Origin of the sequence: Paraburkholderia antibiotica (assembly GCF_012927125.1) — a bacterium.
Lineage (GTDB): Bacteria > Pseudomonadota > Gammaproteobacteria > Burkholderiales > Burkholderiaceae > Paraburkholderia > Paraburkholderia antibiotica.
The window spans coordinates 115344-228930 of record NZ_JABBFZ010000011.1; the positions used below are offsets into that span (position 1 = coordinate 115344).

A 113587-nucleotide genomic window follows, 5' to 3' on the forward strand; every position below is an offset into this window, starting at 1 on the left:
AATCTTTCTTGAAAAAGCCACTTTTTTGCGGACCTCATCAGAAATAGACTGTTTTCAACGGACCGGCAAACGTGATTCACACCGATCCACTCAACAATCGAAATTTGGAGGTCATCATGAAATCGCTTCTTTCCGCAGTCGTCGTCGCATCTGCCCTTATCGTTCCGGCTGTGTCGTTCGCCCAGCAGGCCAACGCGCCGGTGTCCCGCGCTCAAGTGCGCGCCGAACTGGTTGCCGCGCAAAAAGCGGGCCTCGTGTACCAGAACGACACCGAGTATCCGAAGGCCGTGCCGCAAGGCGCGATGGTCGTCGCCGCGGCGCAGGGTTCGCAGGATGTCGGCGGCGTGAAGGCCAGCGCGTCGGACGCGGGTGCGCCGCAGTCGGTGCAGCAACGGATCTTCTCGACGTATCGTGGCAACTAAGCACGATAACTGCACGCGATAACCAGGCGCAGTAACCACTCGCAGTAAGCAGAAAGTAGTACGGCCGCGCGGTTGGCGGCCTGCAGTGGAAGGCAGTTCGATGTTGTAGTTGTTGCTGCAGCAAGTAAAAAGCCCCGGTTGCGATATTCGCAACCGGGGCTTTTATTGAGTCAACGCGTGGCGTTGTCCTGCAGCTGCGGGACGTGTTAAGCGGACGCCATACGGAGCACCACACTCTCCGCTCGCGCGTCAAACCTCACTCGGCAAACGGCAGGCTCTCCTGCCCCAACGCGCGCATGTCGAACACGTTCAGCGTCATCGCGACGAGCGCGTAATAGCCAAGCAGGCCGACCAGGTTGATCACCACCTGATGCCCGAAACGCTCGACCGTCTTCGCATACGTCGCATCCGACACGCGCTTCGTCTCGTACAGCTCGCTCGCGAAGTCGTAGATCAGCGCGTCGTCGGCGTCCGCGAAATCGGGGCGCTGGCCCTGGCGGATCGTCTCGGCATCCGCTTCGCCGACACCCGCCTCCAGCGCGATCGGATAGTGGATGTACCACTCGGCCTGCGCCTGCCAGCGCGATGCGGTCACCAGGATCGCGAGTTCCGACAAACGCAGCGGCAAGCCGGTCTGATAGCGGCAAAACGCGCCCAGACGCTGCGCGTGTTGCGCCAGTTGCGGGCTGTGAATCCAGCCGAGAAACGGCCCGTTCAGGTTGCCGCGCGGGCCGGTCAGGATTTCGTCGAGCACCGCTTTCTGCTCGGGCGTGGCGGTGGACATCTCGAAGTGAGGCAAACGCTCGGTCATCATCGTTCTCGCTAAGGGCTGGATTCGGATCTTAAACGGCGGCGAGCGACGCGCCGATCGCATCGGTCAGACGGCTCACGATCTCGTCGATATCGCGCTCGGTGCAGATGAACGGCGGCGCGAGCAGCACATGATCGCCGCTCTTGCCGTCGACGGTGCCACCCATCGGATACACCATCAGGCCGCGCGCGAACGCCTCGCGCTTGATCGCCGCGTGCAGCTTCAGTTTCGCATCGAACGGCTCTTTCGTCGTGCGATCCTTCACCAGTTCGACGCCGACGAAGAGGCCGCGCCCGCGCACGTCGCCGATATGCGGATGCTGCGCGTAGTGCTCGCGCAGCCGGCTGCGCAACTGCTCGCCGCGCGCCTGCACGTTCGGCAGCAGCCTGTCTTCGGCGATCACGCGTTGCACTTCGAGCGCGGCCGCGCAGGCCGTCGCGTGACCGATGTAGGTATGGCCGTGCTGAAAGAAGCCCGACCCACCGACGATGGTCTGGTAGATGCGGTCGCTCACGAGCGTCGCGCCGATCGGCTGATAGCCGGCGCCGAGCCCCTTCGCGATCGTCAGGATGTCCGGCGCGACGCCGTCTTCTTCGCACGCGAACAGATAGCCGGTGCGGCCCATGCCCGACATGATCTCGTCGAGAATCAGCAGGACCCCGTAACGATCGCAGACCGCGCGGATCTTGCGGAAATACTCGCGCACCGGCGGCACCGCGCCGGCCGTCGCGCCCACCACCGTTTCCGCGACGAATGCGGCGACCGTATCCGCGCCGAGTTCGAGGATCTTCTGTTCGAGTTCGTCAGCGAGACGCTGCGCGAACGCTTCTTCAGTTTCGTCGGCGCGCTGCTCGCGATACGCGTAGCACGGGCTCACGTGATGCGCTTCGATCAGGATCGGCAGGAACGGCTCGCGACGCCAGGCATTGCCGCCGATCGCCAGCGCGCCGAGCGTGTTGCCGTGATAACTCTGCCGCCGCGCGATGAAATGACGGCGCTGCGTCTCGCCCTTTTCGACAAAATACTGCCGCGCGAGCTTCAGCGCGGCCTCGATCGCCTCCGAGCCGCCCGACACGAAGTACACATGTTCGAGCCCCGCTGGCGCGGCGGCGACGAGCCGCTCGGCCAGTTCCTCGGCCGGCGCGGTCGTGAAGAACGACGTGTGCGCGTACGGCAGTTGCTGCGCCTGACGCTTGATCGCGTCGATCACGCGCTGATTGCTATGGCCAAGGCACGAAACCGCCGCGCCGCCCGACGCGTCGATATAACGCTTGCCGGTCGAATCGATGATTTCGATGCCGTCGCCCGCGACGGCCACCGGCAGGGTTTGCTTCGGAGAACGATGGAAAACGGTGGACATGGTGTTCAGTTCCTGGTGGTTTCGGCGTGGGGTCGAACGCGAGCGTCGGGGGTCGCGCGGGCGATAAAGGTGTCGAACGCGCATTGGCCATGACGATAGGCTTTCATCGATACGCCCGCGTCGCTAATGTCGAAGAGTGCGGTGGCGAGCGTATTTTCGTCGTCGGGATCGTGCGGGTCGTCGCGATAGATCGGCAAACCGGACGGCGCGCGGTCGTGCAGCACGTCGAGCAACGCCGAGGCCGGCAGCGCACCGTTGCCGGCCAGCGCGGGCAGCAACGCATTCACGCGCAATTGCCGGTCGCGCGACGACTCGGTGACGATTTGCGCCTCCGCTTCGCAGCCCGGATGAATCATGTGATTCGCGTGGCCGGCGCGTTTTTCCACCTGTTGCACCGAGCAGCGCCGGGCGCTCGCTTCGACGCTGAAGAGCCGCGCGTCGCCCGCGCAGCCGAGCGTGTGATGAAAGCCGCTCGCCGCCGGCACGTCGCGCAGGATCTGCAATGCCGCGTCGAGCGACGTGGCACCGAGCACCGCGCGCGCGAGGATCATGCGCGGCACGCCGGCAGCCGGTGTGCGGATGCGTAGATTGTTGATGGCTTGCACGAGCCCGGCCCGGTTCGCCGCGAACGTATGCCCCGGCAGCGAGCCGGGATAGTAGAAGCTGACGAAGCCGGGCCGGCCGTTTGGCTGGACCTCGACCACCGCGCAGCGCTCGCGTAGAAACGGGTCGCCATCTTCGTTGTGGGCGATGAAACGGGTGTCGCCTTCGATCGCCGCGAGCGTCGTGCAGCCGTCGGGCGCGTTGTGGATCAGCTCGCCGCGGCAGTTCCACAGAAACACGTCTTCGGCGGGCCAGCCGATGCCGGCCGCGATACCGTCGAGCTCGGCAACCAGCGCCGGAAAATGTGCGCGCGCCGCGTCGCGCAATGCCTGCACGAACGGCTCGCCGCGCCAGCGCCGCACCGCCTGCCACGCCGCGCTCTGCGCCATGTACTCGGCAAACACCGGCCGCGCGATTTCGCCGAGCTGGAGGCCGATCTCATACGGCTCGCCACTGATCTGAAAAACCTTGAATTCCTGCTTCGATGCCACGGGCGTACCATCTTCAACATTCGGTACGTATTTATACGTCAATACAACATTTGTTGTCAAATAAAGTTGAGCGACACCAGATGGAGCATGGGCCGTGCTCCCTTCGCTTCATGCGTGCCTGATGGCGGGAAATCGACGGGAAAAGAAAGCGCTGGCGGGCGTTCGGTTCAGGGCACGTATGCGCCCTTCGTATGCAGCGATTGCTCGGCAAGCGCGAGCTGCTCGACCGCGTCCGCGCCTTCGAGCGCGAGCAGATGCGCGACCAGCGCCTCGGCGATCGCGGTGGCGGCCACCAGCGACGGGAAGAACGACGGGCTTTCGTGCGAAAAAATCAGCACTTTCTCGGCGTTCAGCGCGATCGGCGACACCGCGCTGTCGGTGATCGCGATCAGCTTGCTGCCTTTTTCGAGCGCGGCCTCGGCGACGCGCGCCGCTTCGACCGAATACGGAGCGAAGCTGATCACGATAGTCGCGCTGTCGCGCTCGATCGTGCGCAACTGCATTTCGAGCGTGCCGGCCTCGCCGTTGAGCAGCGACACCGACGGACGGAACAGCCGGTAGCCGTACACGAGCCCGAAGGCGACCGAGTAACACGAGCGAAAGCCGGCGACGTGCACGTGCGGCGCGCGCCGCAACACCCGCGCGGCCTCGACGATCACGCGACCGTTATGCGCGGCGGTCGCGTCGAGATTGTGCTGCTGCGCGACGAGCAGATCGTTGGCGAGCGCGTCCTTCGATTTGACCAGCGAGCGCGCGCGGCTCGTCAGCGGTTCGGGCCGCGTGCGCACGCGCGCGACGAACAGGTTGCGCAGTTCGTTCCAGCCGGGAAAGCCGAGTTGCTGCGACAGCCGCACCAGCGAAGCCGGCTGCACCTGCGCGCGCTCGGCGACCTTGCGCATCGACGACACCGCGACCTCGTCGGGATGATCGAGCAGGAAGCCCGCGCCCATCTGGAACTGCGGGCTCAGTTCGGAGAAGCGCGCCCGGATCAGGGCGACGAGCTGGTCGAAGCTGTCTGGCATGGGAGGGAACTGCGGTGGTGAACGATGACAACAAATGTTACCACTGGGTGGGCGCGCTCAACGGGAGCTGCGTCCCGGGTCGTCTCCAACAGGCATGCCCTCACCGCCCATGCTCACCGCCGGTCCTTGCCCGTCTTCGTGGCGACATGGCCGCTGCGCGCGCTGCCCCGCCTGCGCCACACGAACGACGTCACGAATCCCACCGCGACAAGCAGCGCAATCAGGAGACCCATGCCCATGCCGGTCATCGCGTGGGAGACGTCGACCGGGGATGCCGCGACAGCACCGGATGCCGCGGCCGTCGCGGATGCGTCCTGCGTCACCGGCTGCGGCAGCGCCACGCCGGCCGCGCTCCCTTGTCGTACCAGCGATGCCTCCGACGTCGGCGCAGCCACGACCGGCTGGGACGCCACGAGCGGCGGCGCGTCCGGATTCGGGCCGACGGGCGCCATCGCGGTATCCGACATCGCGCCGGGCGCCGCTGCCTGAGGCTGGACGATGAGCGAGCCGGCCATCGTCTTCCATTGCGCAAAGACACCATCGATGCAATGGACGTCGACGCACGCGTTGCGCGCCTGCCGCCACCGAGCCAGTTGGGCCGACGAGAGTCGACCGCTGTTTAGCAACGTCTGTTGCTGCGCGAAGATGTCGTCGTATTCGTTGCTCAGAATCGCGTGATCGCAGATGACCCGCTCGGCGGGTTGGCGCGTGGTCGCGCATTGAAGATCGCTCGCCCATGCGCCGCCTGAAATCGACGCCGTCATGGCTAGCAGCAAGACCAAACCTGTTCGTACCGGACGCACCCGTCCTCCTTGAATGTGCATATCGTGATTCGTGATCGAACGCTGGCGATAAGGTCCGTGCGGGTCCATGCGGGTCTGTGCTGCACCGCATGGAGGCCGCGCTTACGGACATTTACCGGTTGCGTAGCAGAGCGCGTGCCCGTTCAAGCGCGAGTCGCGCCGAAAGCTGCCCCGACCTGGCTTGCGCTCACCGGACAACCATCGGGCCTGGGCACCACGATGTAGCCACCCAGGTCGTCGCCATAGGCCACGACGCGGTTCTCGAGCAGATAGCGCGCGGCCAACGCACAGAGCGCCGCGTCGACATCGTCGATAGATCCGAGCGATGCCGCGTCGATCCCTTCCCGTTTGAGGATTTCGCGGCGCTGGGTTCCTTTTTTCTTCGCGGATGCCTGCTTCGTACCGAGGAACGCACAGGTTATCGCGTGCGGAAACGTTTCGAAGCACACGCGACCCGCGCGCGTCCCGCCATTTGCGAAAAGCGCGAAGTGTTCGGCAAAGACGTCGTACACACGCTCGCCGTTGAACATCCAGCCGTAAAAGCCGCTTGTGCTGGCTAGCGCCCGTTCGCGATGCGGCGTGGCAAACGAAAAGATTTTTTGTTCCGCCAGCACCTTCTCGGCGCGTCTTCCGACGTCACCGCTACGCCATCGGCATGGCGCGTCGACGCCCACCGCCGTGACGTCGTATTCGCGGCATATCTCAAGCATTTGCTCCGGCGTTGCCTTGCGCAGATTGCGCACGATCTCGGTGCCTCGCAGGATCACCAGATGATTCCGCTTGCGCTCTCCGCCGACGTCAATGCCCGCTACGGTGGGTGGTGGCTTCATGGTGTCCTTCCGCTTTTTACCCACATCTGGCAGCCGTCGCGCCGGCGCTTGAGCTCTCGCCCAAAGCTTTGCGCTCACACAGTTTTCTTCATTAGGGCCGCACGAAGACGAAAAACTTTGCACGTGCAAAGTTTTTCGATCAAATCAGGTTTTGGCCGTCCTGGACCCAGCTTACGCATCGCCGCCGGCACTCCCGCCCCCGCCAACCCCGCAAAACTCAAAGCAACGCCACCACCCTGACATCCCCCTGCTCCGCCGACGCCACCACCTTCTCGCCGATCCGGCGGAACGTGATCGACACCGACGCATCGCCGACCCGCAGATCGCTGACCTCGAGCCAGTCGATACCCTCGGGCAGCATCGGCTGTTCGATCACCACCTCGCGCCGCTCGGCGTCGATCGTGATGCCGAGGCATGCCTCAAGCATCATGAACGGTGAACCGGCCGCCCACGCCTGCGGCAGACACGCGACCGGATAGGCGGTGGGCGGCTCGCCGCGCCGGCGCGGGAACCCGCAGAACAGCTCCGGCAGACGCATGTCGAAATTGACTGCCGCCTGGAACAGCGCCTGCAGCAACCGCACCGCCGACGCCTTGCCGCCGTAGCGCGACAGGCCGCGCGCGCACAGCGCGTTGTCGTGCGGCCAGACCGACCCGTTGTGGTACGCCATCGGATTGAAGCGCGCCTGGCTCGCGGCCAGCGTGCGCACGCCCCAGCCGGTATGGAACAGCGTCGAGTCGAGCGCGCGCACCACCGCCTCGCCGCGCTCGCGCGTCGGCAGACCGAAGGCCAGCAGGTGCCCCGCGTTCGATGCCATCACGCGGCACAGTTCGCCGTGTCCGTCGAGCGCGATGCCGTAGAAGCCGGCCTCGTCCATCCAGTACTTTTCCTCGACGCAGCGGCGGATCTTCTTCGCGCGTTCCGCGTATTGCGCGGCCGCGTCGCGCAGACCGCGCAGCTTCGAGAACCGCGCCATCGTGTCGAACGCGGCGCTCGCGTAAGCCTGCACTTCGACGAGCGCGATCGGGCCGTCGGGGAAGCGGCCGTCGGCGTGGAACACCGAATCGTGACTGTCTTTCCAGCCCTGATTCGCGAGGCCGCCGTCCGACTCGCGCTGATAGTCGAGCAGGCCGAAGCGGTTTTTATCGCACACGCCCGCGACCCAGCCGGCCGCGCTCTCGAGCGCCGGCCACAGTTCGTCGACGAGCGAGGTGTCGCCGGTGCGGGCCACATAGGCGCCCGCCAGCACGATAAAGAGCGGCGTGGTGTCGACGCCGCCGTAGTACAGCGCGAACGGCACCTCGCCGGCCGCGGCCATTTCGCCCTTGCGCATCTCGTGCATGATCTTGCCGGGCGCGGCATCGCGGAACGGCGAATTCTCGTGCGCCTGATGGTCGGCGAGAAAACGCAGCACGCCCGCGGCCAGATGCGGCTGCAACCACAGCGTCTGCAACGACGTGATCACCGCATCGCGGCCGAATGGCGTCGAAAACCACGGGATGCCGGCGTACGGATACGGGCCGGTGGCGAGGTCGGTGGTCAGCAGACTCAGGTCCGCGAACGAGCGGTCGATCCATGCGTTGAACAACGGATTGCTGGTGCGCATGCGCGCGCTCGCGCGGCGGCGCTCGCGCATCACGAGGTGGGCATCGACCAGCGCGGCACGCACCGCCGAGCGGCCGACGCGCGGACGCTCCGCGTCGATCTGCGACATGTGCGCTTCGCTTTGCGCATGCATCGGTTGCGCCACATCGGCGCCGGGCTTGCCGCTCATCGGCACCACGTGCACCGCCACCGACAGATAGATCGACACGCATGCCTGCGCCGGCAGCTTGATCGTGTAATCGGCGCGGTCGGCGAACAGCTTGTCCGGCTGCGGCGAGAACGCGATCTGCACGTTGCGCGCCACATCGTCGAGACCGATATAGCCGAGCAGCACCTCCTGATTCTCGACGCGCGCCGGCTCGACGTGACCCTGCTTGTCACGCTTCAGGCCGCGCACTTCGAACATGTCGCGGAAGTCGCTGGCAAACGAAATGGACAGCGGCACGATCGCGTCGCTGGTGCCATAGTTGGTCAGCTCGATCGCCTCGTTGAGCACGGTGCCCGACAGCACGCGCACGCGCTCGACGTGAATCACGCCTTCGGGGGTGCTATTGCCGCCGAGCGGCGGCAGCGGACGATTGGTCAGATGCGCGGTGAACGACGTGTTGTCGCTGCTGACGCTGCCCGACAGCAGCGACGGCGCGCGGCCGCCGAAGGTCAGGCGCAGTTGCGACAGCACGCGTGTGTCGTTGACGAACAGGCCATCGTCGTGGCCGGTGATATCGCCGAGCGGATCGTTGACGATGAACGTATCGCCCGACTTGAGCACGTGCTGCGCGGCGCTCGCGACGTTGAGGTTTTCTGTCGGGATGAAAACGCCGTCCTGCTCGGCCTCGCGATGATCGACGCCGCCCGAATGGGTCAGCCCGCCGAGGGCTTCTGGCTGCTGTGTCAAGGTCGCTCCTATGGTTCGATTCGCTGCTGCGTTCAGTTGGCACGTCGGGGCTCGCCCCACTGGGCGGTCTCATCCGATTGTAGAGGGTCCGTGCGGGGCCTGTGCGCATGAGACGAACTTATCGCGGCCGAGTTTCGACTTTTTTGTGCCGATTTTTTACGGCGCTTTCAATGGCACAGGACCTGCAGGGCCACGCGCGGTGTCTCGGGCACCGCGTGGACCGCGCCAAAAGAAAAGACCCACGGCCTTGTGGGCCGTGGGTCCGGGCGCATCGACCGAGGTAGTCGACACGCGCGTTGCTCGACGCGTGGATAGCGCGTCGATGAACGGGGGTGAACGGGGGTGAACGGGTTATGAAGCTCCGGTGAGCGTTCGGGCGAGCGTTTTAACGCTTCGCGAGCGGCTTCGCTTCGCGCAACGTCTCGCCGACGAACAGCTGACGCGGACGTCCGATCTTCTGTTCCGGATCGGCGATCATTTCATTCCACTGCGCGATCCAGCCGATCGTGCGCGCCATCGCGAAGATGCACGTGAACATCGACGTCGGAATACCCAGCGCGCGCTGCACGATGCCCGAGTAGAAGTCGACGTTCGGGTACAGCTTGCGCGACACGAAGTAGTCGTCTTCGAGCGCGATCTTTTCGAGCGCCATCGCGAGCTTGAACAGCGGGTCGTCGTGCAGGCCCAGTTCGTTCAGCACTTCGTAGCACGTCTCGCGCATCAGCTTCGCGCGCGGATCGTAGTTCTTGTACACGCGGTGACCGAAGCCCATCAGCTTCACGCCCGAGTTCTTGTCCTTCACCTTCGCGATGAATTCGGGGATGTTGTCGACCGAGCCGATTTCTTCCAGCATGTTCAGCGCGGCTTCGTTCGCGCCGCCGTGCGCCGGGCCCCACAGACACGCGATACCGGCCGCGATACACGCGAACGGATTCGCGCCCGACGAACCGGCCAGACGCACGGTCGAGGTCGACGCGTTCTGCTCATGGTCCGCGTGCAGGATCAGGATACGGTCGAGCGCGCGCACCAGCACGTCGTTGACCTTGTACTCCTCGGCCGGATTCGAGAACATCATGTGCATGAAGTTCGCGCTGTACGACAGGTCGTTCTTCGGATAAACGAACGGTTGACCGACGCTGTACTTGTAGGCCATCGCGACGAGCGTGGGCAGCTTCGCGATCATACGGATCGCCGATACCTCGCGATGCTGCGGGTTCGTGATGTCGAGCGAGTCGTGATAGAACGCCGACAGCGCGCCGACCGCGGCAACGAGGATCGCCATCGGATGCGCGTCGCGACGGAAACCGCGGAAGAAGAAGTGCATCTGCTCGTGCACCATCGTGTGCTGCTTGACGGTATCGACGAACTCTTTCTTCTCGGCCGCGCTCGGCAGTTCGCCCTTCAGCAGCAGGTAGCAGGTTTCGAGGAAGTCGGCGTTCTGCGCGAGGTTGTCGATCGGATAGCCGCGGTACAGCAGCTCGCCCTTGTCGCCGTCGATATACGTGATTTCGGAGTTGCACGACGCCGTCGACATGAAGCCCGGATCGTACGTGAATTTACCGGTCTGGCCGTACAGCTTGCGAATGTCGATGACGTCCGGGCCTAGCGTGCCCTGATAGATCGGCAGATCGATGGTCTGGTCGCTGTCGGAGAAGCTCAGCGTTGCGTGTGACTTCGAGTTCATCTACATCTTCCTTTTGCTTGATACCGCACACGTGCCGGCATGCTGAAGGTCGTCCAGCGAGGCGCGACTGCAGCGCTCTCGAACAGGTACGGGCATGCTCAGGCTCCGGTCCGCATTCTACGGGCCGCGGCGTGGTTGATTGCGGCGATGGATTGCAACAATCCATCTCGACGCCAGCAACACTCGTTGCCATGCGGTCGTCAAACACCGCATTCGCGCGGCCCTCCCGCCGCGCCCGCACCTATCACCGGCAAAATGAAAGTCGAACGAAAGGCGAAGCAACAGACGCAACAATGTTTTGCTGCCGGCACACTGCGCCGGCTCGCGGGCATCTGCGATACTCAATCCGTGTATCGATGCTTGCGGCCCGCTATCTGTTCGACGCGGGCTTTTTTAATCGACTAAAAAAGCAGGAATAACCATGAACGCCTCTCTCGAAACGCTGTTCCCGGATCACATCCATAGCGAAGACAACACCGTCACCGCGCTCAATCATCAGGACATCGTCGTCGCGTTGTCGGCGGCGCTGAAAACGCAGGACGTCGCGGTGCTGCACATGCTCTACCCGCGTACCGACGCGCGCACGCATCGCAGTCTCGATACGCTCGTGAACGTGTTGCACGGCCATGGTCTGCACGAAGTCGCGGATCTGCTCGCGCAGGAAGCGCACTATCTGCTGTTCAGGGATCCGGTGAAGGCATGGAAGGTCTTCCATGAAATCCGCAACGACTCGCTCGCGATCGGCGTGCATCTGTACTATCACGGGCTCGTCGGTGAAGCGGCCGAGCGCGCGCTCGACGCGGACGCGCATCGCAAGGACTGAACGTCGAGGCCTGGCTCGACGGCGGGTCGGCGGCGCGCGAGCGTCGTCGATCGCGCCGATTGGCGCCATCGTGCGCACTATCACACTACATTTCAGCGCGCGTTCGTCGCCTGAATAAACTCGTCGACGTAGCGGTTGAACGCCGACGGATGCGCGAGGTTCATCCCGTGCGACGCGCCGCGCACCGTTTCGCGGTGCGCATCCGGCAACCACGACTGCAACGCGGTCACAGTACGTCGGAACATCTCCGGACTTTTCTCGCCATCGATCAACAGCACCGGAGCACGCACGTCCACGGCATCCTCGGGAACATACGCGGGCAGCGGGTCGCGAAATTGCCGCGCGAGCGTGTGCGCGTTATCGGTCGCCATGCGGCGAAAACCGGCCGTGCTCATCGCCCAGAAGCCGGGGCGGCTCACCGAATCGACGAATAGTTGCAGGCCCGCTTCCACCTCGCCCGCCTCGATCAGTTGCGCCGCTTTCGCGCGCAACGCGTTGACCGTTTCCGGCAGACTCGCGGGCGGACGTCCGGCGATCTGCAGCGGACCGCCCGGATCGGCGAGCGTCAGCGTGCGCACGCGGTCGGGATGGCGTCGCGCGCAATGATAGGCAACGCAGCCGCCACGCGAATGCCCAACCACGTGCGCGGGCCCCGCGCCGAAACGATCGATGAATTCCGCGACTTCATCCGCGTGCTCGCTCCAGCTGAACGGCAGATCCGTCGCGCTGTCGGTCACCGGCCAGTAATGCGTGAGGCTCACCGCGACGCAGCGATAGCGCTTCGACAGACCCGCGAGTTGCGGCTGCCAGTAGCGGTAATCGCACAGCGAGCCGTGCACGAACAGCAGCAGTTCACCGTCGCCTGCCTCGACGTAGGGCATGCGCAAGCCGCTGCGCAGTTCGATGAATGAAGGCGACGGCGTCACGGCCGACGCGGGCAAAGCGGAAACGGATTGATTCACGGGTGGTTCACGGACAGCACGGCCGCGACACGCGGATGCGTGCGGCGCCGGCAAAGGCATTGGAGAATAGTGTCGGCGTCCGTGAAAGTGGGACGCGGGCGGGTATTTTCACACAAGCGGTCACGTCAGCGCCGGCAACACTCAGGAGCGGCGTGGAAAGCAACAAGCCGTACACGTATGCGTCACTACGCGGTCCCACGGATCTCCTGGCAGGCGCCGCCCGCCCCTCACTCGTACCCGGCGTCCTCGACCCATCCCGCCGCGGCTGCCGCACCCGCGCCACGCACCGCGCAGGTCAGCGGCTCATCGGCGACGCGCACGTCGAGGCCAATTTCATCGCTTAAACGCCGGCCCAGATTGCCGAGCAGCGCACCGCCGCCGGTCAGCACGATGCCGTTGTGCGCGATGTCCGTCACCAGCTCGGCGGGCGCCATTTCGAGCCCGCGCTTCACCGCGCCGATCACCTGGCGCAGCGGCCCCTCGATCGCTTCGGCGATATCGTGGTTGCTCAGCTGCACTGTGCGCGGCAGGCCGTCGTCGACGCTGCGGCCGGTCGCGTTCATCTGTTCGAGCGGCACGTCGTGCGCGGCCGAGCCGATGGTCTTCTTCACGTGCTCGGCGGTCTGCTCGCCCAGCAGCACGCCATACAGATTGCGCACATAGCCGACGATCGCCGCATCGAAATTGTCGCCGCCGACGCGCACCGAGCCGCTATACGCGGTACCGCCAAGCGCGATCACGCCGACCTCGGTGGTGCCGCCGCCGATGTCGACCACCATCGAGCCGGTTGCTTCGCGCACCGGCAGTCCCGCGCCGAGCGCCGCCGCGAGCGATTCGCCGATCAGGCTGACCTTCCACGCGCCGGCCGCTTCGGCGGCTTCGCGGATCGCGCGACGCTCCAGCTGGGTCGCGGCGGCCGGAACGCACAGCGTGAACGCGGCGCGCCGGCTGAACAGCGAACGCGGCCGCGCCATGTCGACGAATTGCCGGATCATCTGTTCGGCGGCGGAGAAATTGGCGATCACACCGTGGCGCAGCGGCCGCACCGCCTCGAGATTGAGCGGCGCGCGACCGAGTAGCTGGCGCGCCTCGGTGCCGACCGCGGCAATGCGCTTCGGCCCGGTCGCAGGCTCTTTTTCGAAGCACACGACGGACGGCTGGTTCAGCACGATGCCGCCGTCGTCGGTATAGATAAGGGTGTTGGCAGTGCCGAGATCCACCGCCACGGAATGACGGAACAGGCGCTCGAAAAGCGGGTAATGCGGCGTCGGTCTGGCCATAAGCAGGCTCTGATATGTCGTTATCCGCCGTCTCGGGCGGTCAAAAATGCGCCCCCGGTACCCCAATCCGCGCGGCATGCCCAACCGGGCACTGCGCTTTCCACGCGGCGGAGGTGATTTTCAAGCTATTTACCCTATGACGGCAAGCGGCCCGGAATCTTTAGGGGGACTTTCTATTAGCGTTGTGTCAATCGCGCGACACCGCGCCGAGCGTGCGCTCCAGCGCATCGCGGCCAAGCGCGACGCCATCGGCGGTGATCGTATGGCCGACGCCGGGCAGCACGTAGGCATCGACCGGATAACCGGCGTTGCTGAGCGCGTTCGCCGCGTGTTCGAGCTCGCGCACCGGAATCACCTCGTCGTCCTCGCCGTGGATCAGCGTGAGCGGCGTCGCGCGATTGGCCGACGCGAGCGGCGACGCCAGCCGCCCCGAATACGCGACCACGGCCGCCGCGCCTTCCGTGCTCGACGCGACGTGATGCAGCGCCATGATCGAACCTTGCGAAAAGCCGACGAGCGCGAGCCGTGCGAAAGACAGCTGCCAGTGCGCGAGTTCGGCGTCGAGCACGCGAAGCAGCGCCGGATAAGCGCCGGCGACGCGCGCTTCGCGGTTCGCCTCGTTGACGTCGCGCAGGCTGAACCATTGACGGCCGCCGAAGCCGCCGTCGAACGGATCGGTGCCGTCGAGCGACACGAAGGCCGTGTTGGGCAGATCCTCGCTCCAGATGTCGGCGAGCGGCATCAGATCGCGCGCATTGCTGCCGACGCCGTGCATCAGCACGACGAGGCTCGTCGCGGGCGTGTTCTGCGGCGCGCGGCGCCAGCCGTGTTCGAATTGCTGCCAGCTCATGGTGAGGTCCTTTTGCGTGGATTCGGGATCCGCGGCCTACGTCGCCTGGTGAGTTGCAAGGTGGCGTGGCTGCTGTCGTGGCTAGCTCCGCTAGCGTGGTTGTTATGTTTTGCGCCGCTTGCGGCTGCAAAAACAGCAAAATTATTGGTAATGCATAACATCGGCGGCCCGTGGCCACCTCAGCCGCGAGCATACGCCGCGCGCCGCATTTGTGCTTCGTTCTGTGACCGTTAGTGACATTTCGCACGCCCCACGCAGCCCCGCGAACGTCCCAAGCCGAATGCAGGTATGCTTTTGCGATCATCCGACGGACCCGCCGCCGCATGGCTCTTCCCGTCCGCCGCACGGCCCGCGCGCGATGCGCGCTCGCCGTCCGTCCGCTTCATCGGCTACACCTGCGCGGCCGCGCCACATCGGCCGCAGCGTACCCGGAGAACCCGCTTGAGCCAGCCCAACGCCGCGTCCGCCGCCGCGCCGCCGCCCCAGCCGCCTTCCGAACCTCCCGCGCCGCCCTCGGCGCCTGCCGGTCCACCGCCGCTCGAAGGCGGCAAGCTGGTCCTCGCGACCATCGCGGTCGCGCTGGCGACGTTCATGAACGTGCTGGATACGTCGATCGCGAACGTCGCGATTCCGACGATTTCGGGCAACCTCGGCGTCTCGGTCGACGAAGGCACGTGGGTCATCACCGTGTTCGCGGCCGCCAACGCGGTGGCGATTCCGCTGACCGGCTGGCTCACGCAGCGCATCGGCCAGGTGAAGCTGTTCGTCGGCGCGATTCTCGCGTTTACGCTCGCCTCCTGGCTGTGCGGCGTCGCACCGACGCTGCCGATCCTGCTGGTCGCGCGGGTTTTCCAGGGCGCGGTGGCCGGGCCGCTGATTCCGCTGTCGCAGGCGATCCTGCTCGGGTCGTATCCGAAGGAGAAGTCGTCGACCGCGCTCGCGCTGTGGGCGATGACCGCCACCGTCGGCCCGATCGCGGGCCCGGCGCTCGGCGGCTGGATCACGGATAGCTACAGCTGGTCGTGGATCTTCTACATCAACATCCCGGTCGGCCTGTTCGCGGCCAGCGTCACGTGGATGATCTACCGCACCCGCGAATCGCCGACCCGCAAGCCACCGATCGACGTGGTCGGCCTCGGGCTGCTGATCGCGTGGGTCGCGTCGCTGCAGATCATGCTCGACAAGGGCAAGGACCTCGACTGGTTCTCGTCGCCGGTCATTTCGATTCTGGGTCTCGTCGCGCTGATCAGCTTCGCGTTTTTCCTTGTGTGGGAGCTGACCGAGGAACATCCGATCGTCGATCTGCGCCTGTTCAAACAGCGCAATTTTCTCGGCGGCACGATTGCGATTTCGGTTGCGTACGGCGTGTTTTTCGGCAATCTCGTGCTGCTGCCGCAATGGATGCAGGAATATCTGAACTACCGCTCGGTCGATGCCGGTCTCGTCACCGCGCCGCTCGGCATCTTCGCGATCATTCTCGCGCCGGTACTGGGCCGCATCATGCCGCGCTCGGACGCGCGCGTGATCGCAACGCTCGCGTTCGTCGGCTTCGCGATCGTGTTCTACATGCGCTCGAAGTACGTGATCGAGATCGACACCTGGCACCTCGTGCTGCCGACGCTACTGCAAGGCATTCCGATGGCGCTGTTTTTCGTGCCACTGACGGCGATCATCCTGTCCGGCCAGCCGCAGCACCGGATTCCAGCGGCGGCGGGTTTGTCCAATTTCGTGCGCGTGTTCTGCGGCGCGGTCGGCACGTCGATCGCGGGCACCGCATGGAACAACCGCACGATACTGCATCACGCGCGACTCACCGAGCAGGCCTCCGTGAACAACCCGGCGTTCACGCAACAGATCGATACGACGCAATCGCTGTTGAATATGAACGCTCAGTCGGCGCGAGCGCTGTTCGATTTCACGGTGAACACGCAGGCCGCGATGATGGGGTTGAACGATATCTTCTTCGTCTCGGCGATTATTTTTGTTTTGATTATTCCGTTGATCTGGATTACGCGGCCAGTGAAGGGAGGGGGTGGGGGGCCGGATGCGGCGGGGGCTCATTAAAGGTTTTTTTGTTTATTCTGGATTTTGTTTTGTTTGTTCTGGCTTTTTGGCCTTTCCTTGATTTGCTTTCGGTCTATTAGCGTTGCCCCTGTGCGGGGCGGCACCTACTTTCTTTGCTGCTGCAAAGAAAGTAGGCAAAGAAAGCAGCTTCACACCGCCAACTCTTAAGTGGGTCCCCTGGCTTGCAAGAGGTAGTGGTGCATCTGGAATCCGTGCCCTCGCACACTCCCCGTCAATGACAAGGCAGTCATCCTTCCGGCGACGCTGCGCGCGCCGAAGCCCTGCTCACAAACCATCGGTCTTTTTGGCATATCGCCACGGCGCAAAACCCGGTCCAGTCCTTCGGGTTTCGGCATACCGTGAAAGCACACGCCTTGATTTCGCCATCTGTCTTTTGGGCACCTGGCCGAGGCGCAGCCGACGGCCCCCACAGAGCAACCAGCCCCCACTGGTTTCCCAGGCAGCCCCGTCCACGACGCACGCAGTGCGGAGTGGGAAGCATGATGGCTTTGTCACTAACGGGGAATGTGCGAGGTGACTGATTCCAGATGCACCACTACCCGTGGTTAACCGAGGTGCCCGCTTAAGAATTAGCGGTGTGAAGCTGCTTTCTTTGCCTACTTTCTTTGCAGCAGCAAAGAAAGTAGGTGCCGCCCCGCACAGGGGCAACACTAATAGACCAATAACAAATCATGGAAAGGCCAACAAAATCCAGAACAACAAGAAAAGGCCAAATCAACCAGAACAACGAAAAACCTTCAGCGAAAATACCGCGCTGGTGTCTCCCCAAACGCCTCCCGAAACACCGCAATAAACGAAGAAACATCGCTATACCCCACCCCAAGCGCCACCTGCGTCACGCTCTCCCCCGCACCGAGATGCTCGAGCGCAGCAAGCAACCGCAACTGCTGTCGCCACTGCCCAAAAGTCTGCCCGGTCTCTCTTGCGAACAAACGCGCGGCCGTGCGCGCGGTCACGCCGGCCGCGGCGGCCAGTTCTTCGAGTATCAGCGATTGAGCGGGATTCTCTCCAAGCACCTCGGCAATCCGCTGCGCGCGCGGATCGCGTGGCCAGTTCAGCCCGAGCGGCGCGCCCGGCAGTATCGCGACGCGATCCAGCAACACCTGCAGCAGACGATGCGCGGGTTCATCGAATGGGCGATCGAGTGGAAAGTCGGCAGCAGCGGCGAGCAGTGCCTGCGTGAGCGTGTCCGGAATCAGCGCGCCGGTTTGCGCGGGTAATGGCGGGAAGCGTGAGGGCACGGCATCGGCAGCGGGCTCCGCAGACGAAGCAACCCTCTCGACATACAGCGAATAGAACCGCACCGGCCGCCGCGCATGCAGACAGTGCAGCGTATTCGCGACGAGCCACAGCGCGCGCGCCGGCGGCACGACCCAGCGACTCGCTTCGGTACGCACCGTCAGCACGCCGTCGCTCACATGAATCAGCCGCGCGCGCCGATACGCGCGCCACGGCTCGTCCAGCGCCGGATGGCGCTCGCCGACCACGAAGACCGCTGGCTCGATACCATCCGGATCGAAGGCTTCCATCATGGCGCCCGCTCTCACGCGAAACGTCCGCGAAGGCAGCAAGATTAGCACGGCGCGCAGGCCTCATTCCGGATGGACCAGCCGCGCCCGAACAGCCGCCGCGACCTCCTACCCGCCCCGTGTCACCAACTGCTCCAACACGGTCCGATACCCGGTCGTTCCCACCATCCGCTCGTTCACGCCGTCCTCGAAATCGATCCACCCGGCGTTAAAGCCGTCGAGCATCTCGATACGCGGCGCGGGCCATGCCGTGCCCTGCGCCTGAAAGCGCGCCTCCCACTGCTCGCGCGGAATCGGCTGCGCGTCGACCGGCCGCTCGAGCACGTCGGCGAGCAGCGCCGCGATCTCGCGCTGCGTATAACGCCGCGGCCCCTCGATTTCGATCACGCGCCGCCCTTGCCATGATTGCGCCAGCGTCTGCGCGACCACGCGACCGATATCCGCGGTCGCGACCATCGGATACGCGCGATCGAGTGGCTGCAGAAAGCTCGGCATCGCGCCCATGTCGCGTGCCGGCGCGATGTCCCACAACGCGTTTTCCATGAACCAGGCGGGGCGCAGGATCGCGGTCGGCAGCGCAAACGGCAGCGTCGCCAACGCCTCTTCGAGAATATGCACCTGGGTGATCAATCCCAGCCCCGTGTCGCGCTGCCCACCCACCGACGACAACGCCGCCACCCTGCCCGGACGCGCTTTCGTCAACGCCTCCTTCAGTACGGCCGCCGCCGCGTGCGCGCCCGGATACCCCGGCTGCGGCGCGAAGTCTGGCGCGAGCATCACGAACACGCCGTCAGCGCCGCTGAACGCAGCGCTCAACGCGTCGGCGTCGTCGAACGATGCGATCGCAATCTCCGCGCCGCGTGCCCGCCATGGCGCGGCCTTGCTCCCGTCGCGCAACACCGCTCGCACCGCGTGCCCCGCATCCAGTAACGCGCGAGCCGCTGCGCCGCCCACCTGCCCTGTCACACCGGTAATTGCAAACATCTTCGCTCTCTCCTCGATGACGGCGGATGCCGTGTCGGAGAACATTCTCGGCGTTACGCGACAATTTCACGAGAGCATGAATGTCATTTCATTAATGCTGAAATGACATTCACTGCTCATCCCCGCAGCGTCGCAATCGGGTTGCTTGCGCAACGCCCGAAAAGCTCGCCGACGCTCAATACACGTGTGCAATCTATCTCTCTTGCACGAGTGGATATTACTGTATACACTGCAATTCAATCGTGATCCGCAGTGTACGAGCATGTGCGTTTACCCGGATCATGCCATCGATATGCCCGCCTGGGCCCAATGCGAACGGCAATCCATCTATGAGTTACCTCGGCTATCCCGACAACGTTCCGTTACCCGAGCGTTCACCCGAGACAATCTCCTACTGGGAGGGCGCGGATAGAGGCGAATTGTGGTTCAGGCGCTGCACTTCGTGCGCCAAACCTCATCACTATCCCCGTGCGCTCTGCCCGTTCTGCTTTGCAGCAGACCCGGCATGGGAGCGCGCTGCAGGGCACGGAACCCTCTATTCCTTCAGTGTTACCGGCCGGCCCGAGCAGCCGTACGTGATTGCCTACGTCAAGCTGGCCGAGGGTCCGATCATGATGACCAATATCGTCAACTGCGATCCCAACACGCTTTTCATTGGGCAGTCGGTCGTTCTCGCCAGCAGCCCTGCGGAAGGTGGTCCGCCGATTCCCATGTTTCAGCCCGCGTAACCGGGACTCGAACGTACACATGCCTGATACCTGACCGGCACGAATATCGCGGCCGGCACAACCAAAAAATAGTACGTCATATAGGAGATCTGAAATGCGAGTCATCACCCAACTTCCCCACCGCGATCTGCGCGAAGTACAAACGTTCGCGAGGAAGATGGAAGATTGCAGTATGGACAGTGTCGTGGCACTGGAAAATCAACACAACCCGTATCTGCCTCTGGCTGCTGCTGCACTGGTCACGAACAAAATCCAGCTCGGTACAGCAGTCGCGATGGCATTTCCGCGCGCGCCGGTCATCACGGCAATGGAAGCATGGGACATTCACGCCGCTTCGAACGGCCGCATGTTCCTCGGCCTCGGACCGCAGGTGAAGCCGCACAACGAACGCCGTTATGGCATCGCGTGGTCGGAACCGGCACCGCGTCTGCGCGACTACGTGGATGCCACGCGTGCAATCTGGCGTTGCTGGGAAAACGGCGGCGGTGCGGATCCGACCGAACCGCTCAACTTCAAGAGCGAGACGTATAACCTGTCGCTGATGACGCCGAACTTCTCGCCGGAACCCACCGGCCTGAACATGCCCCCGATCGCGATTTCGGCGATCGGCCCGAAGATGCTGACGCTGGCTGCCGAGCGCTGCGACGGTGTGCGCCTGCACCCGTTCTCCAGCCGTCAATACCTCGAAGAAGTCAGCAACAGGATCCTCAACGATAGCTTCGCGGCGACAGGCCGTGACCGTTCGAACTTCGAGCTCGTGACCGGCGGTTTTATCGCCACGGGCCCGACGAAGGAAGCCATGCTCGAAATGCGCGAATACGTTCGTTTCCGTATCGCGTTCTACTGCTCGACGAAGGCTTACGCAAACGTCCACGCGATGCACGGCCTCGAAGAACTCCGCGAAAAGCTCGTGCCGTACGCACGTGCCGGCCGCTGGGACGAAATGGCGGCGTGCATTCCCGATGAACTGATCGACATCTTCGCCGTCTGCGGTACGTATGACACCATCGCGGAACAGCTTGAAGATCATTACTCGGGCCTTGGCGATACGATCTATTTGCCGACGCACAACAACTGCCCGATTCCGGACGACAAGCTCGCTCGTGTGGTCGAAAAACTCCAGGCGATTCCCATGAAATTCAAGGGCTATCGCAACGGTACCGATTGGACGACGAAACCGGAACCGCTGCCGCAGCGTGGCGCGCCGGAAGCACCGGCAGCCTGACGATGGAAACGTCCTCTCTTGCCGACGTTCGCGTTCTGGAGATCGGCGAACTACCTGCGGGGGCGTTGTGCGCCCGCCTTTTCGCCGATTTCGGCGCTGATGTACTCAAACTGGAACGCCCTGAAGGTGATCGGGGGCGTCATGTCGCGCCGCTGATCGATATCGGCGGTGGTCGTCAGGAAGGTGCCTATTTCTCGTTCCTGAATGTGCGTAAGCGCAGCGCCTTGCTCGAGCGCGAAGCACTATCGGGTCTGCTCGCAGAGACCGATGTTCTGGTCGATTCCCTGTCGCCATCCGAGCGTGCGGAACTCGGCATCGATCACGCGGAGTTGCAGGCGCAGTATCCGCAACTCGTTATCGCGGCCATTAGCTGGTTTGGCGACTCGGGGCCCTATAGCACCTTTGCGGGTTCCGACGCGGTGGTTCGTGCCCTTGCGGGTGGAACTCAACTTGTCGGGCCCGTGGAGGGCCCTCCGGTGCCTTTGCACGACTATCAGACGAGCAACGTCGGCGGTCTTACCGCATTCATTGCCGCGATGGCCTCGATCGGGCACCTGGAGCGTCGTGGCCGCCGGCTTGAGTTGCCTGTTCTCGATGCGGCTATCGCGTTGGCCGACTATAACGTTGCGTTGGCATGGGCGGCGGATTCCAAAGATCGTCGCTGGGGCGTCAGTCGTTTCTCGCCCAACTACCCGCTTGGCATCTACAAGTGCAAGGAAGGCTGGATCGGTGTGACGGTGGTGACGCCGGTGCAGTGGCGTGGTTTCTGTTCTCTGCTTGGTGTCGACGATCTGGGCCGCGACCCGCGATTCGTCGAACGCACCGGCCGCCTCAATAACGCGGACGAACTGGAAGCGCGATTCAAGGACCGCTTCCTCGAAAAGACCGCCGACGAATGGTTCCAGCTGGCGCTCGCCCAGATGCTTCCCATGGTGGTTGTGCCGGGCATGGATGAACTGCTGGTGTCGCCGGAATTCAACCGGCGCAACGCATTCGAAACCGTTCGGCACGGGTCATGCACACACGAGCAGCCCGCGTCACCTCTCCGACTTCAGCGTACCCCGCCCTTGCGTGGCGGCGACGTACCGCTCGCAGGCAATGATCCCGCGCAATGGCGTACCGCTTCCCGGCAGACTCCGGCATTAGCCGTCGGCCCCGCGCGGGCTCCGCTGGATGGCATTCGCATTGTCGATCTGTCGATGGGTTGGGCGGGTCCTCTGGCAACCCGCCATTTTGCCGAACTCGGCGCCGAGGTGATCAAGGTCGAGGCGACCCAGTACCCAGACTGGTGGCGCGGCGTTGACGATCGTCCCGTCGTTTTCGAAAAACGACTTTACGAAAAGAGTTCGTACTTCAATGTACTCAGTCGCAGCAAGAAAGGTATTACGCTCGATCTGACTACCGAAGAAGGACGGCGACTGGTCAAGGATCTGATCCGCGATGCCGACATCGTGATCGACAACTACTCCGCCGGCGTGCTTCCCAAGTTGGGGCTCGACTACGATCAACTGCGCGAAGTCAACCCGGAGCTGATCATGTTGTCCATGCCGGCGTTCGGAACGGATGGACCATGGCGCGAATGCCGTGCCTATGGCTCGACCCTCGAACAGGCGTCCGGATTGCCGAGCGTAGCAGGAAGACCGGAGGACCCGCCGTCGCTGGTTCATATTGCATACGGCGATCCGATTGGCGGGCTGCATGCCGCATCGGCGTTGCTGGTTGCCCTTCATCACAAGCTTCGTACCGGCAAGGGTCAACGCATCATCCTGTCGCAAGTCGAATGCATGCTCACGATGGTCGCCCCGTGGGTCATCGAGCAATCGGCAAACGGAAGCGTCAAGCGTATGGGAACCCGTCATCCGCAGCATGCTCCCCATGGCATGTATCGCTGCGCCGGGGAAGATGCATGGTTGATGGTTGCCATTACCAGCGACGCTCAATGGCTCGACCTGTGTGCGGTCATCGATCGCCCCGATCTCGCGGGCGATGCCACCTTGTCTACTGCAGCGGGCCGCAGAGAGGCACACGAGCGAATCGACGCGGCGATCAACGCGTGGACGGGTTCGCGCACGCATGAAGATGCGATGGAAGAACTGCAATCGCGTGGCGTACCCGCAGGCGTGAGCCGACCGCCTGTGGAAATGCTGAAAGACCGCCACCTGATTGCACGTGATTTCTGGCAATACCTGGAGCGCGAATTCTCCGGTACGCAACCTCAGCCTTCGCCACCCTATAAGGATTCGCTTGGCGCATTGCCTGCCTTGAAACCTTCGCCGCTTCTGGGCCAATTCAATCAGGAAATCCTGGGTGGCTTGCTTGGCCTGTCCGATGCGCAGCTCAAAGCTCTCTCTGAGAAGGGAATAATCGGCAATCGCGCAGTGCCGCCGGAATTGCGCAAATCCCGCGCAGCCAGGGGGAGCCAGGTATCGACGGCCTGATAGCCATTTTTTAGCGTCGAAGTCGGTGTGCGGCAATCGCTATCGGGCTGTTACCACGAGATCACGATTGCCCTGTTTTCTAAATATAATTGGAGACATGTCGTGTACAAAGTTGCCTCTCGATTCAACGGACTATCTGTACTGGGCAAGCTGCTGTTGTCCGCGATCGCAGGAACGGTTGCCCTGTCGGCTTCGGCAGAGGACTATCCTTCGCGTCCTATTACGCTGGTCGTTCCTTTCTCCGCCGGCGGCAGTACGGATATTCAGGCCCGCATCGTTGCGAAAGGCCTGACCGAAAAACTTCACCAGACGGTTATCGTTGAAAACAAACCGGGTGCGGCGGGGGAAATTGGCGCGAACTTCGTCGCCCATGCCAATCCTGATGGCTACACGATCCTGTTCGCCAGCATCTCGTCGCTGGTCGTCGAACCTATCGTCAATCGCCAGGCGGGCTTCGATCCGCTGAAAAACTTTGCCCCTGTCAGTATCGCGACCGACATGCCATTTCTCATGGTGGTCAACTGCGATAAGGGCGTGAAAGACCTGAACCAGCTGATTAGCGGCGCCAAAGCGAAACCTGGCGTGCTCAACTACTCGTCCTGGGGTTATGGCAGTGCCGGTAACCTGTTGGCGGAAATGTTCAAGCTTTCGACAAACCTCGATATTGCGCACATCCCGTTCAAGGGAGAGAGTCCGGCTCTGATGAGCCTTCTGGCTGGCGACGTCACCACGATGTTTACCACGCCCGTGAACATGCCGTACATCACCAGTCATCGCATCTGCCCGCTGGCCGTGACGGGCGCACAGCGCCTGACCAAGCTTCCCGACGTCAAGACGTTCAGTGAACAAGGTGTGAAGGGCATGGACCTGAACATCTGGTTTGGCATCGTGGCGCCGGCAAAGACCCCTGCTCCTATCGTGGCAAAACTGCAAAGCGCGGTCGTCGATGTCGTGAAGAGCCCGGCATTCACACGTGCAATCGATCCGCTGGGTGTCACCGCCGTCGGCAGCACGCCTGCTGCGTTCGTCACACGTATTCAATCGGATCAGGCGCTCATCACCTCGATTAATGAGCACGGGCATATCAAAGAGTAAGCGTATGACGACCCTCTCTTTTTGCACCGTCGAACAGCAAGGTCCGATTTTCATCGTTACCATCAACCGGCCTGAAGTTCGCAATGCGTTGCATCGTCCGGCCAGCCTGGAACTCGATGAGGTTTTCAACCGCTTCGCGGCCGACCCCACAGCGTGGATTGCTGTCGTCACAGGTGCGGGTGACAAGGCATTCTGCGCTGGCAACGATCTGAAGTATCAGGCGGCAGGCAACGATACAACGTGGCCCGCCTCCGGCTTCGGCGGTCTAACCGGGCGTTTCGATCTGAACAAGCCCGTGATCGCTGCCGTGAACGGTCTGGCTCTGGGCGGAGGCTTTGAGATCGCGCTGGCCTGCGATCTTATCATTGCCGACGAGCATGCCGAATTCGCGTTGCCAGAACCGCATGTCGGTCTCGCGGCAACGGCGGGCGGTCTCCTGCGTCTGCCGCAGCAAATTGGCATGAAGCGCGCCATGGACATCATTCTGACCGGTCGCCGGGTAACGGCCGCGGAGGGCCGTGAGCTTGGATTCGTCAACGAGGTCGCGCCTGCCGGTGAAGTGCTGGATACCGCACTCGCCTGGGCGCGTCGCATCCTTGCCGGATCTCCGATGGCGATTCGGGCGGCTAAAGCGCTCGCGCGTCAGGGGATGGCGGAACCTTCGCTCGAGCTCAGCTATCCGCTACAAAAGCAGTTGCCCGCCGTGGCCGCGCTGTACGCCAGCGCGGACAAAATCGAAGGCCCCAAGGCCTTTGCGGAAAAGCGCAAGCCGGTCTGGCAAGGGTGCTGAGGACAATCATGGCGTTTCAATGCATCGGGATCGTAGGCGGTGGATCGATGGGAGCCGGCATCGCACAACTGTGTGCGGAAGCCGGCTTCCAGGTGCGACTGTGTGCCGATGACGAGAAAGCGGTTGCGATCGCCCATCAGATGCTGGCTCGCAAAGTCGGGAAAGGCAAGATCACGCAGGAGGCGGCGAATGCAGCCGCCGACGCGATCAGGCACGTGGCGTCTCTCAGTGCGCTAACCGGTTGCGATCTTGTGATCGAAACCCAGCTGGCCGACCGTGAAACCACGCAAGACACGCTGAGCAAACTCGAACGTGTGCTGGCACCTGAGGCCGTGATCGCCCTGAATACTTCGGCACATCCGGTCAGCGTTCTCGCGCGTCATGTGGAGTACCCGCAGCGTATCGCGGGTCTGCACTTCTTTGAGCCTGCTCCGCTGATGCGCGTCGTCGAGGTTATTCCCGGTCTGCGCACTGCCCCGGAGCTTGTCCCCCAGCTTTCAGGGTTCGTTACCGGGTTGGGTCATCAGGCCGTTGTTGTCCGCGACTCGCCGGGTTTCGTGGTCAATCATATCGGACGAGCGTTGCTGACCGAAGGTGCCCGCATCGTTGCGGAGAACATTGCTACGCCTGAGGTCGTCGATGAGGTCGCAAGAAAACAGTTGGGTCTGAGAATGGGCCCGTTCGAACTGCTCGACCTTATCGGCTTGAATATCAGTCTGCCGGTAATGGAGCAGCTGCATTCCGATTTCCGTCACGAGCCGCGACTTCGTCCGCCTGCCTTCCTTGCGATCAGAGTCGCGGCCGGCCTTCATGGACGAACGACAGGGAGCAGTTTCTATACCTCCTCCATTTCCGGTGGTGAGCAATCAGAATCAGCAGCGACGAGTGAGAAGAAATCCTCGCCCGCGTCGAATTCATGGCCCAGCGTATGGATTGATCATTCGGATTCCGATCTTTATCAGAAGGTCCTGGAATATCTTCAGCCGACCGGTGTAAAGCTGGATCGGTCGGATGTCCCCGATTCCGGCAGCCTGTGCCTGATTACCCCAGTCGGTATGGATGCGACCAGCTATATCGTCGCGCATGGCCTCAATCCCCAGCGCACGATTGCTGTCGATGCCGCCAGTGGTTTGGACTCCGTTGCAGTGCTGATGGCAGCCCCCGGATTGCCGGCCGATGTGAAAGAAACCGCACTGTCCATGTTTGAACTCGCCGGCTCCGCAGTCTGGATTGCCGACAGCCCAGGTTTCATCGGTCAACGCATGTTGGCGGCTCTGGTGAATCTTGCATGCGATGTCGCTCAACAAAACGTGGCGGCTCCACGTGAGCTCGATCGTCTCGTCCGAACTGCCCTGGGCTATCCCTATGGTCCGCTCGAATGGGGCGACAGGTTTGGAGCATGCCGCATATTGAATGTACTTCGCGCGCAACTGAAAGATGGAGATCCACGCGATCGCCCTACCCCGTGGTTGCGTCGGCGCGCTGAACTCGGACTCTCACTTTTCACTCCGGACTAGATAGCATGGCGGCTTCTTCTCTTTCGTTATTCGCTTTATCCGGACTGCCGCATGTGCAAGCTGGAGACGATCTCTGTTCGCTTCTGATGAAATCTCTCGAGCAGAATGAGCTTCGTCTGTGCGACGGCGATGTCCTGGTTCTCGCACAGAAGATTGTGTCCAAATCCGAAGGCCGATCCGTTCGGCTGGACAGCGTTAGACCTTCAGAGCAGGCATTCAGATTCGCGCAGGAGACGGGCAAGGATCCTCGTCTAGTGGAGTTGGTGCTCCAGGAGTCGAAAGAGGTTTTACGGCATCGCCGCGATGTGATGATCGTCGAACACAATCTGGGCTTCGTCATGGCCAATGCTGGAATCGACATGTCGAACGTCGAACAGGCGAACGGAGAAGTAGCGCTGCTGCTGCCGGTCGATCCCGACGGCTCCTGCGCCGCGATCCGTCAAGCGTTGAAGGACCGGCTCGGAGTGGATATCGGTGTGGTCATCAACGATAGCCACGGCCGTGCGTGGCGTACCGGTACGGTGGGGGTCGCTATTGGTGTTTCCGGGCTTCCCGCGCTGCTGGACCGACGCGGCGCCCCGGATCTGTTCAATCGCCCGCTTCTGATTACCGAAATCGGCCTCGCGGATGAAATCGCCGCGGCGGCGTCCATTCTCATGGGCGCAGCCGACGAAGGCACACCCGCTGTCGTTGTGCGCGGCGTTCCGGCACCACGCAGAGAGGGCAATGCGAAGGAGCTTGTGCGCCCTCGCCATATGGATATGTTCCGGTAATCGCCATGGTGAACGAGACACCCTGGTTATTGATTCCAATGCGATCGTTCGCACAGGGAAAGAGCCGGCTAGCCGACTTTCTGGACGCTCAGGAACGTGTAGCGCTCAATACACTCCTGTTAGACCACATGCTGGCGGTGGCAGATCATTGGCCAGGACTGGACCGCACGGTGGTTGTCAGTCCCTGTCCCGAGGTTCTCGAGGCTTCACGCAGAACGGGTGCCCGTGTATTGCGACAGCCTTGCCTGCGTGGCTTGAATGAACGCAGTAGCGAGACGCTCAATATGGCGTTGTCCATCGCGAGGCGGTCCGTCTGGGACTGGGGTGCACGAGACCTGATCATCTCTTCCTGCGACCTGCCTGCTGTTTGCAGTGAAGATTTCCGCCGACTCCGGGATTACGGCCAAGGGCGCGGGAAATCCATCAGCGCCGTACTCGCCAGCAATCGCGAAGGACGAGGAACGAATGCGCTGTATCTGCCGGCGGCGCAAGGCAGCTCATCGTTTTCGTTTCGGCAATTTCCCTTCTGCTTTGGCGAAGAAAGCGCACGCAGGCATGCAGAAGCGGCGAATCGTCTCGGCCTGCCTTTTACACGCGTCGCTATTCCCGGTCTGGCATTCGATATCGATACCCCGGATGATCTTGTCGTCTGGTCACAAAACGATCCCACTTTCTCATGACCGATCTCAACCACCCTTTCACCGCTCCGCCCGATTTCGAACTGGTTCAACGCGGGGGCGCTTTCTTTGCCCACCTGGCGCCGGTGTATAAGCGCGTAGATGGCGATACGATTGTGCTGGGGCTTACCATTGGTCCACAACATGCGAATGCGCATGGCAACGCTCACGGCGGCATGCTGATGACGCTAGCGGATGGGGCACTGCACGATACGGTGATCAGGACGCTCGATCCGGCTACCACACAGATCGTCACCGTCAACATGTCGAGTGACTTCCTGTCGGCAGCACGCACCGGAGATTGGCTCGAAGCACACACGGAAGTCCATCGCCAGGGACGGACATTGAGTTTTGCGGAGTGTCTGCTGAAGGTTGGGGATCGACGCGTACTTCGCGCAAGCGCGACGTTTGCTCACGTCGCCAAGCGCTGACTTGTCAGAGTGGGACTCGCTGGTTAAGCCCCACTCCGCAATCAATCGAAGTCGCTACCGGCAAATCGCGATGTACTCAGGATACGGCTCAATCGCTGCTGGAATGCTGTGGCAATCGAGGCACGGGCAACGGATTCCGCCGCGTCAGGATCGCGCTTCTCCAGCGCTTCAATCAACTGTGTATGCTGTTTTGTCCACTCTTCCGCGGTGTTGGGCAAGTCCAGCGTTGATTGACCGAGCAGGAGCATCGCTTCGTGAATCGTGCGAAGCATGCGCAACAGATATCGATTGTGCGCGCAGCGATAGAGCGTGCCGTGAAACAGCTTGTTGTTTTCTGCCAGATCCTCGGGATCCGTCAATTGGGAATGGCGTTCGAGAATCTTTCGCAGTATGGCCAGTTCTACTTCCGATGCATGTTGAGCCGCATGCCGTGCCGCCGTACCTTCCAGAATCTCGCGCATGGCAAAGAGTTCGCCAATCGCCCGCTGATCGAGCTCGGCCACGATCAATCCGCGCGAACCGTCACTGCGGACCAGGCCTTGCTGTTCCATACGAGCCAAGGCTTCGCGAACCGGGGTGCGGCTCAGTCCGACCTGAGCGGCAAGATCCGTTTCGCGCAGACGTGTGCCACCAGGAAGATCTCCACGCTCGATTGCGCGAATCAGTATGTTGTAAGCGCGTTCCCCACTCGGCAGATCGGACATCTCATCCTCACCGACCGCCAGTGAAGAGACGGCTTCACTGCCCGCTGCTTTAGGGCGTTTGCGCGTCACGGGTTTTCGATTGCTGCTCGTCATGATGAAAAAGTGCTTATGTATTTTGTAAGACAGCCCACTGGCTCGCGGCGCCAGGACTAACCGTCGCCGGCTCAACGAAGAGGCCGCATTCCCGGATCCAATCCTTTCGTACCGCTTAATTGGGTTTCGATCCTGCCTATCGTGCGTATGGTAACAGGATGTTCCGGATTGCACGGAGGGTCAATGTTCAAGAAACTGCGTTGATTATATTGTATACATAAATTAACAATAACGAATCATGTTGATCGTGTGTTCTCGCATGTATACACTTGGGTGCAGTTATGTTCATCATGGAATGGAGACCGTACCCCGTGACGTATAAAATCCCCCAACAGATAGAGTCCTTCCTGTGCGGCGAATGGCAAGCCGGTGCGGGCGCCGGATACCGACTGCAAGACAAGTTCTCGACCTCTGACGTAGCCATCATCAAGGCTGCTGACAAAGCGCAGGTTCAGGCTGCAGTCGCCCATGCAGGCGTAGCCCGCAAGTCCGTACCAGGTCCGCATGCCCGCGGTGAAATTCTCGAGCGCGCAGCAAAGGCTGTGGAAGCCCGTCGCGCGGTATTCGCAACGGTCCTGTGTATCGAGGCTGGATTCACGGACGTCGATGCACAGAACGAGATTACCCGTTGCGTGCAGACGCTTCAGCTGTGCGCGGAAGAAGCACGCCGTTTTTGCGGCGAGATGATCCCTCTCGAAGGTGCTCCGGGTCAGGCGGGTCGGCTGGCCTTCACGCTTCGCCGTCCGCTGGGTACCGTTGTCGCCATCACTCCGTTCAATTCGCCGCTGAATACGGTTGCGCACAAGGTTGGCCCCGCGTTCGCTGCCGGCAATGCGGTGATCCTCAAGCCTTCACGGCTTACCCCATTCAGCTCCAACGTACTTGTTGAAGCGCTGCTCGAAGCCGGTATGCCCAAGGGTATGATCGCGCTCCTGCACGGCGGCGCCGACGTCGCGAACTGGCTCCTGGACGAGCGCGATACGCACTTCGTGGCCTTCACGGGATCGACTGACGTTGGCCGCAGCATTCAGGGCCGTCTGGGTCTTCGCCGATCGCAAATGGAACTGGGCAGCATCGCTCACGTCGTTATCGATGAAAGTGCGGATGTGGTGCGTGCAGTGCCGCGCATTGTGGGCGCCGGCTTCCGCAAGGCCGGTCAAGTCTGCACGTCCACGCAAATCCTGCTGGTGCACCGGAGCCGCGTTGAAGAAGTCACGAAGCTGATGAGCCAACAGGTCAAGGCTTTGGGCTTCGGCGACCCCACATCCCAGCATACGATCGTCGGGCCGATGATTAGCGAAGGCGAAGCCCGGCGGGTCCAGGCATGGATCGAAGAGGCGGTTTCGCAGGGCGCGCAGGCGATCGTTAGGGGTGAGCGCAAACGCAGCGTGGTGGCGCCCACGATTCTGGTCGATACGACGCCGGAAATGAAAGTCCGCTCGCAGGAGGTTTTCGGTCCCGTGTTGTCCATTGTCCCTTTCGACAGCTTTGACGATGCGCTGGAACAGGTCAACCGGACGCCTTATGGGCTCGCCGCGGGCGTGTTCACGAACTCGCTGGAAAACGGTTTCAAGGCCGCGCGCCTGCTCGAGGTTGGTTCGGTTCATATCAACGAAGCCTCGTCCTCGCGTGCGGACGTCATGCCGTTCGGCGGCTGCAAGGACAGTGGCTTCGGCAAGGAAGGTCCCGCCGCCGCGGTGCGTGAAATGAGCGAAGAGCGATTGATTACGATCGCCAACGCCACGGCCTGAAGGAGGACTTATGAACGTCCCTTCCCTATACGCCTGTCCTACCAAGATCTACATGGGTAGAAACGCCCTCGGCAAGATCGAGGACGCGATCCAGGAATTCGCATGCGACCGCCTGTTCATCGCCATCGATGACGCGTTGCTGAAGAGCGCACTGTTCGAACGCATCACCACGCTGCTGAACAGCAAAGGCATTGCGTTCGAAGTCTTCTCCGGTATCGAGCCTGATCCGAGTGCCAACACGGTTGCCCGTGCATTCGACGTCGCGCAGAAGCTCGACGCGCAAGCTGTGCTGGCCATTGGCGGCGGCTCCACGATGGACGTGGCGAAGGCCGTTGCCATTCTCGCAACCAACGGCGGCCGTATTCACGACTACGAGGGCATCGACAAATTCAAACGTCGTCCGTTGCCCCGTATTGCGATTCCGACGACCGCGGGGACCGGCTCCGAAGTCTCCGGTTCGTGCGTCATCACCGATACCGAACAGAATCGCAAGATGTCGATTCGTCATGCTCTGTTCAACCCGGCGGACATTGCGATTCTCGACCCGCTAGCCGTTTCCACGGTGCCCGCGCACGTCGCTGCGCATTCGGGTATCGATGCGTTCGTCCACGCGTTCGAAAGCTATATCTCGCTGCAGGCCAACCCGATCACCGACGCGCTGAATCTGTACGCTATCGAATTGCTGTCACGCAATCTGCGTCCATTCGTGGCTCAGCGTACCAACGAAGATGCGGCGCTGGCGATGCTATGCGGCTCCACGCTGGCCGGCATGACATTCGGTATCACGGGCCTCGGCAACGTGCACTGTATGGCTCGTTTTGTCGGCACGGAGTTGCATCTGTCGCACGGTCTCTCGAACGCACTGTGCCTGCCCACGGTCGCGGAGTTTAATCTCGCGGCCTCGCCTGCGCGTTTTGCCCGCATCGCTCTGGCCATGGGGTGCAACGTGCAGGGCCGCACCGAACTGGAAGCCGCACGGGATGCCGTGCAGGCGATTCGCGACTTGTGCATGGACCTGGGAATCCCCCCAACCCTTCGCGAAGTGGGGGCCAAAGAGGAGATGCTGGAACCGCTGGCACGACTGGCGGCGGATGCTGGCTACAATCGCTGGAACCCGCGTCATACGACGTTCAACGATTTCCTTCGTCTGTTCAGGCAAGCTTACTGATGCGTCTGCTGGAGACTTGAAGGCGCAATACTGAAGCCCCGAAACAAAACGGCCTGTACAACCGATAGGGTGTACAGGCCATTCTTATTGGCTACCGCATTACTATGACTGTCGCGTGAGATCGACCGCTGCTCTGGCAACCGCTATCTGTCGTTCGGCGTTTGACATCAGTATGGGCATCACGTGCGCCTTGATCCCCAGGTCTTCGATTTCCGGCTGCAGTGCCGCATCGCGCTCATCGATAATCAGCACGTCAATCAAGCCCTGGTAATGACGGGCGATCTCGACAGAGGTGGCCGGCAACCCTCGCTCAACCATCATCTTCCCTAGCGGCCCCTTGACCGATGCGCCACCGATGATAGGCGACACCGCAACGGACTTGACCTTGCGATGTCGAATCGTCGTATCCACGTCTCGCAGCGCGCAAATGGGGCTGATACTCAACCACGGGTTCGACGGGCAGAAAATAATGCCCGACAGATCCGGCGCCTTCAGCGCGCCAGCAAAGACAGGGCTCGGGCACGCGGTCTGAATGCCGTCCAGCCGAAGACCGTTGAACTTCGGTACGCAACGATGACGAACGAAGTAGTCCTGAAAGGCGAGTTCGCCAACGTCGGTTTGCACATAGGTTCGCACGCGGTGATCGCTCATGGGGACAACTCGATGTTTAACCCCTAGCGCCGCGTATAGCTCCGCGGTGACTTCCGAGAGTGTCGCCCCCGATCGCAACCGCGAAGTCCGCTGAAGGTGCGTGGCCAGATCCAGATCGCCGAGCTGGAACCAGGTCTCGCCGCCCAGTTCGGCCAGCGCGTTCAGGCACCGTCGACTATCGCCGGCAACGCCCCACCCTTGCACGTTATCGTGCCTGCCCGACATCGTGTACATCACGCTGTCGAGGTCTGGACTGATCGATAACCCCAGATGCTCGAAATCATCGCCCGTATTGACTACGACGGTCAGTCCCGATGGCTCGACCACGCTGGCCAGACCGACTGCAAGCCTCGCGCCCCCTACGCCACCAGCCAGGGCCAATATCATATAAGGATTCCTTATTCAGGCAGGCCCGTGATGCGAAGTCCGGCACCCGGGATCTTGTACGCCATGTTGATCGAGATCAGGATCGACGTCAGCGCTTCAGCCGCGGCCGAATTGCAGATCGGACCGGCATGAATGCCACGCAACCCCAGGTCCTTGATCAGACCGATAACCCGGGTGCGGGCTTCCACATCGTTTCCGCAAACGAGAACGTCGCAATCAAGCTCGTGTTCCAGATCCTTCAGGTGATGCGCCGACACGTTCTGGAATGCGGACACAACGCGTACGCCATCGCCCAGAAGATCCTGAATCGCGGCGACGGCCGAGCCCGCGGCCGGCAACTGCACGCGGTTGACTTTCGGCGGCATCAACGGCACCGTGGCATCGATCAGGATTTTGCCGTCGAGGCAATCGCGGACTTCTTCGACCGTTGCCGTTTGCGCCGTATAGGGCACCGTCAGCACGACCGTGTCGGCAGCAATCGCGGCCTCGCGATTGGACGCCCACTCGATGGCCTCGCGGCCAAGCGCGGCGTTGAGCTCGGCGACTCTAGCCACCGCCCGATCCGGACTACGTGAGCCCAGAATCACACGATGCCCGGCACGCGCCCAGCGCAAGGCCAGACCGCTGCCTTCCGCACCCGTGCCGCCCAGTACGGCGATAGTGATTTTTTCGTTAGAAACGTTCGAAGACAGCTGAGTCATTAAACCTGCTCCAGAATGATCTGATTCGGACGCTTGCGCGCCGGGGTTTGTTGCATAGCGTCGAGTTCGGGCGCGTCGTAGGACGCACGCACCTGGTTCTGGTCAGGCGTGCCGTAGAGCGTATTGCGCTGGCGCGACTGACGACCCACCGAGGCAATCAATGCTTCCATTTGCCTCGGCTTGTATTCCTGACCGTGCTCCGTTCCTGCGGCCCGCGAAATGCTTTCGTTCATCAGCGTGCCGCCCATGTCGTTAGCGCCGGACTGGAGCGCCATACGCATCCCCTCCTCACCGAGCTTGACCCAGGACACCTGAATATTCGGAATCAGCGGGTGCAGGGCCAGTCGCGCGACGGCATGAATCAGGATCGACTCACGGTACGTCGGGCCCGAGCGGGCAAGACCCTTGCGATACATCGGGGCCTCCATGTGAACGAACGGGAGCGGCACAAGCTCGGTGATCCCAGCCGTGCGCGCCTGCAGTTCACGCAACAGCATCAGATGGCGAGCGACGTGATGGGAATACTCCACGTGGCCGAACATGATCGTGGAGGTGGTTTTCAATCCGACCCGATGCGCGGCCTCGATGACCGCAAGCCATTCCGCAGTCTTCAGCTTGTCGGGACAGATCTGCGCGCGCACGTCGTCGGAGAGAATTTCGGCCGCGGTACCGGGCAGCGATCCCAACCCGGCATCACGCAAACGTTCGAGGAAGCGTTCGATCGACATGCCCAGCGTAGCCGCACCGTGCGTAACTTCGAGCGGCGAGAATGCGTGCACGTGAATGCCCGGCACCGCTTCTTTGGCTGCGCGCACGAAGGCCAGATAGTTTTCACCGGTGTAGCCCGGATGAATGCCCCCCTGCATACAGACCTCGGTGCCCCCTCGCGCCCAGGCTTCCCGTGTGCGCCGGGCCACTTCATCCAGGCTCAGGTCGTAGGCGGGTCCGCGAAGATCGTCGTGTCCCTTGCCCTTCGAGAACGCGCAAAACGTGCAGCGATGGTGACACACGTTGGTGTAGTTGATATTGCGGGTAACGACGTATGCAACCGTATCCCCAACGGTACGCCGGCGCAGCTCGTCGGCGGCCGCGCAGATGATGCCCACGTCCGGACCGCGAGCCCGCAGCAGCGTGAGCACGTCGGCTTCGGTAATCGCTCCGTCCTCGGCACGTTTGATCGCCTCGCGCACCGCGGTGGTTTTGGTGCCCGGCAGCCCGATCAGCGGCGGCGTGACCGCATCGGCAAGTCCAGGAGACCACGTATCGGTTCGTGCCAGACCGTCCGCATCCGTTGCATGACGCAACGTCGGCTGAATCGACTTGTCGACCCAACGCCCCATATCGCGGACATACGACGGATACACAGCCGTACGTTCGACCAGCGTTTTCCCACCCCGCGCCGTCCCGATGCGCAAGGCGGTCAGCGCCGGCCACGGTGCTTCCGGATTCACGTGATCGATCGTGACCGGCGACACGCCACCCCAATCGTTGATACCGGCCTCGATAAGGCGCGGATACTCGTCGGGTGACAGATTGGGCGGGGCCTGCAGATTCATTTCCGGACCCAGAATCAAACGCGCGCAGGCGATGGTCCACATGAGGTCCTCAAGATCGGGCTCGGCCATGCCCGCGCACTTCGTTGCGGCCTTGGCGCGGAAATTCTGCACGATGACTTCCTGAACGTGCCCGAACTGCCGATGAAGTTCGCGAATCGCAAACAGCGAATCCAGCCGTTCCTGACGCGTCTCGCCGATCCCGATCAGAATGCCGGTCGTGAATGGCACCTGCGCTTCTCCCGCCGCCTTGAGCGTTGCCAGCCGTACCGCCGGATCCTTGTCAGGGGAGCCGAAATGTACGCCACCCCGCTCACACAGCCGTTCAGACGTGCTTTCAAGCATCACGCCCTGCGATACGGATACAGCGCGAAGTCGTTCGATATCCTCCCGCGTCATCACCCCTGGATTCACGTGAGGCAGCAACTTCGTTTCCTTGCGTACCCGATCGCACATCGCGATCAGGTAATCGATAGTCGTTGCGTATCCCATTGCATCCAGCGCTTCGCGGGCAGCGCGATGTCGCAACTCCGGCTTGTCCCCCAACGTAAATAGCGCTTCCGCACACCCGGCAGCCTCCCCGGCCCGGGCAATTTTCAGGACCTCGTCAGGCGACAGGTAGGCCGGGATTCCGGCTGACGGCGATTTTGCAAACGTGCAGTAATGGCAGACGTCCCGGCAGAGCTGTGTGAGCGGGATAAATACTTTGCGCGAGTACGTCATCAGACCGGCATGGCCCTGATCACGCATCTTTGCGGCCGCAGACAACAACTCGTTAAGAGGGGTATCTAGAAGGGTCTGCGCTGTCCATGGGGGCGTAGCAGTCTGGATCATCTCGCTTGTCTCGCTCTTGTTCAATATATATGGATATCAGTGTATACGTGCTAATACAATAGCGTATCTAATGCTAAACTTCCAGCGAGATCTCATCCTGAAGGACGCACTCTCCCTATGTATATCGTTGGCGCTTACGAACATCCCACACGGAAAGCCGTAGACAAGTCGATTGCCCAACTGCACGCGGAATCCGCCGCAGGGGCGCTCAAGGACGCGGGGCTTACGAAAGATGACATCGACGGTTACTTTTGTGCCGGCGATGCGCCGGGTCTGGGTCCGCTATCGCTGGCCGATTACATGGGCCTGAAAAACCTGCGGCATCTGGATTCCACGGAAACGGGCGGCTCGTCCTATCTGATCCATGTTGCTCACGCGGTAGAGGCGATCGCGGCTGGCAAGTGCAACGTTGCGCTCATCACGCTCGCGGGAAGGCCTCGTGCCGAGGGCATGGCAACCGGAACCGCACCGCGTATCTACAACGCAGCAGCACCAGACGTCCCTTTTGAATTCCCCTATGGTCCGACTACCGCGAACCTGTACGCCATGTGCGCAATGCGCCACATGTATCAGTTCGGCACCACCAGCGAACAGCTCGCATGGATCAAGGTCGCAGCCTCGCATCACGCGCAGTGGAATGAGCATGCAATGCTGCGCAAAGTCGTGACCGTTGAAGACGTGTTGAATTCACCGATGGTCGCCAGTCCCCTGCATCGTCTGGACTGCTGCGTGATTAGCGATGGCGGTGGTGCCCTGATCGTGACCCGCCCGGAAATTGCGAAAAAACTCGACCGGCCTCTCGTGAAGGTCAGGGGTACTGGAGAATCCGCGAAGCACTCGATGGGTGGCGAAATCGATCTCACCTACTCCGGCGCGGCTATCTCCGGGCCGATCGCTTTCGAACAGGCTGGGGTCACGCCTGCAGATATCAAATACGCGTCCATTTACGATAGTTTTACTATCACGGTGCTTATTCAACTGGAAGATCTCGGCTTCTGCAGGAAAGGCGAAGGCGGAAAGTTCGTGATGGACGGCAATCTGATCTCGGGTGTCGGGAAATTGCCCTTCAACACCGATGGCGGCGGCCTGTGCAACAACCATCCGGCAAATCGCGGCGGTATGACGAAAGTAATCGAAGCGGTTCGCCAGTTACGGGGTGAAGCACATCCCAACGTACAGGTACCGAATTGCGATCTGGCTCTGGCCCAAGGTACGGGTGGTCAGTTGGGTAGCCGGCATGGCAGTGCCACCCTTATCCTCGAGCGCGAATAGGAGCCTCAATTTTCAGCATTAGTTGGCATGACGGGAATTAACTATAAAACAATAACGCGTGCGGCCTGTTTGATTGCAATACGCCACACGCAGTTACGTTAATACATTGGAGATGGAGTTCATCGAATGAAATCGAATTCTGCTTCGAAAAAGGATTACTACGGCGGAATCCTGCTGCTGATTACCGGCTTATCCGTAGTGATTGCAGGTTCGCAGTATAAGCTCGGCTCCCTGACCCGGATGGGCGCCGGCTTTTTCCCTGTTGCGATTGGCGCGCTGCTGGCGTTGACAGGTTTGCTGATCGCAGCACAGGGGCTTCGATCCAGAAAGGCTCCGGAATCAGCCGCGCCGGCTGGACATGGACCGACCGGCATGCCGGACCTGCGAGGCTGCGCATGCATTATTCTGGGCATACTCGCATTCCTGCTCTTCGGCACCTATGGCGGTCTGATACCCGCCACTTTCGCAATCGTATTCATCAGCGCTCTCGGCGACCGAAGCAACACACTGATTTCCGCGTTCGCAGCAGCTCTCGCGATGTGTGTCGTTGCTTATATCGTTTTCTCGTACGCTCTGCAATTGCAATTGCAGCCATTCCAGTGGGGAAGATGAGTCATGGAATCACTAGCGATACATAATCTCATATACGGTTTCAGCGTGGCGCTGCAACCCAATAATCTCGCATGGTCGTTCTTTGGCGTCATTATCGGCAACCTGATCGGCGTGCTGCCGGGGATGGGAGCGCTGTCAGCTATTTCTATCCTGATGCCGCTCACGTATGTGCTGAACCCTGTGGCAGGCATCCTCATGCTCGCGGGCATTTTCTATGGATCACAATACGGCGGTGCAATCGGCGCCATCCTGTTGAATCTGCCCTCGCATCCACCCCATGCGGTAACTTGCCTGGACGGTTATCCGATGACACGGGCAGGTAAAGGGGCCACGGCACTTGGCATTACGATGTTCTGTTCGTTCTTTGCCGCCTCGGTTGGCATCGTAGTGATGATTCTCGCCTCGCCACTGCTTACGCGTGTCGCGCTCGATTTCGGACCAACGGAGCTGTTTTCGATCATGCTTTTCGGCCTGCTTGCCGGCGCCATGATGGCACGCGGTTCGGCGCTCAAAGGCGTAGGCATGACGCTGTTTGGCATTCTCTGCGGGATCATTGGGACCGACCCGAATACCGGCGTGTATCGCTTTACGTTTGGCTTAACCAATCTTAATGACGGGCTCGAACTCGTTGCGGTCGCTATGGGCCTGTTCGGCGTTGCAGACTTCCTGCTCAACGTGAATCGTATCCAGCCCATTGTTCATAACACGAAGATCCGGTTGCGGGATATGCGCCCCAGTCGTTCGGAGATGAAACAGGCGTTCTGGCCAATGGTTCGCGGAACGACGATTGGTACGCTTTTCGGTGCGATGCCTGGCACGGGACCCACTATTACGACATTCCTCGCCTACGCATTCGAGCGAAAAATTTCCAAAAATCCTGATTCATTCGGTACGGGAAATATCGCAGGCGTCGCCGCGCCAGAAGCATCCGCCCACGCCAAGACCCAGGTGGATTTCATTCCGACCATGAGTCTTGGCATTCCGGGTGACGCTGTCATGGCACTGATCCTCGGAGCACTGCTGATTCAGGGAATTTCTCCGGGACCGCAACTGATCTCCGACCACCCTGATATTTTCTGGGGTCTCATTGCGTCATTCTGGATTGGCAATGTATTGCTGATCGTGCTGAATGTGCCGTTGATCGGCGTATGGGTAAAGCTGCTGCGTATCCCCTATCGCCTCATGTTCCCTTGTGCGATGTTCTTTATCTGTGTCGGCGTGTTCAGCACACAAAACAACCTTTTTCAGATCTGGGAAGTGCTGGCGTTCGGCGTGATTGGTGCACTGGCCATGGGTCTTGGATTTCCCGTCGCCCCAATCCTGCTTGGGTTTGTCCTGGGGCCGATGATCGAAGAGAATTTCAGGCGTGCGTTGTTGCTCTCCAGAGGTGACATGAACATCTTCCTGCAACGACCGATCAGCGCGGTATTTGTCGGGTTATGTGCGCTGCTGCTACTCGGCACCGCGTATTCGTCGTTAAGAACCAGACGCAATGCCCGATCACGTCTTTCTGGTCCGGTGAACCAGTAGAATTCAGGCGATCTACGAACGACGCTCCTCAACGTGCTGATGCGGGAGGGCGTCGTCCAGCGACAGATCAGCCCTCCCATCAGCGGTCCGCGCTCTGTCCGTCGAAGCCCTGATCGACAGCACACGCCAGGTACATCGCATCGGTTGATGCCCTGCTCACGTGTGCGCTCGCCATACGATGACGCTAGCAGGTCAAGCCTCGCCGGTGCTCATTACGAAGCACCCTGCAAACGATCCACTGTTGTTTCATAGTTCACGCAATGGATAAGGCCCGGTTTTACCCCGCGAATAGGGAGCGATCTCGTTAGTCGTAGGAAACGTGGCGGCAGCTAGTCACCGCTCGCGGCCATAAGGACATCCAACAATGTCAAGCGTTCTGCCAAGAAGGTGGAATCAGAGCTTCACCATCGCGAAACTCCGGCAAAAGGTGCACGTAGTTCATGTTATCGAACGTGTTCCTAGGCACATGCTCGAACACTATCATCTGAAACTGAGTATCGTACTCGTCATTCATCCGCTTAACGAAGTGGTCGAGCAACTTGAACGCAATCGCAACTTTTTCGCTATCGCTATTCGTGAGAATGACATTATCGTTCGCCTTGTCGTCTGGATAGTACGGACGGCTAGGCTGGTCGATGATGAGGAAGCTGGGGACGAAGGGCGACCTATGGCTTATCGCGACCTCATGGAGCGCCAAAAACTGCAAGAGGTGCAAGAACATGTGATTGGAACTGCTGCCAACGTTCTCCAAAAGGCTTGAACGTGGCTTGCGCAGTCGCAATCGCTTTTCTTTGTAGACGAATTCTGTCTGGTAGGTCGCGTAATTTGCGAGCGCGTTCTCGGTGTCAGTGAGCAGTTCCTGCGCGATTTCGTTAATCAGCGAAATGACAGAGGCACGCGTCTCATCGACATCCCTGACTTCGATTTTGTCGATTTGCTCTTGAAGGTCGTCCGTTTGCAAGATGGGCATTTCGGCAAAAGCAACTGGGGCCACCGCATCGTATGCGGAGAAACGCCCCTTGGCCTCGCCCACGAATAGCCATTTTTCCCTCTCCGACGCAAAGGACATCGGCTCTCGAGGTAGTCCGGTGATTTCACGCTCTAGTTTGTCGCGCTCTTCACGAAGAGAAAGAACCATCGTCGTAATCTGACCATCTACCGGATGCTTCTTCGCGGTCGATTTTTTTACTGCGAGCAAATCAGCTTTAAGGCTGCTTATCAGCTCGTCAAATATTTCCGATTTAACGATAGTAGGAGCCTGCTTGATGAGCTGCTCGATAGGCAGCAAACTGTCTTCCGCGTTCTTCAGCGTATCTTTGTACGCGCGGTATTCCGACGTAAACTGCTCCAGTTGACGGAGCCGGCGCTCAACGGAGAACAGCTCTGCGCTGGCCTCGGCATAACGGTCCAAGGCGCGTCCGGTGTCGACCGACGCCGCCTCGGCAATTGCACGTCTGACAACATCTCGCGAAATTGTGGAAGTATTCCCGCTGAAAATTCCGTACTCAGCAGCCTTAACGGCAATCTGGCGCAATTCGTTGTCGAACTCGTCTTTGCCCGAGGTCAACTGAGCACTTTTTTTCTCCGCCCGTTGCAACTGCTTCTCAAGATACTCTTTCTGCTCGCGGGCAGCCATATTCGCGAGATCGTCGATGCCGAGCGCCATGTCGAATATGCGCGGCAACGCCTCACGATACCGGTCTTCCGTCTGCTTGTCGAAGAAGACTTTACTGTTTGTGATGATGTCTTCAGAGATAGTGTTGAAGAGGAAGAAATAACGAAACGATACCTTCGAGTTTGCCTTCAGCGCCTTACCGCCGTACGCGACTGTCACCCTCTCGTCAATGTTGAACTCGCCCTCAAGTATCGTACGAATGTCGTCCTCCCTCGTGTTCGCCTCTGGGACCTCGGGTACAACACCAGTCGAAGAAAAATAGTAGTCGTTGGAGACGTGGTTCCCCCGAGGACTTCTGCGAGCAATCGCGTAGGTCTTGTCATTCACGTAGAACTTCAGCCCGTACCACGCTACGTTCTCGTTTATGATGCTATCGGGTAGCTTGTGCGAACTGGCGAGAAAGCAATAGTCAATAATGTCGAGCAGTGCACTCTTACCGGTGTGACTTCCACCAGATAGTACGTTTACTCGGTTTCGAACGAATTCGAGACTACGACGCTCGCCGTTCTTCGACCACAAAGTGATGGAGTCAAAGCCGAAATTCAAAGCTGCACCCTAAAGTTCAAATATAGTTCGTCAACCGGACTTTCCAGTACAGCCGCGATATGACTAGATGCCTTCGCGATTCGCTGTGCCCGATGCCCAAAGCTCTTGTCGATGTTCAATGGTTGTAACAAGATGAGCCCGCCGTCAAATTTCACGTAGCCAGCTTCCACAATCAACTGGATTGCGTTCACCGTCACAGCAAGACCTTCTTGAAAGCGTAAATTGAAGTTTGCAAATAGGTCTGGTTTGTTTGCTACTAGGGCTGCAGCTTCGCGTATCGCGACGTTGCCTCTGCCCATATATCGCACGGTCGCTTCATGCATAACGAGTGGCATTACAAGAAGCGCTCTGGCGACACTCATTTTCTTGGCATGCGCGAGAACCGCCATCAATGCAGTCGCGCAGACCCCCACATTGTTATATCCAACCCATCGCCTAGACATCGTTCTCCCAATCTCTGTGCCAGCCAATGCGGCCGATGTCTGAGAGGTAGTAGAGTTCACCATTACTAAACCTTATATCGAGGTTCGTTTCGCTCAATATGAAACGCTCGCGTCTCAACGCTTTCAACAACTCTCTCGCTGAGGCGGCAAGTTCTTGCAAATTTGCGCCTTCTTTGAACGAACCTTCAAACTCATTTTCCCATTGAGCGAACACATCGTCGTGGAACTCTTCTACTTCGTCGCTGATGATGTCGCCTAGCTGGACCCAACGTTCGAGGTTTCGCGATGCTCGGACCTTGTGCTCTGTGTACTTTACCGCCTGCTCATTGTCGGACGGCGCAAGGGCCTCGATTTCTAACAGTCGTTTAATGAATCTCTGCGCAAAGATGTCTTCAGGCAAATCTGGCTCAAATTTGTAGTAGACCAGTTTTTTGCTTCGCGCATCATCAAATATTTTCGCGTAACGAGAGGCAAATTCTTCGAAACTTATTTTGACACTCTGCCCACTCTTCACCGCGATAAAATTATCACTTCTGATTCTGGAGTCCAGACGCTCGAATACCGCATCAATTTTCTCCGCGTCGATGATTTTTTCCCGGATTGAGCGTTTTACGCGGCCGATGATGTCGTCGCATTCAAGCTCAAAGCGAAGTTGCTCAAAGAAGACCTTCCGCACAGACAAGTCCAGTTCTGCAACAGCCTCGATGTACTTCTTCAGACCTGCGTCCTGAGTCTTGTTTGCAAGATAATCGATGTGCGCTCGCAGCGGCTCGAAATCACCGTCGCCCGTTTGATAATCGAGGATTAGCTGGAGAAAATTGTTTGATTTGCTGTGCGATTTGTTTGAAACCAGATGAAATTCCGTCTTGTCGACGAACTTCAGCTGCTCGGCGATTTCCTTACGCCCGTCAACCTTATCGCTGATGACTTGCGACCAGTTGTATAGAGTCTTCCATAAGTCTGCATCAAGCTCGGACAGCGCTATCGAAGCGCCAGCCTTGTTGGTTTGAACTGTGTGCTTGACCTGGAAAAGGATATTGAAATCGGCGTCGAGTTCGGTATGAACGTCGTCTTTGATTTCAAGCCCAACGGATTGGCCTGCCCCAAGATTCAAGATGCGATGGAGGAAATAATAGTATTGGTAGTCAAAGCCAATGCTCGTATCTCCCGCGCCGGTCTTTTCAGTAAAGCTTTTTTCTTCTGCCACGTGCAGGGTCCAGTTCTTTTGCCAACTATGCACATCGCCACCACATCGCATCTAACGAGCATATTTTTGATGGCATACCCGGAACTAACTCTTCCGCAGCGACGAAAGCCGTTAGTTGCCTGATGATACTGCTTTCAGTAGATTTTGCGTGGTGTTTGAAGCAGCGATGAAGCTTTTACTGGCGACTCTCCGGACTGAGCCACTGATAGATAGATGAAGACAGAGACTGGCTGGGCGATAGCGCCCGATTGCACGCGAGTGGGTGAAAGGAAGAGTGTTCCAGCACTGAATGGCTGCTTTGCTTAGAAGCACGCCCAAAGCTCCAAGAGCCTGACCACCAACTCAAAGGCGAAAAGCGGCGCTTCAAGCGCGTTAGGCGGCAAGCACTGGTGTGGCCCCATATTTCCAAACAACGAAGATGCGCGTCCGAGCTCCGTTGCGCGCTCAATCCACCCTTCACTTCGACGCAATCAAAATCACGTTTCAATAGAAAAAATAGCAAAAAACTGTGCCATGCACACCGAAAATTGCGGCTCCCCCACACTTTGGCGTCTCCGAAACGCATTTTTTGCGTTCCCGAAGACTTTGGCGCCCACCCGCCAATCTCAAAAAAGAGTTTGACAGACTATCTTTAGATATATATCTTTAGACACATCTTACGACACTCACGGGAGTCTCCCAGATGCGTCATCCTCATCGTTTTTCCGGTCCGCGCGGCGCGCACGACCGTTTCCACGGCGGCTTCGATCATCCGTCCCTACGCGCGCTGTGGCATGCGTTCATGCGGTATCACCCGGCGCGCAGCCAGCGCGGCATGGACTTCGAGCGCGCCGCAAGCGCGTCAGCCGCCTCCAACACCGCGCGCGCCCAGTCCACTCAGGATTCGCGAGACTGGCATGACCGCGCGCAGCGCCGCCATCACGGCCACGGCCACCCCCACTTTCACGACCACACCCAAGACCGCCACGCCACCGGCCGCCATCACGATTCCCGCTTCGGCGGGCGCGGAGGACGCTTCGGCGGCGGCCCCGGCGGCCTGGGCGGGTTCGGCGGCGACGGCGACGGTTTTCCGCGCGGCCGCAAATTCAGTTCCGACGATCTGCAACTGCTGCTGCTCTCGCTGATCGACACGCAGCCGAGTCACGGCTACGAGCTGATCAAGGCGCTGGAGGCGCGCTCGAACGGCTTCTACACGCCGAGCCCCGGCATGGTCTATCCGGCGCTCACGTATCTGGAAGAACTCGGCTACGTGAGCGTGCAGCTCGAAGGCAACCGCAAGCGCTATGCGCTGTCAGACGCGGGCCGCGAGTATCTGGCCGCGAACCGCGAGCGCGTCGAGCTGATGTTTGCGAGACTCACGCATATCGCGCGCAAGATGGATTCGGTGCGCCGCGCGTTTGCCGGCGAGGAGCCGGCCGACGTCAGCGAAGGCGGCTGGTTGCCCGAGCTGAACGAAGCGCGCCGCACGCTGAAGAACGCGCTGCTGCGCCGCGACAGCGCACCCGCCGACGAGCAGCGCCGCATCGCCGCGATCCTGATGCGCGCGGCGCGCGAAATCGAAGGCGACAGCGCCGGCAACACCCCCAACGATGACAGCAAAACCGCCGCCTGAGCGCGCCCTCCGCGCCCCTCGCGCCTCATCGAACCGAACAAGGAGTACGACCTCATGCCGAGTCAGGACAATCATCGACCCGACCTCGCCGTGCATCGCGTGCGGCATCCGCTGAAATTCCGTCTGCTGCAAGTCACGCAGGTGCGCGCGCTGACGCCGCATCTGATTCTCGTCACCTTCACCGGCGACGATCTGCACGACTTCGTGTCGGCATCGTTCGACGACCACATCAAGGTGTTTTTCCCCGAACCCGGCGCCGACAAGCCGACGCTGCCGCAAGCCGGTCCCGACGGTCCGGTGTTCCCCGAAGGCAAGCGACCGACCGCGCGCGATTTCACGCCGCGCCGTTTCGATCGCGACGCGCGCGAGCTCGACATCGAGTTCGCGCTGCACGAAGCCGGCCCCGCGGCAACGTGGGCCGCGCAGGCGAAGGTCGGGCAGTATCTGGGCATCGGCGGTCCGCGTGGCTCGCTGGTGATTCCGACCGGCTTCGACTGGCATCTGCTGATCGGCGACGACACCGCGCTGCCGGCGATCGCGCGCCGCCTCGAAGAACTGCCAGCCGGCGCGCGCGTCGCCGCGGTGATCGAAGTGGCCGATCCGTCGGCACGCATCGAGTTTTCGACGCGCGCCGAACTGCACCTCGTCTGGTGCTATCGCGATGCCGCCACAGAGGAATCGGTCGACGCACCGGCCCGCGGCGCGGCGCTGTTGCAGGCGGTGCGCGAAACCTATGTGCCCGAACAGGGCGAAGGTTACGTGTGGGCCGCCGGCGAAGCCGCGACGATCCGCGCGGTGCGCCAGCATCTGTGCGGCGAGCGCGGCATCGACAAAACGCGGATTCGCGCGGCGAGCTACTGGAAACAGGGTGCGGTGGCGGTCCACGAAAACATCGAGGATTAAGCGTTAAACGCGCGCGTCGGGGTACTCGGCGTGCGCGAACGCAGCGACGCGCATCGACGTACTTCGAACAACAGGAAGGGAACACAACCGATGTACTCCATCACCCCGCGACACGAGCAACGTCTGCTCTGGCTGCTCGCGCTCACGCAGTTCACGATCATCATGGACTTCATGGTGATGATGCCGCTCGGCCCGCAGATCATGCACGCGTTCGGCATCGCGCCGGCCGCGTTCGCGACAGCCGTGTCCGCGTATTCGTGGTGCTCGGGCCTGTCCGGCCTGTTCGCCGCGACCTATATCGACCGCTTCGACCGACGCCGTCTGCTGCTCACCATCTACGCGCTGTTCGCGCTGTCGAACCTCGCCTGCGCGCTCGCGTCGAGCTTCGCGCTGCTGCTGGCCGCGCGCGCGTTCGCCGGCATCACCGGCGGCGTGCTCGGCTCGGTCATCATGGCGATCGTCGGCGACGTGATCCCGGTGCAGCGGCGCGGCGCCGCGACCGGCACGATCATGACCGCGTTCTCGCTCGCGGCGATTGCCGGCGTGCCGGCCGGCGTGATGCTCGGCGCGCAGTTCGGCTGGGCCGCGCCGTTCTTCCTGCTGGTCGCGCTGTCGCTGCTGGTGTGGGTCGCGGGCGCGCAACTGGTGCCGTCGCTGGCCGCGCATCTGAACCGGCAACAACCGCCGCTTGCCGAAGTGCTGCCCGAGTTGTGGCGACTGCTGACGAAGCCGCGCCATCTGAACGCGTTTGCGCTGACGTTCATGATGATGATCGCGCACATGCTGGTGATTCCGTTCATCTCGCCGATGCTGGTCGCCAATCACGGCGTCGCGCCGCGGCAGCTGTCGTGGCTCTACATGGCGGGCGGCGCGGCGACCTTCTTCACGTCGCGCTATGTGGGCCGACTCGCCGACCGCTTCGGCACGCAGCGCGTGTTCCGCTGCGCGGCGCTGGTGTCGTTGGTGCCGGTGCTGTTCGTCACGCATCTGCCGGATCTGCCGTTCTATGCGCTGGTGCTGTTCTTTTCCTGCTTCCTCGTCGTGATGAACGGCCGCATGGTGCCGATGCAGGCGCTCCTGACCACGGTCCCCGAGCCCGCGCGGCGCGGCGCGTTTCTCAGCGCGAACAGCGCGTTGCAGGCGCTCGGCACCGGCACGGGCGCATGGCTCGGCGGGCTGATGCTGGGGACCTCGACGACGGGACGCATCGTCGGTTATGGAACCGTCGGGTGGGTCGCGGTGGCGGTCGCGTTCGCGGCGGTGCTGTGGGTGTCGCGCGTGAAAAGCGCGCCGCGCGATGCGGCGGCGGCAGGTGTGGCGAACGTGGCGGGGGTCACGGAGACGGCGGAACTGGCGAACGTGACGAGCGCCACAGGCGACGCTGCACGACACACCAACGCCAACACCGAAGCCGGCGCGGGCGCGGGCGCCAGCAAAAGCGACGCGCCAGCCCTCACGCAGACTCACGCGAGAGACGGCACTCCGGCCATCGCGCCTAACGCGAACGACGTTCTCAGCGCCATGAACGGCAACCCCAACATCGCCCGCGAAGGTTAGTGCTTCGAATCAACGCGCGCGGCGGCCCCCTTCGAACAACCGCCGCGCGTCGATCCGCGTCACCCCTCCTCGTCCGTATGCCCGGTCAACGCGCGCCGCGCCGCTTCACCCTGCTCGTGCGACGCCGAGTAGAACACCTTCGCGCGGCCGAGCACGATCTTCAGCGTCGCGATGACCGGCACCGCGAGAAAAATCCCAGCGACGCCGCCCAACTGATCGCCGGCGAGCAGACCGACGATCACGAGGAACGGGCTGACCTCGACGCCTTCGCTCATCAGATACGGATTGAGCACGTAGTCCTGGAACATCCGGTACAGCGCGAAGAAAATCACCAGCCACAGCAGATGCGGAAAGCCGCTGAACAACGCGACGACCAGTGTGACCGCGATCGCGGCGAGCGGCCCCGCGAACGGCACGAATTCGAGCAGGCCCGCGCCAACCGCGAGCAGAAACGAGTACGGCACGCCGAATAGCGAAAACGCGATGCCGTAACAGAACAGCGTCGCCAGCGACAGAAACAGCAGCGCGCGCACGTACTTCGACAGCAGCACGTTCACGTCGTCGACGATCTCGCTCCACAGCACCCGATGCCGCTTCGACAGCAGCGCGAGAAACGCGTCGCGCATCTGCGCACCGTCCTTGATCAGCAGAAAGCTGAGGATCGGGATCAACACCAGATAGATCAGATTGCTGGCCGCGTGCACGACGCCGAGGCCGAGGCTGCGCGCCATCGGCACCGCGTTGTCGGAACCGGTCTCGATCTGGCTGCGCACGAAATCGGCGATCCGTTCGCGCAGCGGTTCGAGAAAATGCGGCAACGGCAGCCGGTTCGGCACGTCGCTGCGCATCAGCGTCGGCAATTGCGTGAGCAGACGCGTCGCCTGATCCTGCAACTGCACGCCGAACAGCGAGCCCACTACCGCGATCACCGCGACCACCACGACGAACACCAGCGCGATCGACGCCACGCGCGGCACGCGACGCGGCCGCACACGCTCGACGAGCTGCACCATCGGATAGATCAGATAGCTGAAGAACACCGCGAACACGATCACCAGCACGGTGGTCGACGCGATATAGATGATGAAGAACAGCAGTGCAATCAGAAACGCGGTCCAGACTTTCCTGGCCGTACCGACGTCGAATCCCAGCATGAAGCGTCCTCGTAACGGCGATGCGCGGGCGCGCATCGGGGCGTGCTGCGTGAGTTGCGTGCCACCTGCTGCGTCCTGCGGCTGCAACCTCCTGGAGGTCGCATGGTCGCATAAGTTTCACGACAGCAGCGCAGGCTCATGCGCGACCGGCGGCGTGCGTGATTTCACGCTCGTATTGCACCGCTGCGCGCGTCACGTGCCGACCATGTGCCGACCATGTGCCAAGCGCACGCGCTCACGCGATGCGGTTGAATTTACACGTTCGCGATGACACGCATCGGACAGCGTAAAGACTACCGCTTCAACTGCTCCCGCACCGCATCGGCCGCTTCGCCGACCTTCACCTGCATCCGGCCGGCGAGCTTTTCCGCCGCGCCCTCGGCCTGCTTCACGCGATTGCGCGTGACCTTGCCGATCGCTTCCTTGACCGAGCCCTTCAGCTCCTTCGCGGTCCCTTCCATCCGGTTCTTGTCCATGGTGCTTTCCTCGTGGGTTTGACTGTGGAGTTGCCTGCTGGCACTGCAACGAGACAGCAAACGGACGGCGCGGCGCGCCGTTTTATCGCGCGGACCGCACGTGATATGCGATCCGCGTCCAAGCAACCCCATTCTGGTAGCACGTCCCGTTCCCGGTCATCCACTAGCCTACGCGAAGCTTCGCGCCATTCGAACCCTCGGCGCCATGTCAATTCGCCGGATTGCGTCACTCCTGCCCGCTCCCTCTGCTACTACGCCTGCGCCGTCTGCACGCTACCGAGCCGCGCGAGCGGATGCGCGTCGATCGTCCAGGGCGAACTCAGAAAGTGCCGCACGCGCTCGGGCCGCACGGCGGCGAGCGTGGCCGGCGACCAGCGCGGCTGACGGTCCCGGTCGAGCAACTGCGCGCGCACGCCTTCGCGGAAATCGCCGTCTTCGATCGCGCGCTTCACGATGCCGAGCTCCATACGAAAACATTCGGCCAGCGTCATCTGCCGGCCGCGCAGCAGCGCTTCGCGCGTCACGTACAGCATCGTCGGTGAAGAGGCGGTGAGCGCGTCGTGCGTCGTTTGCAGCCATTGCCGCAGTTCGCGCGACGAGTCGCGTTCGAGGTCCTGGCGCAGCGTCGCGACGATCCGCTCGACGCCCGAGCGCCGATCGAAGTGACGCAGGATCAGCTGCGTCAGCGCGCCCAGCGGCGCATGCGGCACGATATTGCACGGCGGCTCGAACACCGCGCGCAACGCGTCGAGCCGGTCGCCGTCGTGCGACATGCGCTGCAGGCGCTCTTCGAAACTGGCGAGCCAGTCGGCCGGCACGCACAGATCGGCCAGTTGCAGCCGCACCGCGTCGGCGCCGGACAGCGTCGCGCCGGTCAGGCCGACGTACAGCGCATGCTCGACCGGCATCGCGTTCAGAAAACGACTCGCGCCGACGTCGGGCACGAAACCGATGCGCGTCTCCGGCATCGCGATGCGGCTGTGCTCGGTGACGATACGCAGCCGCGCGCCCTGCCCCAGCCCCATGCCGCCGCCCATCGTCATGCCGTCGAGCAGCGCGACGACCGGCTTCGGAAACGTGTGCAGCGCGTAATCGAGCCGGTATTCGTCGACGAAAAACGCAAGCCAGCGCGGATCGTTCTGGCTCGCCAGCCGATGCACCTCGCGCACATCGCCGCCCGCGCAAAAGCCCTTGTCGCCCGCGCCCTTCAGCACCAGCGCGACGATCCCCCTATCGGGGCGGCAATGTTCGACCAGCACCGCCAGCTCGCGCACCATCGCGTGCGACAGCGCATTGAGCGCGGCCGGCCGGTTCAGCGTGATGATCGCGACGCGATTGACGACGCGAAACAGGATTTCGCGTTCGGCTTCGGCGTGGGTTGCAGTGCTGGTTGCGGTGCTCGTTGCGGTGCTCGTTGCGCCGTTCGTCGCGGCGCTTGTTGTAGCGCTAGCTGCAGCGCCCTTTGCACCGTTCATCGCCGGATCCACCTCGGCATCCCCGCCGCCGCCCGCTTCGACCACAACGCTTTGCAAAGCGCTCATCGCTACGCCTCCTGCTGAAGGTTGCCCACCTGCCAGCGCGGCGCGCGCTTTTCGAGGAACGCGTTCACGCCCTCGCGCTGATCGGCGCCGTCGAACAGATCGACGAAACGTTCGCGTTCGAGCGCAAGCGCCGCCGCGCGCGGCACGCCATGCCGCGCCTGATGAATCAGCGTCTTGCTGAAGCCGACCGCCTGCGGGCTCAGACCGACGACGCGCCGCGCCATCGTCAGCGCCGCCTCGCGCGCGGCGCCGCGCTCCACCACCTCCTCGACCAGACCGATACGCAACGCGGTCGCCGCATCGACGCGCTCGCCGGTCAGAATCATCCGCTTGGCCCAGCCTTCGCCGACCAGCCACGGCAGCGTTTGCGTGCCGCAGCCGCACGGCAGCAGGCCAACCGCGGTCTCGGGCAAGGCCAGCACCGCATGCTGCTCGGCGATGCGGATATCGCACGCGAGCGCGCATTCGAGACCGCCGCCCATCGCATAGCCGTTGAGCGCGGCGATCACGACGGGCCGCGCATTCTGCAGCGTTTCGAACGCCGCGCCGAAACGCGCCGCCGCGACGCGCGCCACTTCGCGATTGCCGTCGGCGAACGCATTCAGATCGGCGCCGGCGCTGAAAAACTTCGGGCCGTCGCCGGTGATGACGAGCGCACGCACGCGCGCATCGGCATTCAGTTGCTCGACGGTGCGCTGCAGTTGCAGCAGACCATCGGGCGTGAACGCGTTGGCGGGTGGGCGCTTCAGCGTGATCAGCACGACGGCGCCGTCGTGCGCGTAGTCGAGGTCGATCATCGCGCACCGCCTTTATCGCCTTTATCGCCCTTGTCGGACGCAGCGTCTGCAGCGCCCTCGCGCCGATACAGCTTGATCACCGCCGAGAAATCCAGCCGTCCCGCGCCGTTCGTGCTCATCGTTTGATAAAGCTGCTGCGCGAGCGCGCCGAGATAGACCGGTTGACGCGCGCCACGCGCGGCATCGGTGGCGAGGCCGAGGTCTTTCAGCATCAGGTCGGTGCCGAAGCCGCCGCTGTAGCCGCGCGCGGCCGGCGCGGTGTCGATCACGCCCGGCATCGGGTTGTAGGTGTCCGAACTCCAGCAGCGCCCGGTCGACGTATTGATGATGCCGCCGAGCACCTTCGTGTCGATGCCGAGCGCCTCGCCGAGCGCCATTGCCTCCGCGACGCCCGCCATCGAAATGCCGAGCACGAGGTTGTTGCAGATCTTCGCGACCTGCCCCGTGCCGGTGTCGCCGCAATGCACGATGTTCTTGCCCATCGCGAGCAGCACCGGCTTCACCTGCTCGTACGCGCTCGCGCTGCCGCCGACCATGAAGGTCAGCGTGCCCGCCGCCGCGCCGCCGGTGCCGCCGGACACCGGCGCATCGACGAACGGGTTGCCATGCTGTGCCGCGAGTTCGGCGCACGCCTTCACGCTGACGGGATCGATCGTGCTCGAATCGATGATCGGCACGCCTCGCGCGATGCCGGCGAGAACACCGTCGTCCGCGCTGAGCACGCTACGCACGTGCGCGGCGGCGGGCAGCATCGTAATCACACATTCGACATCGCTCGCGGCCGCCTTCGGCGAGCCGGCCGCCTGCGCGCCCGCTTCGACGAGCGCGCGCACGGCCGCTTCGCTGAGGTCGAATACGTTGAGCGCGTGGCCCGCCTTCAGCAGGTTCAGCGCCATCGGCGCGCCCATATTGCCGAGTCCGATAAAGCCTATTTTCATGGTGTCGTCTCCGGGTTCGCTACGCTGCGAGGGTTCGTGCGAATGCCGTTCAGCGCAGCCGGATCGTCGTGTTGACGCCGTCGCTGACGGCGTCGTCGTCGAACCAGCGCGCGGTGACCGTCTTCGTTTGCGTGTAGAACTGCACGACCTGCTTGCCGTACGGGCCGAGATCGCCGAGCTTCGAGCCGCGCGAGCCGGTGAAGCTGAAAAACGGCACCGGCACCGGAATCGGAATGTTGATGCCGACCTGGCCGATATCGATCTCGCTCTGGAACTTGCGCGCCGCCGCGCCGCTTTGCGTGAACAGGCCGACGCCGTTGCCGAACGGGTTGGCGTTGACGAGCGCGATCGCGTCGTCGAGCGTCGCGACGCTCAGCACCGTCAGCACCGGCCCGAAAATTTCGGTGCGATAGATTTCCATGTCGGTCGTCACGTCGCTGAACACCGTCGGGCCGATGAAGTTGCCCTGCTCGTAGCCGGCCACGCTGACGTCGCGGCCGTCGAGCGCGAGCGTCGCGCCTTCCTTCACGCCCGCGTCGATCAGGCCGAGAATGCGCTGCTTCGCGGCACGCGACACCACCGGCCCGACGTCGGTGCCCGGTTCGTGGCCGGCGTTGACCTTCAGCGTCTTCGCCTTCGCGATCAGCTCGGGCAGCCACTCGCTCGCGGCGCCGACCAGCACCGCCACCGAGGTCGCCATGCAGCGCTGCCCGGCCGCGCCGAACGCGGCGCCGGCGAGCGCGTTGAGGGTCTGCTCGCGATTCGCGTCGGGCAGCACGACCGCGTGATTCTTCGCGCCCATCATCGATTGCACGCGCTTGCCGTGCTCGCCGCCGAGGCGATACACGTGCGTGCCGACCGCCGTCGAGCCGACGAACGAAATCGCCTTCACCAGCTCATGCGAGCAGAGCGAGTCGACCACTTCCTTGCCGCCGTGCACGACGTTCAGCACGCCCTTCGGCACGCCGGCTTCGAGCGCGAGTTCGACCAGTTGCATCGTCGACAGCGGGTCCTGCTCGGACGGCTTCAGCACGAACGTGTTGCCGCACACGAGCGCCATCGGAAACATCCACAGCGGGATCATCGCGGGGAAGTTGAACGGCGTGATGCCGGCGCACACGCCGAGCGGCTGGCGGATCGTGTAGGTATCCACCCCGCCGGCGACGTTCTCGGCGAACTCGCCCTGCTGCAACGTGCCGATCGAGCACGCGTGCTCGACTACTTCGAGACCGCGGAAAATATCGCCCTCGGCATCGGGAATCGTCTTGCCCTGCTCGGCCGACAGCGTCTTCGCGATGCGCGGCATCTGCTCGCGAATCAGCGCCTGGTACTTCAGCATGATGCGCATGCGCGCGCCGATCGGCGTGTCCTTCCACGTGGCGAACGCCGCATGCGCGCTGCGCACCGCCGCGTCGACTTCGGCGACGGTCGCAAACGGCACGCGCGCGAGCACCGCCTGGGTGGCCGGATTGACGATGTCACGCCATTCGGTCGTGCGCGATTCGACGAACTCGCCGTTGATCAGCAGCTTGACGGTGGCGACGCCGCCGGCAACGTCGCGGCCGGTCTCGTTCGAAGCGATGGTGCTCATGCTGAAACTCCTGTGCGATGGCCGCGCGGCGGCCGGACAGATGGGAGAAAAAAGCGGTGGGCCTGCCGCCGCGGAGCCGATACGGAGTCGACGCGAAGCCAGTGCAAAGCACGACTGCGCAACGGCCGATTCGCTCAAACAGACCCTGAAACACGGGGGAAAACGCTCAGCGCAGATCCGGAAAATCTTCTTCCCAGTACTCGTCGGGCAGACGCGCGGGCTCGGCCGCGCGCTCCATTTCGCGGCGCCGCAATTCGACGCGGCGGATCTTGCCGGAGATCGTCTTCGGCAGTTCACTGAATTGCAGGCGCCGAATCCGTTTGTACGGCGCGAGCTTTTCGCGCGAAAACGCGAACACCGCGCGCGCCAGTTCGGGGCCCGCCTCGTAGCCCTGGCGCACGGTGACGAACGCCTTCGGCACCGACAGGCGTAGCGCGTCGGCGCTCGGCACGACCGCCGCTTCGCCGATCGCCTCGTGCTCGATCAGCACGCTTTCGAGTTCGAACGGACTCAACCGATAGTCGGACGATTTGAACACGTCGTCCGCGCGGCCGACGTACACGTAGTAGCCGTCGTCGCGGCGCAGCGCGACATCCGACGTGCGATAGAAGCCGTTGCGCATCGCCTGTTCCGTGGCCTTCGCGTTGTTCGCGTAGCCGGTCATCAGACCGAGCGGGCGCGCGTCGCCGAGCGGCAGCGCGATTTCGCCTTCGCCGACTGCCTGATCGTCGGCATCGAGCAGCTCGATCCGGTAGCCCGGCAGCGGACGCCCCATCGAGCCGGCCACGACCGGCTGGCCCGGCGGGTTGCCGATCTGGCAGGTGGTTTCGGTCTGGCCGTAGCCGTCGCGAATCGTGATGCCCCACGCGTGCTTCACGCGCTCGATGATCTCCGGATTCAGCGGCTCGCCCGCACCGACGATCTCGCGCAGCTTGACCGGATAGTCGGTCAAGCGCTCCTGCACCAGCATCCTCCACACCGTCGGCGGCGCACACAGCGTGGTCACGTTGAAGCGCACCAGCGCGGCGAGCGTGTCTTTCGGCACGAAGCGCGCGAAGTTGAACACGAACACGCAGGCCTGCGCGTTCCATGGCGCGAAGAAGCAGCTCCATGCGTGCTTGGCCCAGCCCGGCGAGCTGATGTTCCAGTGGATGTCGCCGGGTTGCAGGCCGATCCAGTACATCGTCGATAGATGCCCGACCGGATAGCTCTGATGGGTATGCTCGACGAGCTTCGGCTTCGACGTGGTGCCGGACGTGAAGTACAGCAGCATCGGATCGCTCGCGCGGGTCACGCCATCCGGCGTGAAGTCCGGCGACGCCGCGTACGCGGCCGCCAGATCGATCCAGCCGTCGCGCGATGCGCCGACCGAGAAGCGCGTGAGCGGCACGTCGAGCGTATCGAACTTGACCAGTTCCGCGCTATCGACCACCGCGAATTTCGCGCCGCCGATCTGCACGCGGTCGCGCACGTCATCGGCCGATAGCTGCGTGGTGGCGGGCAGCCCGATTGCGCCGAGCTTCATCGCGGCGAGCATCACGTCCCACAGTTCGACGCGATTGGGGAGCATCAGCAGCACGCGATCGCCGCGGCCGACGCCCGCGCCGCGCAGAAAGTTCGCCACCCGCGACGAACGCTCGGACATCTGCGCGTACGACAGACGCAGCCCCTCGCCCGACGGATCGTCGACGAGCCAGAGCGCGGGGTTGTGGTTATCGCGCGCGATCGCGTCGAAGTAGTCGAGCGCCCAGTTGAACTCGTCGAGTGCCGGCCACGCGAACTCCTTGTACGCGCGGTCGTAGTCGGTCCGATGGCGCACCAGCAGATCGCGCGCGTCGAGAAAGGCTTTCGCTGCAGTCATCGTCGTCTCCTGTGGATGGCGCGCTGGGCGCTCGTTTTTTTGCCGCTGACGTGGCCGGGCTTGCCGGCATCCTGCCCGAACGAGGCAGGCGGCCCGGCTATTGTGCTCTCAAACATGCGCTCAAATCCGACGCGCGGACGCTACAACGCGCGACGAACCGCGCGGCGCTCAGACATGCCGGGCAATCACCATCCGCTGCACTTCGCTCGTGCCTTCGTAAATCTGCGTGATGCGTGCATCGCGATAGTGCCGCTCCACCGCGTAGTCCTGCAGATAACCGTAGCCGCCGTGAATCTGGATCGCGTTCGAGCAGATCTCCTCGGCCAGTTCCGACGCGAACAGCTTCGCCTGCGACGCCTCCGACAGACACGGCCGCCCCGCCGAGCGCAGCCGCGCCGCATGATGCACGAGCAGGCGCGCGGCATTCAGGCGTGTCGCCATGTCGGCGAGCATGTTGGCGATGCTCTGGTGGTCCTTCAGCGGCTTGCCGAACTGCTCGCGCTCGGTGGCATAGGCGCGCGCGGCATCGAACGCGGCGCGCGCGATGCCGACCGCCTGCGCGGCGATGCCGATGCGCCCGCCTTCGAGATTCGACAGCGCGATGCGCAGCCCGTCGCCCGGCTCGCCGAGCAGATTGGCTTCGGGCACCGCGCAATCGACGAGCGAGATCGGGCAGGTATCGGACGCGCGAATGCCGAGCTTGTGTTCGGGCCGGCCGACCTCGAAGCCCGGCGTCGCGGTCGGCACGATGAACGCGGACAGGCCGCGCTTGCCGCGCTCCGGATCGGTGACCGCGAACACGATCGCGAGACCGGCGCGCGCACCGTTGGTCACGAACTGCTTGCTACCGTTCAGCACCCACTGGCCGTCGCGCCGCACCGCGCGGGTGCGCAGATTATTCGCCTCGGAGCCAGCCTGCGGTTCGGTCAGGCAGAACGCGCCGATCGTGCGGCCGGTCGCGAGGTCGTGCAGATAGCGGTCCTTCTGCGCGTCGCTGCCGAAGTTCAGGATCGGCCCGCAGCCGACCGAGTTGTGCACGCTCATCAGCGTCGCGCAGGCGGCGCAGCCGGCCGCGATCTCCTCGAGCGCGAGCGCATAGGCGACGTAGTCGGTGTACGAGCCGCCCCACTCGGCCGGCACGATCATGCCGAGAAAACCCAGCTCGCCCATCTGCGCGACCACGCCGGCGGGCAGTTGCGCGTCGCGGTCCCATTGCGCCGCGTGCGGCGCGAGGCAATCGGTGGCGAAGTCGCGCGCGGCATCGCGGATCATCCGTTGTTCGTCGGTGTAGAAACTGTCCATGACTGCGTCCTGTTCCGTGGCGAAGCGCCGTGCTGCAATGGCTCCATACAGCAAGTGTAGGCAAGCGGGCCGCGTCGCTCGATGCTCGCTGCGATCAATCGTGTTGAGCGCATTTGCCATACTGCTACTATGTGCGTTCATCGCAGCCCATGATTTCCGTGGGTTTTGCGAATCCAGAACAACGGAAGCCGCCTCATGATGAGCGCTTTTGCCAGATCGAGCGCACCCGTATGAAACCCGCACGAAACCCGTATGAAAAGCGATAAAGGCACGATCTCCGTCAGTCTGGTCGAGGAAACGCTCGCGCTCGCGAAGGCACGCGGGCTCGACGCGCGAGCGCTCGCCGAAGCGGCCGGCATCGCCGCGCCGATGCTCGCGTCGCCGAAAAGCCGCGTGTCGTCCGCACAATACGGCGCGCTGTGGGCCGCGATCGCCCGCGCACTCGACGACGAATTCTTCGGCCAGGATTCGCATCCGATGAAAAGCGGCAGCTTCATCGCGATGACACAGATGGCGCTCGGCGCACGCAACGGCGCGCAGGCGCTGACGCGCGCGGTCGGCTTCATGCGGCTCGTGCTCGACGACCTCGGCGCGACCGTCGAAACGACGCCGCAGCGCGTGCGGCTGCGCTACGTCGAACGACACGGCGCGAGCGCGCCGGCCATGTTCGCGTACGCGACGTATTTCATCCTCGTCTATGGGCTCGTGTGCTGGCTGGTCGGCCGGCGCATTCCGCTGCGCGAGGCGCGTTTTCGCTGCGCCGCGCCGCCCGCCGCGCACGAATACCGGCTGATGTTCTGCGACGACATGCAGTTCGGGCAGGCCGACTCGTACGTCGATCTTGAGCCCGCGTTTCTCGAACTGCCGGTGATCCAGACCGCGCGCTCGGCGCGCACTTTTTTGCGCGACGCGCCCGGCAGCTTCATCGTCAAATATCGCAATCCGGGCTCGCTTGCCGCGCGCGTGCGCCGGACGCTGCGCGCGCTGCCGATGGCGAACTGGCCCGCCGCCGATCAGATGGCCGCGCGCCTGCACGTTGCCGAAGCGACGATGCGGCGGCATCTGAAGCAGGAAGGCCACACGTATCAATCGATCAAGGACGCGCTGCGCCGCGACATCGCGATCGCCGAATTGCAGCGCACGCAACGCACGATCGCCGACATCGCGAACGCGGTCGGCTTTGCGGAGCCGAGCGCGTTTCATCGCGCGTTTCGTAAATGGACCGGTATGCGGCCGGCCGACTATCGTCCGGGGCGGGTGGCTCAAGCGACGACGACGGCGACGATGGCGGTGACGGTGACGGCGGACCGGGCGGACCCGGCCGGGCGGGCCGATCGCACGCGTCGCGTCGAATCGGACTAAGCTTTAAGCGGCATCCGGCCAGCCTTGATCGAGGTAGCGGCCCGTGGCCGCCGGTCTCGAGCCGGTGGACACAGCGGCCATCGGCGATGAACACGACTTCGCGTTTCCCGCTCCGGCAGTCCGGTCCGCGCAGACCGCTTATCCGCGGTGATGTCGTGGGCCGTTTGATGCGCGGCATCGCCGTGCTCGGCATGCTGTTGGCGTGCGGCTTCGCGGTGGGTAGCTTCGCGGTACGCGAAATGGCCGCGCCGGTCTTGTCGCCGTCGCTTTCGTCGCTTTCGTCGCTCGGGCCGATCGCGGCGGCGAACGCGGCCACAGCCACCACCGATCCCTCTTCCGCCAGCCTCGCGGCCGCCACCGCGAACAGCGTGGTCGTGATCGCGGTGAACGGCGCGATCGGGCCGGGCAGCGCCGATTTCATCGTGCGCAGTCTGCAACGTGCGGCGAGCCAGCATGCGCAGCTCGCGGTGCTGCAACTCGATACGCCGGGCGGCCTCGATACGTCGATGCGGCAGATCATCAAGGCGATCCTCGGCTCGCCGGTGCCGGTCGCCACCTTCATCGCGCCGAGCGGCGCGCGCGCCGCGAGCGCCGGCACCTACATCGTCTACGCGAGCCACATCGCGGCGATGGCGCCCGGCACCAATCTCGGCGCGGCGACGCCGATTCAGGTGGGTATCGGCGGTAACGAACCGGGCGGCGCAGGCGGTGCTGGTAACGCAGGCGGCGGCGCGCCAGGGCTGCCGGATCCGCGCACGCTGCCGGGTGGCGCGGCGGGCTCGTCGGCCGGGCCGTCCGTTGCGCCGTCAGCCGCGCCGTCCGTTGCACCAACCGCGGCACCGGCCACCGCGCCAGTCGCTGCACCCACTGCGGCAACCGCACCCGCCACTGCGCCAGCCACCGCACCAACCGCCACGCCAACCACCACGCCAATCGCCACCACGCCTTCGGCCGCACAAGCCACCGCGCCCGCCGCCAGCACCCTCCCGCTCGACGCCCAATCGACCGAACTGCGCAAGCAGGTCCACGACGCCGCCGCCTACATCCGCGGCCTCGCGCAGCTGCGCGGGCGCAACGCCGACTGGGCCGAGCGCGCGGTCCGCGAAGCGGTCAGCCTGTCGGACGAGGAAGCGCTCGCGCAGCACGTCATCGAGGTGGTCGCGCGCGACGTCCCCGACCTGCTGCGCCAGCTCGACGGCCGCACGCTGACGACGAGCGCCGGCGCGGTCACGCTGCACACCGCCCACGCGCCGCTCGTCATGCTCGAACCCGACTGGCGCAGCCGCTTTCTCGCCGTCATCACCGATCCGAGCGTCGCGCTGATCCTGCTGATGCTCGGCATGTACGGCCTGTTCTTCGAGTTCGCCAACCCGGGCTTCGTGCTGCCCGGCGTGGTCGGCGCGATCAGCCTGCTGCTCGGCCTGTTCGCGATGCAGATGCTGCCCGTCAGCTACGTCGGCCTCGGGCTGATCTTTCTCGGCATCGCGTTTCTGATCGGCGAGGCGTTTCTGCCGACCTTCGGCTCGCTCGGCTTCGGCGGCGTGGTCGCGTTCGTGATCGGCGCGACGATGCTGATGGACACCGACGTGCCCGGCTACGGCATCCCGCTGCCGCTGATCGCCGCGGTGGTCGTGTTCAGCGTCGCGTTCGTGCTCGGCGTATCGCGGCTCGCGCTGCGCGCGCGCAGGCGACCGGTCGTGACCGGTTCGGAAGCGCTGATCGGCTGCGTCGGCGTGGTGCTGGACGGCGGCTTGCTGCCCGAATCCGAAGCCGAAGCCGCGGCGGGAGGCTCGCTGGCGGGCTGGGCACGCGTGCATGGCGAACGCTGGCGCGTGTCGAGCCACGCACCAGCCGCCGCCGGCCAGACCGTGCGCGTGACCGCGCGGCACGGCCTGACGCTGACCGTGGTGCCGGTGCCGCCCGTCAATGCGCCGGACGCCCGGCAAGGAGAACGCTCATGATCGGTTTCACATTCGGCTTCAGCAGCATCCTGATCCTGCTGGTGGCCGCGCTGATTGCATCGTCGGTGCGGATTTTTCGCGAATACGAGCGCGGCGTCGTGTTCATGCTCGGGCGCTTCTGGAAGGTCAAGGGACCCGGACTCGTGCTGATCATTCCGGTCGTGCAGCAGGCGGTGCGGATGGACCTGCGCACCGTCGTGTTCGACGTGCCGCCGCAGGACGTGATCACGCGCGACAACGTGTCGGTGAAGGTCAACGCCGTTGTGTATTTCCGCGTGGTCGATCCGGAGAAAGCGGTGATCCAGGTCGCCAAATACTTCGAGGCGACCAGCCAGCTCGCGCAAACCACGCTGCGCGCGGTGCTGGGCAAGCATGAGCTCGACCAGTTGCTGTCGGAGCGCGAGCAGCTGAACGCGGACATCCAGAAGGTGCTCGATGCGCAGACCGACGCGTGGGGAATCAAGGTATCGATCGTCGAGATCAAGCACGTCGACATCAACGAAACGATGATCCGCGCGATCGCGCGTCAGGCCGAAGCCGAGCGCGAGCGGCGCGCGAAGGTGATCCACGCGGAAGGCGAACTACAGGCGTCGAAACAGCTGCTGGAAGCCGCGCAGACGCTCGCTCAACAGCCACAGGCGATGCAGTTGCGCTATCTGCAGACGCTGACCACGATCGCCGCCGACAAGAACTCGACGATCGTGTTTCCGCTGCCGATCGATCTGGTGAGCGCGGTGATTGAGCGCTTCGGCAAGCCGTCCGTGCCGTGAGCTGAGCGGACGGGCCATCGAAAAGGGCGAAAAAGGCAAAAAGGGCGGCAGGTGATGCCAGACTGGCGTCCATCGTCGCCGATTTACGACGAATCTACGCAGATCCGCTGCGATTCGCGTCGCCGCGGGAATATCGCCTGTCGCTACGCGGTAGGCCACCGGTAGAAATGGTGCATTGCTTGCTGTCGCCTTACTGGGCGCGCACCGAAAAATTACAATCCCGGGCTGTTTTTTTACCGCTCCTTAGGAGCCTGTCATGAGAACGTTGTCCCAACTTGCCCTCGGCGCGCTGCTCGTCGCCGCGAGCATGAGCATTACGAGCCCCGTCTACGCGCAAGCCTCCATGCAGTCCAACGATCCGTCCGCGCCGAAGACGCGCGAACAGGTTCGCGCCGACCTCATTGAATGGCGCGCCGCCGGCTTCGATCCGTCCAACTGGATCGACTATCCGCACAACGCGCTGGCCGCGGGCCGCATCGTCGCGGAACGTCGCGCGCAGCAGGCGGCGGGCGCCGCGACGCAGTAAGCGGTTGCGAGCGGCTTCGTTTCGGTTGTCGGAGCGAGGATGCCGCCTGTGGGGCGGTAGGGGGTAGTTTGTGGCCCGTGTTGTCTGGAACATGGCTTCGGGCCGCGCTTTAAGCCGCGCTTCATGCCAGGCTTGCGGCCTTTGCCAGCCGTTTTTGCCAGCCGTTTTTGCCAGCCACCGCCACTTGAGCAGCCAGCCGGCCCCCACCGCACAGGGTAACGGCGTCGAGCCGGGCCGCGCCCCATGAGTGCCCTCCTTTCCCGCTACGCTCCCCGCTTTATCCCGCGCCAAATCCGCCCACCACGCCGCGGCGAGGTATCATCCCGTCCCTTCGATACCCCCACTGCCGGAAACCGCACCATGCCAATCTGGGTCGATGCCGACGCCTGCCCGGCCGTCGTCAAGGACATGCTCTATCGCGCGGCACGCCGGACCGGCATGCCGCTGACACTGGTCGCCAACACCTTCCTGCGCGTGCCGCCGTCGCCGCTGATCCGCGCGATCCAGGTGCCGGCCGGCTTCGACGCCGCCGATCAGCTGATCGTCGAGCGCGCCGCCGCGGGCGATCTCGTGATTACCGCCGACATCCCGCTCGCCGCCCAGGTACTGGCCAAACACGCGCACGCGCTCGATCCGCGCGGCAACTGGTTCACGCCCGGCACGATCGAGGAGCGGCTGCGAATGCGCTCGATGCTCGATCAGTTGCGCTCGAGCGGCGTCGATACCGGCGGCCCCTCCGCTTATAGCCCGCGCGACGGCAAGAGCTTCGCGGGCGAGCTGGATCGCTGGCTCGCGCGTCAGCCACCGCGCAGTGATGCGCCGACGCCACACCCGGACGACGAACCGCCCGTCTGACGGGCCTCGACACGTGGCGGGAGGCGTCGCGAGCGCCGGGCCGCCGGCATTCGTGTCTACAATTCCGCCGTAACGTCGGCACGCCGGCGCGCGCCGCGCATTCGCGTTGACACCGGGCTGCCGGGCCACCAACCACCCGGCCACAGCCCCAGCGCGCCGCCTGGCCCAACCCGAATCACCCAACACAACAACACCACACTTCCCGAACGACGAGAGAGAAAAACCGCCACATGGACTCGATAAAACGCTACTTCGGCTTCGATGCCGTCGGCACCAACCTGCGCACCGAAGTGCTCGCCGGGGTGACCACCTTCCTGACGATGGCCTACATCATCTTCGTCAACCCGGCGATTCTCGGCGACGCCGGCATGCCGAAGGGTTCGGTGTTCGTCGCGACCTGTCTGGTGGCGGCGCTGGCGTCGCTGATCATGGGTCTGTACGCGAACTACCCGATCGCGCTCGCGCCCGGCATGGGCCTGAACGCGTATTTCGCGTACACGGTCGTGAAGGGCATGGGCTACACGTGGGAAGCGGCGCTCGGCGCGGTGTTCATCTCCGGCTGCCTGTTCCTGATCGTCACGCTGTTCCGCGTGCGCGAGGTGATCGTCAAGGGCATTCCGCACTCGATCCGGATCGCGATCACCGGCGGTATCGGCCTCTTTCTGGCGATCATTTCGCTGAAGTCGGCCGGCATCGTGGTCGGCAATCCGGCCACGCTCGTCACGCTCGGCAATCTGCACGATCCGCACGTAGTGCTCGCCGCGATCGGCTTTTTCGGCATCGTCACACTCGACTACCTGCGGGTGCGCGGCGCGATCCTGATCGGCATCGTCGGCGTCACGGTGCTGAGCTTTTTCTTCGGCGGCAACGAGTTTCACGGCATTGTGTCCGCGCCGCCGTCGATCGCGCCGACGCTGTTCCAGCTCGACATCAAGACCGCGCTGTCGACCGGCATCCTGAACGTCGTGCTGGTGTTCTTCCTCGTCGAACTGTTCGACGCGACCGGCACGCTGATGGGCGTCGCGAACCGCGCGGGGCTGCTGGTCGAAGGCAAGATGCACCGGCTGAACCGCGCGCTGCTCGCGGACAGCACCGCGATCCTCGCCGGCTCGATGCTCGGCACCTCGTCGACGACCGCGTATATCGAAAGCGCGTCCGGCGTGCAGGCCGGCGGGCGCACCGGCGTGACCGCGATCACCGTCGCGGTGCTGTTCGTCGCGGCGCTGTTTTTTGCGCCGCTCGCCGAAGTCGTGCCGCCGTACGCGACCGCGCCGGCGCTGCTCTACGTGTCGTGCCTGATGCTGCGCGAAATGCTCGACCTGCCGTGGGACGACGCCACCGAAGTCGTGCCGGCCGCGCTGACCGCGCTGCTGATGCCGTTCACCTACTCGATCGCCAACGGCGTCGCGTTCGGCTTCATCTCGTACGCGGGCCTCAAGCTGCTGACCGGCCAGGCGCGTCAGGTGAAGCTGGTCGTGTGGATCATCGCGGCGATTTTCCTGTTCCGCTATTTCTATCTCGGCAGCGAGTAAGGCTGCCGACGAGGACCAGGGCAGCGCGGGGCGCGCCGTACGCAAGCAGCACACAGCAGCACACAGCAGCACACGAGCGGCGCGCAGGCGGCAAACCAGGCGGCAATTGAGCGCAGATCAACGAGAGTGCTTCGGCAGTGCCCGCTTCGCGCGGGCACCGTTTATCATCCGACGATTCGCCACGCGATCGAGCCAGCCACAGGAGCCCCGCATGTCCTCATACGACCACACGACGGACCGTTACACGAAGCCCGCGATCTTCTTTCACTGGGTCATCTTTCTGCTGGTCGCGCTCGCCTATCTGGCGATCGAAATCCGCGGCCCGCGCGGCTCCGACAGCCGCACGTTCTGGACCGGCGTGCACTTCTGGGCCGGCACGCTGGTGCTCGGCCTGTCGGTGTTGCGGGTTCTCTAGAGACTGTGGGCCGGCGCACCGCAAGAACTGGAGAGCAACCGGCTGCTCGCTTTCCTCGCGCGCGGCGCGCATCTTTCGCTGTACGTCTTCATCATCGTGCAGCCGCTGCTCGGCATGCTGATGGTCAATGCCGGCGGCCGGCCGGTGTCGCTCGCGTGGACCAATATCAGCTTCACGCTGGTCGGCGCGGATTCGATCGCGCGGCCGCTACTGAAGGACGCGCACGAACTGCTCGGCAACGTGTTTTATTGGGTGATCGGCCTGCACGCGCTCGCGGCCATCGCGCATCACGTGATCTTCAAGGATCGGACGCTGCGACGGATGATCTGACGCGATTGCGTCAGTTTCAGTTGCGCCAGTTCGCCTCGTAAAAGCGCACATAGCCGCTTCGGAGCACGACGCACTGCGCGCGTGTCTCCGACAACAACCGACGCGTGGCCGCCTCGATGCGAGCCCGATGCGCGTCGAACGCGACGACCATGTCCTCCAGCCGGGGCGACGCGGCGCCGAAGTGGTCTTCGAGCGCTTCCGCGGTGATCATGCACTCCACCCTCTGTCCGTCGATCATCGCCGGAAACGCCAGGGTAAGTTCGCGCCCTGAATATTCAGGGGCTTCGTTCGGGAAAAGGATCTGCATGGGAATCACCTGGAAGAATGCCGCGCATGGTGAAGCGGGGTAAGGTGCGCGCCGGTTGCATCGTGTCGCGTCCGCCGCTCGTTCCTCCTTGTCCCATGCAGTCGACGCGGGCCGTCACCTCGCGCGGAATCGCCGGTTCGCGCCGCGCGCAGATGAATTGATTTACTTTAGACGAGTTCGGGCAAGGCGCAAGCTTTCCCTGCGTTTCCCTGTATTTCGTCGCAGGTGGCCCTGATCTGGCGCATGTTGCAGCGCGATATCGGAACGATGGCCGATCCCATGTAAAGTGTCGGTCACCCAGCTTTTCATCGATCCCGATGTCCGATCCCACCCGCCCGCCCGTGGTTCGCGTCGAGCCGCTCGGTCTGAGCTTCGAGGCGCCCGATTCGCTGACGATCCTCGAAGCCGCCGGCTTCGCGAATCTGCGTCTGCCGCGCTCGTGCCGCAACGGGACTTGCCGCACGTGTTTGTGCCGGATGACGGCCGGACGCGTGCGTTACACGATCGAATGGCCGGGGGTGAGTCGTGAGGAAAAGGCTGATGGCTATATCCTGCCGTGTGTGGCGATCGCCGAAACCGACGTGGTGATCGACGTGCCGGATGCGCTCGAATTGCCGGCTCGGTGAGCGTCGGCGCGCAAGCCTGAGCGCTCGGAGCGCCCCGCCCGACGCTGGCGTTCAAGCGCGTCGTATCAACGCCCGTTGCCCATCGCGCGGGAGATCTTCTTATCCGTGTTGTACTGGCTCAGCGCGTACACCGACCAGATCGCGGCCGGCACCCAGCCGATCAGCGTCACCTGCAGAATCAGGCAGATGATGCCCGCGAACGGACGGCCGATCGTGAAGAACTGCAGCTACGGCAGAAGGATGGCAAGCAACAGACGCATTCCGGGTTCCTGTTCGGATGGTTGAGGCAGTAGCGTGCGTTAAGTCGCGGAGGGCGCTTCTGCCTCGTTAATGACGAAAATGATGACGGAAATAATGACGGAAATAATGAGGTCAATCAGGCGGGCGTATCGAGCGGTGCGAAGCGCGGCACCTTCGCGCCGTCCACCTCGATCAGCTCGAAAAACACCGTCGACGGGCGGGTCCAGATCGTACCATTGGCTGCTTTGTAGACGATCATCGTGACCGTCGGATCGGATTCGAGCGTGGCCTCGCAGACCAGTTCGTAAATGCCGCCTTTGTAGTGTCGATAACGCACGGTAGGGATCCTTAATCTGTCTTCAGTGCTGTCTTCAGTGGGTACTCATATTGGGCGCGATCGACGCATTTGCAAGCGCGCCCGAACCTCAGCCACCCTCTTTCATCTGTTTCAGGATCTTGTAGACGGTCGCGCGGCCCATCGTCAGCACGGCGGCCACGTAGTTCGCCGAGCTGCGGCCGCGAAACGCGCCCTGCGCGTGCAGCGCCTCGACGATTTCGCGCTTGTGCTCGCGCGTCAGCGCATTGATGCCGATCTGCCGCTCGCGCAGCCACGTGTGCAGATACGTGTTGATGCGGTCCTGCCAGTCGTCGCGGAACAGATCTTCGCCGGGCGCGTCGCTCATCGTGCCGCCCTTGATGAACAGATCGAGCGTCGAGCGCACGTCCTCGAACACCGCGATGTTGAAGTTCACGCACAGCATGCCGGCCGGCTTGCCGTCGTCGTCGAACAGGATGTTGCTCACGCAGCGCATGCGGCGACCGTCCCAGTTCAGTTTCTCGTACGGACCGATAGTCTGGCCGCGCGCCGCGAACAGCGCGTCGTCGAGCACCGACGGCGCACCGACCTCGAGCCGCGACAGATTGTTCGCCAGATACGCGATGGTCTGGTCGCGCAGATCGTGAATCACCACTTCGGCGCACGGATAGAGCAGCGCGGCGATGCCGTCGGCGATCGGCGCGTAGCGCTTCAGCAGCAGGTCTTTGACAGGAGACACGTTCGGATTGCGCATGGAAAGGATGCGGGGTTCGAAGGAGGCGACGGCGCCGCGCCGGGTTGCATGACGACGCCCGCCACGCAGGCGAGGCAACGCCGGAACGCACGCGGGTCCGCGCTCAGGAACTCGCCATTGTAGCGACCTCGGGCAGGCGTCGCGATCATGGACGATCGCGGGCACAGCGACGCTCGGCGCGGGCGCTCACGAACGGGCCCCTCCGCGGACTGCCGCGCCCACGCTCACGCTCACGCTGACGGTGACGCTGACGGTAACGCGCCGCAAGGCGCTGCCCCGCGAGGCCACACGTCAGCCCACAACACCGCGCAACAATTTTGTCCGCCTCGCGAGGCGATTTTTTTCATGCGATAACCGTTCATCCAACCGAACGGAGTCCACCGATGGCCACACTCGAAGCGCTTCGCGCCGTGCTCGACGACACGCGCACGCCGGAGATCATTCGCAACCACATCATCGACTCGCTGCAATACGCGCTGCGCAATTACGGCCAGATGTTTACGGCGAAGGAAATCGAATGGCTGGCCAACTGGGACGATGCGCGTCTGCCGCTGGCGGCCGCGCGCGAATTGCAGAAGCGCGTCGCCGACATTTCGCGATGAAGGCCGGACGGAATGCCGCCCCGGCTCGATTTGGCCTGATCCGCGCTATCGGGGGGCGCGTCGCGGCCTCGGCCAAACCCGCTAAAGCCCCGATGGGCGGGCGTCTCAGCCGGGCATGGTAGTTGCCACTATCCAATTCGCCCCGTTTCAGGCATCATAGTGAAATAGTTGCAGTTCGCACCCATATAGCACTGGCAGCACCAGGCAGTCTCAAACCGGCATCTCCGCGCCACCCCCGACAGTTCGACCGCCACTTTCCGGCGATCCCGTCACTCCGGCAATGCGCCGCCTGCATTCGCCGTCGCGAGTAGCACACCGAGCGGTTCAGCTTCTTCCGTCCGATGCGCGCGAATTCCGCGCCGCTTCAGCATTTTCGGTCGAACCCGTGCCTGGCGCGCGACCGCTCGAGCCATTGTCATTGAGTCCGCCGGGCCACGCAGGCCTGTGCCAACCCTTTTTCATTGCGGCGCGCCCATCGGTGCTGCGCCGCCGGTCCACGTCGTCGCGTTGCCGCGACCGACCCGCGCGCTGCGGCAGACAACGCGCACCGCGACACGCGGACCATGCATACAGGACACGTATTTTGATGAATTCAGCAGTCAAGACCTATAAGGGCTACGAAATTCACCCGCTCGTTTATCCGCGCCGCCCCCCCGGCGCCGAGACGAGCCGCAATCCGGGCGCCGGTTACGACGCGTCGGTGCGCATCTGCCGCGTCGGCGCGAATCCGGCGGCCGATGGCCGGGTGTTCCGCCTGCAGTACATGTTTCCGTTCGACGGCATGGGCAAGGCGCGCATCGCGTGCATGGCGCATGCGGAGCGGCTGATCGACGGCCAGGTGAACGGTCAGTCCGTCGCCGATCTTTGAGCGCGTCATCGGCACATCACCAACGTCGTGCAGCGTACGTTTCGAGCCCTCGGAGCAGCGCCGCACAAACACTGAAATAACGGCTGCGCCGCCCGGTTCGCCGGCGGCCGGCAACCCCTTTATCCCATCGACCAGGAGTTATGCATGGCGAAAGAAGAACTGCTTGAACTTGACGGCATCGTCGACGAAGTGCTTCCGGATAGCCGCTACCGCGTGACGCTCGACAACGGCGTCGTTGTCGGCGCCTATGCGTCCGGACGCATGCGCAAGAACCATATCCGTATTCTCGCGGGCGATCGCGTGACGCTCGAAATGTCGGTCTACGACCTGACCAAAGGACGGATCAACTTCCGTCACAAGGACGAGCGCCCGAGCGGCGGACCGCGCCCGGCATCGCAGGGGCAGCGCCGGCGCTAAGCCGCGGCAACGGCAGTGGCGCGACATGGCAGACCTGCGTGTCGCGCTAAACCCCATCGCGCTAAACCCCAAACACCGCCGCCCAATCCCCGTCGTCGGCGCTGTTGCGCATCTGCTCCACCACCCGCTCCTCCAGTTCGGCCAGATGCTCCCGCATCGCCGCTAACGCGCACGGCAAGTCGCCCGCATCGAGTGCCTCGATGAGGCGCGCGTGCTCGTCGGCCGAGCAGCTCGATCCCTTCGACGGATCGAACAGCGCCTTGTACAACTCCGTCTTCGCGACCAGTTGCCCGACAAGGCCGAGCAATTCGGTGCCGCCCGCCAGTTCCGTCAACAGCACGTGAAACTGGCCGGCGAGACGCACGGATTCGTCGATCGCACCCGCGCGCAACGCCTTTTCCTCGCTACGCACGTGCGCGCGCAGCCGCCGTTTGTGCGCGGCGCTCAACGCGCCGCACAGCGCCGCGACGATCCCCGCCTCGACAATCTGGCGCGCCCGATACACCTGACGAACATCCACCTCCGACGGCGACGGCACGAACGCGCCGCGATTCGCCGCGAGCACGAGCTTGCCCTCGTAGCCTAGCCGCGCGAGCACCTTGCGCAGCGCCCCGCGCGTGCAGCCGAATGCGGCCGCGAGATCGCGCTCGACCAGTTGCGCGCCCGGCCGCAACCGCCCTTGCAGCAAAGCGGCGGTAATCGACGCGTAAATACGCTCTTCGATGCTGGGCGTGGCAGGAGCGTCACGCGGCGTGGAAACGGCGGACGCGGTTTCAACGGAAGACGCGGTTTCGCCAGAGCCGGAGCCAGAGCCGGAGCCGGAGCCGGAACTGCAGGACGACGAAGCGGGAGAACGCGGGGAACGCGTAGCCATGAGTCAAATGCCGACAAAGATAAGGAAAGAACGGGACGAAACAACGCCGCAGCATTCTAGCGATGGCCACACGCAGACGCCAATTCGCCGCATTGCGTCATCGCTTATACCGAAGATTCCCGAAAATGGTTAACCATTTTAATCTATTATGGTCGACCAGAACGCGCCTTTGAACACAACTTTTCCCGGCTCGAGATCTTCGTGAATTCGCCCACCAGCACCACTTCGCCCCGCCCATCCACGAACCACGCCCGTACCGCGCTGACCCGGCACGACGTCGTGTGGCTCGCGGCGATCGTCGTGATCGGCATCAATCTGCGGCCGCTGCTGACCTCGATCAGCCCGTTGATGACGACGATTCGCGGCGCCACCGGACTCAGCTTCTACGGCGCGTCGCTGCTGACCAGTCTGCCGGTCGTCGCGATGGGTGTCGGTGCCTTCGGCGCGGCGGCGCTCACGCGCAGCATCGGCGAAACGCGTGGCGTCGCGCTCGGCCTCTGCGCGATCGCGCTGGCCTGCGCGGCGCGCTGGTTCGCGTCGAGCGGCTTCACGCTGCTGGCGACCGCGTTGCTCGCGGGCGCCGGCGTCGCCGCGATCCAGGCGCTGCTGCCCACCGTCATCAAGCAGCGCTTTCCCACCCGCGTGCCGCTCGCGATGGGCGTGTTCTCCGCGTCGATCATGGGCGGCGGCGGCCTTGGCGCGAGCCTGAGCCCGTGGGTCAGCCAGACGCTGCAGTCGTGGCATGCGGGGCTCGCGGTGTGGGCGTTGCCGGCTTGTGGCGCGCTCGCATGCTGGTGGTTATTGACGCGCCGGCCTGTCGTCGAGCCGGCTGCGCACACCGCCCAGGCTGCGAGTCATTCAGCCGCCACACTCACGCCGACGCCCACGTTCTCGCCGTGGCGCACACGGCGCGCATGGACGCTCGGTCTGTACTTCGGCATCGTCAACGGCGGCTATACGAGTCTCGTCGCGTGGTTGCCGGCGTTCTATCAGCAGCGCGGCGCGAGCGTCGCGGCGAGCGGCTCGCTGCTTGCCGCGATGACCGTGTTCCAGGCCGCCTCGGCGTTGCTGCTGCCGCTCGCCGCCGCATCGTTTCGCGATCGACGGCCATGGCTGCTGCTCGGACTCGCCGCGCAACTGGCCGGCGTGCTCGGCCTGATCGCGCTACCCGATGCCGCGCCGCTGCTGTGGGTCGGCGCTGCGGGCGCGGGACTCGGCGGCGTGTTTTCGCTGACGCTCGTGACCGCGATGGATCACTCGGCCGATCATCGCATCGCCGGTCAGCTGGTCGCGTTCACGCAGGGCGTCGGCTTTATCGTCGCCGCGATCGCGCCGCTCGTGGCCGGCATCGTGCGTGGCTGGAGCGGCGGCTTCGTCGCCGCGTGGGTCATGCTCGCGGTGTGCATCGCCGCGATGATGGCGGTCACGTTGCTGTTGTCGCCGCGGAGTTATTCGCGGTGGCTTTGAAAGCGACTCAAATCACTTTTTGAGCCCTTTTTAACGGTGTTTTGTGAAGCGCAGACGGCGTCGACCGGGAGGCGCTTTCAGCAGCTTCAGCAGCTTCAGTAGTTTCAGCAACTTCAGCGTCGAGCCCCGTGATGCGCCGCATCGGTGCATCGCGCGTCAATGCTCCCGGATGCCCCGTGCCGGTGCAGCGCGCGGAACGCGAGCGCAACGCACCGCTTCCCGGCGCTTCACCAGCGCTTTGCCAGCGCTTTGCCAATCCGTCCTACTCCCGCCTGCGGGAAACCCACTCAAACCGCCAAATCCCCGCTAAATCCAACACGATTCTCGCGCACCGCCTTGCACGCACACTAAAGCAAACCCAACACCGCAGCGCATGGCATACCCATTGCTTTAAAGGTAGCCAGTCGTCCCCACCCCCTACTCCATGCTGCGTGTTCTCCTCGTCACCGACACCGACAAACCCATCGGCGATCTGCGCGATGCCCTCGCCAGGCTCGGCTGCGACATGCTCGCCGGCACCGCGACGCCGCAGGCGCTGCATCGCGCGGTGCGGGACGAGCGGCCCGACGTGATCATCATCGACACCGAGTCGCCGTCGCGCGACACGCTCGAACAGCTCGCCGTGATGCACGCGACCGCGCCGCGCCCCGTGCTGATGTTCAGCCACGACGCCAATCAGCAGTTGATTCGCGACGCCGTCAACGCGGGCGTCACCGCGTATCTGGTCGAAGGCCTCGCCAGCGAACGGCTCGCGCCGATCCTCGAAGTCGCGCTCGCGCGCTTCGCACAGGAGTCGCAATTACGCGAGCGGCTCGCACAGGCCGAGAACGAACTCGCCGAACGCAAGCTGATCGATCGCGCGAAACGTCTGCTGATGGACCAGCAGAAACTCACCGAACCCGCCGCCTACGCCAGCCTGCGCAAACGCGCGATGAACCAGGGCGTCAAACTCGCCGAGGTCGCGCGCGCGATCGTCGCGTCGGCCGGCTCGCTCAAATGATGCGCTCATGAATCCAGCCACTTCCGACACCGCGCCGGCCCCGGCGGCGCCCGAAAAGACCCACCTGCGGCTCGGCTTCGTCGCGCTCGCCGACGCCGCGCCGCTCGTCGCCGCCAAGCTGCTCGAATTCGGCCACGCGCACGGGCTTACGCTCGAACTGTGTCGCCAGCCTTCGTGGGCCGCCGTGCGCGACAAGCTGCTCTCCGGCGATCTCGACGCCGCGCATACGCTATACGGCCTCGTGTACGGCGTGCAGCTCGGCCTCGGCGCCCCGCGCACCGATATGGCCGTGCTGATGGTGCTGAACCGCAACGGCCAGGCGATCACGCTATCGAACCGGCTCGCGGATGCGCTGACCAAAGCGGCCGAATCCACCGCATCGAGCGGCGCCACAAACGGCAGCGAATGCAGCCCATTGCGCGCCGCGCTCGCGACGCTCGGCCGCAAGCCGGTATTCGCGCACACGTTCCCGACCGGCACGCACGCGATGTGGCTGAACTACTGGTTAGCCGCGCAAGGTGTCGATCCGTTGCGCGATATCGACAGCGTCGCGATTCCGCCGCCGCAGATGGTCGCCGCGCTCGCGCAAGAGCGGCTCGACGGCCTGTGCGTCGGCGAACCGTGGAATGCGATGGCCGAAGCGCACGGCGTCGGCCGAACGATCGCTTATACGAGCGAGGTGTGGCCCGAGCATCCGGAGAAAGTGCTCGCGTGCCGGCGCGATTTCGTCGACACGCATCCACACTCGGCACGCGCGCTCGTGCGGACCGTGCTCGAAGCGTGCCGCTGGCTCGACGGCGCCGGGCATCGCGACGAGATCGCGCGCTGGCTCGCGCGGCCCGATTACATCGACATCGATGAAGGATTGATTGCGGCGCGGCTCGGCGATCGTATGGACACGGCGAATACGCGCCGCCTGCCGATGCGCTTCTTCGATAACGGCGCGGTCAACTATCCGCATCCGTTCGAAGGCGCGTGGTTTCTCACGCAGTTCGAGCGCTGGGGGATGATCGATGCACGCCGCGACTACGAGGACATCGCCGCGCGCATCAACCAGACGCAGGTGTATCGCGAAGCCGCGGCGAGTATGAACGTGGACGTACCGCGCGAGGACGTGACACGCGAGCTGATCGACGGCGAGCGGTGGGGCGACGCTTCGCTGTCCGCCGCTTACGCACGGCGGTTTGCGATCAGACGGTAAGCGCGTCGGCGCTATCGATGGTCATGCGCGGCCCACGCATTGTTCGTGGGCCGCACGCGGACAGTCGGCCGTGCAATAACCGAAGCCTAGAAGTTGTACTTGTCGATATTGCTCGCATCGAAGGTGGTCGGCGGTCCGAGAATGATTTCGCCTTGCGCGCCGATCGTGCGCTTGCCGAGCTTGCCGGCGTCGAATGTTTCGCCCTCCTTACCGCTAATCTTGCCCGACGCGAGCGCCGCCGCGGCGTACGCCGCGAGGTAGCCGAGCTGGTTCGGATCCCACAACTGGAACGCGGTCACCGTGCCGTTCTTCACGAATGCGCGCATCTGGTTCGGCGTGCCGAGCCCCGTCACCGCGACCTTGCCCTTGCTCGACGACGACGAGATATAGCGCGCCGCCGCCGCGATGCCGACCGTGGTCGGCGCGACGATCGCCTTCAGGTTGGGATAGGCCTGCAACAGACCCTGCGTTTCGACGAAGGACTTCTGGTCGTCGTCGTTACCGTACGCGATCTTGACCAGCTTGATCTTCGAATACTCGGGCTTTTTCAGCTCCTCCTGCATCCACTTGATCCAGGTGTTCTGATTGGTCGCGTTCGGCGTCGCCGACAGAATCGCGAACTCGCCCTCACCGCCCATCAGCTTCGAGACCAGTTGCACCTGTCCCCGGCCAATGCCTTCCGCGTTCGCCTGATTGACGAACAGTTGACGACCCTCGGGCGCGGTATCGGAATCGAACGTGACGACCTTGATACCCTGGCCCATCGCCTTCTTCAGATACGGCACGACCGCGTTCGCATCGTTCGCGGCGATCACGATCGCGTCCTGGTGCTGCGTGATCAGTGTGTTGATGTACGAGACCTGCGACGACGCGCCCGCATCCGACGGCCCCACCACCTTACCCACGCCGCCGAACTCCTTGATCGCGGCCATGCCGCCGTCGTCGGCGATCACTTCGTACGGGTTGTTGATCTGCTTCGGGATGAACGCGATCTTCAGGCCGCTTTTCAGGTCCGCGGCGAATGCACCGCTGCAGCTGATCGCGAGCAATGTGGCGCACAACGCCGCCGCACCGGTATGACGTAGAGGTTTGAACATGAAGTGTCTCCTGCGTTGTTGTTGGACAGAAAGTGGTCCGGGTTATCGGTCGTGGGGAGCTTCGAACAAACGTGGCCAACTAAGGTGGCCAACTAGGGCATCGGCGACGCCGATGCGGCCGCCGACTTCGCGATGAAACGCCGGTCGCGCGCCGCCCGCCAGCGCGCGACGAGATTCGGAATCAGCACCGACGCGAGCAGCAATACGCCCGTGACGATGGTCAGCGTTTCGCTCGACACATCGTCGAGCGTCAACGCATTCTTCAGTACTCCGATGATCAGCAGCGACAGCAGCACGCCGACCATCGAACCGCGTCCGCCGAAAATGCTGACGCCGCCGAACAGCACCGCCGCGATCACCGACAGCTCGAAGCCCTCGCCGTTATCGCCGCGCGCGCTGGTAAAGCGCAGCGTATAGACGATGCCCGCGAGCGCGCTGACGAGCCCCGACAGCACGAACAGGCGCAGTCGGATCTTCGCGACCTCGATGCCGGAGAACGCGGCGGCGGTCGGATTCGCGCCGATCGCATACAGGCTGCGGCCGAACGCGGTGGCCTGCAGCAACACGGTGAACAGCACGGCCGCGACGATCACGATCACGAACGGCAACGGAATGAAGGTGGCCCCCAACGTGTTCATGCCGAACGCCGTGTACGCGGCCGGAAAATCCGCGACCGCCTGATCGCCGAGCAGCACGTACGCGAGACCGCGAAACAGCGCGAGCGTACCGATCGTGACCGCGAGCGACGGCAGGTTCAGCTTGACGATCACGAGTCCGTTCAGCAGCCCCGCCAGCGCGCCCGCAATCAGTACCAGCACGATCACGACCGGCATCGGCAGCCCCATATGCCACAGCACGCCCATCAGTGCGCTCGACGCGCCGAGCACCGACGCAACCGACAGATCGATTTCGGCGGCGACGATGATGAGCGTCATCGGCAGCGCCATCAACGCGATCTCGGTCAGATCGGCGAATACGTTGCTCAGGTTCGCGCCGGTCAGGAACACCGGCGACAACCAGCGTCCGAGCCCGAGCGACACGATCAGCACGACCACCAGCAACGCCTCCCATTGCAGCGGCGTTTCGCGTTTGCGCGTGAGTAGCGCGGAATCGGGTTTAGCCATGATCGCGTTTCCTCATCATGCGTTTGGCGACGGAGCGCGCCAGCAAGGTATCGGCGGCAATCGCGGCGACGATCAGCGCGCCCTGGATCGCCTGCTCCCAGAACGGCGACACGTGCAGCACGACGAGCGCGATGCTGATTACACCGAGCACCAGCGCGCCGAGCGTCGCGCCGAGAATCGTGCCGACGCCGCCCGTAATCGCGACGCTGCCGACCACTGCCGCCGCGACGACCTGCAACTCGATACCCTTCGCGGTGCTCGCATCGACGGTGCCGAAGCGCGCGAGCCACAACGCGCCCGCGAAGCCCGCAATCGCGCCGGACAACAGAAAACCCGACATCACGCGCCGCTCGACGTTCACGCCGGCGAGCCGCGCGGCCTCCGGGTTCGAACCGATCGCGTAATGCTCGCGGCCGCCGCGAAACTGCTTCAGATACACCGACAGTCCCACCAGCACGACAACCGCGATCAGCGCGAGCGTCGGGATGCCGAGCAGCGTGCCGGTCGCGAGCCGCGAATACGCGTCGGGCAAACTGGTCGCGTTGATCTGCCCGCCGTGTACCCACGCATAGTCGGCGCCGCGAAAAATATAGAGCGTCGACAGCGTCGCGACCAGCGACGGCACGCGCCCGACCGCCACCAGCAACGCATTGATGCCGCCGGCGACGAGCCCGAGCGCGAGCCCCGCCGCCAGCGCGACCACCACCGGCATGTGCGGGAACGCCACGTAGAGACTGCCGACCGCATATGCGCTGATGCCGACCGTCGAGCCGACCGACAGATCGATATGCCGCATCAGGATCACGACGGTCATACCCGCTGTCAGCAGGCTGATGATCGACACGTTCAGCAGCACGTCGCGCAGATTCTGCAGGTTCAGGAACTGCGGCTTCGCGAGCCCGGTGCCGACCACCAGCAAGATCAGGACGACGAACAACGTGGTCTCGCGGCTCTTCGCGAGGTTCGCGACGAGGCCGCCCGACGACGTGCCCGAGCGTTTTTCCAGCGACTGCCGAACCGGCGCGGAATGAATCGAATGGCGCATCATGCTGCACGTCCCAACGGTGGAAGCCCCTGACCGAGCGCGGCGCCCATGATGCGCTCCTCGTTCGCATCGGCGCGCGCGATGTCCGCGCTGATCCGGCCTTCGTGCATCACCAGCACGCGGTCGGCCATGCCGAGCACTTCGGGCAACTCGCTCGAAATCATCAGCACGGCCATGCCGTCGCGCACCAGTTCGGCGAGCGCGCTATACACCTCGGCTTTCGCGCCGACGTCGATGCCGCGCGTCGGTTCGTCGATGATCAGCACTTTCGGGCCGGTCGCGAGCCACTTGCCGAGCACGACCTTCTGCTGGTTGCCGCCCGACAGCGTGCCGACCGGCGCGTTCGGATCGCCGGCCTTCAGGCGCAAACGCGTGCCCCACTGACTGGCGAGCTGCGTTTCGCTGCGCGTCGAGATCAGCCCATGCCGCACGAGCCGGCCGAGTACCGTCATCGACGCATTGCGGGCGATGCTCAGCTCCAGCGCCAGCCCTTGCTGACGACGATCCTCCGGCACCAGCGCAAGCCCCGCGCGCACCGCCGCCGCGGGCTTGCCGGTGGCGAGCCGCTGGCCGGCGAGCCACACTTCGCCCGCGTCGAGCGGATCGATACCGAAGATCGCGCGAGCGACTTCACTGCGTCCCGCACCGACGAGGCCCGCGAGCGCGACGATCTCGCCCGCGCGCACGTCGAACGAAATATCCTTGAATACGCCGACGCGCGTCAGGCCACGCACCGACAGGCGCACATCGCCCGGCACGCAATCGGCCTTCGGATAGAACGATTCCAGATCGCGGCCGACCATCTTCGCGACGATCGCGTCGGTGCTCAGGTCGGCGGTCAACGCGTCGAACACTTTCGCGCCGTCGCGCATGATCGTCACGCGCTGCGTCAGCGCGAATACTTCGTCGAGCCGGTGCGTGATGAACAGAATCGCGACGTCGCGCTCGCGCAGCTTGCGTACGATCGCGAAGAGCCGCTCGACTTCGGGCAAGGACAACGCGGCGGTCGGTTCGTCCATGATCAGCACGCTCGCGTTCAGCGACAACGCCTTGGCGATTTCGATCACCTGCTGATCCGCGATCGACAGCCCACGCACCAGTTGATCCGCGCGCAACTCGACGCCGAGCGACGCGAGCAGCCCGTCCACCTCGCGATGCATCGCATCGTATTGAATGCGGCCGAAGCGGTCGACCGGTTGCCGGCCCATGAAGATGTTCTCGGCAATCGACAGATCGAAGAACAGCGTCGGTTCCTGATAGATCACCGCGAGCCCGGCGTCGCGCGCTTCGGCGGGCGTCGCGAAGCGGCGTGGCGCGCCGTTCACCAGCAGTTCGCCGGCATCGGGCTGATGCACGCCGGCGAGAATCTTCACGAGCGTCGACTTGCCCGCGCCGTTCTCGCCGAGCAGCGCATGCACCTCGCCCGGCCACAGCACAAGGTCGCCGTCGGAGAGCGCACGCACCCGGCCGAAGGACTTGCTCGCGTGCCGCAATTCGAGTCGCGGCACCGCGGATGTGGATTGCTGCACTGCGTGTCTCCTGTGTTGCTGATGCGATTGCCGGTGCCTTATCAAAGCGATGCGCTGCTGCGCTACCGCCTCAGATCCGGTAACAACGTTCGGCATTGCCGCGAAACAGCGCGGCTTTCTCGGCCTCGCTCGCGTCCGCGACGATTGCCGCATACGCGCGCCACAAATCCGTGTACGTGCCGAACAGGCGATCGACCGGAAAGTTCGACGCGAACATCGCGCGCTCGACGCCGAACGCATCGATCGTTTCGAGCACGTAGGGCCGCAGGCTTTCGACGCTCCAGCGATGATCGAACATCGCGAGACCGCTGATCTTCACCGCGACGTTCGCGCAGGCCGCGAGCGTGCGCATCCCGTCGCGCCACGCGCGATACCCGGCAACGCTATTGCGGTCGACGAACATGCCCGCATGATTGACGATGAAAAGCGTGTCCGCATGCGCGCGCGCGAGCGCGGCCGCCTCCTCCATCTGCGACGGATACAGCTGCAGATCGAACGACAGGTCGTGCCGACGCAGCAACGCGAAATGCTCGCGCCATTGCGGTTCGCGCATGAAATGCCGGCCGACGTAATCGTAGAGTTTGCTGTCGTGGACGTTGAGGATCTGGCGGATGCCGCGCGTATTCGCGAACGACGCGTGCGCTTCGAGCAGCGCCGGCGCATTGGCCGCCGACAGGTCCACCGCCGCGACGATCGCGTTCGGCATGCCGCGCGAGCCGTCGCCATCGGCGATCGATTGCAACCAGCGGGTTTCCTCGACCGGATCGGCGGGATCGTGATTCGCCTCGACGTGCACGAGTTTCAGCACGTCGATGTCGCCGGCTTCGCCGAGCAGATCGTCGAGCAGGTAGTTATGTTTCAGATCGCGCGCGTCGCCGACGAACGACACGCCCGGGTTTTCCAGCCACGGATAACGATGGGTGTTCAGATCCCACAGATGGATATGCGAATCGACAACCTGCATTCGGCACCTTCGTCGGATGAAAAGCGTTGCGAGGTTTGGACGTGGGCATCAACCCGATCAACCTGGCGAACCCAGATGAAACACCGGGTCGAGCGGCTGCGAGAGCGGCGTATGGTCCGGCGCGGTCTGCATGATGTCGGCCATGTAATCCCACCATTTGCGCATCACGTCGAGTTGCGGCAACTGGTCCATCGTGTGATCGCTGCTGCGCGCGAGTACCGCGAACAGATGGTGCGTGTCCGGATCGAAGAAAATCCGGTAGTCGCGCACGCCCGCGTGATGCAATGCGTCAACGAGTTCGGGCCAGATCTGCGCATGACGCCGCTCGTATTCCTCGCGCATGCCGGGGTTGAGCACCATCCGGAAAGCGATTGTCTCCATTGCGGCCTGTCTCCGATCCGATGCAACGGGTTGCCGTAGTATTGCGGCGCCTCGTCGGGGAGGCGTCTGGAACGACTATAATTCCTGCGTCGATAGCATCTCAATCCGTTGTTGGGATTGGGCGATCCACAAACCGAATCGCATTGGCACTCTCACCCCGCATTCGCACCTGGCACCATGAGCCAATATTCCGCCGCCGTCGCCCTCGTCAATCGGCTCAAATTCAAGCACCTCGCGCTACTCGTCGCGCTCGACGACACCCGCAATCTTCATCAGGCCGCCGAGGCCGTCAACGTCGCGCAACCGAGCGCGAGCCGCATGCTCGGCGACATCGAGGAAGCGTTCGGCTTCCTGCTATTCGAGCGCAACGCGCGCGGCATGACACCCACACCGCTCGGCGTCGTCACGCTCGCTTACGCGCGCCGCGCGCTCGCCGAACTGACGCGCTTCGCCGAAGACCTCGAGGTCAAACGGCGCGGCGGTCATGGCCAGTTGACCGTCGGCGCGATCATGGGCGCCGCGCCCGATCTGCTGGCAATGTCGGTCGCGACGCTCAAGACCGAAAGCCCGCTGCTCAACGTGCGCATCCTCGGCGAAACCAGCGACCAGGTCGTGCAATTGCTGCATCGCCGCGAGATCGATCTCGCGCTCGGGCGCCTGACCAATCCGCTGCAACACAACGACTTCAGCTTCGAGCCGCTCGCGCGCGAAACACTGCTGCTGGTCGTGCGCGCCGTGCATCCGCTCGCGCGGCGCGCGCGGATCACACTGCGCGAACTGGTCGATTGGCCGTGGGTCGCGCAACCGGTCACCAGTCCGGCGCGCGTGCTGTTCGAGGAAGAACTTGCCCGCGCGGGACTCGCGACGCCGGTCAATCTGACCGAATGCGCGTCGATCTTCGCGACGCTGCAATTGCTCGAAAACTACGATGCGGTGGCGATGCTGCCGGAGTCGGTCGTGCGCGATCATCTGCGCGGCGGACTGCTCGTCGCGTTGCCGCTCGAAATCGGCAAGAGCCTCGCGGGCTTCGGCATCCTCACGCGCAAGGAAGAGCCGCTCGCCGAACCGGCACTGCGTTTCATCGAACTGCTGCGCGGCTTCTCGCGCAATCTCGGCCGCGATACTGCACTCGACACCACGGTCGACTCTTCCCATCCAACCGATACGCTGGGCACGCCTGCCGCGATCAGTTAAGCCGAGCATCGCGCGGCATCCTTGATGCCCGCGCCGCTTATTGCAGATTCACGAACAGCCCACCGTCGACCAGCAACGCCGCACCCGTCACGTAGCGCGCAAGATCGGACGCCAGAAACACCACGCAATCGGCGACGTCCTCCGGACGACCGAGCCGGCCGAGCGGAATGCGCTTCTCGAAGTAGGCTTTCTTTTCCGCGTCGGCGAGATCTTCGGCATTGAGGTCGGTCGCGATCGTGCCCGGCATCACCGAATTGCAGCGGATGCCGAACGGCCCCAATGCAATCGCACACGATTGCATCAGCGAATGCACACCGGCCTTGGTCGGCGTGTAATGCGTTTGCATGCCGCCGCCCACCAACGCGCTGATCGAACTCGTCGCGACAATCGCACCGCCACTGCCCTGCTGTTTCATCTGCTGCGCGGCGGCTTGAGTGACATAGAACGCGCCGTTCAGATTCACCGCGACGGTCGCTTCGAGCACATCGGGTGGCATGTCGAGAAACGCGTGAAACGGACAGATGCCGGCATTGCTCGCGAGCACGTCGAGCTTGCCGAACGCGTCGACGGTGCGGCGCACCAGTTGCTGGCCTGTGTCGCGCGCGGCGACGTTGCCTTCCACCGCGATCACGCGCCGCCCGAGCGCTTCGATTTCGCCGACTACTTCCTCCACCGCCGAGCGGCGTCCATAGGATGCGTCGTTATCGCCCCAGTAGTTGATCGCCACGTCCGCGCCCTCGCGCGCGCACGCAACCGCGATCGCACGGCCGATGCCGCGCGAACCGCCGGTGACGATCACGACCTTGTCCTTGAGCAGCACGTCAGTCTCCTTTGTGTCGGTTCCCGTTACGCCAGCGCGTCCCGCATCTCCTCTCTGCCGGACACGGGCGACGCGTTCAATGCTGATACGGCCGCACCAGCGAGCATTCCGGATTGAGCCGCACGCCGAAGCCCGGCGTCTCCGGCACCTTCATCCGTCCATTGACGGGCACCGGTTCGTCGAGCAGCAACGGGTTGAACATCGGTACGACCTGATCGGCATTCGGCGCCATCATCAGGAATTCGGAGAACGGCGAATTGTGGCGCGTGACGACGAAGTGATAGCTGTACACCGACGAACCGTGCGGCACCACCATCACATTGTGCGCATCGGCGAGCGCCGAAATCTTGATCAGCTCGGTGATGCCGCCGCACCAGCCGACGTCCGGCTGGATCAGATCGCAGCACTGCATTTCCAGCAGCATCCTGAAGCCCCAGCGCGTCGCCTCGTGCTCGCCGGTCGACACCATCATGCCGCGCGGCACGTTGCGGCGCAGTTCGGCGTAACCCCAGTAATCGTCGGGCGGCAAACACTCTTCAATCCACTTCAGGCCGGATTCGTGCGCGCCATGCGCGAGCCGCGTCGCGTAACGCACGTCGAGGCTCATCCAGCAGTCGTACATCAGCCAGAAGTCCTTGCCGACACGCGACCGCATGTCGGCAAGCTTGTCGAGGTTCTGCCTGAGACCCGCTTCGCCTTCCGCGGGACCATGCTGCAACGGCAGCTTGCCGCCGATAAAGCCCATCTGCTTCGCCAGATCGGGCCGCGCGCCGGTGGCATAAAACTCCAGCTCGTCGCGCACCGGTCCGCCCAATAGTTGATACACGGGCTCCTTGCGCACCTTCGCGAGCAGATCCCACAGCGCGAGATCGACGCCGGAAATCGTATTGAGCACGATGCCTTTTCGCCCGTAATACAGCGTCGCGAAGTACATCTGGTCCCACATCTTCTCGATGTCGGTCACCAGTTGCCCTTCGAGAAAACGCGCCAGATGTTTCTCGACGATGAACGCACCGATCTCGCCGCCGGTCGTCACCGCAAAGCCAACGGTGCCGTCGCTCGCCTCGATCTCGACGACCAGCGTGCCGAGCACGTTGATGCCGAACGACTGGCGGCTCTGGCGATACTCGGGATAACGCGCCATCGGCGTGGCGATGTGATCGTCGATCCAGTGTCCGCCGGCCTGGTCGTGATAGTCCGCACCACCGCCGCGAACGATGAAGGCACGCACGTGCCGGATGGTAGGCATGGCCATGAAAGGGCTCCGTGAGGGATGCGTGAAGAATGCGTCGGAGCAGCGTCCGACGCTGCAATGCACGCGCAATGCGAGTATGGCGCGCGCTCAGTAGGTCGCGCGGCCGCCGGACAGGTCGAACACCGAAGCGGTGCTGAATGCGCAATCTTCGGAACACAGCCACAGGATCAGCGAGGCCGCTTCTTCCGGCAGCAGGAAACGATTCATCGGAATCTTCGACAGCATGTAGTCGATGTGCTGCTGCGACATCGAATCGAAGATTTCGGTTTTGGCCGCGGCCGGCGTGACCGCGTTGACGAGAATGTTTTTCGTCGCGAGTTCCTTGCCGAGCGATTTGGTCAGCCCGATCAAACCCGCTTTCGATGCACTGTAGTGCGAAGCATTCGGATTGCCCTCCTTGCCCGCCACCGACGCGATATTGACGATGCGCCCATAACCTTGTTTGAGCATCTGCGGCACCACCGCACGACAGGTCAGATACGGGCCGATCAGGTTCACGTCGATCACGCGGCGCCACAGATCGGGGTCCAGTTCCCACGTGGTGCCGTTGCCGCCGGTGATGCCCGCGCAGTTGATCAGCGCGTCGATCGAGCCGTGCTCCGCGACGGTTTGCGCGGCCGCCTGCGCGACCGCGGCTTCGTCGGTCAATTCGACGGTGACGGCGCTGACCTTGCCGAGTTCGGCCAGTTCGCGCTGGCTGCGCGCGAGGCGTTCGCTATCGACGTCCCACAGCGCGACCGACGCGCCCGAGCGCAACGCCCGCTGTGCGACCGCGTAGCCGATACCGCGCGCGCCGCCGGTGATGACGACCGCGCGCCCCTCCAGATCGATCCGATTCATTGCTGTGCTCCTGTGGGCGGCCCGTGCGGCGCGCCCTCGAGTTGTCGTGTATCGCTGCTGTCCGTATTCGACGGTTCAATCAAATATACGGGCGACGCGATGCGCCAACAATTCGACTATTGAAGAGAGTGATAGCAAAAGTGGATCGAGGGGTTCGGCGTCGTTTTCCGCGAGCGTTACTCGTCGGCGGAAACGAACAGCATCGAGATATAAAGAATGGTCGACACGACGATGATGCCCACGCCGATCATGACCTTGGTGCGGTCGAAGTAAAGACCGCCATTGATCACCACGCCGATGCCGGCGACCGCCGACAACGTACCGAACGCCGCGAGGCCGACGTGGATCTTGCTGCGAATCAGCTTCCTGCGCTCCGCCTGGTCAGTGGATTGCGCTTGCTTCGGTTCCATTTCCGGCTCCTTCGCGAGTGGCGCGCCGACCGCGCGGACAGTGTGGCGGCGCATGGCGTCGTTCAGCCCGATGTGCCGGACGACGCCATACGTCCCGATACGCTTCAGCGTACTTTATTTAACATCCCTTAACGAATCCGTCCGAGCCGGTTACTTGGCCTGTGCGTCGTCGCGCGACACCGAAGCCGCCGCGGCCGAGACGAATACCGCGCGTACCGAATCGCCGACCTTCAGTTGATCCAGCGCGATTTCCGGCGACACGTCCAGCGTTTCCGTACGCGTCGGGCCGCGCAGCGTGATCGTGCGATTCTTGCGATCGATATTGCGCACCGTCGCCACCACTTCGACGCGCCGCGCCGATGCCACGACGCCGTTGGCGGCCGGCTGCGTGACCTGGGTGTCGAGCCGCTTGCGGATGCCATGCGCGGCGAGTTTGTCGACGCCGATCAGCGCGGCCTTCTTGTACGCGATCGTCACGAGATCGCCGATATGCAGCTTGCTCACGTCCGCGGCCTGCGGATTCACGTCGAACGTTTCCGTGCCGCCTTCCGGGCCGAGCAGCGTCACGCTGTTCGTGGTCGGATCGATCGCCACGACGCGCGCCTGCACATGCAGCAACGCGGCCGCGCCGACCGCCTGCGGCTCCGACATGGCCGCGCCTTGCTGCGCGAGCGCGGGCCCTGCTGTCACGGCAACCAGCGCGAGCGCCATCGTAATGGCCTTCATGCGCGCGAACCCCGAACCCGATGTATTGCAAGCCATGACATTCTCCTTTTGATTACGTCGTTGGTACGGCAAATCCCTGCCTGTCGCGCCGTCATTAAAAATGCGGGCGAACGGCGAATCGCTTTTATCGAATTCGAATAGTCACAATGAAAAAATCGTGAAAAGCCCGGCCCTTCGGCTTCAATACGACCGATAAGCGGACTTCTGGCGGATGATGACGCATGCGGAACCGCGCTGCCTGGCGCGCCTGCTTTTCGCAGGCATCAGCGGGTGGGTGGACGGCCAGTCATAACAGCTTCCTCGCAAGGATAGGGATTACCGCATGGCCCATTTAAGCCGGCCCGGAAATTGACACGTTATGACTATCTGAACTGTGTGGGGATGCTAACAAACGCGTAAAAGAATGGCAAGGCAACGCCCGACGCGCGTCATTCGGTCGTCATTGCGCCGTTATTCGCCAATTGACAGACTTCGTCGTTGTAAAACGCCCGCGGTTTTACGATTGGCCCGGCATCGAATAACGCGTATCGAGCGAAGACTACGGCGGGCATCGCCATGCGTCGCTATGCCTCGTTTTGCCTGCTGCGCTTTGGCGTTTCATCCACACGCGCCTCCACTTCGCCCCGCTCCCCGAGATTGTCACGGCCGGACTCGCCCGCCGCGAGCCGCAGATACGCGGCCGCGAGACGCCGCAAATCGTCTTCGGAGGCGTCTTCGATACCGATCAGCGAATTGTTCGCATGACGATGCGACGCCAGCAATTCGTTGAGCTTCAGATGCACCGCGACGCTGTCCTTGTTCTGACTCTGCTGGATCATGAACACCATCAGGAACGTGATGATCGTGGTGCCCGTATTGATGACCAGCTGCCAGCCGTCGGAGAAATGAAACAGCGGCCCGGAAACCGCCCAGACGAACACCGTGATCACCGCGATGCCAAACGCCACCGGCGAACCGGCGAGCCGTGTCACCGAGCTGGCGAACGAGTCGAATGCGCGCGTTACCGGATGCCGGGCCGCATAGGCGGGGCTCGACGTATCCGGCACGGTATCGAGGCTGTTCGCGGACGAATCTGACGGTGCGTCGTTGCGCATGGCGGTCTCCATCGGCCTGGCTTCGTCTCGCAGGCGAGCACATTGCGTGCCGAGGTGCATGAGTGCACCGCGCCGGTCCACGGAACCCGTTTGACGGGCAACCTGAAGCAATGCAATTGATGCAGTCCGGGTGCATTAAAAATTGCGACGTCGATTTCGAATTTCCGGGAACGCCGTGTGAATCGTCATTGCGAACGATAAGCGAAAACCCCTAATGGTTCACACGGTGCGCTAGCACGCATTTCGCATCGGCAAATACAAAAAATTGTCGTCAATCACCCGGATACTTCGAATACCGCTTTATTCGCCGCACGCAACTGCCGTAAAGCCAGGTGAAGGTAGCTGGAAGCGCGCGCAACCTGCCCTGCCAATCAGGCACAGGGTTTGCTGAAGCCCGCGTCAGCTTTGAGCGCAAATTCATTCGTTATTAAAGGATCCACCTATGATTACCGCCCGTCCCTGCACCGCCGCCTGTGTGATCGACGGCCGCCTCGTCACGCTGACTTTTTATCCGGACAACGGCGCCTTGCGCATTGCCGATCCGTCCGGCGTGTGTCTGAGAGAGACGCGCTGGCACGGCTCGTGGCGCGCGTTGCTCGATGAATTCCGCGGCTATTACGAAGCAGCCGAAGCCAATGAAACCACTCGCGGCGTCGACGCTCTGGTCGCACGGCTCGGCGAGCCCGCCGGCCATGCGCCTCGCGAACTGGCGCTCGCGTGAAAAGAGAAGAATGGCGAAATGCGCGGCGCGATCGTTGCACCCGGTGCAATCCGGTGTAACGACGCGCCGCGCCCGCTCATGAAACGGTCATTGACCGAAATACACCTTGCATTGGGTGCCGACCGCGCATGACTGGCCGCGTTTGCCGCCCGCCTCCGACTGTCCCGCGGCCACCCCGCCATACGATGCATTTTGCACCGCCTGTTCGCGCGGCTGCCAGGACTGACCGAACGACACGTCGGTCGTAGCCTGCGCCGATTCGTTCGCATTCATTTGCATCATCGCGCGGCCAGACGTGCCGGCATCCGGCTGGCTGCCCACCTCCGCGGCACTGGCCGTTCTCGGCGCGAGAAGCAGCACGGCGCAAGCGGCAATCGTCAATACACGTACTTTCATTTCCGGACTCCTCGAATCCGGCGCAGCAGTTTTCGTCCTCCAGAACAATTGATCCGCGAAGAGCCAAATCCAGATTGCCCTTGGGAGCGGGGAACGGGTCGATGCCAATGCGCCACTGCCGCGACGGGTCATCGAACTAAACGGATAAAGAATTGTTCACGCTCGCCACGGGAACTCAGCGGGCGCGCGCGATCAATCGTCTGCATTGCGCAGCTCTTTTCGTAGTTCTTTTATAGTTCGCCTACCCGGGAATTCAATCCGAAGCTTCCAAAGGGTGTGGTCAAATGCCCACACCGTTCGATAAACCGCATTCGTGGGCAAAATCAGCATGAACAAAACGTGCTTTGCGCGCGCATTGCGTTATGATGTCGCTATAACGCACAAGAAGCGGCGCCCGCACACCGGTGAAAGGCCGGTGCAAGACGGAAAGCGTGGAGAAAGTCCAGCCATTCGCATTCATTGAATCGAGACACATTTTCCCAGTGAACGTCAGGTCTACCGACCTCGTTCGCCGCGCCGTGACATGCTGAAATATTTGCAGATTGAGACACTCAGTTTGATGGTCGGATTTTCAGGCGGCCGCCGTTGACGCAGGCCGAATTGCAATTCAGGGAGCAACGTTTTTTAACGCGGCTCGTGGCATTCCCTTCACTCGACAACCCCATCGCGGGCCGGCCCTATCCAGTTGGGCTCGATGCTTCGCAGCTTTTTTCTGCAATATGTCATTGACAGAAGCAGCACGTTTTAGAAGGACGAATATCTTATGGACGAACGGAAGCGAGATAGCATGATTGCGTATCTCCGCCATCGTATGGAAGAGTTTGGCATCAAACCAGAAGACCTTGCCGCTGCGCTCGCATCCGAGTCGCTGGCCAAAAAGGCCGAACGCTATCGCAGTGCAACTGGAGACAGTTGGGACGGCAATGGTGAAATGCCGCAATGGCTAAAACAGGCCATTAGCGCAGGCCAGACCATCGAGCATTTCGAATTGGCGGAAAAAACGGTGCCCGTTCCGCAACCGAAAAAGCAGATCGACTGGTCGAACGATCCGTTCGCCGGCACGCGGCTTGCGCGTCCGGACAGCCGCTAGGTGCAGGCCGCCGCGTCCGACGGCGCCGACGCCACGGCAGCGGCATCAAAATGAGCCGGCGTGGCGCGCACCGGTTTTGTGCCGCCACCTGCCACACTCATCACGTTTGCCGCATTAACAGCGTGAATGGCACTGATGGAATTCACCGCATCGATGGTATTCGCCGCCTCGCCCGCATGAGCGGAATTCGCGGCATGCGCCCCATATTGCGGTAGCTCGATAAACGCGCTGACCTGCCGCACGATTTGCCAGAACGTCTTGTCGAATAGACGCGCCAGTTCGTCTGCACCCATATGAGTGCCCACGAGCGGATCGGCAATCGTCCAATCCAGAAACAGCGGCTCGCCCGGAAATGCAGGCGCATACAGTGCACCGGCGAATTCGTCGAGCGCGATTACGACGTCCATGCGTGGCGCCCATTCGCCGGTGAATTCGAGCCAGCTTTTCGGGCTCAATATGGCGCGCCGGGAAATGCCGGGCTGCAATTGAGCGAGTGCCAATGGGTGAATTCGCGCGGCCGGTTCAGAACCTGCGCTGAAAGCGTCGAACCGGTGTCCCGCCAGTTCGCGCAGCAAGGCTTCGGCCATGATGCTGCGGATTGAATTGTCGCGGCAAAGAAACAGTACCTTATATTTTCTGGTCACACTTTCCCCGTACCGATGTTTTTATCTGGTCTCTGGCCGGCATTCTGCCGAGCCAGTCTTGCGCCCCCGTGACATTACGGCGTCTTTATTATTTGCGCCACGGGATTCGCACCAGGCATCTCGATTCACGGGCACAAGGTACAGCACACTGCGAACGACACGCAGTGTACCAGTGCCGGGCCGTGTCTTTCATTAGGCTGTCAATATTTGATCGATCACACGACACCGCCGACACCGCCGTCGCCCTGTCGCGCCGGCACGATGCGATTGGACGCATCGCTGCCGGTCGCTGCGGGCAGCGGCTCGGCAGGCGTCATCTCGAACGAGGTCGCCGCGGGCGGCGTCTGGATCGACTGCACGCCTTTGGCAATTGCGGGCGCCGCGACGTAAGGGATAAACGCCGCGATCGCGACTACAGCGATATAGGTGAGGAACATGGCCGTCGTACCTCTAACGAAGAACTGCGGTGAAGAACTGCGGGACGGATTATGTGGAGGTCGGGAAAAGCCGAGGGATTTGCGAAAGCAGACTGCCAACCGACGAGCGGGACGAGCGCGGACACCACGCCGCCGCGCGCTTCACGCCCGCGTTCGAATGGCGCGGAGTGATGAATGTGCTATTGATTTTAGGAGCGCCGCAACGTCCGCTAAAGGCCGGACTCCCGACCAAATCGGTCGACGTCTATCGTCTGGCGGACAGGCGGGTATTCGTCACACGCATCTAGCAGGCACCACACGCGCGCGACAAAACAACGGACCGCTAACGACGCGCTACGTCAGAACTTCAGGCTGTTCAGAAACTGTAGCCAGAGGCTGTTGAGCGCGTTCGCCGGATGCATGTCGCTCGCGGATTCGTCGCGTTTTGCGTGATGCGTGTGCTGCGGATGCGAAGCCTCGGAGTGAGCGCGTTGGTCAGCTGAATGAGTCGACGAATGAGCCGCATGCTTCGACTCGGTAGCGGTTTTCTCCGCTGTCTCGACCGTTTCCTCTCCGGCGGCCTCTTCCGCTTTTGCGTTTTTCGCTGCCTTGCGCGCGTGTTGCGCTTTTTTTGCGGCCTCGGCTTCTTCGCGGCGAGCCGCCTGCAATGCCGCAACGCTATCCGCAATCTGCGCCGCGCGCCGCGGTTCGCATTGACGTCCGAGCAGCACGCCGAACAATACGTCGCGATTGTGACCTTCGTCGGCAAAGCGGATCGCGATCGACACCATCTCCGCGTACGCCGCTTCATCGACCGCGCGCGCCGCCGCCTCACGCTTCGAGCGGGCACGCTGCCCACGCGACAGTTGCGCTTCCCACGCGCTCATCTGCTCGGCGTAGACCGTGTCGTAGACCTTGCGTTGCTCAGCATCGGAGAGGATCGCGTACGCGTCCTTGATTTCCTGGAACGCGGCGCGCGCCACGTCTTCGGCGCCGTGGTTGCGGTCGGGATGCCACTTCATCGCGGCTTTCCGGTAGGCCCGCTTGATTTCTTCGTCGGTGGCGTGCGCGGGCACGCCGAGCGTGTCATACAGGGTTGCCATGCTGGGCTCGATTTTGCGGGGAATCCATGCGGGCATCGTAGCATGCAAAAAGCGGCTTCCTTGTGAAGCGGCCAGCGGAACGCCCGCATGCCCCGGCATCGCCGTGAAGCAATCGCGACGAACGCACGACGAAAGCGTGACGCAAGGCTCGCGCGACAGCGGCACAAGCACAGCAAAAAAAGCCTCGCCACTTGCGCGGCGAGGCCGAGTCCCATGTCAAAGGAGATGTCATGGAGGAGACGAACCCATCATAACGTCGGACTCACTCGCACCCAACCAACGGTTCGCCATATGCTTATCGACCGCCCGTTCACGTGTATTGCAGCGACCGCGCAGTTATATCGTTAGAACAAAAAGTCGCTTAGCCGCGCGGCGAGCGGTCATTAAGATGACACTTCAAGGTCCGGCTCGCCCAGCGCGGTCCACGCGCCGATCCATGCGCCGTTTCACCGGCGCTCCGCGCGAGCCGCAAAACAAGCCGCAAATCGAAGGAGCATTTCGTTGAGCAGATCCGATCATTCCCGCCGACCGCTCGTGGTCGGCATTGGCGGCACGACGCGCGCGGCCTCGTCGACCGAACGCGCGCTCGCTTTTGCGTTGCGCGGCGCCGAAGCCGCCGGCGCGCGCACCCTTCTGTTCGGCGGCAGTTTTCTGCATAGCCTGCCGCACTACGCGCCGGAACAACCGGCACGTACCGACGCCCAGCTCGAACTGATCGAAGCCGTACGTCGCGCGGACGCGGTGATCATCGCGACGCCCGGCTATCACGGAGGCGTATCGGGCCTCGTGAAAAACGCGCTGGATACGCTCGAAGAGTTGCGCGCCGACGAACGCCCGTATCTCGACGGCCGCGCGGTCGGCTGCATCGTCACCGCTTATGGCTGGCAGGCGGCGGGCTCGGTGCTGACGTCGCTGCGTTCGATCGCGCATGCGTTGCGCGGCTGGCCGACGCCGTTCGGCGCCGGCATCAATACGCTGGAAACGCGCTTCGATAGCGCCGACAGTTGCTCCGATCCGAAGGTCATCGAACAACTGGCGACCGTCGGCCGGCAAGCGGCGCAATTCGCGCTGGCGTTTAATACCGGCGCCGATGCCGCGCTCGCCGCCACGCTCGATGCGCAGCACAACCCGATCGCGTCGACACATTCGGCTGCGAGCCATGCGGCCACTCAAAGCGCCGCCGCCGACGCGACCTCCTCGCGTGTGCTACAGGCCGTGTGAACGGCTCTGCTCGAAGCGCCGCGACGCACCGCTGTGCCGCGGCGTCACGACAGCGCCACCACGACCGCGCACCGCCTCGCGCGGCCTGACGCTTCGCGCACACCGTGCGCCACATAACAGACACCGCGCAACAGGCTGCCGGATAGTGTCCGAACACAGCGACTTTGATCCGATCCGGGCCCGCGATTATCACTCCCGCCCCGCGCTGATTTGCTTACCACGAAAGATTGGTTCACCCGCTGCGCAGCGCCCCCTACGCTAGACCCTGCCTGCCGCTTCAGAAACTATCGGCACCGACAGAGCGGCACGGCACGCGCTGGTTTTCCGCACAACGCATGTGGGCACACCGACAAGTCAAGATCATGAACTCACACCTCCGCTACAAGGGCTACGAAGTCGAAGCGGCGACGCAACTGCTGCCCAATGGATTGTTTGCCGCGAACCTGACTATCGAGGAAAGCAACGCGAACACGCGCAAAGCGTATTCGTTCGACGCGCTCGATTACTTCTTCGACGAAGAACATGCGCTCGCCTATGCATCCGACTGGGGACGCATGTGGATCGACAATCGTCAGTGAATCCCCCGCAAGCTCACCCGCGCGCGCATCGGTAGCGATTACGGCACGCGCGGCGTGCACCGGTCAATTCGCCTTCCGCGTCGACGACCCGCTCCGCGCCGCCGCTGTTGAGCCGCGCCCGGCATCCCCTTGCAGACGGTTGTGCCAGAATAGACGAAGCTCTGTATTCGCCCTGTTCACGCGTGACCTGTCCGCCAGCTCAACGGATGCCGCCGAAACGCCCACACCGACTCTTCGCGCCGTGTCCTCGCACCGTCTTCATCCCGCGTGAAGACAGACTGCGGATTCGGGCGTGCATCCTGCCGCCAGGCACGCACCCAACCCTACGGAGACGCCGCTCATGAGCTGGACCGTCGACGCACAACTCGCGCTAAGCGCGACGCAAGCGGTCGAAGCGCTGCAGTCCGGCCGCCTCAAGGCCACCGACTACGTCGCCACGCTGCTCGCGCGCGCCGCCGCGCTCACGCATCTGAACGCGCTCACCACGCTCGACCTCGACGGCGCGCTCGCCGCCGCGCGACGCTTCGACGCGTTGCCCGCGGCCACCAAAGCGCGCCTGCCGCTTGCCGGCCTGCCGATCGTCGTCAAGGACAACATCAACACCGCGGGTTTGCCCACCTCGGCGGGCACGCCCGCGCTCGAAGGCTTCGTGCCGGCGTCCAACGCGCCGTCCGTGCAACGGCTCGTCGATGCAGGCGCGATCGTGCTCGGCAAGGCCAACATGCACGAGCTCGCGTTCGGTATCACCAGCACGAACTTCGCCGCGCATGCGGGACCGGTACGCAATCCGTACGATCCTTCGCTGATCCCGGGCGGCTCGTCCGGCGGCACGGCCGTCGCGATCGCCGCGCGCATCGCCCCCGCCGGACTCGGCACCGACACCGGCGGCTCGACGCGCATTCCCGCCGCGCTGACGGGCACCGCGGGCCTGCGTCCGTCGGTCGGCAACGGCGGCGCCGAGCGGCGCTATCACGACCCCGACGCAGTCGTGCCGATCAGCCATACGCGCGATACCGTCGGCCCGATGGCACGCAACGTCGCCGATCTGGCGCTGCTCGACGGCGTGATCAGCGGCGCCGGCGCGCTGCCCGCGGTCGCGCTCGACGGCCTGCGCATCGGGCTTCCCGCACCGCTATGGGATGGGCTCGAACGACAGGTCGAAGCCGTGGCCCGCGCGGCGTTGCAGACACTCGAAGCGGCGGGCGTCACGTTCGTGCCGGTCGCGATGGACGAACTCGAGCATCTGAACGGAATGGTCGGCGGCCCGATCGCGGTTCACGAAGCGCTCGATGACGTGCGCGCGTGGCTGGTCGCGAATCGGGCGCCGGTGCAAACCGTCGCCGAACTGGCCGCGCGCATTGCCAGTCCTGACGTGCGTGCGATCTACGACGATGTACTCGCCGACGTGCTCGGCCCGCACTACAGCGCGGCGCTCACCCACTGGCGACCACGCCTGCAAAGCTACGTCGCCGCAACCTTCGCGGATGCGCAACTCGACGCGCTGCTGTTTCCGACCACGCGACTCGTCGCGGTGCCGATCGACGATCTGATCGGCTCGTCGACGGTCAAGATCGACGGCGGCCCGCCAATCGATACGATGGAAGCGTTCCTGCGCAATACCGATCCGGCCAGCACCGCCGGCCTTCCGGGGCTTTCGCTGCCGGCCGGCATGAGTCAAAGCGGCTTACCCGTCGGACTCGAACTGGACGGGCCGCCCGGTTCGGACAGGCGACTACTGGCGATCGGCGTCGCGTTCGAACAGGTGCTGGGCGCATTGCCGGCGCCTGTGTTGTGACTCTTCCATTGATACGTTTTCCTGAACATCCCCCCAAGTGACGATGACGACAGCCGCCACCGCCCGTTTTCCCGCTCGCCTCGCAAGCCGCTTCTTCTGTCTGACCGCCGCGTTCGCGGTCGCCCTCACCACAACGTCGTGCGCGCGCCTCGCGAGCGTCGACTCCAACGCGCTGTGGAAGATCGTCGACGTACGTTGCGTGCCGTCGCAGGAGGCCACCGGCACGCCCGGCCAGTGCGAAACCGTCGATCTCGACAAACGCTACGTGATCCTGAAGGATATTCTCGGGCGCTCGCAATATCTGCTGATGCCGACCGACCGCATCACCGGCATCGAAAGTCCGCTGATACTCGCGCCCGACGCGAAGGACTACTGGCGCGACGCGTGGGATTCACGCCATTACGTGCAGCGCGCGGTCAAGCGCGAGCTGCACGACAATCAGCTTGGCCTCGAAATCAACTCCGAATATCGACGCTCGCAAAATCAGCTGCATATCCATATCGACTGCATGCGCCGCGAGATTAGCACCGCGCTCGCGGATCATGCGCAGGATGCGCCTGGCGAATGGCGCTGGACGACACTCGACGGCCGGCGCTACCGGATCATGCGCGTGAGTTCGATCAGCGGCGTCGACAGCCCGTTCCGGATCGTCGCGCGCGACAATCCCAATCCCGCGACGATGTCCACGCAAACGATCCTCGTGACCGCCGCCGGGCCGTCCGCCGAGAAAGACGGCTGGTTGATCGTCAACAGCGGCATCGACGTCGACGGCGGCACCGGCACCGCCGAAGGTCTGCTCGATCACGCGTGCCGCGTCGCCGACGACCATTGAACGTGAGCGGCGCCGCACGCGCTATCCACGATTGCGTGGATGCATTGCTCAATAAAATGGTTCGGGCGCGCGGCGTGGCCCCGTACGATCGGTCTGAATCTGTATTCGGACCGGTTTTACGATGGCGATCTATCTCGACGATACCCAGCGCAACGACATCGCCCGTCTCGCCGCAAGCTGGACGTGGCGCACGCAATGGCCGACATGGACGCTGATCGTCGCGATCTACGGCGGCTGGTTCGGCGTCGCGACGCATGCGCGCACCCTCGGTTTGCCCGCGACGACACTACTGCTCGCGGTATTCGGCGCGTGGTACATGTCGTTGCAGCATGAACTGCTGCACGGTCATCCCACACGTTCTCCATTCATCAATGCGCTGCTCGGCTTTGCGCCGCTGGCGGTGTGGTTTCCTTATCGGCTCTATCGCGACTCGCATCTTCGCCATCACGACGATGCCCATCTGACGCAACCCGGCAGCGACCCCGAAAGTTATTTCGTCAGTGCGACTGACTGGCAGCGTGCCGGTACCGCAATGCGTGCGCTGCTGATGTTTCGCAATACGTTGATCGGACGATTGCTGATTGGGCCGGCGTTTTCAATCGCGGCGACCGGCGCGCAGGCACTGACCAGAATCGGCGCCGGCGATTGGCGCGACGTCCCCGCGTGGCTTGCGCATCTCGCCGCGTTGGCAGCGCTCACCGCGTGGTTGCAGCAGGCTTGTGGAATACCGGCGTGGGCTTTTATCGTCGGTGCGGGATATGGCGCGTTGGCGCTGGCGTCGGTGCGCTCGTTTCACGAGCATCGGGTCGCGCCGGTGGCCGCGCATCGCACGGTGATCAATGAAGCGGGATGGGGATGGCGGCTGCTGTTTCTGAACAACAACTATCATCTGGTTCATCATGACTTGCCGCAGGTGCCGTGGTTTGCGCTTCGCAAAGTCTATGAGAGGTCCCGCCCGCAATACATAGCACGCTCAGGAGGCTTTCTGGTCCAGGGTTACAGCGAATGGGTCACACGCTGGGGACTCGCTGCAGTGACGCATCCGGCGGCGAGCGGTGCAATCGGTGCAATCGGTACTTCCGGCGAAGGCTCAGGAACTCCGCCAGCTTCCACCCGTTTTGCGGGCAAATTGCAGGCAGAATTTGGCAAGGATTGTAGTTACGCTCTCGGCCAAGGGGACCAAAAGTAGAATAAATCACGCGCTCGCCAGACATTCCCGAATCGTGCCGGGCGCACGCTGTGCATGCGTCTGATGCACTTTGACGCCATTCCTGATCGCAATCATCTCAGCAAGAATAGACACCGCAATCTCCGACGGCGTGCGAGCGCCAAGATGCAGGCCAACTGGACCGTGCAACCGACCGATCTGCTCGTCTGTCAGATCAAACAATCGCAGCCGCTCGCGACGCCGTAAATCATTGGCTCTCGAACCGATTGCGCCCACATAGAAAGCCGACGACTTGAGTGCTTCGAGCAGCGCCATATCGTCGAGTTTCGGATCGTGAGTGAGTGCGACCACAGCCATATTCGGGTCTGGACTGAGCTCGATGACCGTGTCGTCCGGCATCGTCGTTCTAAATTCCACCCCTGGCACGTTCGATTCGGCTGCATACTCGACGCGCGGATCGCACACTATGACGTGATAGCCGATCGCCTGCGCCATCGTCGACAGATATTCGGTCAGTTGCCCCGCGCCGATGATCAGCAAGCGCTCACGCGAACCGTGTAGCGTCATCAGCGTCTGCCCGTCGAACTCCACCCGCGAGGCCACACCCGAAGGCATCAGCGCTACCGTTCCGGTCTCCAGATCCAATCGTCGCAGCACCAGACGATCGCGTTCGATTGCTTCGAGCAAATCGGCCAGCCGTGAGCGTGAAGTCACGGGCTCCAGCACAAGCGTGATGGTTCCGCCGCACGGCAGCCCAAAGCGCGTCGCCTCTTCCGCATTTGCCCCGTACACGACGACCTCTGGCCGTAACGCCGGAAGCCGACCGGCACGCGCCCGTTCGATCAACTCGTCCTCGATACAGCCGCCCGACACGGCCCCTTTCACTCGACCGTCCCGGTCAATCAGAAGCAGAGATCCAGGCGGCCGTGGCGCGGAGCCCCAGGTGCGCACAACGACAACAAGCGTAGCCTGTCTTCGTTGCGCGCTCCACTCGACCGCCGTGCTCAGAACATCAAGATCTGCGCTCTCCATTGCTCTGCTCACTTCGGAATCCTACTTCAGATATTCCTTCAGCCAGTTGACGCAGTCCTGCGACTCCTGAACAGGCCATAGAACCCGAACCGTGCTGTCTCCGCGCTGCACCTCGATAAATATGTCAGTAGGAAATCGATGCAATTCGCCAGAATTGCCACCATTTCCGGCTCCAGAAAACAGGCGCCGCCACCACGATCCACCCGTTGCCGGCGGTATCTGATGAACATACCCCGGATGTGCTCCAGTCGTGGACGATGCCGTTGCCGACGCTTCACGATTCGCCCCGGCAGCCGACCTCATGACACCATTGACCTGTCGCGTGGAATCCGCCGTATCGAGCGCTTGAGGTGCACCCGCAACGGCGCGGGCATTCAGATTCGCACCGAACTCCTCCCACATCCGGTCGGCCTTGGTCTTCATTACCGTCAGTCCGAAGGCTCCCAGACGGCCGAACACGTCGACGCTGATCTTCATCGCCAACTCGGTCCTATCGTCGGACAGTTCGGTCAACGTCAACTCGCTCGACTGTTTCAACGAACTTCCAATCGACGAGTCCTCTCCCGTCCCCTCGCTCTTCAGATAATACGGAGGCCGCGTTTCCAGTATCACGGTCCTGATCCTGAACCTCGCGGCAATAAACGAAATCTTGACCTTTACGTTCGCAAGGTACTCGACGTCGCTAACGACTTCCACGGATTCCGTTCCAGGAACGCATCCCGCCATGACATTCGGATCGAGTAGCAAACTCCACACCTTCTCGATGGGCGCATCGATCACCACCTTCTTTTCAAATTCCACGAATCTTCTCCCCTGCGATCAGGATCGATTTGACTATGCCCACATAGCCGGTGCAGCGACACAGATTGCCATTGAGACCCTCCCTGACCTGCTCTTCGGTTGGGTTGGGATTGTCGTTCAACAGCGCGCACGCTGTCATGAGAAAGCCCGGCGTACAGTACCCGCATTGCAAGCCGCCGTGCTCCATGAATGCCGTCTGCAGCGGATGAAGCGCCTCACCATCCGCCAGTCCTTCCACCGTCGTTATTTCACGACCGTGCGCCTGTCGCGCCAGCATCAGACACGATTTGACGGCCTCGCCGTCCAGCAGAACCGTACAGGCACCACACACGCCCGTTTCGCACCCTCGCTTCGTGCCGGTCAAATGAAGATCGTCACGGATAAGATCGGACAGCAATCGACGCGACGGAATCTCCAGGCTGGTGGATTGACCGTTGACAACAACGTTGATCGACGTTTTGCTCATGATGCATGCACCTCTTCCACAGCGGGGTGTGTAAATAATCCTTCGAGCGTCCGCCGGCCAATTACCCTGATCATCTCCCGTCGATATTCTCCCGATCCGCGGAAGTCCGAAATCGGTTCGATGTCGCTCGCGAGAATGTGTGCGGCTTCGGCCGCTACCTCGGCCGTCAGTGGCTGGCCCGCCAGAAACGACTCACAGCGATGAACGCGCGTGGGAACCGGCGTCGACGCACCGATCACGATTCGCGCTTCCTCACAGACCGATCCAGACTGCCGGATCGTACACGCGACGTTGAGAAGCGGACGGTGTTCCGCAGCTGTCCGAAGGTATCGCACATGCCGACCGGCGGTGAACGTGGGCGGCGGCACGCGTATCGCCGTGACCATTTCGTCAGGCGCCAGCGCAGTGGTGTAGTAGTCGACGAGAAACTCTTCAATCGGCAACTCGCGTTGCCTGTCGACTCCTTCAAGGACCACGTATGCACCTAGCGCCATCAGACAGCTGGGTGGATCGGTTGCCGGGTCCGCATAACAGAGATTCCCGCCGATCGTCCCCTGGTTCCGGACCTGGGGATTCGCCACGTGCGAAGCCATCTCGGACAACATCGGAAACTTCTCGCGAATTAACGCGGAACGTGCAACTTCCGCGTGAAGGGTCAGCGCTCCGATGACAAGTCCCCGGTGTTCGTCATAAGACACCCCGCGGAGTCTTCGCAGCCCGGCCAGCGAGACGAGATACTTCGGCGTCAGCATACGTTGACGCATTGCCAGCATGAGTGCCGTCCCACCCGCGAGCATTCGACATTCGTCACCATAATCGGCCAGCATCCTGCACGCCTCCTGCACGGATGTCGGTTCGAGGTATTCAAATTCGCGCATGTTACGACTCCACCTTGGCGAATTGAGCCTTGGTCAGCGCGGCGAGGGCCGCCAGTACTTTTTCGGGTGTGATAGGCAGGCTGTTGATCCGGACGCCGACCGCATCGAATACAGCATTCGCAATCGCACCGGCGCCCGGAACGATCGCGGTTTCACTCGCGCCTTTGGCGCCATACGGACCATTGGGATCGTTGGACTCGACGATGCCCGAGCGGATATCGGGAAGCGAATCGGAAGTCGGCATGGTGTAATCCGCGAAGTTGCCATTCAATAGCTGACAGTTCTGATACTGGAGATGCTCGTACAAGGTCCAACCAATGCTCTGCGCCACCGCGCCGCAACTTTGCCCGTGTACAGCGAGTGGATTCAATGCCTTGCCGCAGTCATCGGAAACAAAAGTATCCACGACGATGACCTTGCCGGTTTCCATATCCACTTCAACTTCCACAGCCTGTGCTGCAAACGAGTACGCGGGGGCGACATTTCCATACTGGCTGGAGCTCGCCATCACCGTGGACGGATCGTGCGTTGCCGTTACCTGAAGACCTTCGCCGCCCTGTCGATAGATGTAGATACGCGCGAGCTCTGCATATGAGAAACCCTTGCCTTCCACGTCCGAGGTGCCGGCGTTTCCTGCGAAAATCCTGCCGTCGGCAAATTGCAATCCGTCGACCGGTACATTGAGTTTCCCGGAGGCAACGCTCATCAACTTCGCCAGCATTTCCCTGGAGGCTTTAATCGCCGCAGGTCCGGCGATCATCGTGACGCGTGATGCAATGGAGCCCAAGCCATACGGCGCCGTGTCGGTATCCGGCGGCATGACGGTGACATGCGAGAGCGGTATTGCAAGCTCATGCGAGCAGATTTGCGCGAGCATCGTATAGGCCCCTTGCCCCATGTCGGCTTCGCCCGTGAATAGATGAACGCGACCGTCTTCACTCATCTTGAGAGTCACGGTCGATCCATCCCAGTCACCCATGGAGCGATTGCCACTCACGTGAATCGCGGCACCCATACCGATACCGCGACGCCGGATTCCTGTTCCCTTGTTGCGCGCACGTTTTGCGTCCCACCCCGTCTCGTCACGAATCTGCTTCAGGCAGTCCGACAGTCCGCTACTGCCGACCTCGAAGCCGTGGACTGTCACGTCCCCCGCTTTGACCGCATTACGAAGATGCAGATCGATCGGGTCCATGCCGATCATGTCGGCAAGGACATCCAGATGACTATTGACGCAAAACGTCATCTGAGGGCCGCCAAACCCTCGAAATGCGCCTCTCGGAGGACAATTCGTATAAACCAGTTTTGCGTTTGCCCTGACATTTTTTAGCGTGCCATGCATGTTGTCGCTGCGCATGACGGACACCTGCAGTACTTCCGGCGCAAGTCCCGCGTAGGCACCGCATTCAGCGATAATGCGCACGTCCTTGGCAACGATAACGCCATTCCTGTCGACGCCCATCTTCAGCCAGATGCGTTCCGGAACACTCGCGCGCGCCCCCTGAAAGTCGTCCAGCCGGCTGTTCAGAAATCTGACCGGCCGCCGGGTCTTTGTCGCTACCCACGCGCAAATAAGGCTGTTGCATTCTTCAACCGTCTTGCCTCCGAATCCGCCTCCGGTTGTCGCCTGAACAACCCGAATGGTCGAGGCTGGACGATCCAGTGCTTCGGCGAAACGCATGCGCTGCAGAAACGGGGTCTGGGTCGGCGTCCACACACTGAGACGACCGTCTGCGCCCTGCCACGCGACCGTCGCCATCGGTTCAAGGTATCCCGGATATTGCGAATGAGTCTCGTACGTCTGCTCGTAGACGGCAACTGCCGTTTCGAACGCCGCGTCAACGTCGCCTCTGACGATATCGTATTCGTGCGCGATATTTCCCGAACCGTGGTGTACTTCGATGGTACCCGGCAACAACGCGTGGTCGGGATTCAACACCGCGGGCAATTCCTCGTACTCGATCTGTATGCAATCGATCGCCTCGCGCGCCGTGTCTTCGTCGACAGCCGCGACGGCCACTACCTCTTCGCCAATGAACCGCACCTTTCCCGTCGCCAGAATGCGATGCTCTTTATGAGCAACGCCCGAAAGCCGAGTGGGCGTATCCTCTCCAGTCAGCACAAGGTGAACGCCGGGTAGCGCACGGGCCGCCTCTGTTTCGATGCGAACAATGCGTGCATGGGCGTAGGGACTGCGAATCACCTTCAGATGTAACATCCCGGGCATCTTGAGATCGCCGCCATAAATGGCGCGACCTAACACCTTGTCCCGCGCGGTGACTTGCGGCGTATCGCGTCCAATCGTGGAATGTTCCATTACTGCTCCTTCGAATATGGTATCGATGATCTGATAGCATTTTTCCTCATTACACGAGGGACCTCAGCACTCACGCGACCGGTTAGATAGTCTGCGTCAACGCGATTCGGGTCAAGTCTGGACGCCGGCCCCCTTAGACTCGCGGCCCCTCCATAAGACGTCACAACCTGCCCATATCCGCCAGCGATCTACGATGCGAGAATCACGCGATAACAGCCCGATTCAAATTATCGCGCAACCAGACAGCGCTAGAAATGCGTGACCATACCCGCCACAAACCCCACTTGCGAGCCCCCGAAATTCGGGTTCGTTCGGGTATTTGCCGGACCGCTCAATGGATCGTCGTTCCGGTTTGCCCCATACGGATCGCTATAGCCGTCGTCAAGCCCGATATTGGAGGTCTTGCTGTTCGTTACGAGACTAACCTCGGAATAAAGGTAAGTGCGCTTGGATAGCGAGTAGGTTCCGCCCAGCGTCCACAGATTTGCATTACCGTTCCCGTGGTTTGCATTCGTATGATAGACCGCGGCCATCACCGCTGCGGCGGGAGTGATGTTCCAGCGTGCGCCGATCCATTCCTGATCAACCGCCGTTGGCAACCCCGTTCCCTCCTTCAGAGTGGTGGGCGCGGCACCCGTATTGGCGAAATAACCTTCGGCGGATGCCTGCGGTGCGCTCAGATGCTGGAACCCGCCGTACATCGTCACCGGGCCGATGTTGTACGTACCGCCAGCCAGAATCGATCGCGAATTCTGATAAACATTATCGAACTGGCCGCTGGCACTTCGGATTTCGTCATAAATCACCAGCAAGTACGCTGGACCGTGCTGATACGACAGCTCGATGCCGTCCGAACGCCCCTGAGGACCGTACAGTTGACCGGGCCCACTGCCTGGATTTCCCGAGTTGAAACTCGTGTTATTGGTTAGATCGTATTGCCCCTTGACGGTCAGACCGTGCCAGGTTGGCGTCTTGTATTCGAGAGTGTTCGACGCGTAAGTCCAGTTCCGACCGCGCACCAGCGTCGAAACGCCGAAGATGTTCATTAACTGCGGGTCAGTACTAAAACTGTCGTTCTGAAGCTCGTACCCGCCGATGCGGCCCGCTCTAAACGTCCCCCACACGGGATTCGTCACCCCGATCACGGCTTCACGACAGAAGATGCCACAACCCAGCGCACCGTTCGTTGAGCTGAACCCTGATTCCAGCTGGAAGATCACGCTGGTTCCGCCGCCAAGGTCCTCGGTCCCGCGCAGCCCCCAGCGAGAAGGAACAAGATCGCCCGATTCCATGCTGACAATATGTCCGTTAGGCGTGTTGCCCAGATATTGCACGCCGGTGTCGATAATGCCGTAAATCGTGACGCTGTTCTGCGCACTCGCGGTGCACGGTAGCAAGATCAGCGACACGATCAGGGGCACTAATGCAGAACTTTTTTTCATGACGCGTCTCCTCCTGAAGCCAATACAAAATTTATTTTCATAAAATTTCGTCGCATCTATTTTTTATTTAAATATCCTAAATATGCAGACGGCTATGACATCGACTACCATCATCCGAATTTGGGGTGAACGAGACTACCTCTTGAGCGCACCCGCTTCGACCATCAGGTTGCCGGTCTAAACCTCAAGTCCGGGAATTGCACATTCGATATTCAGTTGGACTTCGCCGCAGCGGAATGACGCGGATTGGGATAAGGCAATAGTGCTGCCAACACCGTCGCAAGAACCAGACTGATTGCCATCCAGTACAAAGTCATCGTGACATCGGTGCTCCTGCTGCGCATCACGCCAATCAGCCAGGGGCCAAGCAGACCGGAAAGACTACTGATGGCATTGATCAATGCCATACCGCCAGCAGCGCCTGCTCCTGCGAGAAAAGTCGGGGGAATGGTCCAGAAAACCCCGAGGGATCCGGTAAGACCGATCGTGGCCAGGCAGATGAAGGCATAAGACAGCCCCGGCATTCCCGATACCAGCCCACTACCAAACATCCCGATCACACCGATTGCGAGGGCGCCTGCCAGGTGCCAGCGCCGCTCGAGCGTACGGTCCGAATGCTTGGCGTTGACAATCATTGCGATGGCTCCCAGCGCAAACGGAAACGAACTAACGAATCCGATCTCGATGAGTGGCAGTTGAGTCATCTGATTGATCACCTGGGGCATCCACGTCGATATGCCGAAGAAGGCGATACCGGTACAGAAATACAGCAGCCCCATCGCCCAGACGATTGGCTTGGTGAGCGCCTCGCGGATACTCGACGTCCCATGGCTTGCGGCCTCGCCGGCCGTTTTGGCCATTTCGCCGACAAGCCATTTCCGCTGTATGTTCGACAACCACGATGCCTCAGCGGGTCGATCGACGAGGTAGAAGCGTGCAATCACGCCAAGAATTGCACCCAGCGCGCCTTCCAGCAGCATCATCCAACGCCAGCCGAGAAATCCGCCCGTATCGTTGAAGCGTGACATCAGGAATGAACAGAGCGGTCCACCAACAATGAGCGATACGATGCATGCAACGTAGACGACACTGATGGGCTTACCAAGATGTTTGGCGGGGAACCACAGCCCCAGGTAATACATGATTGCCGGCAGCAACCCTGCTTCGACGGAACCCAGCAATACTCGCGCAATATCCAGCTGCAACGGCGTTCGCACGAATGCCGTTCCGATCAATACGAGACCCCACATGAAAAGAATTCTGGCAAGCCAGAGCCTCGCGCCGAAGCGATGCATGAAGATGTTGCTCGGTACTTCGAATATGATATATCCGACATAGAAGATCCCTGCGGCAAAGCCGAATGCTTCCGGTCCGAGCCCCAGATCGTGATTCATCTGCAGGGCAGCAACACCGATACTCGCCCGATCGAGGTAGTTGATGAACCACGCGATGAATAGAATCGGTACGAGCTTCCAGGTAATCTGCTTGATGGTCTGCTGCTCGACCTCCACCATCTCGATGTCGGAAAAATTCGTCTTTCCTCTCGGCAAAGTGCTTTCGCCGCCCAGCGTCAACGGTGACGCCGGCACATCCGTCTCTTTCATTTACAGTCTCCTAATTAGAATGTCTAGCCATGTATTTCGATGGAGATGCAGAAATATTTATCCGACTTCAAACAGCCAAATTCGGGCATGACGACCCCGGCTCGCTTTTACGGCTCTTGTGCATAGCGTCTCAGCGCTGGAAATCAAACCGACGGCAGCTGTCGCACATGGCTCACATGCCCCCTTCTGTGAGACCCGATTGCTCATGGCAATCCGCCTGCTACCCGTCAACTGCCGCCGGAGATTGGCCGCGGCAGCACCTATCCAGACTGCATTGACGCAATATTGCCACAAGTGACAATTAAATCAAACAGTATCCGCCTGGGGAAAACACCGCCTCGCCGATCGACGCCGACCGGCGTTTTCATTCGTATGAAAGTACGGACCGTATGCCCACGTTGCCGCGGATCAGCTCACAGACATGCGGGCGACGCATAACGCCCGTTAGCGTAGAGAAGCGGCAATTCCGGCGTATCCGGATCCGCAGTCAGGATGGACTCGCAAACGCCGACGAAGATGTCGTGCGTACCATATGAAAACACCGAGGCAACCTTGCAGAACACGTTGGATTGCGCGTCAACGAGGAATGGCGAGCCGGTTCGATCGGCCTGCCACGAACCGGTCGTGAATTTTTCCGCCGGATTGTCGACCTTACGACCGAATGCATTGGAGACGTCGAGATGTTGTGTGCCCAGGATGTTCACGCAGAACATCTCGGCGTCACAAAGCGCCGCATGAAAAGACGCCGTGCGGTTGACACAAACCAGCAACGACGGAGGTTCCAGACATAGCGACGTAACCGCCGTGGCGGTCATTCCATGCCAAACACCGGACTTCTGGCAGGTCACGATATTGACTGACGCCGCGAGGCGCCTCATTGCGTGACGAAAATCGTCTTGAAGTATGAGCTGCATTGCGGAGACTACCTCCAAAGTTTTCGTTGGGGCGTGAGGAACGTTTCACCGCAACCCGGCTTGTACGAGCAGCGGCAACACTTCTGTCCGGAAGCGCTCCATGCCCTCGACCCACCGCGGCCACGTCAAAATGATGCCGTCGAAACCCGCGTTGTGAAGAACTTCAAGGCCATCCGCAATGCGGTTTGCAGCGCCGATAAGCGGATAACCACACCATCCGGCGATGAAATGCTGCTTGACGAACTCATACGCCTGAGGAGGCAGATTCCTGGACGTCATACCCATCACCGTGGTCATATTGTTCACGCCCTCCCAATCGCCCAGTTCGTGGACACAATGGTTCCACAGGCGCTGCGCGTCTTCATCGGTATCGCCGTGGAATACATAGGCGTTGCTCCAAACCTGGATCTCCCGCCCGTACACTTCGCGAGCGAAGTTCTTGTACGTCTCGACTTTTTTTCGCAGTTTCTCGGGGTCGTGACTATCGAGTGGCACGAAGGCTACATCGCAATGCTTCGCGGCAAAATGGCGTCCGCGTTCGGATCCTGCCGCATTCATCAGCGCCGGATAAGGGCGCTGGATCGGCTTTGGAGAGAGCTCAGCCTGTTTCAGCTTGAAATAGCGGCCTTCAAAATCAAATGGCTCGTCTTCCTGCCACAGGCGCTTGACGATTTCGACCCACTCCTCGGCGAGCTCGTAGCGAGCCTCGTGCTCCATTTCCGGAAGACCGAACATCTGCAGCTCGGGAGTGAACCAGCCCGTCACGAGATTCAACGTGAAGCGTCCATTGCCGATGTGATCGATTGTCGCGGCCTGCTTGGCGGCAAACAATGGATGCACAGTCGAAAGATGTGAAGTCGCGAATACACTCGACTGCCGGGTCGACGCGGTAACTCCCGCTGCCCACGAATACCCCTCGAAACCGGAGCCGTTGAAGTTCGTGTCGCCACCGAATCCCTTCCAACGCCCGACGGGCACAATGGCTTCAAACTCCATATCGTCGGCGAGGCGCGCCAGTTCGAGGGTTATCGGCCATTCGGCTTTCAGGAGACCCGTCATGCTGGACATGGTCCCTCCGCCGCTCAGATTCGTCGAAAACGTTCCAAGCTTGAGCTTTCGAGTACTGCTGAAAATGGGGTTGTTACTGTTGCGCAGCGCTTCCAGGCGCTCTTCATGCTGCTTCATCACGTCTCCCTGTTTCTGTAGTGGCTACAATTTTCAACTCACGCGAAAATGCCCGATGAACAGACCGTTTCTCCCCGGCATGCCGGCGACCACCAGATCGTCATCGAACAACCGGCTTGCATGTACGAACATCACGCTCACTCGCCGTGGCCAGTGTTTCAGCAGCCTCGCCGCAACACCGTCTCCTTGCAACAGTTCTGCTCACCGGATCGTGAATCTATTCTTGCGTTGCCTCCCCAAGCGAACAACTACTCCAAAACTCAAAGCAGAGGCTGATCGTCTCGACGTCGTCAGTTTTTCTGACAAGCAAAACATCTGTGTATGAGGAAACGATTGGACAAACAGAAAGTGGCGACCGGTGGATTGAGAATGTCGCAAACCTGAATTCCAGCGCCGGCAAGCGAGCAACCGCATCGCTGTCAAGCTCGAACATAGATAGACAAAAGGGGCGCGCCACCGGCATGCCCGATACTCGCGGCTGGGATGGCACTTCAGGACCGAGGGAAAACCCCGTAGCGGAGCCGACGTACGATCCACTAATATTTCCACATATGGAAATATTGCGTTTCTGAGCCTCCCGATCTCATCGACCGAAGAGTCGAGGAGTACGGTGTCGCCTCCGCGAGCGAACGCCATTTTCCCAGATCGTCTCGAGCCGTCATACAACGTTAGGCATCCTATTCTCCTGCGGCCCCGGTTCCGGCCCGGCGATCAATCGGCAGGTTCTCAGTACCGGGTCAACAAGACGATTTCATCATACTCACGCGCGGCAACTTAAGGTTCCAGTCAGGCCCGCGCCGTGCATAGCGAGCGAGGTATCCCGATTGGATCCAGTAAGTGATGTGCTTTCCGACCTGAGAGCCGACAGGGTTGTGACCGGCCGCTTCTCTCTCGCCGCGCCCTGGGCATTCAGGAAATCGGCAGTGACAGGTGCGCCTTTTCGCATCTGCGTGGGCAACCCATTCTTCATTGTTCTTCAAGGTATGAAGCCTGTTCGTGTCGAACCGGACGACTTCATTCTGCTTCCGCATGGTCATGAACACGTCATGTGCTCGTCGCTGGAAGTGGCACCCATATCGTTCGATACGTTGATGAGCAACAACGGGATACAGCCTCGCTTCGACATGCCGCTTTCATTCTCGATTAGCGGGCCGGGAGTCATCAGCGAACTATATACGGGCATCATCGTATTTCGCGATCTTGAGCGTAATCCGTTTCTTTCGATGCTGCCGCCACTCATTCATATCCGGGCGGGAGACACGGCCATTGCGCCATGGTTGCTCAATACGCTCACGAGCTTCATTCAGGAATCGATGGCGGCCCAACCCGGATGGTCCATTGCCGCCGCAAGGCTTGCCGACATCCTGTTCGTTCATCTGCTACGCGCCCAATTGCTGAATGCCGGCCGATCGAATAAAGGATGGCTGCGCGGTATGGCCGACTGGCAGATCGGAAAAGCCATGGCCATGATTCATCGCGATCCGCGCAGGGAGTGGGATGTCGCCAGCCTCGCAACGGAAGCGGGCATGTCACGCTCACGGTTTAGTGCACGCTTCGTTCAACTGGTTGGTGAAACGCCCATTGCACACCTGACCGCCTACAGGATGTATCTTGCCGCGGGACAACTCATGCTCGGCAAACGCCGGCTTGTCGAGGTGGCCGAAAGCGTCGGCTACTCGTCGGATAAGGCGTTCAATCGCGCATTCCGGCGCTGGTCAGGACTGCCACCCAGAACTTATGCACGCTCGGCGCCAGACCTGTTTGATCTGGAACGACGTGAGGTATCGCAAAGCAGGAATGCATGACTTAGGCCCCTCCTCCCGATCCACCAACCGGTTCGTCCCGGCACTCGCGCACGCCCCTGACGGAACCGATGTAATCGCCACTTCCTGACACGAGATCAAGCCGCAAAAAGGTGCGCCTATGTGGCTGCAATCAGATACGACGACGGCACCTTCTACACACCCATAGGCGAACTGACTCAGCCCCCATGACATCGACTCATCGCGCCTGACTCACGCGGGCAATCAATTCCGCAGCGGAGAAGTTCAAAAAAGCCTTATCCGAATACTTGCACTCACCCGAACCGGTGCGATAGCGACCGCGTGTCGCCCTCCTGAACCGGCATATAATTGGAGTCCGACCATCGATGCTCCTGCCGATAGCGCTTACCCACCATGCCACACAAATCCACGCCTTCGAAGAAAGTTTCGCCGAAACAAAAGCCCCGCCGAGTAAGCGGCCGGCCGTTGGCCGATGAAGCAGTAGGACGGCAAGCGATACTCGACAGCACAATTCGTCTGCTCAAAACACGCACGCCCGAACAGTTGAGTGTGCTTGAGGTCGCAGGCGCCGCTGGAGTCACTCGCACGCTGGTTCGCTACTATTTTTCGGACCTTAGCGGGTTACTCAGGGAAGTGACTGAGCTTCTGATGCGTCAATTGCAGGACCGCATGGAAGTCGTAATGAGACTGCAGGGCACCGTGTATGAGCGCGTGCATCAACGGCTACTGCTTCGGCTTGAGTTCATGCGCGAGCATCCGCACTTCGAGCGATTGGCACTCTCGGAAATTTACTATGGAGAGAACGCGGACGACAAAGATCCGGCCGATACTCCGTTGCAACGGATCACACGGCGCGGCCTGGAGTTAACCAGTATGCTTCTCGCCGATTCGCCCGCTTCTACAATTGACCCCCGCTTTCTCCATCTGGCCATTCTCAGCGTTTCGGCGTTCATCCCGATTGCGCAGCCTCTTCTCGCCACACTGTTCGGTGAAGGTCCCGACGCCGATCGTCAGGTTGACGACTACCTCCGGTTCATCTCGCATGTGCTAGCTGACAAGATTCAGCAAGCCGACGAAGTCAACTCCTAGATACGCAAGTCCGTCCGTTAGCAGATCGAAGTTGACGTAGACGGACTGCGGCACTAGACTGATTTTTATTGCCACTTGTGGAAATTAAAGTTAGCCTAGCGTTGCACCCGCCCCTTATGGAAGCGGTACTTCAGGAGGAAATCCATGCAAATCGAAAACATAACTCCCTGCATTGGGTCGGAAATTACCGGCATTGATCTGTCCGATCCGTCGCAAGTCGAAACACACGCAGCCGCTCTCCGCGCGATTCTGGCTGAACGCCAGGTCATCTTCTTCCGTGATCAGGAGTTGAGCCCTGCAGCTCAGGTCCGCGTTGCGCAAGTCTTCGGCAAGATTGAGCCGGTTTCATCGACGTTTCCCGCGCACCCGGATGAACCTCATGTAGAACTGCTCATCAGCCAGGGAACCCGGACTGGAACGGATATCTGGCACGCGGACCTGACGTGGCAAACCTCGCCTCCAGCAGGAGCGTGCTTATATGCGGTGGACGTTCCCGAAACCGGGGGCGACACGATGTGGGCAAGTATGACCGCGGCTTTCGATTCTCTCGACAAGAACATGCAGTCGTATCTGCGCACACTGAGAGCCACTCACAACTGGGAGGCCCCTGCGTTGAGTGACAATCTGGCGCGACGTGATCCGACCGGCGGGCTTTATCGGGCAGCTCGCGAAAAATACGTGCCGATTGAGCAGCCTGTCGTGCTGGAACACCCAACAACCGGTAAGCCCGTGGTCTTCGTCAACGCGCTCTATACCACACATATTCGAGGTGTGACGAACGACGAAAGCTCCGCGCTCATTGCTCTTCTCAGTGGGCTCGCCAAGGTGCCTGAGTGGCAGGTTCGATTCCGTTGGCGAAAGGGCTCCGTCGCTGTATGGGACAACATTGCCACACAACATTATGCGGTGAACGACTACCATCCCGCAGCCCGCAGAATGCACCGCGTTGCGATTCGCAGAGAATGAAGGGATTCGGCTCTTTTGAATGACAACAAGCGACGGGGTCCTGATTATCAGGAATATGTCTCACTGGCCAGCCCGCTCAGAAAAACAATGAACCCGGCTAGCCTGCGATATCGGGCCTCGCGTTTCACCGTGTTGCAATACGCGCATGACTGTAACCATCGACATCGTCATCTACCCGGGATTCAAGATGCTCGAGGCGATCGGCCCTCTCAGCGTCTTCAATGCCGCCAATCTTCATCTGGAACGACGAGGGCAAAGCGGCCGTTACGACGTGAAGATCGCGTCGGTAAGCCGCGGCGAGATCGGGTCGGACATCGGCGTCTCGCTACCTGCCACGAAAGCGCTGGACCTGCTCTCGGTACCGCACACGGCAATTATCGTGGGCGCACCACGGATCGAGCAGGCTCTGGAAGACACGCCGCAAATCGCCGCGTGGGTCAAATTGGCCGCACAGCGGATGACGCGAACGGCGGCCCTCTGCTCCGGCACATTCTTCCTTGCCGAGGCAGGGCTGCTTGACGGCAAACGTGCGACGACGCACTGGGCCGTCGCCAACTCGCTGCAAGAGCGATACCCGTCGGTACATGTCGACGTCGATTGCATTTTTGTCGGTGAGGGCTGCCTCTGGACGTCGGCGGGTGTCACTGCCGGCATCGATCTCGCGCTGGCTTTCGTCGAAGAAGATTTTGGATTGGACATTGCGCTGGACGTCGCGCGCGACCTTGTTGTCTATCTCAAGCGTCCCGGCGGACAGTCGCAGTTCAGCTTGCAGCTAGCCAGTCAGGCCACTTCTCATGCCGGAATTCGCGGTCTGCAGAACTGGCTGCTTGCCAACATCGACAAACCGATCGACGCAGCGGAGATGGCCGCGCGTCTTTCCATGAGTGTGCGCAACTTCAACCGCATCTTTCGGCGTGAAACGGGAACCACGCCTTCGGATTTCCTGGAACGAGGTCGCGTCGAAGCTGCAAGGCGTATGTTGGAAGAAGGAAATCTGCCGTCGAAGACCATTGCTGCAAAAGCTGGCCTTGGAGGGTACGAAGCCATGAGAAACGCGTTCCGAAGGGTACTCGGTGTGACGCCCAACGCATATCGTGAACGCTTTGGCCGCCGTCGCGCCACTGCTTGCGACAGCACCGAGCGACGGCAGTAACGCCTTTCTCACGGCAAGAAAGGCGCAACCCGACTTTGGATGATCACACCGACGGAGTTATCCCGGGCATCGGTATAAAGCCCGGCAATTGCTTCACGCGCTCGAGCCAGCGCAGAATGTTCGGGTAAGGTGCGAGTGCGATGCCGCCCTCGCCGGCCAGGGCCGTATACGGGAAGCACGCAATGTCCGCGATTGTCGGATGATCAAGTTCGAGCCAGTCGCGATCGGCTAGATGATCATCCAGGATTCTGAAGACGCGATTGGCTCCCGTCTGCAATTTTTCGAGGTCCAGCGGATAGTGCAGGATTTTCACGAGCCGCGCACCCGCTGCGTTCATTATTTCACCTCCCCCGGTTGAAAGCCACTGTGCGATCTTGCCTTGCGACGCCGCGTCGGCCGGAAACCAGGTATGACTCCCGTCGTACTTTCCTGCGAGGTAGACAAGGATAGCCTGCGCATCACGCAGCCAAAGATCGTCATCTTCGAAAACCGGAATCTCGCCGAATGGGTTCAGCGCCGTATATTTCGGCGTCTTGTGTTCCTTATTCACGAAGTCCACATTCTCCTTCTGATACTCGATACCCAGGATATTCAGAAACAGACGGATTTTGTAGCAACTTCCTGACAACTCGAAATCGTAGAGTTTGATCATTGGATATTCTCCATGTAGAGGTGGGTAATGAACTGCGGCTGAAAATTGCTCCCAGGCGGGCGACGCTCATCTGCACGTGCCCGCTGAAATGGATGTGACGTCGTGAAATGACACCTAAATGAGGATGCTGGCGTGATGCGCAATCTGGCCGCCAATCGTCGTCTGGATGAAGTAGTACCCATGGTCATAGCCGGTGTGGCGACGCAGCATTAACGCCTGGCCTGCTTCGGCACAGGTTTTTTCAAACACATCCAGACACAGTTCGGTTGCGAGAAATGGATCGTCGAGGCCTTGATCAATCCAGATTGGGGATCTGAGGCAACAGGTAGCCGATGCGACCAGCTCGCTCGCGTCGTACTGCTTCCACGTTTCGCGGTTCTCGCCGAGATAGCCGCCAAACGCCTTCTCGCCCCACGGGCAACGCATCGGCGCGGCAATCGGCGCGAACGCCGACACCGATCGATAGATCTCCGGGTTGCGCAGCGCGAGCACCAACGCGCCATGCCCGCCCATCGAATGACCAAAGATGCCGAGACGCGCGCCGTCGACCGGCAGATTCGCGAGCACCGTCTCGCGCAGTTCGTCGCGCACGTACGAGTACATGCGGTAGTTGCGAGCCCACGGCGCCTGCGTCGCGTCGACGTAAAAACCCGCGCCAACGCCGAAGTCCCACGCGTCGCTTTCGCCCGGCACGTTCGCGCCGCGCGGGCTCGTGTCCGGCGCGATCAGCGCGATGCCGTGCCGCGCCGCGAAGCGCTGCGCGCCGGCCTTGATCGCAAACGTCTCCTCGGTGCACGTGAGGCCCGCGAGATAGAACAACGCGGGTACCTTCGCGCCGGACTGCGACGCCTGCGGCGGCAGGTACA

The 113587-nt window shown here is 62.3% G+C and carries 106 protein-coding genes and 2 pseudogenes; 46 read left to right on the top strand and 62 right to left on the bottom strand.

The window, feature by feature from the left end; genetic code table 11:
- The first annotated feature begins 116 nt into the window (after positions 1 to 116).
- Complete coding sequence (locus HHL14_RS18680; RefSeq protein ID WP_169499204.1) at positions 117 to 422, top strand: DUF4148 domain-containing protein; 306 nt, start codon at positions 117 to 119, stop codon at positions 420 to 422.
- A gap of 256 nt (positions 423 to 678) precedes the next feature.
- Here HHL14_RS18680 and HHL14_RS18685 read toward each other — a convergent pair whose 3' ends face one another.
- The 8 genes from HHL14_RS18685 to gltA all read right to left on the bottom strand — a co-directional run bounded on the left by HHL14_RS18685 (position 679) and on the right by gltA (position 10526).
- Positions 679 to 1233 carry a carboxymuconolactone decarboxylase family protein gene (locus HHL14_RS18685; protein WP_169499205.1) on the bottom strand — a complete coding sequence of 185 codons (555 nt, stop codon included), beginning with the start codon at positions 1231 to 1233 and terminating at the stop codon, positions 679 to 681.
- 31 nt (positions 1234 to 1264) lie between these two features.
- Complete coding sequence (locus HHL14_RS18690) at positions 1265 to 2593, bottom strand: aspartate aminotransferase family protein (RefSeq protein ID WP_169499103.1); 1329 nt, start codon at positions 2591 to 2593, stop codon at positions 1265 to 1267.
- 5 nt (positions 2594 to 2598) lie between these two features.
- Entirely contained in the window at positions 2599 to 3687 is a 1089-nt protein-coding gene (locus tag HHL14_RS18695; RefSeq protein ID WP_329601694.1) for a C45 family peptidase, read from the bottom strand.
- Positions 3688 to 3854: 167 nt separating this feature from the next.
- Positions 3855 to 4709, bottom strand: coding sequence for a MurR/RpiR family transcriptional regulator (locus HHL14_RS18700; RefSeq protein ID WP_169499104.1), 855 nt, complete (start codon positions 4707 to 4709; stop codon positions 3855 to 3857).
- A gap of 113 nt (positions 4710 to 4822) precedes the next feature.
- Positions 4823 to 5485, bottom strand: a complete 663-nt coding sequence (locus tag HHL14_RS18705; protein WP_329601695.1) for a hypothetical protein — start codon at positions 5483 to 5485, stop codon at positions 4823 to 4825.
- Positions 5486 to 5655: 170 nt separating this feature from the next.
- Complete coding sequence (locus tag HHL14_RS18710) at positions 5656 to 6342, bottom strand: DUF429 domain-containing protein (protein WP_169499106.1); 687 nt, start codon at positions 6340 to 6342, stop codon at positions 5656 to 5658.
- 217 nt (positions 6343 to 6559) lie between these two features.
- Positions 6560 to 8842 (bottom strand): amylo-alpha-1,6-glucosidase, encoded by a 2283-nt coding sequence (locus HHL14_RS18715; protein ID WP_169499107.1) that lies wholly within the window; start codon positions 8840 to 8842, stop codon positions 6560 to 6562.
- Between the two features lie 385 nt (positions 8843 to 9227).
- Entirely contained in the window at positions 9228 to 10526 is a 1299-nt protein-coding gene (gltA, locus tag HHL14_RS18720) for a citrate synthase (RefSeq protein ID WP_169499108.1), read from the bottom strand.
- Positions 10527 to 10947: 421 nt separating this feature from the next.
- Between gltA and HHL14_RS18725 the strand changes: the two genes are divergently transcribed.
- On the top strand, positions 10948 to 11349 hold the full coding sequence (locus tag HHL14_RS18725; protein ID WP_169499109.1) for a hypothetical protein: 402 nt from the start codon (positions 10948 to 10950) through the stop codon (positions 11347 to 11349).
- 92 nt (positions 11350 to 11441) lie between these two features.
- On the opposite strand, the gene HHL14_RS18730 is transcribed toward HHL14_RS18725, so the two are convergent.
- The 3 genes from HHL14_RS18730 to HHL14_RS18740 form a co-directional block, all read right to left on the bottom strand.
- The gene (locus HHL14_RS18730; protein WP_169499207.1) at positions 11442 to 12230 is read right to left on the bottom strand and encodes an alpha/beta fold hydrolase; all 789 of its coding nucleotides are present in this window, start codon (positions 12228 to 12230) and stop codon (positions 11442 to 11444) included.
- Between the two features lie 308 nt (positions 12231 to 12538).
- Complete coding sequence (gene mreB, locus HHL14_RS18735; RefSeq protein WP_169499110.1) at positions 12539 to 13591, bottom strand: rod shape-determining protein; 1053 nt, start codon at positions 13589 to 13591, stop codon at positions 12539 to 12541.
- A gap of 187 nt (positions 13592 to 13778) precedes the next feature.
- The gene (locus HHL14_RS18740; RefSeq protein ID WP_169499111.1) at positions 13779 to 14441 is read right to left on the bottom strand and encodes an alpha/beta hydrolase; all 663 of its coding nucleotides are present in this window, start codon (positions 14439 to 14441) and stop codon (positions 13779 to 13781) included.
- Between the two features lie 441 nt (positions 14442 to 14882).
- On the opposite strand from HHL14_RS18740, the gene HHL14_RS18745 reads away from it, so the two are divergent.
- Positions 14883 to 16505 (top strand): DHA2 family efflux MFS transporter permease subunit, encoded by a 1623-nt coding sequence (locus tag HHL14_RS18745; protein ID WP_169499112.1) that lies wholly within the window; start codon positions 14883 to 14885, stop codon positions 16503 to 16505.
- 12 nt (positions 16506 to 16517) lie between these two features.
- Here the strand turns inward: HHL14_RS18745 and HHL14_RS18750 are convergent, their stop codons facing one another.
- From HHL14_RS18750 to HHL14_RS18760, 3 genes are all read right to left on the bottom strand, one after another.
- Positions 16518 to 16658, bottom strand: coding sequence for a hypothetical protein (locus HHL14_RS18750; RefSeq protein ID WP_169499113.1), 141 nt, complete (start codon positions 16656 to 16658; stop codon positions 16518 to 16520).
- Between the two features lie 605 nt (positions 16659 to 17263).
- A complete protein-coding gene (locus HHL14_RS18755) occupies positions 17264 to 18058 on the bottom strand; it encodes an AraC family transcriptional regulator (RefSeq protein ID WP_169499114.1) in 795 nt (264 codons plus the stop codon).
- Positions 18059 to 18163: 105 nt separating this feature from the next.
- Positions 18164 to 19039 (bottom strand): NmrA family NAD(P)-binding protein, encoded by an 876-nt coding sequence (locus HHL14_RS18760; protein ID WP_169499115.1) that lies wholly within the window; start codon positions 19037 to 19039, stop codon positions 18164 to 18166.
- 329 nt (positions 19040 to 19368) lie between these two features.
- Here HHL14_RS18760 and HHL14_RS18765 point away from each other — a divergent pair, with 329 nt between their 5' ends.
- From HHL14_RS18765 to HHL14_RS18805, 9 genes are all read left to right on the top strand, one after another.
- Complete coding sequence (locus HHL14_RS18765; RefSeq protein WP_169499116.1) at positions 19369 to 19767, top strand: Zn-ribbon domain-containing OB-fold protein; 399 nt, start codon at positions 19369 to 19371, stop codon at positions 19765 to 19767.
- Between the two features lie 94 nt (positions 19768 to 19861).
- A complete protein-coding gene (locus HHL14_RS18770) occupies positions 19862 to 20992 on the top strand; it encodes a TIGR03617 family F420-dependent LLM class oxidoreductase (protein WP_169499117.1) in 1131 nt (376 codons plus the stop codon).
- Complete coding sequence (locus tag HHL14_RS18775) at positions 20932 to 23430, top strand: CaiB/BaiF CoA transferase family protein (protein ID WP_169499118.1); 2499 nt, start codon at positions 20932 to 20934, stop codon at positions 23428 to 23430. Before HHL14_RS18770 ends, HHL14_RS18775 begins: the two co-directional genes overlap by 61 nt.
- A gap of 102 nt (positions 23431 to 23532) precedes the next feature.
- Positions 23533 to 24525, top strand: a complete 993-nt coding sequence (locus tag HHL14_RS18780; RefSeq protein WP_169499119.1) for a Bug family tripartite tricarboxylate transporter substrate binding protein — start codon at positions 23533 to 23535, stop codon at positions 24523 to 24525.
- Positions 24526 to 24529: 4 nt separating this feature from the next.
- Positions 24530 to 25315, top strand: a complete 786-nt coding sequence (locus tag HHL14_RS18785) for an enoyl-CoA hydratase-related protein (protein WP_169499120.1) — start codon at positions 24530 to 24532, stop codon at positions 25313 to 25315.
- A gap of 8 nt (positions 25316 to 25323) precedes the next feature.
- Entirely contained in the window at positions 25324 to 26832 is a 1509-nt protein-coding gene (locus tag HHL14_RS18790; protein WP_268966635.1) for a 3-hydroxyacyl-CoA dehydrogenase NAD-binding domain-containing protein, read from the top strand.
- A gap of 5 nt (positions 26833 to 26837) precedes the next feature.
- Positions 26838 to 27605 (top strand): coenzyme F420-0:L-glutamate ligase, encoded by a 768-nt coding sequence (cofE, locus tag HHL14_RS18795; protein WP_169499122.1) that lies wholly within the window; start codon positions 26838 to 26840, stop codon positions 27603 to 27605.
- A 5-nt stretch (positions 27606 to 27610) separates the two neighbouring features.
- On the top strand, positions 27611 to 28285 hold the full coding sequence (cofC, locus tag HHL14_RS18800) for a 2-phospho-L-lactate guanylyltransferase (RefSeq protein ID WP_169499123.1): 675 nt from the start codon (positions 27611 to 27613) through the stop codon (positions 28283 to 28285).
- Entirely contained in the window at positions 28282 to 28713 is a 432-nt protein-coding gene (locus HHL14_RS18805; RefSeq protein WP_169499124.1) for a PaaI family thioesterase, read from the top strand. Before cofC ends, HHL14_RS18805 begins: the two co-directional genes overlap by 4 nt.
- A gap of 41 nt (positions 28714 to 28754) precedes the next feature.
- Here the strand turns inward: HHL14_RS18805 and HHL14_RS18810 are convergent, their stop codons facing one another.
- On the bottom strand, positions 28755 to 29510 hold the full coding sequence (locus tag HHL14_RS18810) for a GntR family transcriptional regulator (protein ID WP_329601696.1): 756 nt from the start codon (positions 29508 to 29510) through the stop codon (positions 28755 to 28757).
- Between the two features lie 311 nt (positions 29511 to 29821).
- Between HHL14_RS18810 and HHL14_RS18815 the strand changes: the two genes are divergently transcribed.
- Both HHL14_RS18815 and HHL14_RS18820 read left to right on the top strand, forming a co-directional pair.
- The gene (locus tag HHL14_RS18815) at positions 29822 to 31261 is read left to right on the top strand and encodes an aldehyde dehydrogenase family protein (protein WP_329601697.1); all 1440 of its coding nucleotides are present in this window, start codon (positions 29822 to 29824) and stop codon (positions 31259 to 31261) included.
- Between the two features lie 10 nt (positions 31262 to 31271).
- Complete coding sequence (locus HHL14_RS18820) at positions 31272 to 32429, top strand: iron-containing alcohol dehydrogenase (protein WP_169499125.1); 1158 nt, start codon at positions 31272 to 31274, stop codon at positions 32427 to 32429.
- A gap of 102 nt (positions 32430 to 32531) precedes the next feature.
- Here HHL14_RS18820 and HHL14_RS18825 read toward each other — a convergent pair whose 3' ends face one another.
- From HHL14_RS18825 to cofH, 3 genes are read right to left on the bottom strand one after another with little or no spacing between them, the layout of a single operon-like run.
- Positions 32532 to 33467, bottom strand: a complete 936-nt coding sequence (locus tag HHL14_RS18825) for a 2-phospho-L-lactate transferase (protein ID WP_169499126.1) — start codon at positions 33465 to 33467, stop codon at positions 32532 to 32534.
- Between the two features lie 11 nt (positions 33468 to 33478).
- On the bottom strand, positions 33479 to 34168 hold the full coding sequence (gene npdG / locus HHL14_RS18830; protein WP_169499127.1) for an NADPH-dependent F420 reductase: 690 nt from the start codon (positions 34166 to 34168) through the stop codon (positions 33479 to 33481).
- Positions 34168 to 36555 carry a 5-amino-6-(D-ribitylamino)uracil--L-tyrosine 4-hydroxyphenyl transferase CofH gene (gene cofH / locus HHL14_RS18835; protein ID WP_169499128.1) on the bottom strand — a complete coding sequence of 796 codons (2388 nt, stop codon included), beginning with the start codon at positions 36553 to 36555 and terminating at the stop codon, positions 34168 to 34170. Before cofH ends, npdG begins: the two co-directional genes overlap by 1 nt.
- A gap of 117 nt (positions 36556 to 36672) precedes the next feature.
- Here cofH and HHL14_RS18840 point away from each other — a divergent pair, with 117 nt between their 5' ends.
- The 3 genes from HHL14_RS18840 (at position 36673) to HHL14_RS18850 (ending at position 39969) form a co-directional block, all read left to right on the top strand.
- Positions 36673 to 37827, top strand: a complete 1155-nt coding sequence (locus tag HHL14_RS18840) for a thiolase domain-containing protein (protein WP_169499129.1) — start codon at positions 36673 to 36675, stop codon at positions 37825 to 37827.
- Positions 37828 to 37953: 126 nt separating this feature from the next.
- Positions 37954 to 38439, top strand: a complete 486-nt coding sequence (locus tag HHL14_RS18845) for a tripartite tricarboxylate transporter TctB family protein (RefSeq protein WP_169499130.1) — start codon at positions 37954 to 37956, stop codon at positions 38437 to 38439.
- 3 nt (positions 38440 to 38442) lie between these two features.
- Positions 38443 to 39969 carry a tripartite tricarboxylate transporter permease gene (locus tag HHL14_RS18850; RefSeq protein ID WP_169499131.1) on the top strand — a complete coding sequence of 509 codons (1527 nt, stop codon included), beginning with the start codon at positions 38443 to 38445 and terminating at the stop codon, positions 39967 to 39969.
- Positions 39970 to 40336: 367 nt separating this feature from the next.
- Here the strand turns inward: HHL14_RS18850 and HHL14_RS18855 are convergent, their stop codons facing one another.
- From HHL14_RS18855 to HHL14_RS18865, 3 genes are all read right to left on the bottom strand, one after another.
- Positions 40337 to 41971, bottom strand: coding sequence for a DUF3732 domain-containing protein (locus HHL14_RS18855; RefSeq protein ID WP_329601698.1), 1635 nt, complete (start codon positions 41969 to 41971; stop codon positions 40337 to 40339).
- Between the two features lie 215 nt (positions 41972 to 42186).
- Positions 42187 to 42579: a three component ABC system middle component gene (locus HHL14_RS18860; RefSeq protein WP_169499133.1), complete on the bottom strand. Its 393-nt coding sequence runs from the start codon at positions 42577 to 42579 to the stop codon at positions 42187 to 42189.
- Between the two features lie 46 nt (positions 42580 to 42625).
- Positions 42626 to 43840, bottom strand: coding sequence for an ABC-three component system protein (locus tag HHL14_RS18865; protein WP_169499134.1), 1215 nt, complete (start codon positions 43838 to 43840; stop codon positions 42626 to 42628).
- Between the two features lie 682 nt (positions 43841 to 44522).
- Here HHL14_RS18865 and HHL14_RS18870 point away from each other — a divergent pair.
- The 3 genes and pseudogenes from HHL14_RS18870 to HHL14_RS18880 form a co-directional block, all read left to right on the top strand.
- Positions 44523 to 45452 carry a PadR family transcriptional regulator gene (locus HHL14_RS18870; protein WP_169499135.1) on the top strand — a complete coding sequence of 310 codons (930 nt, stop codon included), beginning with the start codon at positions 44523 to 44525 and terminating at the stop codon, positions 45450 to 45452.
- A 54-nt stretch (positions 45453 to 45506) separates the two neighbouring features.
- Positions 45507 to 46355, top strand: coding sequence for a siderophore-interacting protein (locus HHL14_RS18875; protein ID WP_169499136.1), 849 nt, complete (start codon positions 45507 to 45509; stop codon positions 46353 to 46355).
- Between the two features lie 90 nt (positions 46356 to 46445).
- Positions 46446 to 47675: pseudogene (locus tag HHL14_RS18880) on the top strand (MFS transporter); the annotation flags it as partial.
- 296 nt (positions 47676 to 47971) lie between these two features.
- Here the strand turns inward: HHL14_RS18880 and HHL14_RS18885 are convergent.
- The 8 genes from HHL14_RS18885 to HHL14_RS18920 all read right to left on the bottom strand — a co-directional run bounded on the left by HHL14_RS18885 (position 47972) and on the right by HHL14_RS18920 (position 57572).
- A complete protein-coding gene (locus tag HHL14_RS18885; RefSeq protein ID WP_169499137.1) occupies positions 47972 to 49066 on the bottom strand; it encodes an AI-2E family transporter in 1095 nt (364 codons plus the stop codon).
- Between the two features lie 293 nt (positions 49067 to 49359).
- The gene (locus tag HHL14_RS18890; protein WP_169499138.1) at positions 49360 to 49542 is read right to left on the bottom strand and encodes a CsbD family protein; all 183 of its coding nucleotides are present in this window, start codon (positions 49540 to 49542) and stop codon (positions 49360 to 49362) included.
- Positions 49543 to 49793: 251 nt separating this feature from the next.
- Positions 49794 to 51083, bottom strand: a complete 1290-nt coding sequence (locus HHL14_RS18895; RefSeq protein ID WP_230413118.1) for an enoyl-CoA hydratase/isomerase family protein — start codon at positions 51081 to 51083, stop codon at positions 49794 to 49796.
- A gap of 2 nt (positions 51084 to 51085) precedes the next feature.
- Positions 51086 to 51880 (bottom strand): enoyl-CoA hydratase, encoded by a 795-nt coding sequence (locus HHL14_RS18900; protein WP_169499139.1) that lies wholly within the window; start codon positions 51878 to 51880, stop codon positions 51086 to 51088.
- A complete protein-coding gene (gene mmsB / locus HHL14_RS18905) occupies positions 51877 to 52818 on the bottom strand; it encodes a 3-hydroxyisobutyrate dehydrogenase (RefSeq protein WP_169499140.1) in 942 nt (313 codons plus the stop codon). Before mmsB ends, HHL14_RS18900 begins: the two co-directional genes overlap by 4 nt.
- A gap of 49 nt (positions 52819 to 52867) precedes the next feature.
- Positions 52868 to 54409, bottom strand: coding sequence for a CoA-acylating methylmalonate-semialdehyde dehydrogenase (locus tag HHL14_RS18910; protein ID WP_169499141.1), 1542 nt, complete (start codon positions 54407 to 54409; stop codon positions 52868 to 52870).
- A gap of 166 nt (positions 54410 to 54575) precedes the next feature.
- On the bottom strand, positions 54576 to 56270 hold the full coding sequence (locus HHL14_RS18915; protein ID WP_169499142.1) for an AMP-binding protein: 1695 nt from the start codon (positions 56268 to 56270) through the stop codon (positions 54576 to 54578).
- 168 nt (positions 56271 to 56438) lie between these two features.
- Positions 56439 to 57572, bottom strand: a complete 1134-nt coding sequence (locus HHL14_RS18920; protein WP_169499143.1) for an acyl-CoA dehydrogenase family protein — start codon at positions 57570 to 57572, stop codon at positions 56439 to 56441.
- Positions 57573 to 57824: 252 nt separating this feature from the next.
- Between HHL14_RS18920 and HHL14_RS18925 the strand changes: the two genes are divergently transcribed.
- The 7 genes and pseudogenes from HHL14_RS18925 to HHL14_RS18955 all read left to right on the top strand — a co-directional run bounded on the left by HHL14_RS18925 (position 57825) and on the right by HHL14_RS18955 (position 65323).
- The gene (locus HHL14_RS18925) at positions 57825 to 58934 is read left to right on the top strand and encodes an AraC family transcriptional regulator (RefSeq protein WP_169499144.1); all 1110 of its coding nucleotides are present in this window, start codon (positions 57825 to 57827) and stop codon (positions 58932 to 58934) included.
- An 86-nt stretch (positions 58935 to 59020) separates the two neighbouring features.
- Positions 59021 to 60895, top strand: a complete 1875-nt coding sequence (locus HHL14_RS18930; protein ID WP_169499145.1) for an NfeD family protein — start codon at positions 59021 to 59023, stop codon at positions 60893 to 60895.
- Positions 60892 to 61665, top strand: a complete 774-nt coding sequence (locus HHL14_RS18935; protein ID WP_169499146.1) for a slipin family protein — start codon at positions 60892 to 60894, stop codon at positions 61663 to 61665. Before HHL14_RS18930 ends, HHL14_RS18935 begins: the two co-directional genes overlap by 4 nt.
- A 256-nt stretch (positions 61666 to 61921) precedes the next feature.
- Positions 61922 to 62191, top strand: a complete 270-nt coding sequence (locus HHL14_RS18940) for a DUF4148 domain-containing protein (RefSeq protein WP_169499147.1) — start codon at positions 61922 to 61924, stop codon at positions 62189 to 62191.
- A 360-nt stretch (positions 62192 to 62551) separates the two neighbouring features.
- Complete coding sequence (locus tag HHL14_RS18945) at positions 62552 to 63046, top strand: YaiI/YqxD family protein (protein ID WP_169499148.1); 495 nt, start codon at positions 62552 to 62554, stop codon at positions 63044 to 63046.
- 230 nt (positions 63047 to 63276) lie between these two features.
- Positions 63277 to 64578: an NCS2 family permease gene (locus tag HHL14_RS18950; protein WP_169499149.1), complete on the top strand. Its 1302-nt coding sequence runs from the start codon at positions 63277 to 63279 to the stop codon at positions 64576 to 64578.
- A 211-nt stretch (positions 64579 to 64789) separates the two neighbouring features.
- A pseudogene (locus HHL14_RS18955) lies at positions 64790 to 65323 on the top strand (cytochrome b).
- A gap of 16 nt (positions 65324 to 65339) precedes the next feature.
- Here HHL14_RS18955 and HHL14_RS18960 read toward each other — a convergent pair.
- A complete protein-coding gene (locus tag HHL14_RS18960) occupies positions 65340 to 65630 on the bottom strand; it encodes a DUF1488 family protein (protein ID WP_169499211.1) in 291 nt (96 codons plus the stop codon).
- Between the two features lie 317 nt (positions 65631 to 65947).
- Between HHL14_RS18960 and HHL14_RS18965 the strand changes: the two genes are divergently transcribed.
- Entirely contained in the window at positions 65948 to 66256 is a 309-nt protein-coding gene (locus tag HHL14_RS18965; RefSeq protein WP_169499150.1) for a 2Fe-2S iron-sulfur cluster-binding protein, read from the top strand.
- A 65-nt stretch (positions 66257 to 66321) separates the two neighbouring features.
- On the opposite strand, the gene HHL14_RS18970 is transcribed toward HHL14_RS18965, so the two are convergent.
- From HHL14_RS18970 to HHL14_RS18980, 3 genes are all read right to left on the bottom strand, one after another.
- Positions 66322 to 66483: a YqaE/Pmp3 family membrane protein gene (locus tag HHL14_RS18970; RefSeq protein WP_230413130.1), complete on the bottom strand. Its 162-nt coding sequence runs from the start codon at positions 66481 to 66483 to the stop codon at positions 66322 to 66324.
- A 149-nt stretch (positions 66484 to 66632) separates the two neighbouring features.
- Positions 66633 to 66833 carry a DUF1653 domain-containing protein gene (locus tag HHL14_RS18975; protein ID WP_329601700.1) on the bottom strand — a complete coding sequence of 67 codons (201 nt, stop codon included), beginning with the start codon at positions 66831 to 66833 and terminating at the stop codon, positions 66633 to 66635.
- 88 nt (positions 66834 to 66921) lie between these two features.
- Positions 66922 to 67566, bottom strand: coding sequence for a helix-turn-helix transcriptional regulator (locus tag HHL14_RS18980; protein WP_169499151.1), 645 nt, complete (start codon positions 67564 to 67566; stop codon positions 66922 to 66924).
- 383 nt (positions 67567 to 67949) lie between these two features.
- Between HHL14_RS18980 and HHL14_RS18985 the strand changes: the two genes are divergently transcribed.
- The 3 genes from HHL14_RS18985 (at position 67950) to infA (ending at position 69453) form a co-directional block, all read left to right on the top strand.
- Positions 67950 to 68168, top strand: a complete 219-nt coding sequence (locus HHL14_RS18985; protein ID WP_169499152.1) for a hypothetical protein — start codon at positions 67950 to 67952, stop codon at positions 68166 to 68168.
- A 586-nt stretch (positions 68169 to 68754) separates the two neighbouring features.
- Positions 68755 to 69036 carry a hypothetical protein gene (locus HHL14_RS18990; protein WP_169499153.1) on the top strand — a complete coding sequence of 94 codons (282 nt, stop codon included), beginning with the start codon at positions 68755 to 68757 and terminating at the stop codon, positions 69034 to 69036.
- 144 nt (positions 69037 to 69180) lie between these two features.
- Positions 69181 to 69453, top strand: a complete 273-nt coding sequence (infA, locus tag HHL14_RS18995; protein ID WP_169499154.1) for a translation initiation factor IF-1 — start codon at positions 69181 to 69183, stop codon at positions 69451 to 69453.
- 61 nt (positions 69454 to 69514) lie between these two features.
- On the opposite strand, the gene HHL14_RS19000 is transcribed toward infA, so the two are convergent.
- The gene (locus HHL14_RS19000; RefSeq protein WP_230413119.1) at positions 69515 to 70327 is read right to left on the bottom strand and encodes a GntR family transcriptional regulator; all 813 of its coding nucleotides are present in this window, start codon (positions 70325 to 70327) and stop codon (positions 69515 to 69517) included.
- Between the two features lie 201 nt (positions 70328 to 70528).
- Between HHL14_RS19000 and HHL14_RS19005 the strand changes: the two genes are divergently transcribed.
- The gene (locus HHL14_RS19005; RefSeq protein ID WP_169499155.1) at positions 70529 to 71794 is read left to right on the top strand and encodes a cyanate transporter; all 1266 of its coding nucleotides are present in this window, start codon (positions 70529 to 70531) and stop codon (positions 71792 to 71794) included.
- Positions 71795 to 71801: 7 nt separating this feature from the next.
- Here HHL14_RS19005 and HHL14_RS19010 read toward each other — a convergent pair whose 3' ends face one another.
- Positions 71802 to 72050 carry a hypothetical protein gene (locus tag HHL14_RS19010; RefSeq protein WP_169499156.1) on the bottom strand — a complete coding sequence of 83 codons (249 nt, stop codon included), beginning with the start codon at positions 72048 to 72050 and terminating at the stop codon, positions 71802 to 71804.
- A gap of 168 nt (positions 72051 to 72218) precedes the next feature.
- Here HHL14_RS19010 and HHL14_RS19015 point away from each other — a divergent pair, with 168 nt between their 5' ends.
- Positions 72219 to 72794, top strand: a complete 576-nt coding sequence (locus HHL14_RS19015) for an ANTAR domain-containing response regulator (protein ID WP_169499157.1) — start codon at positions 72219 to 72221, stop codon at positions 72792 to 72794.
- 7 nt (positions 72795 to 72801) lie between these two features.
- Positions 72802 to 73995, top strand: a complete 1194-nt coding sequence (locus HHL14_RS19020) for a CmpA/NrtA family ABC transporter substrate-binding protein (RefSeq protein ID WP_169499158.1) — start codon at positions 72802 to 72804, stop codon at positions 73993 to 73995.
- Positions 73996 to 74081: 86 nt separating this feature from the next.
- Here HHL14_RS19020 and rhaS read toward each other — a convergent pair whose 3' ends face one another.
- The 6 genes from rhaS to rhaM all read right to left on the bottom strand — a co-directional run bounded on the left by rhaS (position 74082) and on the right by rhaM (position 80135).
- Complete coding sequence (gene rhaS, locus HHL14_RS19025) at positions 74082 to 75092, bottom strand: rhamnose ABC transporter substrate-binding protein (RefSeq protein WP_169499159.1); 1011 nt, start codon at positions 75090 to 75092, stop codon at positions 74082 to 74084.
- Between the two features lie 92 nt (positions 75093 to 75184).
- The gene (locus HHL14_RS19030) at positions 75185 to 76216 is read right to left on the bottom strand and encodes an ABC transporter permease (protein ID WP_169499160.1); all 1032 of its coding nucleotides are present in this window, start codon (positions 76214 to 76216) and stop codon (positions 75185 to 75187) included.
- Positions 76209 to 77264, bottom strand: a complete 1056-nt coding sequence (locus tag HHL14_RS19035) for an ABC transporter permease (RefSeq protein WP_169499161.1) — start codon at positions 77262 to 77264, stop codon at positions 76209 to 76211. The genes HHL14_RS19030 and HHL14_RS19035 overlap by 8 nt, the downstream gene beginning before the upstream one ends.
- On the bottom strand, positions 77261 to 78790 hold the full coding sequence (locus tag HHL14_RS19040) for a sugar ABC transporter ATP-binding protein (RefSeq protein ID WP_169499162.1): 1530 nt from the start codon (positions 78788 to 78790) through the stop codon (positions 77261 to 77263). Before HHL14_RS19040 ends, HHL14_RS19035 begins: the two co-directional genes overlap by 4 nt.
- Before the next feature lie 70 nt (positions 78791 to 78860).
- Positions 78861 to 79754, bottom strand: coding sequence for an amidohydrolase family protein (locus HHL14_RS19045; protein ID WP_169499163.1), 894 nt, complete (start codon positions 79752 to 79754; stop codon positions 78861 to 78863).
- Between the two features lie 57 nt (positions 79755 to 79811).
- On the bottom strand, positions 79812 to 80135 hold the full coding sequence (rhaM, locus tag HHL14_RS19050) for an L-rhamnose mutarotase (protein WP_169499164.1): 324 nt from the start codon (positions 80133 to 80135) through the stop codon (positions 79812 to 79814).
- 177 nt (positions 80136 to 80312) lie between these two features.
- On the opposite strand from rhaM, the gene HHL14_RS19055 reads away from it, so the two are divergent.
- Positions 80313 to 81329 (top strand): LysR family transcriptional regulator, encoded by a 1017-nt coding sequence (locus HHL14_RS19055; protein ID WP_169499165.1) that lies wholly within the window; start codon positions 80313 to 80315, stop codon positions 81327 to 81329.
- A gap of 37 nt (positions 81330 to 81366) precedes the next feature.
- On the opposite strand, the gene HHL14_RS19060 is transcribed toward HHL14_RS19055, so the two are convergent.
- The 6 genes from HHL14_RS19060 to HHL14_RS19085 form a co-directional block, all read right to left on the bottom strand.
- On the bottom strand, positions 81367 to 82149 hold the full coding sequence (locus tag HHL14_RS19060) for an SDR family NAD(P)-dependent oxidoreductase (RefSeq protein WP_169499166.1): 783 nt from the start codon (positions 82147 to 82149) through the stop codon (positions 81367 to 81369).
- A gap of 76 nt (positions 82150 to 82225) precedes the next feature.
- Positions 82226 to 83404, bottom strand: coding sequence for an L-rhamnonate dehydratase (rhmD, locus tag HHL14_RS19065; protein WP_169499167.1), 1179 nt, complete (start codon positions 83402 to 83404; stop codon positions 82226 to 82228).
- A gap of 87 nt (positions 83405 to 83491) precedes the next feature.
- Positions 83492 to 84244: an SDR family NAD(P)-dependent oxidoreductase gene (locus tag HHL14_RS19070; RefSeq protein ID WP_169499168.1), complete on the bottom strand. Its 753-nt coding sequence runs from the start codon at positions 84242 to 84244 to the stop codon at positions 83492 to 83494.
- A 176-nt stretch (positions 84245 to 84420) separates the two neighbouring features.
- Positions 84421 to 84654: a DUF2964 family protein gene (locus HHL14_RS19075; protein WP_169499169.1), complete on the bottom strand. Its 234-nt coding sequence runs from the start codon at positions 84652 to 84654 to the stop codon at positions 84421 to 84423.
- A gap of 150 nt (positions 84655 to 84804) precedes the next feature.
- Positions 84805 to 85416 (bottom strand): hypothetical protein, encoded by a 612-nt coding sequence (locus HHL14_RS19080; protein ID WP_169499170.1) that lies wholly within the window; start codon positions 85414 to 85416, stop codon positions 84805 to 84807.
- A 527-nt stretch (positions 85417 to 85943) separates the two neighbouring features.
- A complete protein-coding gene (locus HHL14_RS19085; RefSeq protein WP_169499171.1) occupies positions 85944 to 86474 on the bottom strand; it encodes a low affinity iron permease family protein in 531 nt (176 codons plus the stop codon).
- A gap of 442 nt (positions 86475 to 86916) precedes the next feature.
- On the opposite strand from HHL14_RS19085, the gene HHL14_RS19090 reads away from it, so the two are divergent.
- Positions 86917 to 87195 (top strand): hypothetical protein, encoded by a 279-nt coding sequence (locus HHL14_RS19090; RefSeq protein WP_169499172.1) that lies wholly within the window; start codon positions 86917 to 86919, stop codon positions 87193 to 87195.
- Between the two features lie 87 nt (positions 87196 to 87282).
- Here the strand turns inward: HHL14_RS19090 and HHL14_RS19095 are convergent, their stop codons facing one another.
- Positions 87283 to 87591, bottom strand: coding sequence for a hypothetical protein (locus tag HHL14_RS19095; protein WP_169499173.1), 309 nt, complete (start codon positions 87589 to 87591; stop codon positions 87283 to 87285).
- Between the two features lie 763 nt (positions 87592 to 88354).
- Between HHL14_RS19095 and HHL14_RS19100 the strand changes: the two genes are divergently transcribed.
- A complete protein-coding gene (locus tag HHL14_RS19100) occupies positions 88355 to 88681 on the top strand; it encodes an H-NS family nucleoid-associated regulatory protein (RefSeq protein WP_169499174.1) in 327 nt (108 codons plus the stop codon).
- On the opposite strand, the gene HHL14_RS19105 is transcribed toward HHL14_RS19100, so the two are convergent.
- The 3 genes from HHL14_RS19105 to HHL14_RS19115 form a co-directional block, all read right to left on the bottom strand.
- Complete coding sequence (locus HHL14_RS19105) at positions 88678 to 89325, bottom strand: arsenate reductase/protein-tyrosine-phosphatase family protein (RefSeq protein WP_169499175.1); 648 nt, start codon at positions 89323 to 89325, stop codon at positions 88678 to 88680. The two genes, HHL14_RS19100 and HHL14_RS19105, sit on opposite strands and share 4 nt — an antisense overlap.
- A gap of 215 nt (positions 89326 to 89540) precedes the next feature.
- Complete coding sequence (locus HHL14_RS19110) at positions 89541 to 89762, bottom strand: hypothetical protein (protein ID WP_169499176.1); 222 nt, start codon at positions 89760 to 89762, stop codon at positions 89541 to 89543.
- A 338-nt stretch (positions 89763 to 90100) separates the two neighbouring features.
- On the bottom strand, positions 90101 to 90844 hold the full coding sequence (locus tag HHL14_RS19115; RefSeq protein WP_206002401.1) for a J domain-containing protein: 744 nt from the start codon (positions 90842 to 90844) through the stop codon (positions 90101 to 90103).
- A gap of 501 nt (positions 90845 to 91345) precedes the next feature.
- Here HHL14_RS19115 and HHL14_RS19120 point away from each other — a divergent pair.
- From HHL14_RS19120 to HHL14_RS19140, 5 genes are all read left to right on the top strand, one after another.
- Complete coding sequence (locus HHL14_RS19120; protein WP_169499178.1) at positions 91346 to 92065, top strand: NADPH-dependent FMN reductase; 720 nt, start codon at positions 91346 to 91348, stop codon at positions 92063 to 92065.
- Between the two features lie 362 nt (positions 92066 to 92427).
- Positions 92428 to 92643 (top strand): transcriptional regulator, encoded by a 216-nt coding sequence (locus tag HHL14_RS19125; RefSeq protein WP_169499179.1) that lies wholly within the window; start codon positions 92428 to 92430, stop codon positions 92641 to 92643.
- Between the two features lie 340 nt (positions 92644 to 92983).
- Complete coding sequence (gene iaaH / locus HHL14_RS19130; protein ID WP_169499180.1) at positions 92984 to 94438, top strand: indoleacetamide hydrolase; 1455 nt, start codon at positions 92984 to 92986, stop codon at positions 94436 to 94438.
- A gap of 43 nt (positions 94439 to 94481) precedes the next feature.
- Positions 94482 to 95270, top strand: coding sequence for a CDP-diacylglycerol diphosphatase (locus HHL14_RS19135; RefSeq protein WP_169499181.1), 789 nt, complete (start codon positions 94482 to 94484; stop codon positions 95268 to 95270).
- A gap of 121 nt (positions 95271 to 95391) precedes the next feature.
- Positions 95392 to 96459, top strand: coding sequence for a fatty acid desaturase (locus HHL14_RS19140; protein ID WP_169499182.1), 1068 nt, complete (start codon positions 95392 to 95394; stop codon positions 96457 to 96459).
- A 6-nt stretch (positions 96460 to 96465) separates the two neighbouring features.
- Here HHL14_RS19140 and HHL14_RS19145 read toward each other — a convergent pair whose 3' ends face one another.
- The 9 genes from HHL14_RS19145 to HHL14_RS19185 form a co-directional block, all read right to left on the bottom strand.
- On the bottom strand, positions 96466 to 97470 hold the full coding sequence (locus HHL14_RS19145; RefSeq protein WP_169499183.1) for an XdhC family protein: 1005 nt from the start codon (positions 97468 to 97470) through the stop codon (positions 96466 to 96468).
- 21 nt (positions 97471 to 97491) lie between these two features.
- Positions 97492 to 98271 (bottom strand): CoxG family protein, encoded by a 780-nt coding sequence (locus HHL14_RS19150; protein ID WP_169499184.1) that lies wholly within the window; start codon positions 98269 to 98271, stop codon positions 97492 to 97494.
- Positions 98261 to 98737, bottom strand: coding sequence for a (2Fe-2S)-binding protein (locus HHL14_RS19155; RefSeq protein ID WP_169499185.1), 477 nt, complete (start codon positions 98735 to 98737; stop codon positions 98261 to 98263). The genes HHL14_RS19150 and HHL14_RS19155 overlap by 11 nt, the downstream gene beginning before the upstream one ends.
- Positions 98734 to 99615 carry an FAD binding domain-containing protein gene (locus tag HHL14_RS19160; RefSeq protein WP_169499186.1) on the bottom strand — a complete coding sequence of 294 codons (882 nt, stop codon included), beginning with the start codon at positions 99613 to 99615 and terminating at the stop codon, positions 98734 to 98736. Before HHL14_RS19160 ends, HHL14_RS19155 begins: the two co-directional genes overlap by 4 nt.
- 1 nt (position 99616) lies before the next feature.
- A complete protein-coding gene (locus HHL14_RS19165; RefSeq protein ID WP_169499187.1) occupies positions 99617 to 101932 on the bottom strand; it encodes a xanthine dehydrogenase family protein molybdopterin-binding subunit in 2316 nt (771 codons plus the stop codon).
- 248 nt (positions 101933 to 102180) lie between these two features.
- A complete protein-coding gene (locus HHL14_RS19170) occupies positions 102181 to 103374 on the bottom strand; it encodes a porin (RefSeq protein WP_169499188.1) in 1194 nt (397 codons plus the stop codon).
- Positions 103375 to 103586: 212 nt separating this feature from the next.
- On the bottom strand, positions 103587 to 104978 hold the full coding sequence (locus HHL14_RS19175) for an MFS transporter (RefSeq protein WP_169499189.1): 1392 nt from the start codon (positions 104976 to 104978) through the stop codon (positions 103587 to 103589).
- A gap of 413 nt (positions 104979 to 105391) precedes the next feature.
- Positions 105392 to 105892: a flavin reductase family protein gene (locus HHL14_RS19180; RefSeq protein WP_169499190.1), complete on the bottom strand. Its 501-nt coding sequence runs from the start codon at positions 105890 to 105892 to the stop codon at positions 105392 to 105394.
- 45 nt (positions 105893 to 105937) lie between these two features.
- Positions 105938 to 107077: an LLM class flavin-dependent oxidoreductase gene (locus HHL14_RS19185; RefSeq protein WP_169499191.1), complete on the bottom strand. Its 1140-nt coding sequence runs from the start codon at positions 107075 to 107077 to the stop codon at positions 105938 to 105940.
- Positions 107078 to 107901: 824 nt separating this feature from the next.
- Between HHL14_RS19185 and HHL14_RS19190 the strand changes: the two genes are divergently transcribed.
- The 4 genes from HHL14_RS19190 (at position 107902) to HHL14_RS19205 (ending at position 112069) form a co-directional block, all read left to right on the top strand.
- Positions 107902 to 108882, top strand: coding sequence for an AraC family transcriptional regulator (locus tag HHL14_RS19190; RefSeq protein WP_169499192.1), 981 nt, complete (start codon positions 107902 to 107904; stop codon positions 108880 to 108882).
- A gap of 372 nt (positions 108883 to 109254) precedes the next feature.
- Positions 109255 to 109950 (top strand): TetR/AcrR family transcriptional regulator, encoded by a 696-nt coding sequence (locus HHL14_RS19195; protein WP_169499193.1) that lies wholly within the window; start codon positions 109255 to 109257, stop codon positions 109948 to 109950.
- A 144-nt stretch (positions 109951 to 110094) separates the two neighbouring features.
- Complete coding sequence (locus HHL14_RS19200) at positions 110095 to 110916, top strand: TauD/TfdA dioxygenase family protein (protein WP_169499194.1); 822 nt, start codon at positions 110095 to 110097, stop codon at positions 110914 to 110916.
- Positions 110917 to 111061: 145 nt separating this feature from the next.
- Positions 111062 to 112069 (top strand): GlxA family transcriptional regulator, encoded by a 1008-nt coding sequence (locus HHL14_RS19205; RefSeq protein WP_169499195.1) that lies wholly within the window; start codon positions 111062 to 111064, stop codon positions 112067 to 112069.
- A 43-nt stretch (positions 112070 to 112112) separates the two neighbouring features.
- Here the strand turns inward: HHL14_RS19205 and HHL14_RS19210 are convergent, their stop codons facing one another.
- Both HHL14_RS19210 and fghA read right to left on the bottom strand, forming a co-directional pair.
- Entirely contained in the window at positions 112113 to 112721 is a 609-nt protein-coding gene (locus tag HHL14_RS19210) for a glutathione S-transferase family protein (RefSeq protein ID WP_169499196.1), read from the bottom strand.
- A 114-nt stretch (positions 112722 to 112835) separates the two neighbouring features.
- On the bottom strand, positions 112836 to 113587 hold a 752-nt coding region (gene fghA, locus HHL14_RS19215; RefSeq protein WP_169499197.1), incomplete at its 5' end, for an S-formylglutathione hydrolase.

What these genes read in the sequence shown, in the direction of transcription:
- HHL14_RS18680 (WP_169499204.1), top strand. Translation starts at nt 117, where the DNA reads ATGAAATCGCTTCTTTCCGCAGTCGTCGTCGCATCTGCCCTTATCGTT.
- HHL14_RS18685 (WP_169499205.1), bottom strand. Translation starts at nt 1,233, where the DNA reads ATGACCGAGCGTTTGCCTCACTTCGAGATGTCCACCGCCACGCCCGAG.
- HHL14_RS18690 (WP_169499103.1), bottom strand. Translation starts at nt 2,593, where the DNA reads ATGTCCACCGTTTTCCATCGTTCTCCGAAGCAAACCCTGCCGGTGGCC.
- HHL14_RS18700 (WP_169499104.1), bottom strand. Translation starts at nt 4,709, where the DNA reads ATGCCAGACAGCTTCGACCAGCTCGTCGCCCTGATCCGGGCGCGCTTC.
- HHL14_RS18710 (WP_169499106.1), bottom strand. Translation starts at nt 6,342, where the DNA reads ATGAAGCCACCACCCACCGTAGCGGGCATTGACGTCGGCGGAGAGCGC.
- gltA (WP_169499108.1), bottom strand. Translation starts at nt 10,526, where the DNA reads ATGAACTCGAAGTCACACGCAACGCTGAGCTTCTCCGACAGCGACCAG.
- HHL14_RS18725 (WP_169499109.1), top strand. Translation starts at nt 10,948, where the DNA reads ATGAACGCCTCTCTCGAAACGCTGTTCCCGGATCACATCCATAGCGAA.
- HHL14_RS18730 (WP_169499207.1), bottom strand. Translation starts at nt 12,230, where the DNA reads ATGCCCTACGTCGAGGCAGGCGACGGTGAACTGCTGCTGTTCGTGCAC.
- mreB (WP_169499110.1), bottom strand. Translation starts at nt 13,591, where the DNA reads ATGGCCAGACCGACGCCGCATTACCCGCTTTTCGAGCGCCTGTTCCGT.
- HHL14_RS18740 (WP_169499111.1), bottom strand. Translation starts at nt 14,441, where the DNA reads ATGAGCTGGCAGCAATTCGAACACGGCTGGCGCCGCGCGCCGCAGAAC.
- HHL14_RS18755 (WP_169499114.1), bottom strand. Translation starts at nt 18,058, where the DNA reads ATGATGGAAGCCTTCGATCCGGATGGTATCGAGCCAGCGGTCTTCGTG.
- HHL14_RS18760 (WP_169499115.1), bottom strand. Translation starts at nt 19,039, where the DNA reads ATGTTTGCAATTACCGGTGTGACAGGGCAGGTGGGCGGCGCAGCGGCT.
- HHL14_RS18765 (WP_169499116.1), top strand. Translation starts at nt 19,369, where the DNA reads ATGAGTTACCTCGGCTATCCCGACAACGTTCCGTTACCCGAGCGTTCA.
- HHL14_RS18770 (WP_169499117.1), top strand. Translation starts at nt 19,862, where the DNA reads ATGCGAGTCATCACCCAACTTCCCCACCGCGATCTGCGCGAAGTACAA.
- HHL14_RS18785 (WP_169499120.1), top strand. Translation starts at nt 24,530, where the DNA reads ATGACGACCCTCTCTTTTTGCACCGTCGAACAGCAAGGTCCGATTTTC.
- HHL14_RS18790 (WP_268966635.1), top strand. Translation starts at nt 25,324, where the DNA reads ATGGCGTTTCAATGCATCGGGATCGTAGGCGGTGGATCGATGGGAGCC.
- cofE (WP_169499122.1), top strand. Translation starts at nt 26,838, where the DNA reads ATGGCGGCTTCTTCTCTTTCGTTATTCGCTTTATCCGGACTGCCGCAT.
- cofC (WP_169499123.1), top strand. Translation starts at nt 27,611, where the DNA reads ATGGTGAACGAGACACCCTGGTTATTGATTCCAATGCGATCGTTCGCA.
- HHL14_RS18805 (WP_169499124.1), top strand. Translation starts at nt 28,282, where the DNA reads ATGACCGATCTCAACCACCCTTTCACCGCTCCGCCCGATTTCGAACTG.
- HHL14_RS18810 (WP_329601696.1), bottom strand. Translation starts at nt 29,510, where the DNA reads ATGACGAGCAGCAATCGAAAACCCGTGACGCGCAAACGCCCTAAAGCA.
- HHL14_RS18820 (WP_169499125.1), top strand. Translation starts at nt 31,272, where the DNA reads ATGAACGTCCCTTCCCTATACGCCTGTCCTACCAAGATCTACATGGGT.
- HHL14_RS18825 (WP_169499126.1), bottom strand. Translation starts at nt 33,467, where the DNA reads ATGATATTGGCCCTGGCTGGTGGCGTAGGGGGCGCGAGGCTTGCAGTC.
- npdG (WP_169499127.1), bottom strand. Translation starts at nt 34,168, where the DNA reads ATGACTCAGCTGTCTTCGAACGTTTCTAACGAAAAAATCACTATCGCC.
- cofH (WP_169499128.1), bottom strand. Translation starts at nt 36,555, where the DNA reads ATGATCCAGACTGCTACGCCCCCATGGACAGCGCAGACCCTTCTAGAT.
- HHL14_RS18840 (WP_169499129.1), top strand. Translation starts at nt 36,673, where the DNA reads ATGTATATCGTTGGCGCTTACGAACATCCCACACGGAAAGCCGTAGAC.
- HHL14_RS18845 (WP_169499130.1), top strand. Translation starts at nt 37,954, where the DNA reads ATGAAATCGAATTCTGCTTCGAAAAAGGATTACTACGGCGGAATCCTG.
- HHL14_RS18850 (WP_169499131.1), top strand. Translation starts at nt 38,443, where the DNA reads ATGGAATCACTAGCGATACATAATCTCATATACGGTTTCAGCGTGGCG.
- HHL14_RS18860 (WP_169499133.1), bottom strand. Translation starts at nt 42,579, where the DNA reads ATGGCGGTTCTCGCGCATGCCAAGAAAATGAGTGTCGCCAGAGCGCTT.
- HHL14_RS18870 (WP_169499135.1), top strand. Translation starts at nt 44,523, where the DNA reads ATGCGTCATCCTCATCGTTTTTCCGGTCCGCGCGGCGCGCACGACCGT.
- HHL14_RS18875 (WP_169499136.1), top strand. Translation starts at nt 45,507, where the DNA reads ATGCCGAGTCAGGACAATCATCGACCCGACCTCGCCGTGCATCGCGTG.
- HHL14_RS18885 (WP_169499137.1), bottom strand. Translation starts at nt 49,066, where the DNA reads ATGCTGGGATTCGACGTCGGTACGGCCAGGAAAGTCTGGACCGCGTTT.
- HHL14_RS18890 (WP_169499138.1), bottom strand. Translation starts at nt 49,542, where the DNA reads ATGGACAAGAACCGGATGGAAGGGACCGCGAAGGAGCTGAAGGGCTCG.
- HHL14_RS18895 (WP_230413118.1), bottom strand. Translation starts at nt 51,083, where the DNA reads ATGAGCGCTTTGCAAAGCGTTGTGGTCGAAGCGGGCGGCGGCGGGGAT.
- HHL14_RS18900 (WP_169499139.1), bottom strand. Translation starts at nt 51,880, where the DNA reads ATGATCGACCTCGACTACGCGCACGACGGCGCCGTCGTGCTGATCACG.
- mmsB (WP_169499140.1), bottom strand. Translation starts at nt 52,818, where the DNA reads ATGAAAATAGGCTTTATCGGACTCGGCAATATGGGCGCGCCGATGGCG.
- HHL14_RS18910 (WP_169499141.1), bottom strand. Translation starts at nt 54,409, where the DNA reads ATGAGCACCATCGCTTCGAACGAGACCGGCCGCGACGTTGCCGGCGGC.
- HHL14_RS18915 (WP_169499142.1), bottom strand. Translation starts at nt 56,270, where the DNA reads ATGACTGCAGCGAAAGCCTTTCTCGACGCGCGCGATCTGCTGGTGCGC.
- HHL14_RS18920 (WP_169499143.1), bottom strand. Translation starts at nt 57,572, where the DNA reads ATGGACAGTTTCTACACCGACGAACAACGGATGATCCGCGATGCCGCG.
- HHL14_RS18925 (WP_169499144.1), top strand. Translation starts at nt 57,825, where the DNA reads ATGAAAAGCGATAAAGGCACGATCTCCGTCAGTCTGGTCGAGGAAACG.
- HHL14_RS18930 (WP_169499145.1), top strand. Translation starts at nt 59,021, where the DNA reads ATGAACACGACTTCGCGTTTCCCGCTCCGGCAGTCCGGTCCGCGCAGA.
- HHL14_RS18935 (WP_169499146.1), top strand. Translation starts at nt 60,892, where the DNA reads ATGATCGGTTTCACATTCGGCTTCAGCAGCATCCTGATCCTGCTGGTG.
- HHL14_RS18940 (WP_169499147.1), top strand. Translation starts at nt 61,922, where the DNA reads ATGAGAACGTTGTCCCAACTTGCCCTCGGCGCGCTGCTCGTCGCCGCG.
- HHL14_RS18945 (WP_169499148.1), top strand. Translation starts at nt 62,552, where the DNA reads ATGCCAATCTGGGTCGATGCCGACGCCTGCCCGGCCGTCGTCAAGGAC.
- HHL14_RS18950 (WP_169499149.1), top strand. Translation starts at nt 63,277, where the DNA reads ATGGACTCGATAAAACGCTACTTCGGCTTCGATGCCGTCGGCACCAAC.
- HHL14_RS18960 (WP_169499211.1), bottom strand. Translation starts at nt 65,630, where the DNA reads ATGCAGATCCTTTTCCCGAACGAAGCCCCTGAATATTCAGGGCGCGAA.
- HHL14_RS18965 (WP_169499150.1), top strand. Translation starts at nt 65,948, where the DNA reads ATGTCCGATCCCACCCGCCCGCCCGTGGTTCGCGTCGAGCCGCTCGGT.
- HHL14_RS18980 (WP_169499151.1), bottom strand. Translation starts at nt 67,566, where the DNA reads ATGCGCAATCCGAACGTGTCTCCTGTCAAAGACCTGCTGCTGAAGCGC.
- HHL14_RS18985 (WP_169499152.1), top strand. Translation starts at nt 67,950, where the DNA reads ATGGCCACACTCGAAGCGCTTCGCGCCGTGCTCGACGACACGCGCACG.
- HHL14_RS18990 (WP_169499153.1), top strand. Translation starts at nt 68,755, where the DNA reads ATGAATTCAGCAGTCAAGACCTATAAGGGCTACGAAATTCACCCGCTC.
- infA (WP_169499154.1), top strand. Translation starts at nt 69,181, where the DNA reads ATGGCGAAAGAAGAACTGCTTGAACTTGACGGCATCGTCGACGAAGTG.
- HHL14_RS19000 (WP_230413119.1), bottom strand. Translation starts at nt 70,327, where the DNA reads ATGGCTACGCGTTCCCCGCGTTCTCCCGCTTCGTCGTCCTGCAGTTCC.
- HHL14_RS19015 (WP_169499157.1), top strand. Translation starts at nt 72,219, where the DNA reads ATGCTGCGTGTTCTCCTCGTCACCGACACCGACAAACCCATCGGCGAT.
- HHL14_RS19020 (WP_169499158.1), top strand. Translation starts at nt 72,802, where the DNA reads ATGAATCCAGCCACTTCCGACACCGCGCCGGCCCCGGCGGCGCCCGAA.
- rhaS (WP_169499159.1), bottom strand. Translation starts at nt 75,092, where the DNA reads ATGTTCAAACCTCTACGTCATACCGGTGCGGCGGCGTTGTGCGCCACA.
- HHL14_RS19030 (WP_169499160.1), bottom strand. Translation starts at nt 76,216, where the DNA reads ATGGCTAAACCCGATTCCGCGCTACTCACGCGCAAACGCGAAACGCCG.
- HHL14_RS19035 (WP_169499161.1), bottom strand. Translation starts at nt 77,264, where the DNA reads ATGATGCGCCATTCGATTCATTCCGCGCCGGTTCGGCAGTCGCTGGAA.
- HHL14_RS19045 (WP_169499163.1), bottom strand. Translation starts at nt 79,754, where the DNA reads ATGCAGGTTGTCGATTCGCATATCCATCTGTGGGATCTGAACACCCAT.
- rhaM (WP_169499164.1), bottom strand. Translation starts at nt 80,135, where the DNA reads ATGGAGACAATCGCTTTCCGGATGGTGCTCAACCCCGGCATGCGCGAG.
- HHL14_RS19055 (WP_169499165.1), top strand. Translation starts at nt 80,313, where the DNA reads ATGAGCCAATATTCCGCCGCCGTCGCCCTCGTCAATCGGCTCAAATTC.
- rhmD (WP_169499167.1), bottom strand. Translation starts at nt 83,404, where the DNA reads ATGGCCATGCCTACCATCCGGCACGTGCGTGCCTTCATCGTTCGCGGC.
- HHL14_RS19070 (WP_169499168.1), bottom strand. Translation starts at nt 84,244, where the DNA reads ATGAATCGGATCGATCTGGAGGGGCGCGCGGTCGTCATCACCGGCGGC.
- HHL14_RS19075 (WP_169499169.1), bottom strand. Translation starts at nt 84,654, where the DNA reads ATGGAACCGAAGCAAGCGCAATCCACTGACCAGGCGGAGCGCAGGAAG.
- HHL14_RS19080 (WP_169499170.1), bottom strand. Translation starts at nt 85,416, where the DNA reads ATGGCTTGCAATACATCGGGTTCGGGGTTCGCGCGCATGAAGGCCATT.
- HHL14_RS19085 (WP_169499171.1), bottom strand. Translation starts at nt 86,474, where the DNA reads ATGCGCAACGACGCACCGTCAGATTCGTCCGCGAACAGCCTCGATACC.
- HHL14_RS19090 (WP_169499172.1), top strand. Translation starts at nt 86,917, where the DNA reads ATGATTACCGCCCGTCCCTGCACCGCCGCCTGTGTGATCGACGGCCGC.
- HHL14_RS19095 (WP_169499173.1), bottom strand. Translation starts at nt 87,591, where the DNA reads ATGAAAGTACGTGTATTGACGATTGCCGCTTGCGCCGTGCTGCTTCTC.
- HHL14_RS19100 (WP_169499174.1), top strand. Translation starts at nt 88,355, where the DNA reads ATGGACGAACGGAAGCGAGATAGCATGATTGCGTATCTCCGCCATCGT.
- HHL14_RS19110 (WP_169499176.1), bottom strand. Translation starts at nt 89,762, where the DNA reads ATGTTCCTCACCTATATCGCTGTAGTCGCGATCGCGGCGTTTATCCCT.
- HHL14_RS19115 (WP_206002401.1), bottom strand. Translation starts at nt 90,844, where the DNA reads ATGGCAACCCTGTATGACACGCTCGGCGTGCCCGCGCACGCCACCGAC.
- HHL14_RS19125 (WP_169499179.1), top strand. Translation starts at nt 92,428, where the DNA reads ATGAACTCACACCTCCGCTACAAGGGCTACGAAGTCGAAGCGGCGACG.
- iaaH (WP_169499180.1), top strand. Translation starts at nt 92,984, where the DNA reads ATGAGCTGGACCGTCGACGCACAACTCGCGCTAAGCGCGACGCAAGCG.
- HHL14_RS19135 (WP_169499181.1), top strand. Translation starts at nt 94,482, where the DNA reads ATGACGACAGCCGCCACCGCCCGTTTTCCCGCTCGCCTCGCAAGCCGC.
- HHL14_RS19140 (WP_169499182.1), top strand. Translation starts at nt 95,392, where the DNA reads ATGGCGATCTATCTCGACGATACCCAGCGCAACGACATCGCCCGTCTC.
- HHL14_RS19145 (WP_169499183.1), bottom strand. Translation starts at nt 97,470, where the DNA reads ATGGAGAGCGCAGATCTTGATGTTCTGAGCACGGCGGTCGAGTGGAGC.
- HHL14_RS19155 (WP_169499185.1), bottom strand. Translation starts at nt 98,737, where the DNA reads ATGAGCAAAACGTCGATCAACGTTGTTGTCAACGGTCAATCCACCAGC.
- HHL14_RS19160 (WP_169499186.1), bottom strand. Translation starts at nt 99,615, where the DNA reads ATGCGCGAATTTGAATACCTCGAACCGACATCCGTGCAGGAGGCGTGC.
- HHL14_RS19165 (WP_169499187.1), bottom strand. Translation starts at nt 101,932, where the DNA reads ATGGAACATTCCACGATTGGACGCGATACGCCGCAAGTCACCGCGCGG.
- HHL14_RS19170 (WP_169499188.1), bottom strand. Translation starts at nt 103,374, where the DNA reads ATGAAAAAAAGTTCTGCATTAGTGCCCCTGATCGTGTCGCTGATCTTG.
- HHL14_RS19175 (WP_169499189.1), bottom strand. Translation starts at nt 104,978, where the DNA reads ATGAAAGAGACGGATGTGCCGGCGTCACCGTTGACGCTGGGCGGCGAA.
- HHL14_RS19180 (WP_169499190.1), bottom strand. Translation starts at nt 105,892, where the DNA reads ATGCAGCTCATACTTCAAGACGATTTTCGTCACGCAATGAGGCGCCTC.
- HHL14_RS19185 (WP_169499191.1), bottom strand. Translation starts at nt 107,077, where the DNA reads ATGAAGCAGCATGAAGAGCGCCTGGAAGCGCTGCGCAACAGTAACAAC.
- HHL14_RS19195 (WP_169499193.1), top strand. Translation starts at nt 109,255, where the DNA reads ATGCCACACAAATCCACGCCTTCGAAGAAAGTTTCGCCGAAACAAAAG.
- HHL14_RS19200 (WP_169499194.1), top strand. Translation starts at nt 110,095, where the DNA reads ATGCAAATCGAAAACATAACTCCCTGCATTGGGTCGGAAATTACCGGC.
- HHL14_RS19205 (WP_169499195.1), top strand. Translation starts at nt 111,062, where the DNA reads ATGACTGTAACCATCGACATCGTCATCTACCCGGGATTCAAGATGCTC.
- HHL14_RS19210 (WP_169499196.1), bottom strand. Translation starts at nt 112,721, where the DNA reads ATGATCAAACTCTACGATTTCGAGTTGTCAGGAAGTTGCTACAAAATC.